Annotated in this window: 107 protein-coding genes, 5 pseudogenes and 2 other annotated features (2 of these 114 cut by a window edge); of the genes and pseudogenes, 45 read left to right on the forward strand and 67 right to left on the reverse strand. The window is 71.1% G+C overall.

The features are described 5' to 3' along the window. The 3 genes from CEQ11_RS00810 to CEQ11_RS00820 all read left to right on the forward strand — a co-directional run. Positions 1-12: the end of an ABC transporter permease gene (locus tag CEQ11_RS00810; RefSeq protein WP_088477429.1), read on the forward strand. 1,182 nt of this gene lie to the left of the window's left edge; the window shows 12 of its 1,194 coding nt (coding positions 1,183-1,194); the start codon falls outside the window, past its left edge; the stop codon is at positions 10-12. Positions 13-166: 154 nt separating this feature from the next. After that, the gene (locus CEQ11_RS00815) at positions 167-1,165 is read left to right on the forward strand and encodes a bile acid:sodium symporter family protein (RefSeq protein WP_088477430.1); all 999 of its coding nucleotides are present in this window, start codon (positions 167-169) and stop codon (positions 1,163-1,165) included. A gap of 125 nt (positions 1,166-1,290) precedes the next feature. Continuing rightward, positions 1,291-1,470 (forward strand): hypothetical protein, encoded by a 180-nt coding sequence (locus CEQ11_RS00820; RefSeq protein WP_088477431.1) that lies wholly within the window; start codon positions 1,291-1,293, stop codon positions 1,468-1,470. Between the two features lie 15 nt (positions 1,471-1,485). On the opposite strand, the gene CEQ11_RS00825 is transcribed toward CEQ11_RS00820, so the two are convergent. The 4 genes from CEQ11_RS00825 to CEQ11_RS00840 form a co-directional block, all read right to left on the reverse strand. Beyond that, positions 1,486-3,489, reverse strand: coding sequence for an ABC transporter ATP-binding protein (locus tag CEQ11_RS00825; RefSeq protein ID WP_088478822.1), 2,004 nt, complete (start codon positions 3,487-3,489; stop codon positions 1,486-1,488). 114 nt (positions 3,490-3,603) lie between these two features. Beyond that, a complete protein-coding gene (locus tag CEQ11_RS00830) occupies positions 3,604-4,764 on the reverse strand; it encodes a hypothetical protein (RefSeq protein ID WP_088477432.1) in 1,161 nt (386 codons plus the stop codon). A gap of 211 nt (positions 4,765-4,975) precedes the next feature. Then, a complete protein-coding gene (locus CEQ11_RS00835; protein WP_088477433.1) occupies positions 4,976-5,446 on the reverse strand; it encodes an NUDIX domain-containing protein in 471 nt (156 codons plus the stop codon). A gap of 25 nt (positions 5,447-5,471) precedes the next feature. Beyond that, entirely contained in the window at positions 5,472-6,338 is an 867-nt protein-coding gene (locus CEQ11_RS00840) for a LysE/ArgO family amino acid transporter (protein WP_088477434.1), read from the reverse strand. Between the two features lie 95 nt (positions 6,339-6,433). Here CEQ11_RS00840 and CEQ11_RS00845 point away from each other — a divergent pair, with 95 nt between their 5' ends. Next, positions 6,434-7,309 carry an ArgP/LysG family DNA-binding transcriptional regulator gene (locus tag CEQ11_RS00845; RefSeq protein ID WP_088477435.1) on the forward strand — a complete coding sequence of 292 codons (876 nt, stop codon included), beginning with the start codon at positions 6,434-6,436 and terminating at the stop codon, positions 7,307-7,309. A 42-nt stretch (positions 7,310-7,351) separates the two neighbouring features. On the opposite strand, the gene CEQ11_RS00850 is transcribed toward CEQ11_RS00845, so the two are convergent. From CEQ11_RS00850 to CEQ11_RS00860, 3 genes are all read right to left on the reverse strand, one after another. Beyond that, positions 7,352-8,848, reverse strand: coding sequence for a cell wall metabolism sensor histidine kinase WalK (locus CEQ11_RS00850; RefSeq protein ID WP_193762957.1), 1,497 nt, complete (start codon positions 8,846-8,848; stop codon positions 7,352-7,354). 136 nt (positions 8,849-8,984) lie between these two features. Beyond that, complete coding sequence (locus CEQ11_RS00855; RefSeq protein WP_088477437.1) at positions 8,985-9,749, reverse strand: response regulator transcription factor; 765 nt, start codon at positions 9,747-9,749, stop codon at positions 8,985-8,987. A 174-nt stretch (positions 9,750-9,923) separates the two neighbouring features. Beyond that, a complete protein-coding gene (locus CEQ11_RS00860) occupies positions 9,924-10,664 on the reverse strand; it encodes a ubiquinone/menaquinone biosynthesis methyltransferase (protein ID WP_227718656.1) in 741 nt (246 codons plus the stop codon). A gap of 370 nt (positions 10,665-11,034) precedes the next feature. On the opposite strand from CEQ11_RS00860, the gene CEQ11_RS00865 reads away from it, so the two are divergent. The 6 genes from CEQ11_RS00865 (at position 11,035) to CEQ11_RS00890 (ending at position 17,286) form a co-directional block, all read left to right on the forward strand. Then, a complete protein-coding gene (locus CEQ11_RS00865) occupies positions 11,035-12,126 on the forward strand; it encodes an iron-siderophore ABC transporter substrate-binding protein (protein WP_088477438.1) in 1,092 nt (363 codons plus the stop codon). A gap of 11 nt (positions 12,127-12,137) precedes the next feature. Continuing rightward, positions 12,138-13,217 carry an iron ABC transporter permease gene (locus CEQ11_RS00870; RefSeq protein ID WP_088477439.1) on the forward strand — a complete coding sequence of 360 codons (1,080 nt, stop codon included), beginning with the start codon at positions 12,138-12,140 and terminating at the stop codon, positions 13,215-13,217. Further along, complete coding sequence (locus CEQ11_RS00875; RefSeq protein ID WP_227718657.1) at positions 13,214-14,362, forward strand: iron chelate uptake ABC transporter family permease subunit; 1,149 nt, start codon at positions 13,214-13,216, stop codon at positions 14,360-14,362. Before CEQ11_RS00870 ends, CEQ11_RS00875 begins: the two co-directional genes overlap by 4 nt. After that, positions 14,359-15,444 carry an ABC transporter ATP-binding protein gene (locus tag CEQ11_RS00880; protein ID WP_088477440.1) on the forward strand — a complete coding sequence of 362 codons (1,086 nt, stop codon included), beginning with the start codon at positions 14,359-14,361 and terminating at the stop codon, positions 15,442-15,444. The genes CEQ11_RS00875 and CEQ11_RS00880 overlap by 4 nt, the downstream gene beginning before the upstream one ends. Next, positions 15,441-16,550 (forward strand): siderophore-interacting protein, encoded by a 1,110-nt coding sequence (locus CEQ11_RS00885; RefSeq protein WP_088477441.1) that lies wholly within the window; start codon positions 15,441-15,443, stop codon positions 16,548-16,550. The genes CEQ11_RS00880 and CEQ11_RS00885 overlap by 4 nt, the downstream gene beginning before the upstream one ends. Before the next feature lie 76 nt (positions 16,551-16,626). Continuing rightward, positions 16,627-17,286 carry an SDR family oxidoreductase gene (locus CEQ11_RS00890; protein WP_088477442.1) on the forward strand — a complete coding sequence of 220 codons (660 nt, stop codon included), beginning with the start codon at positions 16,627-16,629 and terminating at the stop codon, positions 17,284-17,286. Positions 17,287-17,374: 88 nt separating this feature from the next. Here CEQ11_RS00890 and CEQ11_RS00895 read toward each other — a convergent pair whose 3' ends face one another. The 6 genes from CEQ11_RS00895 to CEQ11_RS00920 all read right to left on the reverse strand — a co-directional run bounded on the left by CEQ11_RS00895 (position 17,375) and on the right by CEQ11_RS00920 (position 24,533). After that, positions 17,375-18,214 (reverse strand): Pr6Pr family membrane protein, encoded by an 840-nt coding sequence (locus tag CEQ11_RS00895; protein ID WP_088477443.1) that lies wholly within the window; start codon positions 18,212-18,214, stop codon positions 17,375-17,377. 107 nt (positions 18,215-18,321) lie between these two features. Then, positions 18,322-19,521 (reverse strand): glutaminase, encoded by a 1,200-nt coding sequence (locus CEQ11_RS00900; RefSeq protein WP_088477444.1) that lies wholly within the window; start codon positions 19,519-19,521, stop codon positions 18,322-18,324. Positions 19,522-19,526: 5 nt separating this feature from the next. Beyond that, the gene (locus CEQ11_RS00905) at positions 19,527-20,210 is read right to left on the reverse strand and encodes a GNAT family N-acetyltransferase (protein ID WP_067189992.1); all 684 of its coding nucleotides are present in this window, start codon (positions 20,208-20,210) and stop codon (positions 19,527-19,529) included. Positions 20,211-20,370: 160 nt separating this feature from the next. Next, a complete protein-coding gene (glpK, locus tag CEQ11_RS00910) occupies positions 20,371-21,918 on the reverse strand; it encodes a glycerol kinase GlpK (protein WP_067189990.1) in 1,548 nt (515 codons plus the stop codon). A gap of 47 nt (positions 21,919-21,965) precedes the next feature. Further along, complete coding sequence (locus tag CEQ11_RS00915) at positions 21,966-22,691, reverse strand: MIP/aquaporin family protein (RefSeq protein WP_067189988.1); 726 nt, start codon at positions 22,689-22,691, stop codon at positions 21,966-21,968. A 99-nt stretch (positions 22,692-22,790) separates the two neighbouring features. After that, positions 22,791-24,533 carry a glycerol-3-phosphate dehydrogenase/oxidase gene (locus CEQ11_RS00920; protein ID WP_070639463.1) on the reverse strand — a complete coding sequence of 581 codons (1,743 nt, stop codon included), beginning with the start codon at positions 24,531-24,533 and terminating at the stop codon, positions 22,791-22,793. Positions 24,534-24,717: 184 nt separating this feature from the next. On the opposite strand from CEQ11_RS00920, the gene CEQ11_RS00925 reads away from it, so the two are divergent. From CEQ11_RS00925 to CEQ11_RS00935, 3 genes are all read left to right on the forward strand, one after another. Next, the gene (locus CEQ11_RS00925; protein ID WP_088477445.1) at positions 24,718-26,124 is read left to right on the forward strand and encodes an FAD-binding oxidoreductase; all 1,407 of its coding nucleotides are present in this window, start codon (positions 24,718-24,720) and stop codon (positions 26,122-26,124) included. Between the two features lie 127 nt (positions 26,125-26,251). Continuing rightward, positions 26,252-27,058: a GTP pyrophosphokinase family protein gene (locus CEQ11_RS00930; RefSeq protein WP_083315336.1), complete on the forward strand. Its 807-nt coding sequence runs from the start codon at positions 26,252-26,254 to the stop codon at positions 27,056-27,058. Between the two features lie 32 nt (positions 27,059-27,090). Continuing rightward, entirely contained in the window at positions 27,091-27,846 is a 756-nt protein-coding gene (locus CEQ11_RS00935; RefSeq protein ID WP_088477446.1) for a TVP38/TMEM64 family protein, read from the forward strand. Positions 27,847-27,860: 14 nt separating this feature from the next. On the opposite strand, the gene CEQ11_RS00940 is transcribed toward CEQ11_RS00935, so the two are convergent. Genes CEQ11_RS00940 through CEQ11_RS00950 form a run of 3 tightly spaced genes read right to left on the reverse strand, consistent with a single transcriptional unit; the run spans position 27,861 to position 28,953 of the window. Next, the gene (locus CEQ11_RS00940) at positions 27,861-28,232 is read right to left on the reverse strand and encodes a gamma-glutamylcyclotransferase (protein ID WP_227718658.1); all 372 of its coding nucleotides are present in this window, start codon (positions 28,230-28,232) and stop codon (positions 27,861-27,863) included. Beyond that, a complete protein-coding gene (locus CEQ11_RS00945) occupies positions 28,229-28,600 on the reverse strand; it encodes a 4a-hydroxytetrahydrobiopterin dehydratase (protein ID WP_193762958.1) in 372 nt (123 codons plus the stop codon). The genes CEQ11_RS00940 and CEQ11_RS00945 overlap by 4 nt, the downstream gene beginning before the upstream one ends. A 41-nt stretch (positions 28,601-28,641) precedes the next feature. Beyond that, on the reverse strand, positions 28,642-28,953 hold the full coding sequence (locus CEQ11_RS00950; RefSeq protein WP_088478826.1) for a helix-turn-helix transcriptional regulator: 312 nt from the start codon (positions 28,951-28,953) through the stop codon (positions 28,642-28,644). 262 nt (positions 28,954-29,215) lie between these two features. On the opposite strand from CEQ11_RS00950, the gene arsB reads away from it, so the two are divergent. From arsB to CEQ11_RS00965, 3 genes are all read left to right on the forward strand, one after another. Then, a complete protein-coding gene (gene arsB, locus CEQ11_RS00955; protein WP_255397932.1) occupies positions 29,216-30,235 on the forward strand; it encodes an ACR3 family arsenite efflux transporter in 1,020 nt (339 codons plus the stop codon). A gap of 35 nt (positions 30,236-30,270) precedes the next feature. Then, positions 30,271-30,684, forward strand: coding sequence for an arsenate reductase ArsC (locus CEQ11_RS00960; protein WP_088477449.1), 414 nt, complete (start codon positions 30,271-30,273; stop codon positions 30,682-30,684). A 168-nt stretch (positions 30,685-30,852) separates the two neighbouring features. Next, a complete protein-coding gene (locus CEQ11_RS00965; RefSeq protein WP_088477450.1) occupies positions 30,853-31,290 on the forward strand; it encodes a low molecular weight phosphatase family protein in 438 nt (145 codons plus the stop codon). A gap of 99 nt (positions 31,291-31,389) precedes the next feature. On the opposite strand, the gene CEQ11_RS00970 is transcribed toward CEQ11_RS00965, so the two are convergent. Both CEQ11_RS00970 and CEQ11_RS00975 read right to left on the reverse strand, forming a co-directional pair. Continuing rightward, the gene (locus tag CEQ11_RS00970; protein WP_088477451.1) at positions 31,390-31,944 is read right to left on the reverse strand and encodes a maleylpyruvate isomerase N-terminal domain-containing protein; all 555 of its coding nucleotides are present in this window, start codon (positions 31,942-31,944) and stop codon (positions 31,390-31,392) included. A gap of 115 nt (positions 31,945-32,059) precedes the next feature. Beyond that, positions 32,060-32,815 (reverse strand): sulfite exporter TauE/SafE family protein, encoded by a 756-nt coding sequence (locus tag CEQ11_RS00975; protein WP_088477452.1) that lies wholly within the window; start codon positions 32,813-32,815, stop codon positions 32,060-32,062. A 167-nt stretch (positions 32,816-32,982) separates the two neighbouring features. Here CEQ11_RS00975 and CEQ11_RS00980 point away from each other — a divergent pair, with 167 nt between their 5' ends. Both CEQ11_RS00980 and CEQ11_RS13000 read left to right on the forward strand, forming a co-directional pair. Further along, positions 32,983-33,768, forward strand: a complete 786-nt coding sequence (locus tag CEQ11_RS00980) for a DUF6318 family protein (RefSeq protein WP_088477453.1) — start codon at positions 32,983-32,985, stop codon at positions 33,766-33,768. Next, positions 33,765-34,745, forward strand: a complete 981-nt coding sequence (locus tag CEQ11_RS13000) for a PKD domain-containing protein (protein WP_227718659.1) — start codon at positions 33,765-33,767, stop codon at positions 34,743-34,745. The genes CEQ11_RS00980 and CEQ11_RS13000 overlap by 4 nt, the downstream gene beginning before the upstream one ends. Positions 34,746-34,866: 121 nt before the next feature. Here CEQ11_RS13000 and CEQ11_RS00990 read toward each other — a convergent pair whose 3' ends face one another. After that, positions 34,867-35,355, reverse strand: a complete 489-nt coding sequence (locus CEQ11_RS00990; protein WP_088477454.1) for an SRPBCC family protein — start codon at positions 35,353-35,355, stop codon at positions 34,867-34,869. A gap of 114 nt (positions 35,356-35,469) precedes the next feature. Continuing rightward, entirely contained in the window at positions 35,470-36,456 is a 987-nt protein-coding gene (locus CEQ11_RS13330) for an Ltp family lipoprotein (RefSeq protein ID WP_088477455.1), read from the reverse strand. A gap of 302 nt (positions 36,457-36,758) precedes the next feature. On the opposite strand from CEQ11_RS13330, the gene CEQ11_RS01000 reads away from it, so the two are divergent. After that, complete coding sequence (locus CEQ11_RS01000) at positions 36,759-37,514, forward strand: SDR family NAD(P)-dependent oxidoreductase (protein ID WP_088478828.1); 756 nt, start codon at positions 36,759-36,761, stop codon at positions 37,512-37,514. A 23-nt stretch (positions 37,515-37,537) separates the two neighbouring features. Here the strand turns inward: CEQ11_RS01000 and CEQ11_RS01005 are convergent, their stop codons facing one another. Beyond that, on the reverse strand, positions 37,538-38,248 hold the full coding sequence (locus CEQ11_RS01005; protein ID WP_088477456.1) for a type 1 glutamine amidotransferase domain-containing protein: 711 nt from the start codon (positions 38,246-38,248) through the stop codon (positions 37,538-37,540). 249 nt (positions 38,249-38,497) lie between these two features. Between CEQ11_RS01005 and CEQ11_RS01010 the strand changes: the two genes are divergently transcribed. Together CEQ11_RS01010 and CEQ11_RS01015 are read left to right on the forward strand one after the other, a co-directional pair. Continuing rightward, on the forward strand, positions 38,498-38,986 hold the full coding sequence (locus CEQ11_RS01010) for a hypothetical protein (protein WP_088477457.1): 489 nt from the start codon (positions 38,498-38,500) through the stop codon (positions 38,984-38,986). Beyond that, positions 38,983-39,858 (forward strand): EamA family transporter, encoded by an 876-nt coding sequence (locus tag CEQ11_RS01015; RefSeq protein WP_227718660.1) that lies wholly within the window; start codon positions 38,983-38,985, stop codon positions 39,856-39,858. Before CEQ11_RS01010 ends, CEQ11_RS01015 begins: the two co-directional genes overlap by 4 nt. A 78-nt stretch (positions 39,859-39,936) precedes the next feature. Here the strand turns inward: CEQ11_RS01015 and CEQ11_RS01020 are convergent, their stop codons facing one another. Next, complete coding sequence (locus CEQ11_RS01020; protein ID WP_127913428.1) at positions 39,937-40,524, reverse strand: GIY-YIG nuclease family protein; 588 nt, start codon at positions 40,522-40,524, stop codon at positions 39,937-39,939. Between the two features lie 114 nt (positions 40,525-40,638). On the opposite strand from CEQ11_RS01020, the gene CEQ11_RS01025 reads away from it, so the two are divergent. Further along, positions 40,639-41,568 (forward strand): spermidine synthase, encoded by a 930-nt coding sequence (locus CEQ11_RS01025; RefSeq protein WP_088477459.1) that lies wholly within the window; start codon positions 40,639-40,641, stop codon positions 41,566-41,568. After that, positions 41,561-42,613 carry a DMT family transporter gene (locus CEQ11_RS13335; protein ID WP_304442127.1) on the forward strand — a complete coding sequence of 351 codons (1,053 nt, stop codon included), beginning with the start codon at positions 41,561-41,563 and terminating at the stop codon, positions 42,611-42,613. Before CEQ11_RS01025 ends, CEQ11_RS13335 begins: the two co-directional genes overlap by 8 nt. A 3-nt stretch (positions 42,614-42,616) precedes the next feature. Here the strand turns inward: CEQ11_RS13335 and CEQ11_RS01035 are convergent, their stop codons facing one another. The 6 genes from CEQ11_RS01035 to CEQ11_RS01060 all read right to left on the reverse strand — a co-directional run bounded on the left by CEQ11_RS01035 (position 42,617) and on the right by CEQ11_RS01060 (position 47,852). Next, positions 42,617-43,387, reverse strand: a complete 771-nt coding sequence (locus CEQ11_RS01035) for a DUF1648 domain-containing protein (protein WP_088477460.1) — start codon at positions 43,385-43,387, stop codon at positions 42,617-42,619. After that, positions 43,384-43,719: a PadR family transcriptional regulator gene (locus CEQ11_RS01040; protein ID WP_088477461.1), complete on the reverse strand. Its 336-nt coding sequence runs from the start codon at positions 43,717-43,719 to the stop codon at positions 43,384-43,386. The genes CEQ11_RS01035 and CEQ11_RS01040 overlap by 4 nt, the downstream gene beginning before the upstream one ends. 70 nt (positions 43,720-43,789) lie before the next feature. Then, on the reverse strand, positions 43,790-45,139 hold the full coding sequence (locus CEQ11_RS01045; RefSeq protein ID WP_088477462.1) for a permease: 1,350 nt from the start codon (positions 45,137-45,139) through the stop codon (positions 43,790-43,792). Further along, positions 45,136-45,888 carry an ABC transporter ATP-binding protein gene (locus CEQ11_RS01050; protein ID WP_088477463.1) on the reverse strand — a complete coding sequence of 251 codons (753 nt, stop codon included), beginning with the start codon at positions 45,886-45,888 and terminating at the stop codon, positions 45,136-45,138. Before CEQ11_RS01050 ends, CEQ11_RS01045 begins: the two co-directional genes overlap by 4 nt. 219 nt (positions 45,889-46,107) lie before the next feature. After that, entirely contained in the window at positions 46,108-46,365 is a 258-nt protein-coding gene (locus CEQ11_RS01055; protein WP_088477464.1) for a glutaredoxin domain-containing protein, read from the reverse strand. Between the two features lie 284 nt (positions 46,366-46,649). Then, positions 46,650-47,852, reverse strand: a complete 1,203-nt coding sequence (locus CEQ11_RS01060) for an LD-carboxypeptidase (protein WP_088477465.1) — start codon at positions 47,850-47,852, stop codon at positions 46,650-46,652. A gap of 116 nt (positions 47,853-47,968) precedes the next feature. Between CEQ11_RS01060 and CEQ11_RS01065 the strand changes: the two are divergent. Continuing rightward, positions 47,969-48,475 (forward strand): annotated as a pseudogene (locus CEQ11_RS01065) (leucine zipper domain-containing protein); the annotation flags it as partial. Between the two features lie 41 nt (positions 48,476-48,516). On the opposite strand, the pseudogene CEQ11_RS01070 reads toward CEQ11_RS01065, so the two are convergent. The 4 genes and pseudogenes from CEQ11_RS01070 to CEQ11_RS01085 all read right to left on the reverse strand — a co-directional run. Continuing rightward, positions 48,517-48,819: pseudogene (locus tag CEQ11_RS01070) on the reverse strand (integrase core domain-containing protein); the annotation flags it as partial. A gap of 4 nt (positions 48,820-48,823) precedes the next feature. Then, complete coding sequence (locus CEQ11_RS01075; RefSeq protein ID WP_102957538.1) at positions 48,824-50,026, reverse strand: IS30 family transposase; 1,203 nt, start codon at positions 50,024-50,026, stop codon at positions 48,824-48,826. 205 nt (positions 50,027-50,231) lie between these two features. Further along, the gene (locus tag CEQ11_RS01080) at positions 50,232-50,933 is read right to left on the reverse strand and encodes an IS3 family transposase (protein ID WP_088477467.1); all 702 of its coding nucleotides are present in this window, start codon (positions 50,931-50,933) and stop codon (positions 50,232-50,234) included. Next, positions 50,847-50,975, reverse strand: a sequence feature (AL1L pseudoknot). (Overlaps the previous gene by 87 nt.) Beyond that, on the reverse strand, positions 50,936-51,253 hold the full coding sequence (locus tag CEQ11_RS01085; RefSeq protein WP_006943480.1) for a transposase: 318 nt from the start codon (positions 51,251-51,253) through the stop codon (positions 50,936-50,938). (Overlaps the previous feature by 40 nt.) Before the next feature lie 292 nt (positions 51,254-51,545). Here CEQ11_RS01085 and CEQ11_RS01090 point away from each other — a divergent pair. Then, a protein-coding gene (locus CEQ11_RS01090; protein WP_102957539.1) for an IS3 family transposase occupies positions 51,546-52,738 on the forward strand; the annotation gives its coding sequence in 2 pieces (ribosomal slippage) (positions 51,546-51,830 and positions 51,833-52,738; 1,191 coding nt in all). A gap of 260 nt (positions 52,739-52,998) precedes the next feature. After that, positions 52,999-53,352, forward strand: a complete 354-nt coding sequence (locus CEQ11_RS12655) for a hypothetical protein (RefSeq protein ID WP_127913430.1) — start codon at positions 52,999-53,001, stop codon at positions 53,350-53,352. Between the two features lie 6 nt (positions 53,353-53,358). Here the strand turns inward: CEQ11_RS12655 and CEQ11_RS01095 are convergent, their stop codons facing one another. From CEQ11_RS01095 to CEQ11_RS01130, 8 genes are all read right to left on the reverse strand, one after another. Next, on the reverse strand, positions 53,359-54,669 hold the full coding sequence (locus tag CEQ11_RS01095) for an ISL3 family transposase (protein WP_036316278.1): 1,311 nt from the start codon (positions 54,667-54,669) through the stop codon (positions 53,359-53,361). Between the two features lie 271 nt (positions 54,670-54,940). After that, the gene (locus CEQ11_RS01100) at positions 54,941-55,552 is read right to left on the reverse strand and encodes a DUF5134 domain-containing protein (RefSeq protein ID WP_088477469.1); all 612 of its coding nucleotides are present in this window, start codon (positions 55,550-55,552) and stop codon (positions 54,941-54,943) included. Positions 55,553-55,593: 41 nt separating this feature from the next. Beyond that, a complete protein-coding gene (locus CEQ11_RS01105) occupies positions 55,594-57,858 on the reverse strand; it encodes a cation-translocating P-type ATPase (RefSeq protein WP_088477470.1) in 2,265 nt (754 codons plus the stop codon). Beyond that, complete coding sequence (locus CEQ11_RS01110) at positions 57,855-59,867, reverse strand: cytochrome c oxidase assembly protein (RefSeq protein WP_088477471.1); 2,013 nt, start codon at positions 59,865-59,867, stop codon at positions 57,855-57,857. Before CEQ11_RS01110 ends, CEQ11_RS01105 begins: the two co-directional genes overlap by 4 nt. Positions 59,868-59,917: 50 nt before the next feature. Next, on the reverse strand, positions 59,918-60,142 hold the full coding sequence (locus CEQ11_RS01115) for a heavy-metal-associated domain-containing protein (protein WP_088477472.1): 225 nt from the start codon (positions 60,140-60,142) through the stop codon (positions 59,918-59,920). An 88-nt stretch (positions 60,143-60,230) separates the two neighbouring features. Then, positions 60,231-61,052, reverse strand: coding sequence for a M56 family metallopeptidase (locus tag CEQ11_RS01120; protein ID WP_088477473.1), 822 nt, complete (start codon positions 61,050-61,052; stop codon positions 60,231-60,233). A gap of 10 nt (positions 61,053-61,062) precedes the next feature. After that, on the reverse strand, positions 61,063-61,440 hold the full coding sequence (locus tag CEQ11_RS01125) for a BlaI/MecI/CopY family transcriptional regulator (RefSeq protein ID WP_088477474.1): 378 nt from the start codon (positions 61,438-61,440) through the stop codon (positions 61,063-61,065). A 344-nt stretch (positions 61,441-61,784) separates the two neighbouring features. Further along, the gene (locus CEQ11_RS01130; protein WP_227718883.1) at positions 61,785-62,498 is read right to left on the reverse strand and encodes a ZIP family metal transporter; all 714 of its coding nucleotides are present in this window, start codon (positions 62,496-62,498) and stop codon (positions 61,785-61,787) included. 70 nt (positions 62,499-62,568) lie between these two features. Between CEQ11_RS01130 and CEQ11_RS13410 the strand changes: the two genes are divergently transcribed. Then, positions 62,569-62,871 carry an FAD-dependent oxidoreductase gene (locus tag CEQ11_RS13410; RefSeq protein ID WP_193762959.1) on the forward strand — a complete coding sequence of 101 codons (303 nt, stop codon included), beginning with the start codon at positions 62,569-62,571 and terminating at the stop codon, positions 62,869-62,871. Between the two features lie 281 nt (positions 62,872-63,152). On the opposite strand, the pseudogene CEQ11_RS01135 reads toward CEQ11_RS13410, so the two are convergent. From CEQ11_RS01135 to CEQ11_RS01150, 4 genes and pseudogenes are all read right to left on the reverse strand, one after another. Then, positions 63,153-63,446, reverse strand: a pseudogene (locus CEQ11_RS01135) (transposase); the annotation flags it as partial. Positions 63,447-63,450: 4 nt separating this feature from the next. Next, positions 63,451-64,652, reverse strand: a pseudogene (locus tag CEQ11_RS01140) (IS30 family transposase). Positions 64,653-64,857: 205 nt separating this feature from the next. After that, complete coding sequence (locus tag CEQ11_RS01145) at positions 64,858-65,565, reverse strand: IS3 family transposase (RefSeq protein WP_088477476.1); 708 nt, start codon at positions 65,563-65,565, stop codon at positions 64,858-64,860. Next, positions 65,471-65,604, reverse strand: a sequence feature (AL1L pseudoknot). Its footprint overlaps the gene before it by 95 nt. Continuing rightward, positions 65,562-65,876: a transposase gene (locus CEQ11_RS01150; RefSeq protein ID WP_088477477.1), complete on the reverse strand. Its 315-nt coding sequence runs from the start codon at positions 65,874-65,876 to the stop codon at positions 65,562-65,564. It overlaps the preceding feature by 43 nt. Before CEQ11_RS01150 ends, CEQ11_RS01145 begins: the two co-directional genes overlap by 4 nt. 62 nt (positions 65,877-65,938) lie before the next feature. On the opposite strand from CEQ11_RS01150, the pseudogene CEQ11_RS01155 reads away from it, so the two are divergent. Next, a pseudogene (locus CEQ11_RS01155) lies at positions 65,939-66,403 on the forward strand (DDE-type integrase/transposase/recombinase); the annotation flags it as partial. A 154-nt stretch (positions 66,404-66,557) separates the two neighbouring features. Further along, positions 66,558-67,772: an FAD-dependent monooxygenase gene (locus tag CEQ11_RS01160; RefSeq protein WP_193762961.1), complete on the forward strand. Its 1,215-nt coding sequence runs from the start codon at positions 66,558-66,560 to the stop codon at positions 67,770-67,772. A 50-nt stretch (positions 67,773-67,822) separates the two neighbouring features. Here CEQ11_RS01160 and CEQ11_RS01165 read toward each other — a convergent pair whose 3' ends face one another. Further along, the gene (locus tag CEQ11_RS01165; protein WP_088477479.1) at positions 67,823-68,341 is read right to left on the reverse strand and encodes a GyrI-like domain-containing protein; all 519 of its coding nucleotides are present in this window, start codon (positions 68,339-68,341) and stop codon (positions 67,823-67,825) included. A 145-nt stretch (positions 68,342-68,486) separates the two neighbouring features. After that, positions 68,487-69,410 carry an AEC family transporter gene (locus CEQ11_RS01170; RefSeq protein WP_088478830.1) on the reverse strand — a complete coding sequence of 308 codons (924 nt, stop codon included), beginning with the start codon at positions 69,408-69,410 and terminating at the stop codon, positions 68,487-68,489. Positions 69,411-69,548: 138 nt separating this feature from the next. Here CEQ11_RS01170 and CEQ11_RS01175 point away from each other — a divergent pair, with 138 nt between their 5' ends. Continuing rightward, the gene (locus CEQ11_RS01175) at positions 69,549-70,583 is read left to right on the forward strand and encodes an NADP-dependent oxidoreductase (RefSeq protein ID WP_088477480.1); all 1,035 of its coding nucleotides are present in this window, start codon (positions 69,549-69,551) and stop codon (positions 70,581-70,583) included. 50 nt (positions 70,584-70,633) lie between these two features. Then, positions 70,634-71,116 (forward strand): DUF2871 domain-containing protein, encoded by a 483-nt coding sequence (locus CEQ11_RS01180; RefSeq protein WP_088477481.1) that lies wholly within the window; start codon positions 70,634-70,636, stop codon positions 71,114-71,116. Between the two features lie 248 nt (positions 71,117-71,364). Here the strand turns inward: CEQ11_RS01180 and CEQ11_RS01185 are convergent, their stop codons facing one another. After that, positions 71,365-71,871 (reverse strand): hypothetical protein, encoded by a 507-nt coding sequence (locus CEQ11_RS01185; protein ID WP_088477482.1) that lies wholly within the window; start codon positions 71,869-71,871, stop codon positions 71,365-71,367. A 292-nt stretch (positions 71,872-72,163) separates the two neighbouring features. On the opposite strand from CEQ11_RS01185, the gene trpB reads away from it, so the two are divergent. Then, the gene (trpB, locus tag CEQ11_RS01190; RefSeq protein ID WP_088477483.1) at positions 72,164-73,459 is read left to right on the forward strand and encodes a tryptophan synthase subunit beta; all 1,296 of its coding nucleotides are present in this window, start codon (positions 72,164-72,166) and stop codon (positions 73,457-73,459) included. A gap of 36 nt (positions 73,460-73,495) precedes the next feature. Here the strand turns inward: trpB and CEQ11_RS01195 are convergent, their stop codons facing one another. Beyond that, positions 73,496-74,470 (reverse strand): IS481 family transposase, encoded by a 975-nt coding sequence (locus tag CEQ11_RS01195; RefSeq protein WP_088478831.1) that lies wholly within the window; start codon positions 74,468-74,470, stop codon positions 73,496-73,498. 119 nt (positions 74,471-74,589) lie between these two features. Here CEQ11_RS01195 and CEQ11_RS01200 point away from each other — a divergent pair, with 119 nt between their 5' ends. Further along, positions 74,590-75,954 carry a PrpF domain-containing protein gene (locus tag CEQ11_RS01200; protein ID WP_088477484.1) on the forward strand — a complete coding sequence of 455 codons (1,365 nt, stop codon included), beginning with the start codon at positions 74,590-74,592 and terminating at the stop codon, positions 75,952-75,954. Between the two features lie 94 nt (positions 75,955-76,048). Here CEQ11_RS01200 and CEQ11_RS01205 read toward each other — a convergent pair whose 3' ends face one another. Together CEQ11_RS01205 and CEQ11_RS01210 are read right to left on the reverse strand one after the other, a co-directional pair. After that, positions 76,049-77,167, reverse strand: a complete 1,119-nt coding sequence (locus CEQ11_RS01205) for a dipeptide epimerase (RefSeq protein ID WP_088477485.1) — start codon at positions 77,165-77,167, stop codon at positions 76,049-76,051. Position 77,168: 1 nt separating this feature from the next. After that, positions 77,169-78,335, reverse strand: a complete 1,167-nt coding sequence (locus CEQ11_RS01210; protein ID WP_088477486.1) for a DUF819 domain-containing protein — start codon at positions 78,333-78,335, stop codon at positions 77,169-77,171. Between the two features lie 277 nt (positions 78,336-78,612). Between CEQ11_RS01210 and CEQ11_RS01215 the strand changes: the two genes are divergently transcribed. Continuing rightward, on the forward strand, positions 78,613-79,422 hold the full coding sequence (locus CEQ11_RS01215; RefSeq protein WP_088477487.1) for a DUF6226 family protein: 810 nt from the start codon (positions 78,613-78,615) through the stop codon (positions 79,420-79,422). Between the two features lie 31 nt (positions 79,423-79,453). On the opposite strand, the gene CEQ11_RS01220 is transcribed toward CEQ11_RS01215, so the two are convergent. Beyond that, the gene (locus tag CEQ11_RS01220) at positions 79,454-81,082 is read right to left on the reverse strand and encodes an amidohydrolase (RefSeq protein WP_087134411.1); all 1,629 of its coding nucleotides are present in this window, start codon (positions 81,080-81,082) and stop codon (positions 79,454-79,456) included. A gap of 159 nt (positions 81,083-81,241) precedes the next feature. Between CEQ11_RS01220 and CEQ11_RS01225 the strand changes: the two genes are divergently transcribed. Continuing rightward, positions 81,242-81,865 (forward strand): acetyltransferase, encoded by a 624-nt coding sequence (locus CEQ11_RS01225; RefSeq protein WP_088477488.1) that lies wholly within the window; start codon positions 81,242-81,244, stop codon positions 81,863-81,865. A 20-nt stretch (positions 81,866-81,885) separates the two neighbouring features. Here CEQ11_RS01225 and CEQ11_RS01230 read toward each other — a convergent pair whose 3' ends face one another. Further along, positions 81,886-84,345 (reverse strand): YhgE/Pip domain-containing protein, encoded by a 2,460-nt coding sequence (locus CEQ11_RS01230; RefSeq protein ID WP_088477489.1) that lies wholly within the window; start codon positions 84,343-84,345, stop codon positions 81,886-81,888. Continuing rightward, positions 84,345-85,118, reverse strand: a complete 774-nt coding sequence (locus CEQ11_RS01235) for an ATP-binding cassette domain-containing protein (RefSeq protein ID WP_227718663.1) — start codon at positions 85,116-85,118, stop codon at positions 84,345-84,347. Before CEQ11_RS01235 ends, CEQ11_RS01230 begins: the two co-directional genes overlap by 1 nt. A gap of 96 nt (positions 85,119-85,214) precedes the next feature. Between CEQ11_RS01235 and CEQ11_RS01240 the strand changes: the two genes are divergently transcribed. Next, complete coding sequence (locus CEQ11_RS01240) at positions 85,215-85,823, forward strand: TetR/AcrR family transcriptional regulator (protein WP_088477490.1); 609 nt, start codon at positions 85,215-85,217, stop codon at positions 85,821-85,823. 94 nt (positions 85,824-85,917) lie between these two features. Here the strand turns inward: CEQ11_RS01240 and CEQ11_RS01245 are convergent, their stop codons facing one another. From CEQ11_RS01245 to CEQ11_RS01255, 3 genes are all read right to left on the reverse strand, one after another. Further along, on the reverse strand, positions 85,918-87,126 hold the full coding sequence (locus CEQ11_RS01245) for an amidohydrolase (RefSeq protein WP_088477491.1): 1,209 nt from the start codon (positions 87,124-87,126) through the stop codon (positions 85,918-85,920). A gap of 25 nt (positions 87,127-87,151) precedes the next feature. After that, complete coding sequence (locus CEQ11_RS01250) at positions 87,152-88,792, reverse strand: AbgT family transporter (RefSeq protein ID WP_088477492.1); 1,641 nt, start codon at positions 88,790-88,792, stop codon at positions 87,152-87,154. 143 nt (positions 88,793-88,935) lie between these two features. Beyond that, entirely contained in the window at positions 88,936-89,904 is a 969-nt protein-coding gene (locus CEQ11_RS01255; protein WP_088477493.1) for a DMT family transporter, read from the reverse strand. Positions 89,905-90,066: 162 nt separating this feature from the next. On the opposite strand from CEQ11_RS01255, the gene CEQ11_RS01260 reads away from it, so the two are divergent. Next, complete coding sequence (locus CEQ11_RS01260; protein ID WP_088477494.1) at positions 90,067-91,410, forward strand: MFS transporter; 1,344 nt, start codon at positions 90,067-90,069, stop codon at positions 91,408-91,410. A 4-nt stretch (positions 91,411-91,414) separates the two neighbouring features. Here CEQ11_RS01260 and CEQ11_RS01265 read toward each other — a convergent pair whose 3' ends face one another. Then, complete coding sequence (locus CEQ11_RS01265) at positions 91,415-92,440, reverse strand: Clp protease N-terminal domain-containing protein (protein WP_088477495.1); 1,026 nt, start codon at positions 92,438-92,440, stop codon at positions 91,415-91,417. Further along, on the reverse strand, positions 92,437-92,730 hold the full coding sequence (locus tag CEQ11_RS01270; RefSeq protein ID WP_227718664.1) for a hypothetical protein: 294 nt from the start codon (positions 92,728-92,730) through the stop codon (positions 92,437-92,439). Before CEQ11_RS01270 ends, CEQ11_RS01265 begins: the two co-directional genes overlap by 4 nt. A 227-nt stretch (positions 92,731-92,957) precedes the next feature. Between CEQ11_RS01270 and CEQ11_RS01275 the strand changes: the two genes are divergently transcribed. Next, a complete protein-coding gene (locus CEQ11_RS01275; RefSeq protein WP_227718665.1) occupies positions 92,958-93,740 on the forward strand; it encodes a thioredoxin domain-containing protein in 783 nt (260 codons plus the stop codon). A 137-nt stretch (positions 93,741-93,877) separates the two neighbouring features. Here CEQ11_RS01275 and CEQ11_RS01280 read toward each other — a convergent pair whose 3' ends face one another. Next, a complete protein-coding gene (locus CEQ11_RS01280) occupies positions 93,878-94,954 on the reverse strand; it encodes an ABC transporter ATP-binding protein (RefSeq protein ID WP_088477496.1) in 1,077 nt (358 codons plus the stop codon). A gap of 81 nt (positions 94,955-95,035) precedes the next feature. Further along, the gene (locus CEQ11_RS01285) at positions 95,036-96,145 is read right to left on the reverse strand and encodes a LacI family DNA-binding transcriptional regulator (protein ID WP_227718666.1); all 1,110 of its coding nucleotides are present in this window, start codon (positions 96,143-96,145) and stop codon (positions 95,036-95,038) included. A 319-nt stretch (positions 96,146-96,464) separates the two neighbouring features. Between CEQ11_RS01285 and CEQ11_RS01290 the strand changes: the two genes are divergently transcribed. The 5 genes from CEQ11_RS01290 (at position 96,465) to CEQ11_RS01310 (ending at position 103,608) form a co-directional block, all read left to right on the forward strand. Further along, positions 96,465-97,784 (forward strand): maltose ABC transporter substrate-binding protein, encoded by a 1,320-nt coding sequence (locus CEQ11_RS01290; RefSeq protein ID WP_067190491.1) that lies wholly within the window; start codon positions 96,465-96,467, stop codon positions 97,782-97,784. Positions 97,785-97,910: 126 nt separating this feature from the next. Continuing rightward, positions 97,911-99,539, forward strand: coding sequence for an ABC transporter permease subunit (locus CEQ11_RS01295; protein WP_088477498.1), 1,629 nt, complete (start codon positions 97,911-97,913; stop codon positions 99,537-99,539). Continuing rightward, positions 99,536-100,546, forward strand: a complete 1,011-nt coding sequence (locus CEQ11_RS01300; protein WP_227718667.1) for a sugar ABC transporter permease — start codon at positions 99,536-99,538, stop codon at positions 100,544-100,546. The genes CEQ11_RS01295 and CEQ11_RS01300 overlap by 4 nt, the downstream gene beginning before the upstream one ends. A gap of 543 nt (positions 100,547-101,089) precedes the next feature. After that, positions 101,090-102,778, forward strand: a complete 1,689-nt coding sequence (locus CEQ11_RS01305; RefSeq protein WP_088478834.1) for an NAD(P)/FAD-dependent oxidoreductase — start codon at positions 101,090-101,092, stop codon at positions 102,776-102,778. 5 nt (positions 102,779-102,783) lie between these two features. Continuing rightward, the gene (locus CEQ11_RS01310; protein ID WP_088477499.1) at positions 102,784-103,608 is read left to right on the forward strand and encodes a nitrilase-related carbon-nitrogen hydrolase; all 825 of its coding nucleotides are present in this window, start codon (positions 102,784-102,786) and stop codon (positions 103,606-103,608) included. A gap of 119 nt (positions 103,609-103,727) precedes the next feature. Here CEQ11_RS01310 and CEQ11_RS01315 read toward each other — a convergent pair whose 3' ends face one another. From CEQ11_RS01315 to CEQ11_RS01335, 5 genes are all read right to left on the reverse strand, one after another. Continuing rightward, positions 103,728-104,990, reverse strand: a complete 1,263-nt coding sequence (locus tag CEQ11_RS01315; protein WP_088477500.1) for a Glu/Leu/Phe/Val dehydrogenase — start codon at positions 104,988-104,990, stop codon at positions 103,728-103,730. A gap of 270 nt (positions 104,991-105,260) precedes the next feature. Continuing rightward, on the reverse strand, positions 105,261-106,061 hold the full coding sequence (locus tag CEQ11_RS01320) for an SH3 domain-containing protein (RefSeq protein ID WP_193762962.1): 801 nt from the start codon (positions 106,059-106,061) through the stop codon (positions 105,261-105,263). A 186-nt stretch (positions 106,062-106,247) separates the two neighbouring features. Then, entirely contained in the window at positions 106,248-107,030 is a 783-nt protein-coding gene (locus CEQ11_RS01325; RefSeq protein ID WP_227718670.1) for a class I SAM-dependent methyltransferase, read from the reverse strand. A gap of 146 nt (positions 107,031-107,176) precedes the next feature. After that, positions 107,177-107,827, reverse strand: coding sequence for an HAD-IA family hydrolase (locus CEQ11_RS01330; protein ID WP_227718671.1), 651 nt, complete (start codon positions 107,825-107,827; stop codon positions 107,177-107,179). Between the two features lie 21 nt (positions 107,828-107,848). Further along, positions 107,849-108,109: a hypothetical protein gene (locus CEQ11_RS01335; RefSeq protein ID WP_067190515.1), complete on the reverse strand. Its 261-nt coding sequence runs from the start codon at positions 108,107-108,109 to the stop codon at positions 107,849-107,851. Between the two features lie 359 nt (positions 108,110-108,468). Between CEQ11_RS01335 and CEQ11_RS01340 the strand changes: the two genes are divergently transcribed. After that, positions 108,469-109,545: a YeeE/YedE family protein gene (locus CEQ11_RS01340; RefSeq protein WP_088478836.1), complete on the forward strand. Its 1,077-nt coding sequence runs from the start codon at positions 108,469-108,471 to the stop codon at positions 109,543-109,545. 139 nt (positions 109,546-109,684) lie between these two features. Continuing rightward, entirely contained in the window at positions 109,685-109,912 is a 228-nt protein-coding gene (locus tag CEQ11_RS01345) for a sulfurtransferase TusA family protein (protein ID WP_088477503.1), read from the forward strand. Positions 109,913-109,988: 76 nt separating this feature from the next. On the opposite strand, the gene CEQ11_RS01350 is transcribed toward CEQ11_RS01345, so the two are convergent. Together CEQ11_RS01350 and CEQ11_RS01355 are read right to left on the reverse strand one after the other, a co-directional pair. After that, the gene (locus tag CEQ11_RS01350) at positions 109,989-110,906 is read right to left on the reverse strand and encodes a CPBP family intramembrane glutamic endopeptidase (protein WP_088477504.1); all 918 of its coding nucleotides are present in this window, start codon (positions 110,904-110,906) and stop codon (positions 109,989-109,991) included. Between the two features lie 186 nt (positions 110,907-111,092). Further along, positions 111,093-111,233, reverse strand: partial view of a sodium:alanine symporter family protein gene (locus CEQ11_RS01355; protein WP_088477505.1) — the 3' end only. 1,410 nt of this gene lie beyond the right edge of the window; only the last 141 of its 1,551 coding nucleotides appear in the window; its start codon lies off the right edge, out of view; its stop codon occupies positions 111,093-111,095.

The following is a 111,233-nucleotide window of genomic DNA, read 5'->3' on the forward strand; positions in this document are numbered from 1 at the left end:
AAGAAGGGCTGATCCCCCGGCGCTGATAATCGACGGTTCGTCACCGGATCGCAGAGATTCTCCGCGATCCGGTGACGAACCGTCGATCCGCGCGCACGGGCCGCAGGGCAGACGAGCGCCGTCCGCACATCGGACATCGACGCGGCCCGGACCTACAGTGGTCTGCATGAGCACCGCCACCGCCACCCGCTCGCGAGCCGCGGAGGACCGCTCGGCCCGGCTCGCGGTCAGCGTCTTCCCCCTGCTCGTCCTGGCTGCCGCCGTGATCGGCTTCCTGGCACCGGAGGCCACCAAGCAGCTGATCCCGCAGGTCAACCTGTTCCTGGGGATCATCATGTTCGGCATGGGCCTGACCCTGACGTGGCCGGACTTCGCCCTGGTGTTCAAGCGTCCGCTGCCGATCCTGCTCGGCGTGGTGGCGCAGTACGCGATCATGCCGCTGCTGGGCCTGGGCGTGGCCCTGATCCTGGAGCTGCCGCCGGAACTGGCGGCGGGCGTGATCCTCGTGGGCTCGGCCCCGGGCGGCACCGCCTCGAACGTGGTCGCCTACCTGTCCCGCGCGGACACCGCACTCTCGGTGACCATGACCTCTGTCTCCACGCTCCTGGCGCCCCTGCTGACCCCGCTGCTCACCCTGTGGCTGGCCGGCCAGTACATGGACGTGGACGCCGGCGCCATGGCGATGTCGATCGTGAACATCGTGCTGCTGCCCGTGCTCGGCGGATTGATCGTTCGCATGCTGCTGCGCCGCGCCGTGGAGATGGTCCTGCCGGCGCTGCCGTGGATCTCGGTCCTCTTCATCTCCCTGGTGGCCGCCGCGGTGGTGGGCAACTCGGCCGAGACGGTGCTCTCCGCCGGCTTCCTGGTGCTGCTCGCGGTGGTCGTGCACAACGGCCTCGGCTACGCACTGGGCTACGCCGGCGCCCACCTCTGCGGCCTGCCGCGACCCTCGGCCCGCACGGTGTCCATCGAGGTCGGCATGCAGAACTCCGGCCTCGCCGCCGGCCTGGCCGCCCAGTACCTCTCCCCCGCCGCCGCCCTGCCTGCCGCCGTCTTCTCCATCTGGCACAACCTCTCCGGCGCCGTCCTCGCGATGGTCTTCCGCCGTGCGGACAAGCCGATGGAGCACGACGAGCCCCTCGCCGAGGGCCGCGCCCGCGACTGAGGCCCGCCACCGAGGAGCCCACGCCAGCGACTGAGCCGGCGCCCGCCTCAGACCTTCCGACGTCGGGCCCTGACGCCGACCCCTCGCAGCAGCCCCCGGCAGACCCGGACCATCCGCTCCCTCCCGTGCTGAACGGGGAGACGACCCTCGCCGAGCACCTGCGGGCGCACCCGGACTCCCTCGACCTCGACCCGGAGACGGAGACCGTCCGCATGGAGCTGCGGGGCTCGGGGCCGAAGGGCACGTCGGTGACGGCGGAGTGGAGCGTCGGGCACCGTGTGGTGGTGCCCTGCCGCGACGTCTGAGGCCTGTGCCCTGCCTCACCCGGCGATGCCGAACTCCTTGAGCAGCTTCTTGGCCTGCTTGGTGCCGGCCTGCTGGAGCTGCAGCAGCTGGGAGTAGATGCCGCCGGACTCGGCGAGCTCGGCCGGGGTGCCGACCTCGTCCACGTGGCCGCCCTTCAGCGTGACGATCCGGTCCACCGAGGCGATGGTGGACAGCCGGTGCGCCACGATCAGGGACGACCGCCCCACCATCAGCTCGTCCAGGGCGGCCTGCACGAGGCGCTCGGACTTGGTGTCCAGGGAGGACGTCGCCTCGTCCAGGATCAGGATGGGCGCGTCCTTGAGCACGGCGCGTGCCACGGCGATGCGCTGGCGCTGCCCGCCGGACAGGCGCAGGCCACGCTCGCCGATCAGCTGCTCATACCGCTCCGGGAAGTCTTCCACGAACCCGTCCGCGAACGCCGCCTTCGCCGCGGCCCGCACGCGCTCGTCGCTCGCCGCCGGGTCCGCGTAGGCGATGTTCTCCCGCACCGTGCCGGAGAACAGGTTCGGCTCCTGGAACACGGCGGCGATGCCCCCGCGCAGGGCCGGCAGTCCCATCCGCTCCACGTCCTGCCCGAACACCTCGATCCGTCCGGAGCGAACCGGGTACAGGCCCATGAGCAGGTTGGTGATGGTGGACTTTCCGCCGCCGGACTCGCCCACCAGCGCGACCTTCTCACCCTGGCGGACCTCGAAGTCGACGCCGTCCAGGACGTCGCGCTCGGCGCCGGAGTCGTAGGCGAAGTGCACGCCGGAGAACCGCACCGCCGGCACGTCCGACCCGGCCCTGGCCGCGAGCTCGCGCAGCGGCCCGGCGCCGGGGTCCTCGTCGGCGGTCGCCCTCTGGGCCGCCGCCACGTCAGCCGGCCGCTCGGCCACCTCGATCCGGCCGGCCTCCCGGGCCGCCTCCGCCTTCTCCCCGGCCGGGCCCACGACGACGGACGCCTCACCGGAGGAGGCGACCGTGCCGTCGTCGTGCCCCTCGCCGTCCGCACGGACGGCGGTGCCGTCCCGGCCGTCCTCGCGCTCCTCGGCGAGGACGTCGAAGTAGTCCTTCGAGCCGGCGACGGCGCGCTGGGCGGAGTCGACGAGGTAGGACATGTTCATGATCGGCTGGCGGGCCATGGTCATCAGCTGGATGAGGATCACCATGTCGCCCACGGAGAAGTGGCCCTGGGCGGTGCGGAGGAACACCAGCAGGTAGAGCACGCCGAACACCACGTTCAGGGCGAGGCGGCGGGCGGCGTCCATGGAGTGCCACCAGTTCGACTGCCTCCGGGTGATCCCGATCGTCGCGCGGAAGCGCTCGGTGAAGCCCGCGAGCTCGGTGCCCTGGCGGTTGTAGGAGCGCACCACGGGCATCTGGGCGACCACCTCGGTGAAGCGGCCCGAGGCGATGTCGATCTCCCGGTTCTTCTCACCCTCCCAGACCTGCCACTTCTTCGAGGTCTTCGCGGTCAGCCACATGTACACCGGGAAGACGACCGCCAGCAGGACGGCCAGCGGCCACCAGTAGAACGCGGAGATCGCCAGGACCGCCGCGGTGGTGATGAGCATGGTGAACGCGTTGTTCGCGAAGAAGTTCAGGAACTGCGTGAGCTCGGTGATGGAGCGGTTCAGGCGGTTGGTGACGCGGCCGGTGATGGCGGTGTCGAAGTACTTCTGCGGCAGGTGCAGCAGGTGCTCGAAGTAGCGCGCGGAGAGGATGGTGCGCATGCGGGCTGCCATGACGTCGCCCCAGTAGCCGCCCACGCTGATCACGGCCGTGGCGAGGACCTCCACCGCGAAGAACGCCGCGGCCAGCCACGCGACCGCCGGCAGCGTCTCCTCCACCGTGGCGCTGCCGGAGACGGCGTCCACGATCCGGTCCGTGGCCGCACCGATCAGGAACGGGGTGGCCAGGGAGAGGACCGCCATGAGCACCGCGGACACCGCGATCCCCAGGTAGAGCGGGCGCAGCTGCGGGGCGAAGCGGAGGATGCGGAGCAGGGAGGTCACCGGGCGAGTGTAGTGCCGGGTGCGCCGGCCGTTCATGTCAGGTGCGGCCGGGACCCGCTCCGACGGCCTACACCGATCCCGGGCCACTCCCCTTGGACTGCAGCCGGCGGAAACTCATGTCCCCGGGTGCTTGCGACGCATGCGTTCGACCACGTCCGCGGTCATCTCAGAACGCGCCTGCTCCTGCCCTCGCTTCCTGCCCTCCACTCGGTGGACCTGGTCGAGGCGCGCCTCGCGCATAGGAAAGCGTCCCGACTCGATCGCACGCTCAGGATCGGCATCAGGTGACTGCAGGCATCCGTGCGCCCAGAGCTTCCACAGGGCCTCGTTGATGCGCATCTCATTGTCGTTGCTGGCACGAAGCTCAACTGCCCTCCCATTGACACTGATTCGGTCAGCATCGAGGGGCTCAAGATCAAGGCGCTCCGCGAAGGCGTCTTCAGCGTGGGGCAGGAACTTCGGCGCTCGCGTGAGCTTCCGGGTCGATGTCCCGAATTCCTCATGCGCGACAGCGAGTGCCTCGAGCATCTCCGCGAGATTGGAACCGGCAAGTGTCAGGGGGCGCACCTCAACGTTCTCGAGGACGCGGAAGTCCGGCTCATCCGGATGAAGCTCGATGCGGGTCCACAGTCCGGGGGCCTGCTCCTGCAGATCGGACGAGTCAATCGAGAGGCTAGCGTTGTGGCACACCATGCCCACATCGATCACAAAGGACGGGCCTTCGTCTGCGCCCCCACCCTCCTGGGTCGTCTCACGGGGCGTCCGCTTCCCCTCCTCGTCGACGTTGGTCCACGTGCTCTTCACGATCACGTATCGCTCGGTGATGCCGACGACCCAGCGGCATCCGCCTCGGTCCTGACAGAGAGTCTCTGCAACGTGCTCGACTGCCTTCTCAGTCGACGCCGGCGCCGCCTCATGGAATCCGTCGAAGCGTTCGCCATCGAACGGAGGCTGCCCCTCGCCCGTGGCAGGACGACGGGCTGAGTCGAAGTCGGCGCTGGGAAACATTGCCGCGATCGCCGCTGCGAACGTCGCGAAACCGAGCAGGAACTTCCATGCTCCAGGGATCAAGACTGTGAGGACGAGGAAGACTGCCGTGATCCCGACCCGGATCCACGTGTGGATTCGAACATGTCGCCGATCCACAAGGTTGCCGTGCAGGTCGATGTACCGGGCCAACGTCCGGAGCCTTCCAGCCACGTCCGCCTCGGGGCCTTTGCCCTTGAACGGCCGACTCTTGTCATTTCTCGTGACCTTCAGGTCTTCCTTGGCCATGCTCACCCTTCTCTCAGGCGACTATTCTCCCTCACACCGTCACCATCCACGACGATGTGTTCGAGGGCAGGACACCGCCCCTCGAGTTGAACCGAACACCGCCGACGGGTCCGCCGGCGCTTTCGGTTGACCTGAGGCCCGTCCGGGCGCCGAACACGGACCCGAACTCAACCGACAGTGCGGAGGGGAGGGGAACGCGCGCAGGGGAGGGTCAGAACAGCGGGTCGGCCGCGATCCCCTCGAGCACCGAGCGCAGCAGCGGGGCCAGGCCGTCACCGTCCGGAGCCTTGGGGGCGGCGGGGTCGAGCCAGGTCAGGTCCGCGATCTCGGCGGCCTTCACCGGGACTTCGTGCTCCGCCAATGGACGGGCAAGGGCGAAGACGTGACCCACCACGCGGAAGCCGGCCTCGTTGGCGGCGGCGGCCTCATGGACGCCCAGGCAGGTCAGCTCGTCCGGGCGCAGGCGGATGCCGGTCTCCTCGGCCACCTCGCGCACGGCGGCCTCCCGTGGCGTCTCGCCGGGCTCGGGCTTGCCGCCGGGGAACATGTACATCCTCGTGCCGTCTTTGCGGACGGACAGGGTGCGGCCGTCCGGGCGTCGCAGCACTACGGCGGACACGCGGATCGTCTGCGCGTCCGGTCCGGACGGATCTCGGGCATCGTTCACGTCGACGGCGGGCATGCCGTCCATTCAACACCCGAAGGACTCAGAACAGGGTGAAGGTGATCTTCACCGCGATGCCGATCATCAGCACGCCGACCACGGAGTCCACGATCCGCCACATCTTCGGCGAGTTCATGAACGGGGCGATCTTGGTGCCGCCCCAGCCCAACAGGACGATCCACAGCGTGGAGGCGAGGATGGCGCCGCCGGCGAACAGCCAGCGGCCGTCTCCGTAGGCCTGGGAGACGGTGCCGAGCATGACGACCATGTCCAGGATCGCGTGCGGGTTCAGCAGGGACACGGACAGGGCGAGCATGATCGCCTTGCCCAGCGGGGTCTGCGGGGCCTCGAGGGCGACCGTCCGGACCTTCGGCGTGGCCTGCACGGCCACCGAGCCGCTACCGGAGGGCTTGACGACGACGGACGGGCGGGCGGGCTCGGCCGGCTCACCGGAGCGCGGGGCCCGGCGGACGGCGCCCTCCTCGGTGAGGTGTCCGGAGCGGTGGGCGGCGAGCATCTCACTGTCGATGACCGGCAGCTGGCCCGTCAGGGTGACCACATCGGTGAGGGATGGCGCGTGCTCCGGGTCGTTCTGCTGGGCCTCGGCGGCCGCGGAGGCGAGGGTGGTCTGGCCCTTCCAGGCCGACCTCAGGGAGGCGAAGGCGAACCAGAGCAGGTAGGCGATGCCGGCCACGGTCATCGCGGGGATGAGCCACGGCACAGCGCCGGCGACGACTCCCACACCGGCGACTCCGGCGGCGAGCAGGATCATGTCACCGGCCAGGCAGATGCCGAGCGACAGCAGCACGCGGTCTCGTCGGACGACCTGGCGCAGCAGGAACAGAGTCTGCGCACCCACGGCGACGACGAGCGCGAGGTTGGTCAGGAACCCGGTGGCGAAGATGGTCACGGGAAGAGAGTAGGAGCGCCTCGGCAACCGCCTCCAGCGCAGAATCCTTCAGGTTCTGAAGCTACCCTTCAGACCTTGACGTAGGCTGTGCTCCTGTGAACTCCGACCACCTGCGCGCCCTCGCCGCGGCCGTCGACGAAGGCACCTTCGACGCCGCCGCCGCCTCCCTCCGCATCTCCGGCTCCGCCCTCTCGCAGCGCATCCGCGCCCTGGAGAAGCAGGTCGGCCAGGTCCTGCTGACGCGCACCGTGCCGGTGCGGGCCACCTCGGCCGGCGAGCACATGCTGCGCCTGGCCCGCCAGGTCCTGGCGCTGGAGGACGACGCCCTCAGCACCCTCGGCGTGGGCGAGCAGGGCCGCACCCGCCTGCCGATCGCCGTGAACGCAGACTCTCTGGACACCTGGTTCCTGGGGGTCCTCAAACGGGCCGCCACCTGGGACGACGTGGTCCTCAACATCCACGCCGAGGACCAGGCCCACACGGCCCGGCTGCTGCGCTCCGGCACCGTGATGGCGGTGGTCACGGCGGTCCCGGAGCCGGTCTCCGGCTGCGTGGTGGTCCCGCTGGGCACCATGCGGTACCACGCCGTGACCACCCGATTCCTCGCGGACCTGCACCGGAGAGAGGACGGCACTCCGGACCTCACCACGCTCCCGGCGGTGGACTACGGCGTGCGCGATCTGCTCCAGCACCAGGTGCTCGTCCGCGCCGGCCTCGGCACTCCCCCACACCACCTGATCCCCTCGGTCACCGCTTACCATCGCGCCGTGACCGGAGGCCTGGGCTGGGGCATGATCCCGGATTCCCAGATGCCGGCCGGCGTGCTCGAGGGCACCCACCCGGAGCTGACGACCATCCCGGACCTCGGGGACATGGACGTGGAGCTGCACTGGCAGCGCTGGAACTCCGGACCGGACTCGCTGGACCGGTTGACCGAAGCCGTCATCGCGGCGGCCCAGGACATGCGCTGACCGATGCGGTCGGCAGCCGGGGCCGGGCGCGGCACGGCCGGGTCAGCCGCGGAGAGGGCCGTCGTCGTCCACGGCGGGCAGGGTCACCACCATGCGGGTGCGCCCCGGCTCGGAGTCCGCCGTGATGGTGCCGCCGTGTGCCTCCACCACGGCCCTGACGATCGCCAAACCCAGGCCGGTGGAGCCCTCCACCGGCTCGCGGGCGGCCGAGGCGCGGATGAAGCGGTCGAAGAGGACGGGCATGATCTGTTCGGGGACTCCGGGGCCGTCGTCCTGCACCACCAGACGCACGCCCCTGCCGGACGGGGCCTCCGGGAACGGGACCACCTCCACGTGCACCCAGACCGTGGTGCCGGCAGGGGTGTGCTTGCGGGCATTGGAGAGCAGGTTGCCCACCACGCGCTCGAGCTGGTGCAGGTCACCGCAGACCCTGGGGCCCTGGGAGAGTTTCTCCTCCGAGATCTCCACGTCCCACTCGTGGTCCGGCGCAGCGGCCCGAGCATCCGCGACGGCGCCCACCGCGAGCTCGGCCACGGAGACGAGGCGACGCTCGGCGTCGCCGGACCCTCCGGCCTCGAGACGGCGCTGAGCGTCTCGGTCCATGCGCGCCAGGAAGAGGAGGTCGTCCACGAGCCGGGTCATACGGTCCGACTGCGCCAGCACCCGGTTCAGCGACTCACGGCCCCGCTCGGACAACGGCTCGGTGAGGCCGATCATCTCCGAGTAACCGCGGATCGAGGCGAGCGGGGTGCGCAGCTCGTGGGAGGCGTCCGCCACGAAGCGGCGAAGCGTGTCCTCGAGGCGCTGGCGCTCGTCGAGGGACTCGTCCATGGAGATGAGCATGTGGTTGAACGCAGAGGCCACCACGGCCATCTCGTCCTCGTGGCGGCTGGCGGACTCCGGCACCCGGTAGTCCGCCAGATGCACCCCCGGCGTGCCCACCGGCAACGCGGAGACCGCATTCGCGCTGGCGGAGACGTCCGCCAGCGGCCCCAGGGAGCGGCGCACCCACGCCCAGGAGCCGATAGCCACCACGATGATGACGACCGCGATGCTGCCGAGGGTGCCGATGCGGGTGTCGTTGAGGACCTCGAGCTGGCTGTCGATCGGGACGCCCACCACCAGGAAGCGACCCCCGGAGGCCGCCGCGACGGCGGGGGAGAGACGCTTCCCCTGGATCATGTAGGCCACCCCTTCGAGGTCGACCTCGGTGGCCTCCTCCACCGGGCCGTCTGCGACGCCATCGATCAGCTCACGCCTCTCCTTCGAGGTGAGCGCACGCTGGCCGCCCGCCGCATCCAGGATGTAGCCGTCGACGCTCTGGCCGGAGTGATCGGACAGCCCTTCCTCCGCGGCGATCGTCACCAGCGTGCCGGACTCGAGGCCGGCACCGGTGGGCAGGGGGTTCCCGGCGCCCATGGCGGACAGCGGTGCACTGAACCCGGCAGTGGGTCCACGGTGCTCCAGCTGCAACCAGGCGCGCTGCAGCGATGCCCCGAGTTCCCCTGCGATCCTGTCGCGGATGGTCTGCTCGGCCATGCTCAGCGTGAAGACCGCGTAGAGGCAGAGCACCAGGGTGACGAAGGCGACGAGCCCTGCCGAGATGCGAACCGCCAGGGACTGCGGCCGCCCTGCCTCCCGCCTGCGCTCAGGAGTCGGTGCGCCCGGGGCCGGTTCAGGCCGGTCGGATGACATAGCCCGCGCCGCGGACCGTGTGGATCATCGGGTCACGGCCGACGTCGATTTTCTTGCGCAGGTAGGAGATGTAGAGCTCCACGATGTTCGCCCGACCTCCGAAGTCATAGCCCCAGACGTGGTCGAGGATCTGGGACTTGGAGAGCACGGTGCGCACGTTGAGCATCAGGTACTGCAGCAGGTTGTACTGGGTGGCGGTCAGGTCGATCAGGTCGCCGCCACGGGTGACCTCGTGGGTGCGGGTGTTCATCACCAGGTCTCCGACCACGATCACCTCGTTGGCTGCGGCCATCAAACCGGAGCGCTTCACGAGGCGGTGGAGACGGATGAGGACCTCCTCCATGGAGAACGGCTTGGTGACGTAGTCGTCACCGCCGGCGGCGAGGCCGGAGATGCGGTCGTCCGTGGAGTCCTTCGCGGTGAGGAACATGACCGGCAGGTCCGGCCAGAACGCGCGCAGGCGGTCCAGCACCTCGAACCCGTCGAGGTCCGGGAGCATGATGTCCAGCACGGCGACGTCGGGCTGCTTCTCCTTGTTCTTCTCCAGAGCGGTTGCGCCGTCATGGGCCACCACAACCTCCCAGCCGCACAAGGACAGGCCGATGGACATGAGGTCGGCGATCATCGGCTCGTCGTCCACCACCAGGACACGCACCGGCGAGCCGTCCGGGTGGGACAGCTTCGGGAGGATCTCCTGCAGCTCGGCCACAGAGGTGGGGGTGCCGACGGTCCGAGGCTCGGTCACTGGAGGCTCCTTCGTATAGGGAGAGAGGGCCGCCCTTGGGCGGAGGGGGACGCGGACCCGACGGTGCGGCCAGTCTATGACGGAATTGTCTGTGACAATACCGTTATCTGTCCAGGTCGCGACGATCCTACGCCCCGATCGCCGAGATCGCTGAGTCGGAACCTGTACATCTCATCAGACGACCGGCTTCATGCCCCAGTGCACGGCCAGGGTGCCGAAGAGGAAGGTCTCGTGGCCCACGTTCGCGAAGCCTGCGTCCTCCAGCAGCGCCGCGATCTGCGCCGGGGACTTGAAGGCACGGCTGGATTCGGAGAGGTAGGCGTAGGCTTCCGGGGTCTTCGTGATCATCTTCGCCACCCGGGGCACCACGTTCCGGATGTAGAAGGTGGAGAAGGGCTTGAAGACGTCGTCGGGTGCCGGCGAGGTCTCGAGCGCGGCCATCCAGCCGCCGGGACGCAGCACGCGGAACTGCTCGGCGAGCGTGGTCGGGATGTCGGACACGTTGCGCAGCAGGTAGCCGTGGGTGATGGAGTCGAAGGACTCGTCCTCGAACGGCAGGTCCATGGCGTCGGCCTCGACCCACTCCACCTTCTCCCCGTCCTTGCGGGCGCGGCCGACCTCCATCATCTCGGGCGCGAAGTCCGCGCCGACCACCTCGGCGTCCGGGTGGCGGCGCAGCACCTCGAGGGCGATGTCCCCCGTGCCGGTGGCCAGGTCCAGGACGCGGCCGCCGGCGGGGATGTTCGCGTGGTCCACGGTGCGACGGACGAACCGCAGCTCCTGGCCCCAGGTCATCACCGCGTTCATGAGGTCGTAGCGGCCGGCGATGTCGTTGAACATGGACGCGACCCGCTCGCCGTGGTCGGTGGGGCGCGGGCGGTCGCCGTGGACGGGGGAGGAGTTCTGCTGGCTCACAGGTCCACGGTATCCGCTTCACGGCGGCCTCCGGGCATCCGCGGCCCCCTCCCGGCGAGCGCCTCCGCGCCGGGAGGGCGGCGCCTCTCAGCAGACGCCCAGCGGACTCCATGCCGCGCCCCGGTTGTGGAGGGAAGTAAGGGTGCACTAACCTCGCCTATTGAGACACATCGATGTTGCGTAATTGACCTCGAGTGTCATCGGCTCCGCGGAGGCGGGCTCTCGTCCAGCCGCCACTGAAGGGGTCACCCCGTGAGCGTCGTCGGCGCGTCATGGCCCTTCTCCCAGGGGGCCCGGGCGCGCCGACGTCGTGCCTCACCGCCTCGCCGTCGTCCGGACGGCGAGTCCCCCCACCCGAGAAAGGCTGCCCATGGCCCCCTCCTCCCCCCTGCTCTCCCGCCGCGCCCTGCTCGGCGCGGGCGGCTCCGGCCTCGCCCTGCTCCTGGCCTCCTGCGCCACGGGACCGGCCGGCGGGGACGCCTCCGGCTCCGGAGACGCACAGGACGGCAAGGGCTCCGAGGGCTCCGGGGACGCCGCGGGCGCCTTCCCCGTGACGGTCGAGCACGTGTACGGCTCCACCGAGATCCCGTCCGAGCCGCAGCGTGTGGCCACGGTCTCCTGGGTGAACCAGGACGTCTGCGTCGCCCTGGGGGTGGTGCCGGTCGGCATGGCCGCGGTGGAGTTCGGCGGCAACGCGAACCAGTCCACGGACTGGTTCGACGCGGCCCTGGAGGAGATCGACGGCGCCGAGCGCCCCGTCACCTGGTCCGAGGCCGACGGCCTGGACGTGCAGGCGATCGCCGCCGCGGAGCCGGACCTGATCCTCGCCGTCTACTCCGGGATCACGCAGGAGGACTACGACCGCCTGTCCAAGATCGCCCCGACCGTCGCCTACCCGAAGGACGTCCCCGCGTTCGGCACGCCCTGGCAGCAGTCCACCGTGGTCATCGGCCGCGCCCTGGGCCGCGAGGACCGGGCGAAGGAGCTCGTCGCGGACCTCGAGCGGCAGATCGCGGACGCCGGCGCCGAGCACGAGGCGCTGCAGGGCGCGACCTTCGTCTACGGCACCGTGGATCCGGCCGCCGCGGACCAGATCAGCATCTACACGGACGTGGACAACCGCCCCCAGTTCCTGGAGCAGCTCGGCATGGAGCAGGCCGAGGTCGTCCGGGAGAACTCGCCGCAGGACCAGGAGTTCTTCTTCACCTGGTCCCCCGAGCGCGCCGACGAGCTCGAGTCGGACGTGTTCGTCTCCTGGGCCGCCGCGGAGGACGTCCGGCAGAGGATCGAGTCCGACCCGCTGCTCGGCACGATCCCGGCGGTCGAGTCCGGCGGCCTGGTCCTCCAGGTGGACCAGCAGCAGGTGCTGTCCGTCTCCGCGATCTCCCCGCTGTCCATCCCGTATGCGCTGAAGGAGATCGTCCCGCCGATCGCCGATGCCGCCGCGCGGGCGAAGGGCTGACACCGCCTCCCATGCCCGCCGTCCCCGTCGCCACGCGCCCGGGGCGCCGAGTCCGCTCGGCGCCCCGGGCGCGTCCGGCCGCCCTCCTCCTGCTGCTCCCGCTCGTCCTGCTGGCGGTGGCGGGAGTGGCCGCGCTCGCCTTCGGCGCCCGCGCCGTGGACCCGACGACGGCCCTGCACACCCTGGGTGCGCTGCTCACCGGACAGCCTCTGCCCGAGGGCATCGACGCCGCGGCCGTCGCCTCCCGCGTGCCGCGCACCGTGACCGCGGCCCTCGTGGGGGCGGCCCTGGCCGTGGCCGGTGCCGCGATGCAGGGGGCCACCCGCAACCCCCTGGGCGACCCCGGTCTGCTCGGGCTGTCCGGCGGCGCCTCCCTGGCGATGGCCGTGGGCCTGGCCCTCGGCCTCCCGGCCTCCGCGCCCGCCGCCCTGGGCCTCGCCGTGCTGGGGACGCTCGGCGCGGCCGTGGTCGTCTACGCCTGCGCGGCGGCGGCGACGCGCATCGGCGGGACGCCGGGAGCGCCCTCCCCCATCGCCCTGGTGCTGGCCGGCGCCGCGGTCACCGCCGGCACCACGGCCCTCACGACGGCCCTGCTGGTGCTGTCCCCGGCCGTGAGGGACCGCCTCCGCTTCTGGAGCATCGGGACCGTGGCGCGCGCCGAGCTCTCCGAGGCCCTCGCCCTCGCCCCGGTGATCCTCGCCGCCGTGCTGGCAGCGGTCGCGGTGGGGTCCGGCCTGGACGCCCTGGCCCTGGGCGACGACCTCGCCCACGGGCTCGGGGCCCACCCGGGCAGGGTCCGCGGCGTGCTGCTGGCGGCCGTCGTGGTGCTCACCGCCGCGGCCGTGGCCCTGGCCGGCCCCGTGGCCTTCGTGGGCCTCGTGGTCCCGCACGCCCTGAGGCGGCTGCGCCCCTCCGGAACGCGCCTGCTCCTCGGCGGCTGCGCCCTGTGGGGAGCCGTCCTGCTGATCGCGGCGGACCTGCTCGGCCGCACCGTCGTCGCCCCCGCCGAGGTGCACCTGGGCGTCACCACCGTGCTGCTCGGCGTGCCCGTCCTGCTCCTCCTGCTGCGCCGGACGGGGGTGAGCGCATGACCGCCGCCTCCCCGCACACTCCCCCGGGGACGTCCCCGGAGGAGGCGTCTGCCGCGGCCGCGGAAGCGGCAGCCGGTGGAGCCGCGCCCACGGAGGCGGCACGCGACGCCGTGGCCCGCATGCGCCGCGCGGACCGGGTCCGCCTCGGCGCGGCGGCCGTCGGCCTGGGCACGGTGCTGCTCGTCCTCCTCGCCCTGCGGGTGCTCTGGGGCCACTACCAGGTCACCCCCGCGGACTTCGTGCGCATCCTGGCGGGCCAGACCATCCCCGGGGCGAGCTTCATCGTCCTCGAGGAGAAGCTCCCCCGCGCCGTCGCGGCGGTGCTCGCCGGCGGCGCCCTCGGAGCCGCCGGCGCGCTCTACCGCCGCACGCTGCGCAATCCGCTGGCGTCCCCGGACATCCTGGGCGTGACCACGGGGGCCGCCGCGGCCGTCGTCGCCTGGCTCGCCCTCACCGCCGGGCAGGTCGGCGGCGGCTCGGACCTGGCGCGGTCCGGTGCCGCCCTCGTCGGCGCCCTGGCCGCGGGAGCCGCCGTGTTCCTGGCGGCGCGGTCGATCGGCGGCGAGCGCTTCATCGTGGCCGGGATCGCCGTGGCAGCCGCCGGCCAGGCCCTCGTGGCCGGGACCATGCTGTCCCTGTCCGAGCACGACCTCCAGGCCGCGACCCTGTGGATCGCGGGCTCCCTGAACGGCGTGACGTGGGGCCGGATCGCCCTGCTCGGCGCCGTGACGGCGGTCCTGCTGCCGGCGGCCGGCCTGCTGCACCGGGCGCTGGCCCCGGCCGACCTGGGCCTGCCCACGGCGGCGGCCCTGGGGGCCCGTCCCCAGCGGACCGGCGCCGCCGCCCTGGTGCTCGGTGCCGTGCTCGCGGCCGCCGCCACGGCCGCCGTGGGCCCGCTGGCGTTCGTGGCCCTGCTCGCCGGCCCCGCCGCCCAGGGCCTCACCGGCGGGCGCCCGTCCCTGGCCTGCTCCGCGCTGACCGGTGCCGCCATGGTCGTCCTGGCGGACCTGCTGGCCGCCGAGGCGGCCGCCCTGCTGTTCGACGGCGCCCGCCTGCCCACCGGCGTGCTCACCGGCGCCGCCGGCGCCCCGCTGATGCTCTGGATGCTGCTGCGCCAGGGCCGTGAGAGAGGAGGACGCGCATGAGTGCCGCCCGCCCCGACCAGCCCGTCCGGCACGACGCGCACGGACGCACCGCCGGCCGCGCACACGGCACCGGCCCGGGGTCCACGGCCGTCGGACTGCGCCTGCGCGGCGTGGAGCTCGGCTACGGCCCGGCCTCGGCGCCGCCCGTCGTCGGCCCCCTGGACCTGGACCTGCCCGCCGGGGCGACCACCGCGATCATCGGCGCCAACGGCTGCGGCAAGTCCACCCTGCTGCGGGGACTCACCCGGCAGCTGCCGCTGCGGGCCGGGAGCATCGAGGTCCTCGGCCGGGACCTCTCGGGCAAAGGCGCACGCGAGTACGCCCGCACCGTGGCCCTGCTGCCCCAGCATCCGGTGGCCCCCGAGGGCATGACCGTCGCCCAGCTGGTGGCCCGCGGACGCCATCCCCACCGCGGCCTGCTCGGCGGCCGCACCGCCGGGGACGACGAGGCGATCGCCGCGGCTCTGGCGAGCACCGGGCTGGCACCGCTGGCCGACCGGGACGTGACCACCCTCTCCGGCGGACAGCGCCAGCGCGCCTGGCTCGCCCTCGTGCTCGCCCAGCAGACCCCGGTCGTGCTGCTCGACGAGCCGACGAGCTACCTCGACCTCGCCCACCAGGTGGACGTCCTCGACCTCGTGCGGCGCCTGCCGGACCCGCGGGGCACGGCGAACGCGGCGGGAGCGCGGGCCCATCCGGAGTCCGACCATGCGGGAGCAGACCGTGCAGACGCTCCCGCAGAGTCCGGTGCGGACTCCGCTGCCGAGGCACCTCGGGCGACGGTCGTGGCCGTGCTGCACGAGCTGAACCTCGCCGCCCGCTGCGCCGACCACCTCGTGGCGATGGCCCACGGGCGGGTCGTCGCCGCCGGCACCCCCGCCGAGGTGGTCGTGCCCGACGTCCTGGCCGAGGTATTCGGGCTCGACGCGGACGTGGTGCCGGACCCCCTCCTCGGCCACCCCGTGGTCCTGCCCCGCGGCGCGGGAGACCGACGGGCACCCGCCCGTCTCGCCGCCCCCACATCCCTCGGCGCGGACGCACCGACCGCGGGCACGCCCACCACCGTCCAGGAGGACCGATGACCGAAGGCATGACCGTCGCCCACACCCGGGTGGTCTCCGTGGAGCAGCCCTGCCGCGGATTCCGCCGCATTGTCCTGGCAGGGGCGGACCTGGAGCGGGCCAGCGCCGACCTGCTGGGCCTGCTGCCTCCGGGGGTCCCGGACCTGCACCAGCTCTACCGCGGCTCCCGCCCCCGCCGCGACGCCTACGTGAAGGTGCTCGTCCCCCCGCCGGGCGGCGTCTCGGCGGACCCGGACCTCTCCGCCGGCTTCCGCAGCGGGTTCCTGGCCGTCCCGGAGGAGGAGCGCGGCTGGATGCGCACGTACACGGCGCGCTCGGCCGGACGGGTCCGCCTCGACGGCCGGGCCGTCCCCTCCCTCACCCTGGACGTGGTCCTGCACGGCGACCCCGAGGACCCCGACGCCCCCCACCAGGGCCCCGGCCTGCGCTGGGCCCGCACCGTCTCCCCCGGCGACGAGGTCAACGTGCTCGTCCCCAGCGCCGAGGCACCCGCCTGGACCGGCTGGCGCGACACGGGCGCCCGCCGCGTCCTGGCCGTCGGAGACGAGACCGCCGTCCCCGCCCTGCTGTCCGTGGCCGAGGAGCTCGCCGACCCCTTCGGCGGCTTCGCCGGTGAGGCGGACCTGGTCCTCGAGCTGCCCGCCGAGGCCGGCCTCACCGACCTGATCGCCGAGCGCCTGGCCGTGCCCGAGCCCTGGGACTGGACCCGACCCCTCGCCGTCTCCGAGCACGGCAGGGTCCGCCTGCACGTCGGACGCCGCGGGGTCGCAGACGGGCACGGCGACCTGCCCGCCGGCGCAGACCTGCCCCAGGGGTCCTGGGCCCACGGACGGCTGGCGACGCTGCTGGGACTGGGCGGACCCGAGCAGGGCGAGGGAGCCGTCGTCGTGCCGGAGGAGCCGCCGGCCGAGGACGGGCAGCGCGAGTGGACCATCGCCGAGATCGACCCGGTCTCCGGCGCCGAGCGCCCGGGCACCTACGTCTTCCTCGCCGGCGAGTCCGCCATGGTGCGCGGCCTGCGGCGCCTGTGCGTGGGCGAGGGCGGCATCCCCAAGGCCCACGTGTCCTTCATGGGGTACTGGAGGCACGGTCAGGCGGAGAGCTGAGCCGTCGGGAATGAAGGAACCGGCCGGGCCGTTGCGCCTGGGACACCTGGAATCGACTTCTCAAGGAGGCCTCATCATGGCCGATGTCATCTTGATCGGCGGCCACGGCAAGGTGGCTCTGCTCGCCGCACCCCTGCTCGTAGAGGCTGGGCACACGGTCACCTCCGTGATCCGCAACCCGGACCACGCGGACGAGGTCCGGGCAACCGGCGCCGAGCCGCTGGTGCTGGACGTGGAGCAGGCCGACGAGACCGACCTGGCCGGCGCCTTCGCCGGCAAGGACGCCGTCGTGTGGTCCGCCGGTGCCGGCGGCGGTGACCCCGCCCGCACCAAGGCTGTGGACCGGGACGCCGCGATCCGCTCGATGGACGCGGCACGCACCGCAGGCGTGGACCGCTACGTGATGGTCTCCTACCTGGGTGCCTCCCTCGACCACGGAGTCCCGGAGGACGACGACTTCCACGCCTATGCCCAGGCGAAGGCCGAGGCGGACGAGCACCTGCGCGGCTCCGGCCTGGACTGGACCATCCTCGGCCCGGGCGCCCTCACACTGGACGAGCCGACCGGCCGGATCGCGGCGAACCCCTCCCGCGAACAGGTGTCGGACTCCTCCGCCACCTCCCGCGGCAATGTGGCCCGCACGATCGTGGCGGCCCTCGCCTCGGGCGAGAGCATCGGCCGCCAGGTCGAGTACGTGGACGGCGACACGCCGATCGAGGACGTCTTCCCGGCCTGACGTGGACGGAGCGGGGGTCCGGCCGTGGCGGCCTGCACGCCAGGGGCCGGACCTCCGTCCGTGCGCGTGACCCGGTCGTCGACGGCTGTCAGCGGTCCCCGCGATGGACAGAGAGGAGCCTGTCCGCCTCGGTGAGGCCCATGAGAAGCCCGGAGAACAGGGTCAGGATGCCGGCGAGCACGCCGGAGACGGCCGTGAGGCCGTAGCGCTTCACGTCCAGGAACGGATACGGATACCAGTCCACGCGCGGGCCACGGGCCATGGTGATCCCGGTCCAGGTGAGGGGCAGGGCGGCGGCGAGGAGCCGGCGTCGGCGGTTGAGCTGGCCGCGAGGGTCGAAGGCCGCCCACACGACCGGGGCGAGCAGCGGGTTCACCACGTGCTGGACAGCGTCGTTGGCGCGGTAGAGCAGGGTGTCCTTCCCGTGGCCGCGCAGCACCGTGTTGTAGACCAGCCCCGTGACCATCACCGACCCGAGTCCGGCGGCGCGGACGGCCCAGAAGACGTCCGAGCGGGGCGCACGCCGGGCTGCGGCCAGGACCAGGGAGGTCACCGCGACCACGGCATTCGAGCACCACGTGAAGTAGGCGGGCTGGTTGAGGACGTTGCCCCAGCCGGCCTCGAAGCCGCCCCGGTAGGAGGTCCCCTCGAACACCGGGGTGCCCTTGGACGCGCCGATCACGAAGGAGCTGGCGCAGCCGGCCAGCGGCAGCAGCCCGGCGCCGAGCCAGGCCGTGCGCGCCAGACGGGTCGGGGCAGGGTCCCTGCGGCGGCCGCGCAGCAGGGCGCGCAGGCTCACCGTGGACGTCCTCTTCGGCGGCCGCGACCAGCGCACGCCTGAGGCCACAGTGGGCTGCGCGAACCAGCGCGTCAGGGGCCCGGCCGAGGCACGGCGGCGTGGCACGGCGTGGTTCAGGGTGATCTGCATGGGGGTTCTCGCAGGGTCGGGGACATCGATGGTCCCCCATCCTGACATGAACAGCAGGTGAACAACACCCCTTACCCGCGAGAACACAGGGGGTCGTGAGGGTGGTCTCAGAAGAGCTGGTCCGGATCCTCCACATCCACGGTGAGACCGTCCTCGCGCAGGCGGCGGATGCCTTCCTGCACCATCCGGCGGCCGACGTCGGTGACACGGTCCACGCGCTCAAGGCTGACCACCACACGCTCCGGGCGTTCCTGGCTGATCTCCACGAGCGCCGCCTGCACGGCCTCGGCACCGCCGAAGCGGATCACGCCCTGCAGGTGGAGGCGGACGGCGTCGTCCTCGCGGCGGACGAAACGCACCACGGTGGCGCCGAGCGGGTCGGCCTCCATCAGGTGCAGGTTCAGGTCCTCGGAGAGGCGGCGGAAGAACTCCATGCCGCGCACCGAGTTGCCGTGCTCGTCCAGGCGGGGCGAGTACACGCCGATGCCGACCTGCCCGGGCAGGGCTCCCATGACGCCGCCGGCCACGCCGGACTTGGCCGGGATGCCCACGTCCGTCAGCCACTCGCCCGCGGCGTCGTACATGCCGGAGGCGGACATCACGGAGAGCACCTGACGCGTGACGAGGGAGCCCAGGACGCGCTCACCGGTGAGGGGGTGCACACCGCCGGCGGCGAGGCAGGCACCCATCACGGCCAGGTCCCGCACGGTGACCCTCACGGAGCACTGCGCCACATAGCCGGCCACGATGTCCTCGGCGCGGTCGTGCAGGATGCCGTGGCTGCGGAGCATGTGGGCCAGCGCCAGGTTGCGGTCCGCGCAGTTCATCTCCGATTCGAAGGTCGCGTGGTCGATGCTCAGCTGCCGGCCGGCCAGCGTGGACATCAGCGAGACGACACGGTCGATGCGCTCCTGACGCCCGGCGTACGGTCCCACGAGCAGCTGGTGGGTGGCCAGCGCGCCGGCGTTGATCATCGCATTGTCCGGCCGCTTGGACTCCGCCTCCAGGGACAGCTCGTTGAAGGCCTCGCCGGAGGGGTTGAGGCCCACGAAGCGGTCCACGGTCTCCACACCCCGGTCCGCGAGGGCGGCGGCGTAGGCGAACGGCTTCGCGATGGACTGGATGGTGAACTCGGTCCGGTCGTCACCGGCGGAGTGGAGCCGGCCGGTGACGGTGGCCACGGCCGCACCCAGGGGACGGGGGTCCGCCTGCGCGAGCTCCGGGATGTACTGCGCGACCTCTCCGTGCTCCAGGTGGCGGATGGACTCCAGGACCCCACGCAGGTAGTCGGGGACGGGATGCTGCATGCGTCTCAGTCCTTCTGCCACATGGCGGTCAGGTCGTTCGTGCCCTTGGTCCCGATCGTCTCGACCTCCTCGAACCCGAGCTTCTCGTAGAAGGGCACGTTGTCCCGGGTGGAGGACTCGAGGTACACGCCCACCCCCTGCTGCCGTGCGTGGGCGATGCGGTGCTTGACCAGCCCGGAACCGACCCCGCGGCCCCGGGCGGCCGGGGTGGTGCCGAGCTCGGTCAGGTACCAGTGGTCCTCGGACGGGCGGGCGCGGTCGCAGGCGGCGGTGGTGCGCAGCGCGTCCCAGGCTCTGGCGCCGTGGGTGCGCACGTAGGTGGGCACACGGCTGAGCTGGTCCCGCCAGGTGGGGTCCGAGTGTCCGGGGCGTTCCCAGAGGGCGACGCCCAGGACGGAGCCGTCGGCCGGATCCACGGCCACGTCCACAGCGCCGCACGGCAGGCCGTCAGAGCCTTCGGCGAGCATGGACCTGATCATCCGGACGAACTTCACGGACAGGCGGGCTGCGTGGCCGTCCGAGTCGCCGGGCAGCAGCCCCGTGGTGAACGGGTCCGTGGCGAAGGCCTCGGCGAGCACGCCGGCGACGTGCTCCACGGTGGTGCGCGAGGCGTCCTGGGCCGTGAGCGTCTCGATCTCGAAGGAGGAACGGTGGGCAGGGCTGGGCGGGGCGGCGTTCGTGGGGGTCATCGTCTCCATCATACGAAGCCGCCCGCCGCGCCCCCGGGGCGGGGCCTCCGCACAGGCGGAGAGCGGAAGGGGCGACGACGGCACGCACCGGGCATGCCGTCGTCGCCCCTTCCGGACGGGGTCGGGTCGCGGCGGCGGCCCTGCCCCGTGCGCCGGTCGGTCAGCTCTCCTGGAGAGCGTCCACGTCCTCGTCGATCCAGCCGCGGGTGCGGTCGACGGCCTTCTTCCAGAGGCGCAGGCGCCGCTCGGCCTCCTCCTCGTCCATCTGCGGCTCCCAGCGCGTGTCCTCGGACCAGTTCTCTGCGAGCTCCTCCTGGGACTCCCAGAATCCGACGGCCAGGCCGGCGGCGTAGGCGGCGCCGAGGGCGGTGGTCTCGATGACCTTCGGCCGGACGACGGGCACGCGCAGCAGGTCCGCCTGGAACTGCATCAGCAGCTCGTTCTTGACCATGCCGCCGTCCACCTTGAGCTCGGTGAGGTCCACCCCGGAGTCCGCGTTCATGGCGTCCATGACCTCGCGGGTCTGGAAGGCGGTGGCCTCGAGCACGGCGCGGGCGATGTGACCCTTGTTCACGTAGCGGGTCATGCCGACCATCGCACCGCGGGCCGAGGAGTCCCAGTACGGGGCGAACAGGCCGGAGAAGGCGGGGACCAGGTAGACGCCGCCGTTGTCCTCGACCTCCTCGGCGAGCCTCTCGATCTCGGGGGCGTCCTTGATGAGGCCGAGGTTGTCCCGCAGCCACTGGACGAGCGAGCCGGTGACCGCGATCGAGCCCTCGAGGGCATAGACCGGCTTCTGGTCCCCGATCCGGTAGCAGACCGTGGTCAGCAGGCCGTTCTCCGAGTGCACGAGCTCCTCGCCCGTGTTGATCAGCATGAAGTTGCCGGTGCCGTAGGTGTTCTTCGCCTGGCCCTCCTCGAAGCAGGCCTGACCGAAGGTCGCCGCCTGCTGGTCGCCGAGGATGCCGGAGATCGGCACTCCCTTGATCAGCGTGTGCGGGCCTCCCGTGCCGATCTGGTCCGACGAGGAGCTGACGATCTTCGGGAGCATGGACATCGGGATACCCATGTCCGCGGCGATGTCCTCGTTCCAGTCGAGGGTGTCGATGTTCATCAGCAGGGTGCGGGAGGCGTTGGTGACGTCCGTGACGTGCTCACCGCCGTTCCTGCCGCCGGTGAGGTTCCAGACGACCCAGGAGTCCGTGGTGCCGAAGAGCAGGTCGCCGTTCTCCGCGGCCTCCTTCGCACCGTCCACGTTCTCCAGGATCCAGGTGACCTTGGGCCCGGAGAAGTAGGTGGCCAGAGGCAGGCCGACCCGCTCCTTGTACTTGTCGTCGCCGTCGTCTCCGGCAAGGCGGTCGCAGATCTTCTGGGTGCGGGTGTCCTGCCAGACGATCGCGTTGTAGACGGGCTTGCCGGTCTTCCTGTTCCACACCACCGCGGTCTCGCGCTGGTTGGTGATGCCGACGGCTGCGAGGTCGTCGCGGGTGATGTCCGCGCGGGACAGGGCCTGGCCGATCACCTCGCGGGTGTTCTTCCAGATCTCCATGGGGTCATGCTCGACCCAGCCCGCCCTGGGGAAGATCTGCCTGTGCTCCATCTGCCCCAGGGACACGATGGTGCCGTCGTGGTCGAACACGATCGCCCGGGACGAGGTGGTCCCCTGGTCGATCGCCAGGACGTACTTGTCGGTCTTGTCAGCGGACATGGGCTTCTCCTTCGAAGCTCGGGGTCGGTTTCAGGCGTGCGGGGCCCTCAGGCGGCGAAGGCCATGGAGGCCAGGCCGGCCAGAACGGCGCCGACGAGGGGGCCGACGATCGGCACCCAGGCGTAGCCCCAGTCCGAGCCGCCCTTGTTCGGGATGGGTGCGACGGCATGGAACATGCGCGGGCCGAGGTCACGGGCCGGGTTGATGGCGTAGCCGGTGGGGCCGCCGAGGGAGGCGCCGATGCTCAGCACCAGCAGCGCCACCGCGAGGGGGCCGAGGCCGGAGGGGGTGTTGCCGAACATGAGGATCACGAACACCAGCACGAAGGTGGCGATCACCTCCGTGATCATGTTCCACACGGGGTTGCGGATCTCCGGGCCGGTGGCGAAGGTGCCGAGGATCGTGGCCGGGTCCTCCTCCTGCGCGTAGTGGTCGCGGTAGGCCAGCCAGGCCAGGGCGGCTCCGAGGAAGCCGCCGATCATCTGGGCCACCAGGTAGGCCACGGTGTGCCCGAAGGTCACGGCGATGCCGGGGGCGTACTCCGCGGCACCGCTGGCGAGCAGGCCGACGGTGACGGCCGGGTTCAGGTGGGCGCCGGTGGAGAAGGCGACGTAGACACCGGCGAAGACACCGAGGCCCCAGCCGAAGTTGATCAGCAGCCAGCCGCCGCCGTGACCCTTCGTCTTCGTCAGCGTCACATTGGCCACGACGCCGACGCCGAGCAGCAGCAGCATGGCCGTGCCCGCGATCTCGTGGAGGAAGATCGTTCCCATATGTTCAGTCCTTGTGTCGGTTCGGGAGTGTTGCGGCGACGCGGCGGTCCGCCGCGGCACCACTGGCCCCGCCTCCCCACTTGAGGGAGCGGGCCGAGGTCAGTCGGTGGGGTCCGCGTCCGCAGCCGCGAGCGCCTGGGCGGCCGCCGCGTCCGAGTCCGTCTGCTCGCCGCGCCGGCGGGCGTCCATGAGTCCCCGGTAGCGCTCCACCTCGGCGGCCCGGCGGGCCTCGTCCCAGCCGAGTTCGGCTGCCACGATCGCGGCGACCTCATCGGCGGCGGCCACGCCGCGGTCCGGGACCTCGGTGGACAGGCGCGTGCGGCGCTCGAGCACGTCGTCCAGTCGGACCACGCCCTCCGCGCGGGCCGCGTAGACGATCTCGGCACGCAGATAGCGCGGCGCCGCCTCGAGCGGCCGGCCCAGATCGGGGTCCGCGTCGATCAGTGCGAGCACGTCCCGCAGGACGGTGCCATAGCGGGACAGCAGGCGGTCCGTGCGCACCTCGTCGAAGCCGTAGTCCTCGGCGATCTGCTCCGCCTGCTCGGCGATCTCGGCGTAGCCGAGGCCGCCCAGCACCGGAATGTGCTCGGTGAGGCTGGGGCGCGTCGGATGGGTCTCGCGGGTGACGAAGTCCATGACGTCCTCGGCCATGGCGCGGTAGGTGGTCCACTTGCCGCCGGCCACCGCGGTGAGCCCGGGAGCCACCTCGGTGACGGTGTGCTCGCGGGAGATCTTGGTGGAGCCGCCGTCGTCGGCCGTCTTCACCGGCTGCAGCAGCGGCCGCAGCCCGGCGTAGGTGGCGATCACGTCTTCCCGGGTCAGGTGCTCCTTGAGGATCTCGTTGGCGTGCTCGATCACGTAGTCGATGTCGTCCGCAGTGGCAGCCGGATGCCGCACGTCCTCCTTCCACGGGGTGTCCGTGGTGCCGATGACCCAGTATTCGTCCCACGGGATCAGGAAGAGCACGGACTTCTCCGTCTTGGTGATGACGCCGGTGTGCGGGTCGGCCTCGATCCGGTCCTTGGGCACGATGATGTGGACACCCTTGGAGGCGAGCACCTCCAGTCCCTCCTCGGCCTCGGCCAGATCCTGCTGCTCCTGGGTCCAGACACCACCGGCCAGGACCGTGGCGCGGGCGTGGACGTCGAACTCCTCGCCCGTGATCTCCTCGCGCAGGCGGGCGCCGCAGACGCGGCCGTCCCCGTCCCGGAGGTAGGAGACGACCTTCGTGTAGTTCGCGGCGAGCGCCCCGTGGTCCACGGCCGAGCGGACGAGCATCATCGCCAGGCGGGCGTCGTCGAACTGCGCATCGGCGTACTCGACGGCACCGACGATCTTCTGATCGTCCAGCGCGGGGATGGTGGCCGCCATGGAGCGGCGGGTGAGGTGGCGGTGGCCGGCCACCGCGCGCTTGCGGCCCAGGGATTGCATCGCGTCGTACATCGTGACGCCGGCGCCGATGAAGCCGCGGTCGATCACCTTGTGGAAGAACGGGAAGACGAAGCGCAGCGGCCGCACCAGGTGCGGGGCCGTCTTGGTCAGCAGCAGGTCCCGCTCGCGCAGCGCCTCGTAGACGAGCTTCACGTCCAGCATCTCGAGGTAGCGCAGGCCGCCGTGCATGAGGCGGGAGGAGCGCGAGGAGGTGCCGGACGCCCAGTCGCGGGCCTCCACGATGCCCACGTCCAGGCCGCGGGTGGCGGCGTCGAACGCCGCGCCGACTCCGGAGGACCCGCCGCCGACGATCAGCACGTCCAGCGGCGCGTCCGGACCGGCGCCCTTCAGGCGGGCGAGGTGGTCGGCGCGGAGGTCTGCGGAGAGGTCGGTGGTGCGCAGCGTGGGCAAGAGCGGCTCCCTCGGATCAGTGGTCGGTGCTCGGGCGTCGGGGCGGGGTGCTCCTCGACGGCCTGACATGTAGCCGCCATTCAAGGCGAACACTGTGACCTGCGCAATACCCCCCAGCCGACGACTCGGTGTCGGAGCCCTCGCCCGCGCAAGTCAAAGCCATGTCATGGGTCACACTGGACCCATGCAGACCGACCGCCGCTCCCCCGACGACGTCCTGACCCGCCTCTCCGAGTCCCTGCCCGGCCGCGTGGACACGGCCGCCGAGGTCCTCGCCGCCGCGCGGACCGACCGCTCCGGCCACCGCTCCGGCGCGGACCCGCTGGCCGTGGTGCACGCGCAGTCCGTGGAGGACGTGCAGGCGGTGTGCCGCATCGCGGACGAGACCCGGACCCCGCTGGTCGTCCGTGCAGCGGGGTCCGGGCTGGCCGGCGGGGCCGTGGCCGGCGCCGGCGAGCTCGTGCTGGACCTGACCGGCATGGACCGGATCCTCGAGGTGTCCCCCGCGGACCGTCTGGCCGTGGTCGAGCCGGGCATCCTCAACGGCGACCTCAACCGCGCGCTGGCCGAGCACGGCCTGTGGCGGGCCCCGGACCCGGCCTCCAAGGACATCTCCACGGTGGGCGGCAACATCGCGATGAACGCCGGCGGCCTGCTCTGCGCCAAGTACGGCGTGACCCGCGAGGCCGTGCTGGGCCTGAAGGTGGTCCTGGCGGACGGTTCGCTGATCGAGATGGGCCACCGCAGCGTCAAGGGCGTCACGGGCTATGACCTGACGGCCCTGATGATCGGCTCGGAGGGAACGCTCGGCGTGATCGTCGAGGCCACCCTTGCACTGCGCCCGGCGGTCCCCGGCGAGGTGGTCACACTCGGCGCGTTCTTCCCGGACGTCGTGGCCGGCGCCGCCACCGCCGCCGCGATCACCACGGCAGGCCTGGTGCCGGCGATCATGGAGCTCGCGGACGAGGCCACCCTCGCCGCGATCAAGGACTACGCCGGCCCGGACGGCGCCGACCTGCCCGAGGAGGGCGCGTTCCTGCTGATCCAGGCCGACGGCCCCGGCGCAGCGGCCGAGGGCGCGCGCATGCTCGAGTTGGTTGTGGCCAACGGCGGCACCGGACGCATCGCCGAGACCCCCGAGGAGGCCGAGCGCCTGGTCGCCCTGCGCCGCAGCGCCTTCCCCGCCCTGGAGCGGCTCGGGACCCCGCTGGTGGAGGACGTGGCGGTGCCGCGCACCAAGATGGTCGAGATGTTCGCGCAGATCCGTGAGATCGAGGCCCGCACCGGCGTCCGGATCCCCACTGCGGCCCACGCCGGGGACGGCAACCTGCATCCGATCCTCGTGTTCGGCGAGGCCGATGGGGTGGGCGGCTCCGGCGAGATCCCGCAGCACGTGTGGGACGCCGCCGGCGAGGTCTTCCGGGCCGCCCTGGACCTGGGCGGCACCCTCACCGGCGAGCACGGCGTCGGCCTGCTCAAGCGCGACTTCCTCGCCGCCGAGCTCGGCGAGGTCCAGGACGGGCTGCAGCGCCGCATCAAGGCCGTGTTCGACCCGCACGGGATCATGAACCCCGGCAAGGTCTTCGTCTGAGCCGGCCGAGCGCCCACGGCGGGCCGGACGCGGAGGGCGAGCCGCCGTCGTCGTGGACCGCCCCGGTTCTCCACAGGCGACGCCCACCTCCAGCGACAGCGCAGACTCGATCAGTACCCTCGAGACCATGCCCTCTCCCGTACCGCAGCCGGACGAGCCCCCGGCCGGCGACGCCGCTGCCCCCGGCTCCACCCTGGTGCCGCTGAGCGGCACGCCGGTCTCGGATCTGACGCGGCTGCCGCCGGCGGTGGCCCAGGCGCTGGACACGATGCGTTCCGAGTTCGAGCGCTTCGACCTCGAGTACCGCTCCGCCCTGAACCAGGTGGAGTCCCGCCTGGAGGTGCTGCAGGACGAGTTCACACACCTGCACGACTACAACCCGATCGAGCACATCGCCACCCGGGTGAAGTCGGCCCAGTCGATCCTGCGCAAGGCCACGGCCCGCGGGCTGACCTTCGACCTGGACGAGCTGCGCACGGAGATCACGGACATCGCCGGCGCCCGCGTGGTCGTCTCCTTCAGCGCGGACGTCTACCGGGTGTTCGAGCTGTTCACCGCCCAGCCGGACATCGAGCTGCTGCAGGTGAAGGACTACATCGCCGAGCCCAAGGCGAACGGCTACCGCTCCCTGCACTGCATCGTGCACGTGCCGGTGCACTTCTCCACGGGGGTGAAGCTCGTGGTGGTGGAGGTGCAGTTCCGCACGAGCGCCATGGACTTCTGGGCGTCCCTGGAGCACAAGATCAACTACAAGTTCGACGGGGACATCCCGCCGCACATCGTCACCGAGCTCACGGCGGCCGCGGACGTCGCCAACGAGCTCGATGCCCGCATGGAGCACCTGCACCGGCAGGTCCGGATGCACGAGGCGGACGCGGAGGACGAGGGGCTCTTCCCGGCCGACATGCTGTTCACACCGTCCGAGGAGGAGTAGAACCGGGCCCGGATGGGGGAGGATGACGTGCTGTGAGCACCCCGCACCCCTCCTCCGGCCCCGACGTACAGTCGGTGCTGCGTGCCGTCCTGCTCGTGGCGGTGGCGGCCGTGTTCCTGTGGCTGGCCCTGACGGTGCGCCTGCCGGAGCTGGACGAGCTGCGCGAGACCCTCGACGATTACGGGGCGTGGTCCGGGCTCGTGTTCGTCGGGGCCTACGCCGTGGTGGCGCTGACGCCCATCCCGGTGACGATCATGGCCGTGGCCGGCGGCCTGCTCTTCGGTCCCCTCGCAGGGTCGCTGCTGTCCGTGGCGGGGGCCTCCGCAGGGGCGGTCGGGGCGTACGGCGTTGCCCGGCTCGCCGGCCACCAGGTGGTCATGAAGGGTCTGGGTCGGCACGCACACCGGATCGAGGAGGCCCTCGAAGAGCGCGGGTTCCTGGCGATCATGGCCCTGCGCTGCGCGCCCGGCCTGCCCTACTGGCCGGTGAACTACGGTGCGGGCGCCGTGGGCGTGCCGTGGGGCACGTTCGCGCTCGCCTCCACGCTCGGCTCGATCCCCGGTCAGGTGTCTCTGGTGTCGATCGGCGCGTTCATCGCGAAGCCGGGAGTGGTCAACGGCGTGATCGTGGCCCTCGCCTGGGTCGCCGTCCTCGCGCTGACCTGGTGGTCCGCACGCCGCTGGAAGCGGCAGCGGGACGAGGCCCGCGAGGGGCACGACGACGGCCGCTCACCCTCCGGGGGCTCCTCGCCGTCCCGTCCGGCTGGGTCGGCCGACGGGGACGGCTGAGACTCCGCCACCGTTCAGTCCCGCTGCGGCGGGACGGCCTCGGGGACGAGCTCGTAGATCCAGGCAGTGACGGTCTGCTCCTCCACCGGCACCTCGGCCTGCACGGGGACGCGGCGGTAGCCGGGACCCTCGAACTCGTCGAGGCGGCCCCAGTGGTCCGGCAGGTCCGCGGAGGCGAACAGCTGCACGGGCACCGCGTCCGCGGCGGGGTCGAGCACGACGCCGGGGTAGCCCTCGGCACGGCCGACGCCCGAGGGATAGAGCCGGGCACAGATCAGCGCCGGCGTCCAGGTGCCGTGCATGCCCTCCATGATGTGCTCGTTCGGCTCGCCGGGGCGGAGCGTGCCGTAGGCGGCGAGCAGGTGGTCCTGCGGTGGGACGCTCACGCGTGATCCTCCGCGGTCAGGCCCTCCCCGGCGAGGATCTGGGAGACGGTGCAGGCCATGCGCAGGTCACGGGAGGTGAGGCCGGAGACGTCGTGGCTGACCAGGGACACGGCCACGCGGCCCCAGCCGAACTCGAGGTCAGGGTGGTGGTCCGCGGCCTCGGCGGCGGCGGCGATCTGGTTCACGGTCATCAGCGCGGAGGCGAAGTCCGGGGTCTGGCAGGCGGTGTGCAGGCGGCCGTCGCGGACGGTCCAGCCGGCCAGGGCCTCGTCCTGGGTCAGGGCCGCGGCCACGGCCTCCTCGGAGTGGACCTCCTTGGCCGGGGCGGACAGCAGGGCGTTCAGGTCTGCGGCGGAGTTCTCGCTCATGGATGCCATTGTGACCGGCCGGCGGCACCGCACGCGAGCCCTCAGCCGAGGTCGAGGAGCGCCCGCAGCCGGGCGAACGCCTCCGGCACCACCGTGTAGTGCGCCCAGCGGCCCCGCTTCTCCCGGGTCACGAGTCCTGCCTCCACGAGTCGCTTCATGTGATGGCTCACGGTGGGCTGGGAGATGCCGAGCTCCTCTGTGAGCTCGCACGAGCAGACGGCGGCGCAGTCCTGCGCGGCGATGTGGGACAGCAGCCGCAGCCGCATCGGGTCGGCGAGCGCCTTGAGGGCCACCACGTGCTCGGCGGCCTGCTCGGCCGTGAGACCGCGGACGGCGGAGGAACAGCAGGACATGGCGTCGAGGCTACCGGTCTCGGGGGCCGACAGGGGGACATATCGATGTTCATCGATGTGTATGCTGACCCCGTCCACCCCGCAGTCCTCGCCAAAGGCACCCACCATGCCCTCCTCACCGCACCGACCGCCGGAGGCGCCGTCCTCGTCGGCGGCCGCCGCCTGCACTCGGCCGACCCCCGCAGGTCGGGACCAGAAGCGTCAGGGTCCCGCGCGGCTGTCCTTCCTGGACCGCTGGCTGCCGGCATGGATCCTGCTGGCCATGGCCGCGGGGCTGCTGCTGGGACGGTTCGTCCCGGGGCTGGACGCCACCTTGGACTCGCTGAAGGTCGGCAACGTCTCCCTGCCGATCGCCTTCGGCCTGCTCGTGATGATGTACCCGGTCCTGGCGAAGGTCCGCTATGACGAGACGGCGCGGATCACCGCCGACCGCCGGCTCATGGGGCTGTCCGTCCTGCTGAACTGGATCGTCGGGCCGGCCGTGATGTTCGTGCTGGCCTGGGTCTTCCTGGCAGACCTTCCGGAGTACCGGACCGGCCTGATCATCGTGGGCCTGGCCCGCTGCATCGCGATGGTGCTGATCTGGAACGACCTCGCCTGCGGGGACCGCGAGGCCGCCGCCGTGCTGGTGGCGGTGAACTCGGTCTTCCAGGTGCTGGCGTTCGGCCTCCTGGGCTGGTTCTACCTCCAGGTCCTGCCCGGATGGCTGGGGCTGGAGACGACGACGGCAGGATTCTCCTTCTGGGCGATCGTCTCCTCGGTCCTGGTGTTCCTCGGCATCCCGCTGCTGGCCGGCTTCCTGACCCGCGTGCTCGGCGAGCGCGCCCGTGGCCGCGCCTGGTACGAGGACAGGCTCCTGCCGAGGATCGGCCCCTGGGCGCTCTACGGGCTGCTGTTCACGATCGTCCTGCTGTTCGCCCTCCAGGGCGAGGCGATCACCACCCGCCCGTGGGACGTGGCGCGCATCGCCCTGCCGCTGCTGGTGTACTTCGTCGTCATGTTCGGCGGCTCACTGCTGGCTGCGAAGGCGACGGGGCTGGACTACGCCCGCTCCGCGACCGTCGCGTTCACGGCGGCCGGCAACAACTTCGAGCTGGCCATCGCCGTGGCCATCGGCACCTTCGGCGTCACCTCCGGCCAGGCCCTCGCCGGTGTGGTCGGCCCGCTGATCGAGGTCCCCGTCCTGGTGGCCCTCGTCTACGTCTCGCTCTGGGCCGCCCGACGGCTGTTCCCCGGCGACCCGAGCGTCCCCTCCTCCCCCGGCCACGGCGCACACGGCTGACGACCCCGCCCCTGTTCCTCCGATCGGAGACCCCCATGACTTCTCTCCCCCGCCCGTCCGTCCTCTTCGTCTGCGTCCACAACGCCGGCCGGTCCCAGATGGCCGCCGCCTGGCTCGAGCACCTCTCCGGAGGGCGCGTCGAGGTCCGCTCCGCAGGATCCGCCCCGGCCGAGAGCGTCAACCCCGCGACAGTGGAGGCCATGGCGGAGGTCGGGATCGACATCGCCGCGAACACGCCGACGGTGCTCACCCCGGAGGCCGTGCAGGACTCGGACGTGGTGGTGACCATGGGCTGCGGGGACGCCTGCCCGTTCTTCCCCGGGAAGCGGTACGAGGACTGGGTGCTCGAGGATCCTGCCGGCCTCGGCGTGGAGTCTGTCCGCCCCATCCGGGACGAGATCCGGATCCGCGTGGAGGCCCTCCTCGCAGACCTGCTCCCGGACGCCTGAAAGGTCCCCGGCGGCGGGCTGCCCCGGGTCACAGGTCGGACACGTTCGCGTCGGGCCTCTGGCCACACCCTGTGTGCTCGATAGCCTGAGGGCGGCCCGCCGGACGCGGGCGAGGGCCTAGGCCGCCGGCAGCGGGGTCGGCAGCGGGACAGGCAGGAGGGAGAGCACGTGGACAGGCAGATGCAGGCGACCGCCCCCAGTGCGACCGTCGGCGTGCCCCGCGTCCTGTTCGTGTGCGTCCAGAACGCCGGCCGCTCCCAGCTGGCCGCCATGTTCCTCCAGCAGATCGGCGGTCGCCTGGTGCAGGTCGACTCCGCCGGGTCCCGCCCGGCCGAGGCCGTCTACGAGAACGTCGCCCAGGTGATGTCCGAGCGCGGCGCCGAGGTCGAGGGCCTGAAGCCCCGTGCGCTCACGGACGAGAAGGTCCGCAGTGCCGACTACGTGATCACCATGGGCTGCGGGGACGACTGCCCCGTGTTCGAGCACGTGCACTACGAGGACTGGCCCGTGGGAGACCCGGACGAGGCGGACTGGGAGGCCCTCGAGGCCATCGTCGCGGACATCGAGCGTCGCGTCGCGGACTTCTGGGACCGCATCCGCCGCTGACCGGCGCCCACCGTCGTCCCAGGCCGGGCGGACCCGGCCCGAGACGCACGGAGGCCGCCCGCCGGAAGGCGAGCGGCCGTCGTCGTGAAGAGGGAGGGGTCAGGCCCTGCGGCCCATGCGGGCCAGAAGCCTCTGCTGCCGGGAGGCGTCCTCGGCCACCTGCACCGGCTCCGCGAGGATGCCGGGCGTGTAGGCGCGGTCCCCGAACGCGTCCAGGGTGGCCTCGAGGCGGTCCATCTCGACGTCCGTGAACTGCACGTCGATGCCCTGGGAGCGCCCCAGGTCCCAGCGGTGCACCACCAGGTCGAAGCCGTGGAAGCGCAACAGGGCGTCGCCCACGGTGGACTGGCCCAGGGCCGTGGACATGGTCTGGTTGACGAAGCTCTTGTCCCCCGCCAGGGCCTGAATGGCGGCGGAGTGCTTGATCCACTGGACGCGGCGGTCCATGGAGCGGGAGCCGTCGAAGATCGGCACCTCACGGCCGTTGCGGGCCGCGAAGTCGCGCTGCGTGGTCACCATGTGCTCCAGCAGCTGCGCGGCGTCCCACTCGGCGCAGGGCGTCTGCGCGTGCCAGTCGGTCACCTGGTCCACCACGGCGGTGAAGTCGGCGGCGTATGCGGTCCAGCGCGCCTCGATGTCGGTCTGTGCGGTCATGGAGCCATTCTCCCCGGTCAGTGCCCGGTTCGCCATAGGGAACGACGGGGCGAATCGTCACATCGCCGCCTCGCTGCAGGGGGCAGGCCCCTCGTGTTCCGGGCTCGGGCCGTGTTCAGCCGACGAGTTCTCCCACGCCTCGTACGACGGCGAGCATGCCGCCGGCGGAGGCGATGCAGAGCGCCAGGACGCGTGCCTTGGCCGGGTCCACCCGTCGGGCGACGCGCGAGCCGATGAGGATGCCGAGCGGCGCGCCGAGGAGGACGGCGACCCAGACCGGCCAGGGCACGTGCACGTCCCCGGGGACGGCGGCGCCGAAGAGGGCCTTGGTGCCGATCGAGGTGAGGTTGGCGAGCAGGAAGATCGGCTGGAGGGTGGCGGCCCAGGACCGCTGCTCCCACTTGGCGGCCACCGCATAGACGGCGAGTGCAGGCCCGGCGACCCCGGCCGTGGTGTTCATGAAGCCGGCGACCGCTCCGGACCCGTAGACCGCGCTGTTGCCGGTGAGGGTGAACCGCTTCTGCAGGCCGAGGGCCGCGGCGATGGCGATGAGGATGCAGGTGCCGAGGAGGATCTCGAGCCATCCGTGGTCCAGGGAGGCCACCGCCCAGGCGCCCAGGAAGGAGCCGGCGATCAGCAGCGGTGCCAGCCGCAGGAACCTGGGCCAGTCCACGTGCCGGCGGAGCATGAGGAACAGGATCAGTGCGGCGACCGAGGCGGCCACGTTGGAGAGGGTGACGCCGGCGATCGGACCGACGAGCAGGGACAGCGTGGGCGCGGCGATCATGCCGACGCCCATCCCGGCGACCCGCTGCAGTACGGCGCCGAGAGCGATGAAGCCCAGGGCGATCAGGGCATGCAGCAGGTCCATGGGGTGAAGTATGCCGACGCGGCCTGTGGACGACTCGCACGTGTCCTGGCGGGTCTGCCTACACTGTGAGCCGAGTCACCGCCGGCCATGGGGGTCGGGGGACGTTGGGGATCAGCGGACCTGCCGGTGGCGTCAACTGTTGAATGAGACATCTGGAGGGGTTTCTCATGCGCTTTCGCGCATCTTCCCGCGGGCTCGCCCTGTCCGCGGCGCTTCTGCTCGGCCTGACGGCCTGCACCGGCGGTGACCCGGAGGAGGAGGCCGCCTCCTCACCCACGACGACGGCACCCGCCTCCGCCTCGGAGGGGTCGGGTTCAGGGGGGTCTGAGTCCGACGGTCCCGAGGAGGTCCCCGCAGAGCCGAGTGGGTCCGAGTCGGGCGAGGCGAGCCCGACAGCGGCCGGCGATGCGGACTCGACGGAGGCCGGCGGCATCGACGACGACGGCTCCGACGACGGTGAGTATGTCCCCGCTTCCGAGGACGGCCCGGCGCAGAACGTGCCGAAGCCGCAGATGCCGGAGGAGATGAAGGAGGAGACCGAGGACGGCGCCAAGGCCGCGGTGCAGTACTGGTGGGACACCATGACCTATCTGCAGCGGACGGGCGATGCGGAGCCCCTGAAGGCGGTCTCTGCCGACGCCTGTGACTTCTGCCACTCCTATTCCAAAGGCATCTCAGATTGGTACGCCGAAGGCGGCTGGCACAGTGGCTCAAAACACGTTGTTAATTCAGCACTCACAGGAGTACTCAACGACGATAATCGAGTTCGTGAAGTAACGATTCTTTTGGAAATGGGTGCTTCTATAAGTTATAGGCCAGACGGCACAGTCGACAGAGACCAGTCATCGGATGCCCGATCAGACGTCCCCTTTATCACCGACGTCCAGTACGACCCAGAAGCAGGTCATTGGCGAACAACCTTCGTGAGCTACGAAGGCGGGGAAGAACAGTGAGTCGGGACCGCTACACGTTGATTGCGGCGAGCGCCCTCGCCTGCCTCTTGACACTGTTCATCGGCCAGCCGGCAATCGCCCACACCGAGACCCCGAAAGAGGCACAGTGCGCACGTAAGCACTTCTCCAACGACATCGTCGGGGACCAGCTGAAACGACGCGCATCCTGCGAGTATGTTGTGCGGGTGTATGGAGATCAATCTGGCCGTGGAACAGCCAACACTGTCAGTGCATACGACCCAACGGCGCGCATCTACTCACGACATTTCCCAGGCTGCTATCCGGACCAGCTCGGCAACGATGACTTCGGCGACTGCCTTCAGCAACAGGAGCGGTTCTGCGGCGAAGACGCTACCTGGGTGCAGCATGTGCGCGTCGACAGAGAGAATCCTGATGAGGCACTGGAATACGGATCGAGGTTCTGTGCGGGCCACAACGACGGCAGCCCAGAGCAACAAACGGCCGAGGTCCGAGTTTCCATCGAAGACCTGAAGAGCATCGCACCGAGTAAGATGCCAATCCACTCAGACAACGGTGGGCGAGGCCTTCGCCACGCTCACACCAATTTCTTCACTCCGGCAGAACAGATCACTGAAGTCAAAACCATCGCTGGAGTCGAGACCCTTATGCGCCTCACTCCTGTGGAGTTCCGTTGGGACTTCGGCGACGGAACAACACGTGTCACAACCACACCGGGCGCTAGCGCGCCCAAGTTCAACACCAAGACGGCGACTAGCCACATCTACGATGAGACCGGCCGTTACGAAGTCACCCTGACGATCGTCTACATCGGTGAGACATCCGATGATGGCGGTAGGACCTGGGTTCTTGAGCCAGACACCATCCAGATCGAGTCGGACCCGCTTCAGGCCGACATCTTCCGCACGGTCACCCGGAACGTCGCCGACGACTGCGTGGAGAACCCCAGTGCCTGGGGCTGCGGAGCCCCTGGCGAGGACAGCGACCCCGCCGGCTGACCGGCGTCCGCGCTGTCCCTGACCTTTCGCCGAAACCCGTGACAGCCGAAGACCCCGTCACCCAGCTGCTCTCGGTGACGGGGCCTTCCGCCGTCCGGCGCACACACGCCGGATCGAAGTCTCACGCCCGCAGCGACTCGGCCACTGCGGCCAGCCGCTCCACGGAGGCCATGAGCTTGTCGGAGGTCGTGGCACGGGCACGCGCCTGACGCTTCGGGTCGTCCACCAGCCCGGTCCAGTCATAGGTATGGATCACGCGGCACCGGTCGTCGCCCTCCGCGATGACCTCCCAGCGCCACAGGTGGCCCAGCTGAGGCTCTCCCACGAGTGAGGGCTTCCAGGCGATCAGCCGGCCCTCCTCGAATTCCACCACCTCGTTGGCACGGTCCTGCCCGTTCGTGAGTGTCATGACGAACACATCGCCGACCTCGTGGACCCGCTGGTCCGGGGCGGCCTCCTGCAGGTTGTCGTTCCCGTCCCACTCCGGCTGCTTCGCCGGGTCCGCGATCAGACCGAAGACGTCGGCCGCCGGCGCGGCGACCTCCCGCTCGGCCCGCACGACCTTCTGCTCACCCTTCGGCGCTGAGGTGGTGTTCTGCGTTGTCTCCATGGGCTCAATGTAGGACCGGCTCTGCGCCAGCACCAGACGTCGCACCCCGCCTGGGCCCGGCCGAGGGCAGGACCCTCACGGAGACCCGCCCTCGGCTGCTGACCGAACTTCAGGTCAGAGACCCACGGCGTTCACTCCAGCAGTCGCCTGTTCGGCCGTGTAGCCCTCGAACATCAGCTGATCGATCAGTCCGGAGCGGGAGAACGCCGTCAGCTCCAGGTACTCCTGGGCCTTCTTCGCGGCCTGCGCGTTGTAGTCCACGGTCAGGCTGTCCACGCCGTGGGTGGCCTGAGCCGTGGTGAACCCCTCGAACGCCAGCTGCTCGATCAGGCCGGAGCGGGAGAACGCCGTCAGGCTCAGGTAGTCCTGCGCCTTCCTCACGGCCTGGGCGTTCCAGTCGACACCCAGGGAGTCCACGGCGGCCGTGGCCTCAGACGTAGAAAACCCCTCGAACGCCAGCTGCTCGATCAGGCCCGACCGGGAGAAGGCAATCAGGTCGATGTACTCCTTGGCCTTCCGGGCCGCCTGCGTCCCGGAGACGGACTGTGCCGGGGCCTGGGCCGCCGGCGCGGCAGCCTTCTCGGCAGCGGCCTCGGCTTCAGCGGCGGCCTGCTCCTCAGCCTCCTTCTTGGCCTGCTCCTCAGCCTCCTTCTTGGCCTGCTCCTCCGCCGCTGCCTTGGCGGCGGCCTCCTCCTCGGCCTTCTTCTTCGCAGCCTCCTCCTCGGCGGCCTTCTGGGCGGCGGCGGACTCCTCCGCCTGGCGCGACGCCTCGGCGGCGGCGCTGGACTCGGCGGCGGCCTTCTCCTCCGCCTCCTTCTCGGCACGGCGGGACTCCTCCGCCGCAGACTCGCTTGCGGCCGATTCGCTGGCGGCGGCCTTCTTCGACTCGTCGGCCTCCTTGGACTTGTCGACCTTGGACTTGTCCGCGTCGTCCGAGGACTCGGAGGCAGAGGCGGAGGCGGGCTGGGACGAGGAGGAGGCGGCCGCCGTCGGGGTGGAATCCGCGGCGGCAGTGGTGTCCGCATCGGCGCAGCCGGTCAGCAGGGCGAGGGCGGCCAGGCCGCCGGTCAGGACGAAGAGGGGTGAACGGGAAACGGTCATTGTCACTCCAGGACGGGAAGCACACCAGGATGCTGGTGAGTCAGCGGACACAGGGTTTGTGTCCATGCCGCGCACAGTACGGACGAGGCCGGACACGATAAGCCCATGCCCTCATCCACAGCCCGCCGACCTGCCTTGCAGGTGACGATCCGGTGACGATCTCCCCCGTCCGCCGGTCCTCGCTGGCCTGCGCCCCGGTGAACGGCCAGTGTGGGCGGCACGGGTGCCGGCTCAGGCCCGCGCCACCATCCCCGAACAGCTGCCCGCGCCGGGCAGGACAGGAGTGATCTTCCATGACCCACATGCCGTTCGCAGACCGCGTCGCCCTCGTGACGGGAGCCGGTTCCGGCATCGGCGCCGCGATCGCCCACGAGCTGGCCGTCAAGGGCGCGAAGGTCGTGGTGTCGGACATCGACGAGAAGAACGCGCAGAAGGTCGTCCAGGAGATCACGGACGCCCGCGGCACCGCGGTCGCTTTCGTGGCGGACGTGTCCTGCCGTGAGGACAATGAGAACCTCGTCCGGTTCGCCGTGCACACCTACGGCAAGCTGAACTACGCCGTGAACAACGCGGGCGTCGGCGGCCCGCCGGCACCGGTGGGAGAGACCGAGCTGGACGCCTGGGACAAGGTCATCGGCATCAACCTCAACGGCGTCCTGTACGGCATGCGCTACCAGATCCCCGCCATGCTGGAGGCCGGCGCCGAGGAGTCGGGCATCGTGAACATGGCCTCCGTGCACGGCATGGTCGCCGCACCGAACAGTGCCGCCTACACCGCGGCCAAGCACGGCGTGGTCGGCATGACCCGCAACGCCGCCGCCGAGTACGGCCCGCAGCAGCTGCGCATCAACGCTGTGGGACCGGGCTACATCCGCACTCCCCTGCTCGAGGCCAACCTGGACGCCGAGGCCATGGAGGCCATCGCCGCCAAGCACCCGATGCAGCGCCTGGGCACCTCCGCGGAGGTCTCCGCCCTGACCTGCTTCCTCCTCTCGGACGAGGCCTCCTTCATCACCGGCGGCTACTACCTCGTGGACGGCGGCTACACGATCGTCTGACCGCCCCGGACCGTGGGCGCGGCTCAGCGACCGACCGCGTCCAGATCCTCGATCAGCTGCTCGGCGAGCGGCTGTGCCGAGGCCGGGTTCTGGCCGGTGTAGAGGTTCCCGTCCACCACCACGTGCGGACGCATGGGGACGGCGGCCTTCTCATAGACAACGCCGTTGTGCTTCAGCTGCGACTCGAGGGTCCACTTGGCCTTGCGGGCGGCGGGCACGAGCTTCTCCTCGGCGTCCGAGAAGCCGGTCATGGTGCGGCCGCGCACGGCGATGCTCCCGTCCTGGGCCTTGGACGCGAACACGGCGGCCGGGCCGTGGCAGAGGAAGGCGATCGGGGCGCCGGCGTCCATGCGTCGGGCGATCAGCAGGCCGGAGGCCGGATCGTGCGCGAGGTCCTCCATGGGGCCGTGGCCGCCGGTGTAGAAGACGAGGTCATAGTCCGCCTCGTCCACGTTCTCCAGGCGCAGCGGCCGGTCGAGCTCGGCGCCGATCTGCGCCAGATACGCCTTCGTCTGCTCACGCTGGGACGGTGTGCCGCCCATCACGCCCAGGGACGCCTCGTCCACGGTGGGGGTGACGCCGCCCGGCGTGGCGATCGAGACGTCCCAGCCGGCCTCACGGAACAGACGGTGCGGGGTGGCGAGCTCATCCGCCCAGTAGCCGGTCGGGTGGACGGAGCCGTCCTTCAGGGTCCAGCCGTCCGCGGCGGAGACGACGAAGAGGACAGAGGTCATGGCGTGAGGATCCTTCCTTCGGTTCTTCCCGACGACGGCACCCGGTCCGGGTGCCCGACGTCGCCTGGGGTGCCCCACTCTTCCCACGTCAGCCGGGTGCGGGGAAGAGGTGAGGGGTGGCCGGGTACCGATGCGGAGGGTGTTCCCAGCCATTGGGAAGGACCCAGTCAGGCGACCTCCGCCGGAAGGCGACGGACGAGGCGGGGGTGCGTGCCGTCGTCGGGACGGGCCGCGGATAGGCTCGAGGGCATGACCACGCCGTTCCAGAAGCAGAAGCTGCGCTCGTTCATCGCCGACCTCGCCGAGCAGGACCAGTGGCCGGACGACCTGGCCGAGCAGGCGACCGCGCTGACTGCCGACGACCCGGTGTACCCGGAGATGGCAAAGGTGGCCGACGGGCTGGTGGCCGCGATCGGCGCCGGCATCCATCTCGGCCCCGAGGAGGTGTGGCCCGGGGTGAAGGAGCGGTTCCTGCAGGTGGCGCCCAAGGGCGAGGACGGGCAGCCCGGCCAGCTCGAGCTGCTGACGTACCAGTGCCTGCACGCCTTGAGCGAGGGCGCCGGGTCCGCGTACTTCCGGTCCCGGCTCGAGGCATTCCCCGGCCCCTATGCGGCGCGCGGGTTCTCCAGCGCGATCGACTACCTCGTGTACTCCGTGGCCGTGGAGCTCGACGAGTCCCCCGAGTCCGTCTACGCCGGCGTGCGGGCCGGGCAGTACTCGGAGGTCGAGGCGGGGTGAGGCCCCTGGGTCATCCGCTGGGCCTGATCCTCATGACGGCGATCGTGCCGGTGCTGTGGGGCTCCACCTATGTGGTGACGCGGCAGTGGCTGCCCGCGGACATGCCGCTGACCGGCGCCGCTATCCGCTCCCTTCCTGCCGGCCTGCTCCTGCTGGCGTTCACCCGGCAGCTTCCGAAGGGCCAGTGGTGGTGGCGGTCCACGGTCCTGTCCTTCATCACGATGGCCCTGTTCTTCGTCCTCGTCTACACCTCCGGGGCACGCCTGCCCTCCGGTGTGGCGGCGACCCTCATGGCCTCGGGCCCGCTCGTGATGGTGGTGCTCGGACGGCTGCTGCTGAAGGAGAAGGCGCCGGTCATGGCGTACGTGGGGGCCGTCGTCGGGATCCTGGGGGTGGCGTTGCTGGCGGGCTCGGCGATCGCCACGCTGGACGTGATCGGCGTGGTGGCCGCGCTGGTGGCCGTGCTGATCTCCTCGCTCGGCTACGTGCTCGCGAAGAAGTGGAAGCCCCCGGTGAGCTCCCTGACGTTCACGGCCTGGCAGCTGACGATCGCCGGGGTGATGCTCACGCCGACCGCCCTGCTCGTCGAGGGGCCTCCTCCGGCGCTGGACCTGCCCGCGATCCTCGGCTTCGCCTACCTCGGGCTCATCTGCACCGGCCTGGCCTACGTGCTGTGGTTCCGCGGCCTCGCCGGGCTGCCGGCCCGGACCGTGGGCATCCTCGGCCTGCTCAACCCGCTGGCCGGAACGATCCTCGGAGCCCTCGTGGCCGGTGAGCTGCTCTCGCCCGTGCAGGCGCTCGGGGCGGCGACCATCCTCCTCGGAGTGGGGCTCGGTCTGCTCACCACGCCGAAGCGACGCCTCAGGCGCTGACCCGGCCCACGACGGCGACCGGCCCCTCCCGCCTGCCCTGCAACGACTCCAGGAGCGAGGCGGAAGGGGCCGAGGACGTCAGAGGGTCGCGGAGGGACGGGCCTCAGCGGTCAGACGACGGCGCTTCTCGATCAGGGCCTCCCACGGATGGGCGACGCCCTTGAGGTTCAGCGGCGGCTCCAGCTCATCGACCACCTCGCCGACGGCCGCGTGCACATCCCCGGCGTCGACGGCCACGGTGGAGACGGTCAGGTGCTCCTTCATCCAGGCGGTGAGACGGTCCTCGGCGTCCGGGGTCAGGGCGAACTTCACGGTGCGGGAGCCCGGCGACCTCGGGACCAAGGCCAGGTCCAGCTCGTCGAAGAGCAGCGCGGCGAGGCTGCGGCGCAGGGTCGAGCTCTCCGTGCGGCCCGAGTGGAAGTGCCCGCGGACGTCACGTCCGAGCAGGGACGTCGGGGCGGCGCCCACGTAGAGGAGGTTGTCCTCGAAGGCCACGGCGTCCAGGCCGAGCTGGGCGATCGCGGCGTCGTCAGCGGCCACGGCGAAGATGCCCGGGACGGCGTCCACGCCAGTCAGGTACTCCTCATAGGACACCCCAGCCGCGGTGAGCGCGGCGGCGGCATCCGTGGCCTGCGGGGTCATGGTGGCGGTTGCTGCGGTGTTCATGCCTCCCATAGTGGGACGGGCGACCTTCCCACCCGCACGGGAGTCCATATTATGGACATCATGGTCGCATGGTGAGATGGTCTCCGTACCCACCGCAGGTCCATACTGGTCCGCATGGCCCCCAGTTCCAGCCCCTCCGCGCCGCCGCCCGGGTCCTCCGCGCCGCCGCCCGGGTCCTCCGCGCCGCCGCCCGGGTCCTCCGCGCCGCGCTCGGTCCATCTCGGTGTCTCCGGGGAGCTCGCGCGCATCCTCCCGGACGAGCACGGCAGCGGCCACGTCCTTCAGATCGGCGGGCACATCCAGTCCCACGTGGACCTCTCCCGCCCCGGCCACATCCGGTACGAGTACCTGCGCCGCATGGCCAACGTGCTGGACGTCCTGGCCCCGCCCGGGGAACCGATCGACGTCCTTCACCTGGGCGCCGGCGCCCTCACACTCCCCCGCTACGTGCAGACCAGCCGCCCGGGCTCCGCCCAGACCGTGGTGGACATCGACCGCGAGCTCGTCTCCTTCGTCACCGCCGAACTGCCCCTGCCCGAGGGCACCGCGCTGACCTCCCTGGTGGCCGACGCCCGCGACGCCGCACCGTCCCTGGCCGGCCGCAGCTTCGACGCCGTGGTCCTGGACATCGATGCCGGCGCCGACACCGCACCCCACCGGGCCGGCCGCGGCTTCTACACCGACCTGCTGGGCCTGCTCTCCCCCGCCGGCGTCCTGCTGGTCAACTTCGGGGACGAGACCGGCCTGCACCTCCTCGCCGACCAGGCCCGCGAGCTCGAGGCCGCCTGCCTGGACGCCCGGCTCACGGGCGTATGGACCCTCGCCGACGCGACCATGCTCGAACGGCTGTCCTACGGCAACGCGGTCCTCGCCGCCGGCGGCCTGCTCGGGGGACGCCTCAGCCCCGACGGACGCACCTGGGAGGGGGCCGTCGTCGAGAGCCGGGAGCTGACCGAGCGGCTCACCGCCGCCGGACCGCACCCGGCGGCCGTGCTGGATCCGGCGGGGACCGCCGGCCTGGTGAGGAGGATCAGCCTTGCCTGAGCAGACCACGACGACGGCGCGCGCCTCCGCCTCGCCCCGCACCCTCATGGCTGTCCTGTTCGCCCTCTCCCTGGTGGCCGGCGCCGTCACTCCGCTGCAGGGGCGGGTGAACTCGGCCCTCTCCAGCGCCGTGGCGGACCCGATCCTGGCCGCACTGATGTCCTTCACCTCCGGCTTGGCCGCCATGGCGCTGGTGACCCTGCTGGTGCCCTCCGGGCGGCGGGCGGCGAGCGAGGTGCTCCCGGCCCTGCGCCGCGGGCAGGTGAGGTGGTGGTACTACTCCGCGGGGTTCATCGGTGCGTGTCTGGTCTTCACACAGTCGCTGACGATCCCGGTGATCGGGGTGGCGGTGTTCACGGTGGCGATGGTGACCGGGCAGGTGGTCGGCGGCATGGGCGTGGACCGGCTCGGCCTGACCCCGGCGGGTGTGCAGCGGATCGGCCCGCGCCGGCTGATGGGTGCGGCCCTGGCGCTGGCGGCCGTGCTGGTGGTGGTGTGGCCGCAGCTCGGTGAGGCGCTCGGCGGCGCAGCGAGCACGGGCGGAGCGGGTGCGGACGCAGGTGCCGCGGAGGGAGCCGGCGTCCTGTGGCTGCTCATGGCCGCGATCCCGGTGGTGGCCGGCTTCGGCACGAGCGTGCAGCAGGTGTTCAACGGCCGGCAGTCCGCCGCCTACGGCTCGCCGATTCCGGTCACCCTGATCAACTTCCTGGCCGGCACTGCGCTGCTGGGGCTGATCTACCTGGGCAAGGCCGTGGTGGCCGGAGCGTCCGGGCCGCTGCCGGCGGTGTGGTGGATGTACATGGGCGGCCCGCTGGGGTGCGTGTTCATCGGGGTCTCGGCACTGCTGGTCCCGCGGATCGGCGCGTTCCTCACCACGCTGGGCCTGGTGGCCGGGCAGCTGCTCGGCTCGCTGCTGCTGGACACCGTGGCCCCCGTGGACGGTGCGGCGGTGTCCGCGTGGACCGTGGTGGGCACGCTCGGCGCGCTGGCGGCCGTGGTGCTCGCGTCCTGGAGTGGAGGGGTGAAGAGGGTGCCGCGGGCCTGAGGGTCAGCCGAGGTCGCGACGCTGCTCGGCGCGGCGGCCGGCACGAGCCAGGCCGAGGAGGCTCGTGCCCACGGCAGCACCGAGCCCGGTCAGGAACGATGGGCCGAACCACGGCGCCCTCCCCTGCGCGGCCACGCGGCCCACGGTGGTCATGGCGGCAGCCGCGGCGGCGGCGGTGCCGGAGGCGAGCAGACCGGCACGCCGTCCGCCGTGGCTCGTGGAGAGCCCTCCACAGAGGGCGAGACCGGCGCCCGTGGTGGCGGTGACGATGTCGATGACCGCGGCGACCGGCCTCGACACCGTGCCGTCCACCTCCCCGACGAGGTTCCAATGGTTGGGCAGCGTCTCGGGCAGCGAGCGGCCGCGGACCGCGTAGTGGGCCAGCACCGCGGCGGCGAGCACGGCCGGGCCGACCGCGGCTGCCCGGAAGGCCGCGTCCGGGGTGGCGGCAAACGGCACATCCTCCGCATCCGGTTCGATCACGCCGAGCTTCACCGCGAGCGCGCCGAAGTTCACAGCCCATCCGGCGCCGACGGCTCGGGGAACGAGCACCTTTTCCGAGGCAGGGTCCCACCAGGTCGCCTTGAGGCGCTCGGCCGTGGGGCGACGGAGGTCGTAGGGCATGCCGAGCACGGTGCCCGTGCCGCGGACGGGCTCGGGCGAGCGGCCGTCGTCGTGGTTCCGGGCGTCCAGCTCCAGGAGGAGGTCCACGTCCTCGGCGACGGCCCGTAGGTCGGCGGAGGCGGGGCTGTCATGGCGGGCGTGCGTGTTCATCGCTTCTCCTTCAGGATCTGGTCGACGCCGTCGCGGACGAGGCGCCAGGCGGCGGTGAGTTCGGACAGGCGCTCGATGCCGGCGTCCGTGAGGTGGTAGACCTTGCGCGGCGGACCTGCCGGGGACTCCTGCCAGGTGGAGGCGATGAGGCCGTCCTTGAGCAGGCGGGAGACCAGCGGGTAGACGGTGCCCGAGGTCAGCGCGAGCGCGGGGTGCTCGGCGAGCTCGTCCACGATCTGCTGGCCGTAGCGGGGGTCGTCCGCCAGCAGGCCGAGGAGCGCGAGCTCCACGACGCCGCGGCGGATGCCGGGGACCGATTTGTTGCGGGACATGGTTCTAGGTTAGACCTAAGTACCTTGTGGAGCAAGTGTCTTGCCGGGCAAGCCCCTGCCCTGCCTCCGGTCAGGCCGCCAGCCCGTGCGCCGTCAGACTGCGGCGCAACGCCGGACGGGTGACCTCCACGCCGCCGCGGACCAGCAGCACGCCGGCCACCAGGCAGGCGACGGCGGTGACCAGGGACACCGGAGCGAACACCGCGGCCGCACCGATCACCGGAGCCGCCGAGATGAGCGCCGCAGCCAGGCTGAACACCAGCACCGTGCCGAGGGCGGACATCACGGCGCGACGGCGCATCGCATGGACGGTGTGCACGTCCATTCCGGCCATCACCAGACCGCCGTGCAGGTCCGCGCGGTCCAGCAGCTGCGCCGCCTGGGAGATCGCCACCGAGCAGGCGGCCAGCAGGAACGAGACCACCATGGTGACGAGCACGCCCGTGCCCAGGTCTGCGACCAGGTGCCGCTCGCTTGCGGTCATCATGGCGTCGTCCCCCTGGAAGGCCTCGGCCATGCCGAATCCGGCCCCACCCACCGTGCCGATGTAGACCGTCAGGGCCACACCGCCCACCTGCCGCCACGCCAGCCGCGGGTCCTCCAGCACGAGCCGGGCGGCCACGAGGCGCTCGGCCGTCCGCGCCCGGCGGGCCCGGCGGCGCGCGGTCATGCCCAGCACCCACGGCCCGATCGCCTGCACCGCGATCAGCGGCGCCGCCAGCGCGGCGACGGCCAGGACGATCACCATGGCCTCGCTCCGGGCGACCCCCATCTCCGAGGCCGCGACCTGCGCGGCCACGAGCACGGCCACCGCCGCCAGGACCCGGACCCACACCACGCCGCGGGGACGCTGCCGGGTGCGCACGCCCAGCGGCGTCACGGCCACTCGGCGCAGGCCGAGCAGTGCAGAGAGCGCCCCGAGCAGGACCACGGCCGCCAGGACCGCGAGGGTCAGCGGGACGCCGAGCCACTGGCCGGCCAGTCCCACGCGCCCGCCGGCGAACGGCAGCAGCGCGATCATGGGGGCCAGCACGGCCCACCCGGCCAGCCCGACGACGGCACCCGCCGCCGCCAGGAGGGTCGCCTCCGCGACGGCCAGGCCCGTGATGGTGGCCGTGGAGGCGCCGAGCAGGCGCAGCGAGGAGAGGCGCTCGTCCCGGCGTCGGGCCAGCAGCCGGGCGGCGGAGCCGGCCAGGGAGGTCAGCGGGAACAGCAGCAGCACGAGCGCGAGCCCCGAGAGCAGCTTGTACAGGCCGGCGACCCCGGGGTCGGGCAGCTGGAGGGTGAAGAAGTAGTGGGCACCGCCGGCCACGCCCAGGCTGAGGGCCGAGACCACCGCGAACGCGGCCACCGGCAGCCCCCAGACACTTCGGTCGGCGAAGAGGCGGGACAGGAACAGGGACAGGACGCCGCGGTTCATCGGACGCCCTCCGAGCCCTGACGGACGTCGCTGAGGATCCGGCCGTCCCGGACGCGGACGAGACGCGCGCAGCGGGCCGCGACGTCGTCGTCATGGGTGACGACCACCAGGGTGCGGCCGGCGGAGACCGTGGACTCGATCAGCGCGTCCATGACGGCCATGGAGGTGTCCGAGTCCAGGGCGCCGGTCGGCTCGTCCGCGAAGACCACGTCCGGCTCGCCGGCCTGCGCGCGGGCGATCGCCACCCGCTGTCGCTGACCGCCGGAGAGCTCGCCGGGGCGACGCTCCTCCATGCCGGCCAGCCCGAGGGCGGACAGCCAGGAGGCGGCGACCGACTCTGCCTGCGGACGGGGAGTGCCGCGCAGCATCAGCGGCATCGCCACGTTCTCCACGGCGGTGAGCTCGGGCAGCAGCAGCCCGTCCTGGAAGACGAAGCCGAGCCGCTCTCGGCGCAGCCGGGCCCGGGCGCCCTCGCCCAGGGTGGTGACCTCCACGGGCTCGCCGCCGTGCAGGAGGACGCTGCCGGCGTCCGGCGCGATGATGCCGGACAACACGTGCAGCAGGGTGGTCTTGCCGGAGCCCGAGGGCCCCATGACGACCACGGACTCGCCGCGGCCGATCTCCAGGCCCACGTCGAGGAGAGCATGGACGGAGCCGTAGGACTTCGTCAGTCCGCGGGCGGTGAGGACGGGCGCCGCGTGGAGGGGTGGAGAGGGGATCGAAGCGGTGGGGGACGGTGTCGAAGTCATGCCCCCAAGCCTCCTCGCCGCAGACGTCCGCGGCATCAGCATGCGGAGTGAACCTCGGTGGGCGCAGGTCAGACCGGAGGACGAGTCCCGGGTCCGCCCGCTGACGCAGACGAGGGTGCGGTCGTCGTCGCCTCAGACGCGCGGAGGCGACAGCAGCTGCACCCTCGTCCGGTGGGTGGATCGTTGGGTGCGGGGAGGGTTCGGCGGGTGGCGGCCGAATCAGACCAGGCCGAGCTCCTGCAGCTTGGCCGCGGTCTCGTCATTGGTCGGCTCGACCTGGTGGGAGCCGTCCGGGAAGACGACCACCGGGATGTTGGTGCGGCCGGAGATCTCCTCGGCCTCGTCGGCGCGAGTCGGGTCGGCCACGAGGTCGATGTAGTCATAGGCGACGCCGAGCTCGTCGAGCTGGCGCTTGGTCCGGATGCAGTCACGGCACCAGTCGGCGCCGTACACGGTCAGGGTGGTGGTCTCGCTCATGCCACCAGGCTAAGGGCGAACCGTGCCGGCGGGCAGGACGCCGGGCTCGGGAGGGTTCGGGCGCACCGCGCGACGTGCCAGGATCGACGGTTTTTCGCCAGATCGCCTCTGTCTGGTTCGATCCGCCGAACTTTCGTCGATCTGAAGGCTGGCCGGCCGCGCAGAAACACGTCAGGGAACCGGGAGGCGGGCCGTGTGGAACCGCGCCAGCTCGGCCGGATCACTCTGGCCGCTGGCTGCCAGGGCGGCCTGCCCCGGGTTCGGTGTGCAGCAGAGCCGCGGGCTCACCAGGTCTGGGTGATCACGTGGCGCAGCTCGTCCACCTGGACCCGGGCGCGGGCTCCGTTGAGCAGCGGCAGGTGTGGCGGCACGTGGCCGATCTCCATGTCGAACACGATCGGCAGCGGCCCACCGTCCGCGCCGGACACCCCGGCGAGCGCGTCCAGGACGGCCTCACGCTGGGTCATGGTCTCCGCCCCGGAGCCCGCGCTCGGTGCCATCGTCCGCCCCACCAGCACGGCCACCGCATTCTCGAACCAACCGTGCAGGCGGAGCGTGTGCAGCTGCCTGCAGATGTCGAAGGCGTTCGCCTCGGCGGCCTCCACGTAGACCACCAACGGCCCGTGCTCCTTCGCGAAGGCACACACGTCTGCGTACCGGGTCCCGGCGATCCCGGACAGCACTTCGATGCACCCGCCGATCAGCGTGCCGGTGACGTCGAGGCGGGGTTCGGCACCGGGCTCGGGCAGGCGGGCCCCCTCTGGAGCTGCCGACACCCGTGGGGCATCCGCCCCCGCCGGAGCGGCCGGCGAGCACAGCGCATCCAGCCCCTCCGGCTCCGCCGGCCACCACAGCTCCCAGGCGGCGGGCCGCTGCTCCTTCCACACTCGCGCGTGGGCATCCTCCAGCGGAGCCCAGAAGCCCTGCACTCCGCTGTCCCGCTGGGCGATCCGCCGCTGGCCCGCCGGTCCCTGCGTCGCGGCGAGCTGCGTCCAGTGCGCGAGCCCCTCCGGCACCTCGTAGGGGGTGTCCATGAGGTTGTCGCCGTGCAGGGTGGGCAGGCCGGCGTGGAGGGTCAGCGGCACCATGAAGGAGACGCAGTCCGAGTACCCCACCACCCAGGTCGGGTCGGCGGCGCGCACGGCGTCCCAGTCCAGGTGGTCCAGCAGGTCCAGCGCCGTGCCGGGGCCGCCCCACGGTGGGACGACGGCGCGGATGGTCGGGTCGCAGAGCATGGCCGTCAGCTCGGCGGCCCGCTGCTCACGTGGCGCAGAGACGTGCCCGTCCGCCGCGAGGCACTCGCCGAGCACCACCTCGTAGCCGCGGGTGGTCAGCCAGGAGACGGCCACCTCGAAGCGGCGCCGGGCCTCCTCACCCACGCCGGCCGAGGGCGCGGTGACGCCGATCCGGTCACCGGGGCGCAGCGGGTCGGGAAACCGGAGGGCCTCCCCGGCCGCGTCCTGCCTGCTCGCTCCTGGTGACGTCATGGACTCAGGCTAGGTGTGATGTCCAGGGACGTTGTTGCGGGACTCGCTGATAGGTGAAGGCCTCCTGTTGCGAGAGTGGAGCTGTCTAGGAACCGCTTCACGCCCAGGAGGCCTTCGTGTCCCACGCTAACGCTGCTCTGACCCCTCGCGCTCGGTTGCGCCTGGCCAAGCTCATCGTCGAGGAGGGTTGGCCGGTGGCCGTGGCAGCCAAGATGTTCCTGGTCTCACCACCCACGGCCCGCAAATGGGCCGCCCGGTACCGGGCCGAAGGACCGGCCGGAATGACAGATCGCACCAGCCGGCCCCACGTGATGCCGACCAAGACACCACCAGCGGTGGTGAAGAAGATCGTGAAGGCCAGGTGGCGACGCCGGCTCGGCCCGGTACAGATCGCCGGCGAGCTGGGCATGCCAGCCTCCACGGTCCATGCCGTGCTCGTGCGCTGCCGACTGAACCGGCTGGCCCGCATCGACCGGGTCACCGGTGAACCAGTCCGCCGGTACGAGCACCCTCACCCCGGGTCGATGATCCACGTCGATGTCACGAAGTTCGGGCGGATCCCTGACGGGGGTGGGCACCGCTTCGTGGGACGCCAGCAGGGCCTGAAGCACCGTGCGGCGACGTCGGACCGACAAGGTGAAGCGCCCTGGGTTTCGTTCCGAGGTCAGGACGCAACGGGCGCTACGTCTCGGTCGTGAGTGTAGGCCGCCTCAACCTCCGCTGGGGGGCGGTAGCCGAGGGCCTCGTGGAGACGCTGCGTGTTCCACCAGTGCACCCACCCCATGGTGGCCAGCTCGACCGCCTCGGTCGACTCCCACACCCGCTTGGAGTGGATGAGCTCGGCCTTGTAGAGCCCGTTCACGGTCTCCGCGAGGGCGTTGTCATAGGAGTCGCCCACGGTGCCCACCGAGGCGCTCACCCCGGCGGTGATGAGCGCGTCGGAGTAGGCCAAGCTGACGTACTGGGCGGGTTCAACCGGTCGTTGCAACACCGTGCGTTGAGAGCGAGCGTAGCTGCTCGGCGAAGACCTCCGCGGGAGTCTTCCAGTCCAGGACCTTCCTGGGCCTGTTGTTCAGCGTGTACGCGACTGCTGCGAGGTCCTCGGCCGACCATCTCGACAGGTCCGTGCCCTTGGGGAAGTACTGCCGCAGCACCCCGTTCGTGTTCTCGTTCGTCGGCCGCTGCCACGGCGAGTGGGGGTCAGCGAAGAACACCTTCGTGCCCGTGGCCATCGTGAACTGGACATGCCCGGCCAGCTCCTTGCCCCGATCCCACGTCAAGCTCTGACGCAGCTGCTCCGGCACCGTCGCCATCGCCTTGATCAGGGCCGCGGTCATCGCCTCAGCCCCGTACCCACCCAGCGACGGCCCGTTCTTCACCGGCGACCGCTCACCCCATCCCTCCAGGCGGGGCAAGTGGACCAGGATCGTGGCCCGGCTCTTGCGCTCGGCCAGAGTCCCGATCGCTGAACGCTCGGTCCCGATGATCAGGTCCCCTTCCCAGTGCCCGGGCACAGCACGATCAGCGGCCTCGGGTGGGCGCTTGCTGAACACCACGTCCTCGGTGACGTGGCCCTGGGGCTTGTTCCGGGTACGTGCCCGCGGCTCGCGCAGAGCCCGCCCGGTACGCAGGCACGCGACGAGTTCACGCTTGAGCGCCCCACGCCCCTGGATGAACAGGGACTGATAGATCGCTTCATGAGAGATCCGCATGGACACATCATCCGGGAACTCCAGGCGCAGCCGGTGGCTGATCTGCTCAGGGCTCCACGCCGTGGACCACCGCCGGTCCGCCCGGCGCGGTTTCATCTTCCGCCCCTTGAAACCGGGCCCGACCGGTCCCGGCACGGCCACGCCATCGGGGCCCAGGACCACCCCGTTCAGGCGTGCCTGGACGTAGTCGTGCAGTCGCTGGTTCGTGGCCAGCTTCGCCGGCTTGGGCCGCCTGGCAGCTTCCTGGGCCTTCCACTGCGCCACCGTGGCCCGGTACTCCTGCTTCCCGGAACGAGTGGCGCAGTTACGGCGCAGCTCACGGCTGATCGTGCCGGGATCACGTCCCAGCGTGCGTGCGATCTGACGGACCCCCTGGCCCTGGGCATGGAGGATCGCGAGCTCCTCACGCTCAGCGAAGGACAGATACCGGCCGGTGGGCTCGGCTAAGGACAGCGGGGTCATCCCGCCAGCGTGACGGAACCAGCGCGCCCCGACGGGCCAGGACACGCCCACAGTCAGGGATGCCTCGACCGTGGTGACACCGGTGGCGATCACACGCCAGAACTGGCGTTGGACCTCCCGTGAGGGCTGCGGCCTGCCAGGAGAGCGCATCGGGGCCCGCAAAGCCCGATCCGCTCTCCACTGCCGACGTGTCCCCTCGGGCACGTCACTGATCTTCCTCGCCCAGTCCTTGCTTGCCATCGCCCATACCTCCAGTGATTCCGAGAGGGTGTTGCGACGACCGATTGAATCCACCCTGGACTCCTTTATCGCTGTGATGCCGTAGCCCGGCCACGTCTTGGCCTGCGCGCTGACGCGTCCAGAACGCCATCTCCAACGCGTCCAGGGCCAGGTCCGTGCGCAACGACTTCGACAGCTGCCAGCCCAGCACCCGTCGGGAGAACACGTCGATGATGAACGCGGCGTACACCCATCCGCTGAAAGTGCGGCAGTAGGTGATGTCAGCGACCCACAGCTGGTTCGGAGCCGCCGCGGTGAAGTCTCGCTGGACCAGGTCTTGACGCTCATCCGGGCCGCGGCCTGGGACCGTGGTCCTCGGTCCCTTCGCGCGGCTGATCCCGCGCAGGCCTGCGGCTCGCATGAGCCGCTCCACCGTGCACCTGGCCACCTGCAGGCCCTCCCTCCGCAGTTGCGCGTGGACCTTCCGGGCCCCGTAGACCCCGTAGTTGGCCTCATGCACCCGCCGGATTTCCACGAGCACCTGCTCATCGCGCAGGCTACGCACTGAAGGAGGGCGCGTCTTGGCCGCGTAGTACGTGCTCGGTGCGATCTGTGTGCCTGCCGCGGACAGCGTGGCGCAGATCGGCTCGACACCGAACTCGTGCTTGTGTTCGTCGATGTAGTCCACGATCAGCGCTGTGGGCGGTCGAGCTCCGCCGCGAAGAAAGCCGACGCCGAGCGCAGGATCGCGTTCGCCCGCCGTAGTTCACGGTTCTCCTTCTCCAGCTCGGCCACCCGGGCGGCTTCGCTGGTCGTAATTCCGGGGCGGTGGCCGTGGTCGATCTCGGCTTGGCGGACCCAGTTGCGCAGCGTCTCGGGATTGATCCCGAGCTGTTCTCCTACGCGGCGGAATGCTCCGGTCCTCGTGGCGGGGTCTTGACGGGCTTCCAGCGTCATCCGCGTGGCGCGTTCGCGGAGCTCGTCGGGGTACTTCCGTGGTGCGGGCATGCTCTGCATCCTTCCGTTGGATCAGAGCCTCCACCAGACCCGGAGCGATTCAGGTCGTGGGTGATCCCTCACAGCCGTGCGAGGCCGCGAGGGTCAACACGGTGTACGCGCCCGCATCAGTGGTGGTCGGCTCGACGGTGACGTGGGCGCTGGCCGGGGAAGCGACGACCGCGGTCAGCAAACCCGCGGTCGCGGCGGAGGCCAACAGGGTACGGCGGAATTTGGGACTGCTGCACGAATAGGTGACATCTGATCTGTGACGCTGTGAGGCGTTGCTGGAAGGATGAACACCGTGCCTAAGCCCTACCCCCAGGAGTTCCGCGACGACGTCGTGCGCGTCGTCCGTGACCGTGAACCCGGCCAGACCATCAAGCAGATCGCCGCGGATTTCGGCATCGCCGAGTCCTGTGTGCGCAACTGGATACGCCAGGCCGACGTCGAGGACGGCGCCAAGCCCGGAACGGGTGCCCCCGAGCACGCCGAGCTCAGGGAGGCCAAGAAGCGCATCCGGCTGCTGGAGCAGGAGAACGAGGTGCTGCGCCGCGCCGCGGCCTACCTGTCGCAGGCCAACCTGCCGTCAAAAGGCTCTACCCGCTCGTGAAGGAGCTCGCCGCCGACGGTATCCCCGTCACGGTGACGTGTCGGGTCCTGAAGCTCTCCCGCCAGCCCTACTACCGCTGGCTCGCCACCCCGGTCACCGACGCCGAACTCACCGAGGCCTACCGCGCCAACGCCTTGTTCGACGCCCACACCGATGACCGGGAGTTCGGCTACCGGTACCTGGTCGAGGAAGCGCGCGACGCCGGTGAACCGATGGCCGAGCGCACCGCCTGGCGGATCTGCTCGACCAACGGCTGGTGGTCTGCGTTCGGCAAGAAGCGCGGCAAGAACGGCACCAAGCCCGGCCCGCCGGTCCACGACGACCTATGCGCCTACCTCGACGAGCACGGCGCGAGGCGTCACCGCTTCGCCGCCCAGGGGCCGAACGAGCTGTGGCTGTCCGACATCACCGAACACCGCACCACAGAAGGCAAGCTCTACCTCTGCGCGATCAAGGACGTGTACTCCAACCGGATCGTGGGCTACTCCATCAGCGACCGGATGAAGTCCCAGCTCGCGGTCGCGGCGCTCAACAACGCCGTCGCCCGCCGCGGTGACGTGGCCGGCTGCGTGGTCCACACGGACCGAGGGTCTCAATTTCGATCCCGGAAATTCGTGCGCGCCCTGCACCGCCACGCCATGGTCGGCTCCATGGGCCGGGTCGGAGCGGCCGGGGACAACGCCGCGATGGAGAGCTTCTTCGCGCTCCTGCAGAAGAACGTCCTGGACCGCCGCCAGTGGAAGACCCGCCAGGAGCTGCGGATCGGGATCGTCACCTGGATCGAACGGACCTACCACCGTCGCCGCCGGCAAACAGCCCTGGGCCGCTTGACCCCCATCGAATACGAGACCATCATGACCACACCGGCCGCTCAGGCAGCCTAACCCACCCTGTCACCTATCGGTGCAGCAGTCCCTTTCATGGCAAACCTTTCACTGCGTGCCGTCTCATGAGACGGCACAGAATATGGGAATGAGCACTGGGACTAGTGAAAGGCGGGTGGTCCGCGCAGCGGCGGTGATACCAGGAATGGCACGGCGTGTGGGCAACGCCCGCGCCCAATGGCCCGGACTTCCGGCAGCAGGGGCGTAGGGGCCGGCCCCAGCGGTTGGAACAACCTCGGGTACAGCCATACCGTCGCCGCGTGAAGCGCTTCCTCTCCACGGGTGATCGCGACAGCGGTCACCAGAGTCGCAACGACGTGCGCCGACAACATCACCGCACCCGTGCCACCATCGATGTGCTGGTGCGATGCCACCGACTCGCCGGTGCACACGATCGCCGAATGGTGAAGATGCGCGGAAGCCGGCGCACACACAGCCGCCGCCGTGGTGAAGAACCCGAAAGCATGGTGGAGCGCGAACTGGCCGCCACCGAGGACGGCCACGAGAGCCGGAGCTCTCAGCGTCCGTTTAGCGATGAGAATGACGCCGAGCATGGTGAGAGCGGCCAGCACGGCAAAGACTCTCAGCGGCGGCAGGGTTCCGCCGCCACCTAAATGGGCTCATCGCAGTTGAGGGTGTAGTCGGGGTCTGAATCCGCCGGCCTCGAGTAGAGATCGGGCGATGTAGTGGGTGAGGTTGCGGAAGCCGAGGGCGGAGCCGCGGAGGTGTTCGAGTCGGCCGTTGATGGCCTCTGTCGGCCCGTTCGAGGTCCCGGGCCGGTCGAAGAAGGCGAGCACGTCTGCGGCGCGCTGCTTCAGCGTCCGGCCGAGTGTGCGGATCTCGACCAGCGCGTCTGGGACGCCGCTGGCGACCGACTCGATGACCGCTCGCATCCTCTGCTTGCCCGTGGTCTTGTTGGGCTCGCGGTAGGCGGCGACCATCCGCTGGTAGATGCCCCAGGTCGCTTCGACCTGGACGTGCTCGTCTGCCGCGAATACCGTGTCCAGCCGGGCGCGCTGGGTGTCGGTGAGCAGGTCCGCGCCGGTCTGCAGGGTCCGCCGCGCCCGGTAGAGCGGGTCCCCGGCCCGGCCCCGGTGCCCGAGGGTGTGCTGCTGGACGCGCTGCCGGCACCGGTCCAGTCCCTCACCTGCCAGACGGATGACGTGGAACGGATCCATGACCGGTACTGCGGTGGGTAGCTCTTCGGCGGCAGCGGTCTTGAACCCGGTGAACCCGTCCATCGCGACGACCTCCACCCCGTCCCGCCACGCCCGAGGACGATCGGCCAGCCACTGCTTGAACACGGCCTTCGACCGGCCCGCGACCATGTCCAGCAGCCGCGCGGGCCCGGACTTGTTCCGGGCCGGGGTGAGGTCGATGATCACGGTCACGTACTTGTCGCCGTGGCGCGTGTGACGCCACACGTGCTCATCGACCCCGATGGTGGTGACCCCGGCGAACCGGGCCGGATCGTCGATCAGCACCCGCTTGCCCTCGGCGATGACCGCCTCGTTGGCGGTATGCCAGGACACTCCCAGCCCGGCAGCGACGCGGCTGACGGTGAGGTGGTCCACGACCACACCGGTCAGCGCCCAGCCCACCCCGCCACGGGTGATCTTCGCCCGCGGCGCCGCGGCCTTCGACGTGTCCTGCCGCCACGTCCGACGGCAGGTAACACACCGGTACCGGCGGACCCGGACCATCAAGGTCGTGGGCCGGTGCCCGAACGGCTCGTGCGCCAACCGGCGGATCACCGTGTCTCGGGGCACGCCCTCGGCCCCGCACTCCCTGCACCACGGGTCCGGCTCCAGGACCCGGCACTGGATCACCGCACGATCAGGCTCAACCCGCTGTCCGACGGCCTCGAGGCCGAGCTCGTCGAGACGGCAGAACGTGGTCAGGTCAGGGCGAACGAAGGTAGCGTGATCCATGTCGAGGTCCTCAGGATGGGCAGTGTCAGAACTTCCATCCTCGGAGGGCCTCGACCCCTATCCAGCGACCGACGCGCCCAACCCGACTACACTCTCAGCTGCGAAGAGCCCCTAAATGTGCCCCCGTTGAAAGAGCCAGTATGACGACGGTCACCACGGCAGCGCGGAGCAGGCGCGCGTGCTGATCCTGCATGGCCGTCCTTTTTCTATCGTGGGGTGTGGAACACACGGCATGCGTGCCTGTGCGACCAAGAGGCAGGACTGACAGTGGTCAGTTCATGAGTACGAGCATGGCAGCCATGCCCGCTCCCTTCACGGCGTGGACGCTCACGTGCAGCCGGTGCCCCTTCGCGGTGACGGCACGGTAAACCCACCACAGCGCGACCGCGACACAGAGGACGACGAAGACGGTGTTGACGACGTCCGCCCACATCGGCGTTCCCATCATGGCGGGGTGTCCTTCGCCACTCATGTCCATGTTCATTCCATGATCCGTGCTCGTGCCATGGCCCATGGCCATGTCGGCCATGAGCAGCGGCATGGCAGCGAGCATCCAGATCATCGCCGCGTTCAGCACGACGTGCCAGCCGAGATCGAGGCGCTGCGTGGTCGTCCTTGCGCCGGGCAGGAACAGCAGGAGGCCGACGGTGAGGGCGGCGAAGAGGGCGACCTGGAGCCCGAGGGCGAGCTCGGATTCCATCGACCAGGACATCCAGATCATCGCCGCGGACATCAGGATGTGGTTGACATCGGCCAGCACCTCGCCGTCGAACCGCCGCTCGACTCGCGGTCTGCGGAGCCAGGCGATGAGGCTGATGGCCAACACCACCCCCGTGTAGACGAAGACGATGGTCAGGATGAGATTCCACGGCGCGACGATCATAGCCCGACTCTACTACAAGATGTAGAGCTAATCGGGGGTGGTCAGTCGGCGCGGCGGAAGTTCTGCAGACGGAGGCTGTTGTAGACGACCAGGACCGAGGACAGGGCCATCGCTGCGGCGGCGATAAGCGGATTGAGCAGGCCGGCGGCGGCGATGGGGATGGCTGCGATGTTGTAGCCGAACGCCCAGCCGAGGTTGGTCTTGATGGTGCGCAGGGTGCGGCGGGAGAGGCCGATAGCGTCGGGGATGACGGCGAGGTCGTCGCGGACGAGGATGATGTCGGCGGACTTCAAGGCGATGTCGGTGCCGGAGACGACGGCGAGGCCGAGGTCGGCCGCGGCGAGGGCGACAGCGTCGTTGATCCCGTCGCCGACCATCGCGACCCGCTCGCCTCGGGCTTGCAGATCACGGATCGTGCCGGCCTTGTCGGCCGGGAGCACGCCGCTGATGACGGTGTCGATGCCCAGCCGTTCGGCGGTGTGCTCTGCGGCGGTCCGGGTGTCACCGGTGAGCAGTACGGTCTTCATGCCCTGGCGGTGCAGCGCGGCGATCGCTGTCCGAGCGCCGGGCTTGATCGCATCGCTGAGCCCGATGCGCCCGAGGAGCCGGCCGCCGTGGGCGACGAGGACGGCGGTCTCCGCTCCTGAATCCGTCTGGCCCCCGTCGTCGGCACCTTCGACGGCGATGCCGTGCTCTCGCAGGAATGTGGGGCTGCCGACCACGGCGATTTCACCGCGAATCATGGCGGTGATCCCGCGGCCGGGATGAGTGACGAAACCGGTGGCCTGGTCTCGGCCGGTCCGCCGGGCGTCGGCGGCTGTGGTGATGGCACGGGCGATGATGTGCTCAGAGCCGTGTTCGACCGACGCGGCGATCCGGAGGAGCTCGTCTTCACCGACCCCGTCTGCCGGGATGAGAGTGCGCGCGGTCATCTCGCCGGTCGTGAGGGTGCCGGTCTTGTCGAGTACGACGGTGGTGATGGTGCCGCTGGCTTCCAGGGCGTCCTGGCCCTTGACGAGGATGCCGAGGGTTGCGCCGCGGCCGATGCCAACCATGAGCGCGGTCGGGGTCGCCAATCCCAGGGCGCAGGGGCAGGCGATGATGAGCACCGCGATTCCGATGCCGAATGCGTCCTCGAACGGGGTCCCGGCGAGCATCCAGCCGACGGTGACGAGGATCGCCAGCACGATGACGGCGGGCACGAAGTACGTGGTGACCCGGTCGACGAGCGTCTGGACCCGGGCCTTGCGGGCTTGGGCCTGTTCGGCCAGTGCCGCCATCTGCGCGAGCTGAGTGTGCGCGCCGACGCTGGTGGCGGACACCTCCAGGCGTCCGTTCGTGCTGATCGTCCCGGCGACCACGGCATCGCCGACGCCGAGATCTGCCGGGAGCGGCTCACCGGTGAGCATGCTCGCGTCGACCGCCGCGGTGCCGGCGGTGATCGTGCCATCGGCGGGAATCGTCTCGCCGGGAAGGACGACGAAGACGTCGTCGACGCGCAGTGACGCCGCGGGCTTGATCGTCTCGGTGTCGCCGGTTCGGATCCGCACGTGGGTGGCCGCAAGCTGGTTGAGGGCCCCGAGCACGTCGCCGGCCTTGCGACGCGAGCGGGTCTCGAAGTAGCGGCCGGCGAGCTGGAAGGTGGTCATCCCCGCGGCGACATCGAGATAGATGGAGTTCGCGCCCTCGGGGGTGACCCCGAACCCGAGCCAGTATCCTGTTCCCTCCTGCCCGAGCCCGAACAGCAGCGTGAGCGCCGCCCAACCGAACGAGGCGGCGATGCCGAGGGAGACGAGGGTGTCCATGCTGACCGACCCGTGCCGCAGGTTCCGGAGCGTGGCCCGGTGGAACGGCCATGCCGCCCAGCCCACGATCGGCAGCGCCAGCAGCACGCACACCCACTCCCAGCCGGGGAACCGCCAGCCGGGCACGAGCGCGAGGACGATGGTGATATCCATCAGCGGCACCGTCAGGATCGCCGAGAGCAATAGCCTCCTGCGCAGCGAACCGATCCGGACCTCAGTGGCCCGCCGCGACCATGCATCGTCGGCGTCATCGTGCACCCGTGCTCCGTAGCCGGCCTTCTCCACCCGTTGGACGGCGTCACCGACCCGGTCCGCGGTGAGACCGGTGACGATCGCGCGTTCTGTGGCATAGTTCACGCTCGCGCTCACGCCATCGAGCTTGTTGAGGGTGCGTTCGACGCGTCCTGCGCATGCCGCGCAGGTCATGCCGGACACATCCAGCTGCACCGGTTCGACGGACAGCGTCGTTTCGGCGGCCGGGCGGGGGTCGGTGGTAGTCATGTGTTGTTCTCCTGGTCTGCGTCGCGGCGGCCGGGCGCGGGCTGGCGAGCAGGCCGGGCGGCGAGTTGCTCGAGCATCCGGTTGTACTGTTCGAACTCGTCGTCGCGACCGGTATCGAGGTGCCGGTCCTTGCGGCGGGCGTCCTTGGCGTCCTGCCGGGACCACTGGACGCCGAGCGCGATGATGACGATCAGCAGCGGAAGTTCACCACCGGCCCATGCCACGCCGCCCGCCAGATACTGCGCCGCCTGCAGGTCGGCCCAGGGCAGGGCGAGGGAGCGGTAGAAGTTCTCCGCGATGATCTCTTCGCTGCTCATGAGGATCACGCCGAAGAACGCGTGGAACGGCATCGCCGCCAACACGAACCCGAGCTTGCCGATGTGCGGCAACGGCTGCGGCGGCCGGTCCACACCTATCACGAGCGAATAGAACAGGTACCCGGCGATGAGGAAGTGCACGTTCATCAACTGGTGCGCCCAGTGGAAGCGCATGTACTCCCCGAAAATGCCCGTGAAGTACAGCCCGTAGTACGAACCGACAAAGAGGGCGAATACAATCAGTGGGTTGAACACGAACCGCAACACCCGCCAGCGCAGCACCCAGGTGATCCACTCATGCGGTCCAGCGGGCCGGGAGTCGTCGGAGCGCGTCGCGCGCAGCAGCAGCGTCAGCACGCCGCCCATCACCAGCAGGATCGGCGCGAGCATGTTCAGGCTCATGTGCACGATCATGTGGATCCCGAAGTCCGGGGCGGAGTACTTTCCGAACCCAGAGCTCGTGGCGAACACGACCACGCCCCACCCGGCGATCCACGACACCGTGCGACCGATCGGCCACCGATCGCCCCGACGCCGCAGAACGCGCACCGCCCACAGATACACCGTCACGGCCGCGATCGCGAGGACGAGGAAAAGCAGGTTCGGCCGCCACTGCGTGAACAGCACGTCGAATGTGGGCTCGTCGGGAACCTCGAAGCCGAGGTAGACCTGGGAAATGCTCGTGGGCACGAAGTACTGCGGTGGCGGGATGCGCGTCATCGCCGCCGACACGCCCAGCCAGATACCGGCCGCAACCGTCGAGACGAGCAGCAGGCCAGTGATGCGGCGCGCGGTCAGCCGGCCCCGCCGCCACCATACCCACCCCGCGCAGATCGCCGTTCCCGCGATCAGCCAGCCGGCTGCACGGAGCAGGATCTGCCAGCCCGTCACGGAGTCGAACAGTCCGCTGCCGGCGAGCTTGAACCACGCCAAGAGCACGTCCGCTGCGATGAGCACCGGCAACAGCACGGCGAGCGTCGCAAACAGGCGGACAAGAATCTCCGGGGCGATCGGCCGCCCGGACAGCACGCGGATCGTCGCGACTACCAGCAGGCCGAACACCGCTGCGGCGACCAACGCCTGATAGATGCCGGCGTCGCTGCCGAAATCGTGATCCGGACCGACCAGAATCTGCCCCACCACCACCGGGGCGAGCACGCCGAAGACGGACGCCCACAGCGGGATGAGCAGGCCCGTCCACCGGTCGGCGAACATGCTCATGAAGAAGACCACCATCGCTGCGCCCGCCGTGACGGTCCATGCCTGCGGAAAGGCACTGGCTTCGTAGAGAACCGGGACTGCGCCAGGCTCGCCGAGGCGCGAGAACGGGATGCCGTTGCTGTCGGACATCTCGAAGACGACCATCGCCATCGCCGCCGTCGCCCAGATCACAGAAGCGATCTGCAGCACTGACAGCTCGATCGAGCCTCCCAGCCGCGCCGCATCACGTCCCCGCGCGGTTCGGAAGAACAGCAACCACAGCAGCGCACCGACCGTGACGGTCGATGCCGTATCCGCGATGGCCTGTCCGACGGCCGTGGCAACACCGACATCGAGCCCGGGAAAGCCCAGGAAGAGCCGCTCGTAGGGCTCCGCTCCGGCGCGCACGGTCGTGACCACCGCCGGCGCGACGGCCAGAAGCGCCAGCGCCGTCACTGTCAGGGCAAGCTGCCATCGAGGATGACGGACCACGAGGTGTTCATCTTCGCGGGGCTCAACGGCAGGGGTGGCTGAGGGGGTTGTCACTGGGGAGGATGTGCCCACGAGACCACCTCGTAGCCGGCGTCGCCGACAGCCGCTGCGACCGCGTCCCTGTCCAGAGTTCCGGCATGCCGCAGCAGCACCCGTCCACTGACGGGGTTCACGTCGGCGACCGTCACGTCCTGCACGTCGGACAATGCCGATGTGAGTGCTCGCGCGCAGTGCTCACATGTCATGCCGTTCACCACGAACTCGGACTCACCCATACTCACAAGCCCTTCCGTAAGCCTGAACCTTCATTCCCCTCTAACTCTACAAGATGTCAATGAGGGTGAGCTTGGTCGCGGCCGCGGATCACGCGGAGGCGGCGATGCGGACCGCCTCGGGCAGCCGGCGTTGCTTCGACGGCGGCCACCGACGCGCGGCCAGACGCTCCGCGCGCAACCGCATGCCTTCGGCGTCCGTGATCTCCGCGAGGGTGGAGAGCGCGTTGGCGAGATTCGCCGGCCCGGCCTGCCGGGCGGCCGTGTCATCTGCAGCCAGCTCGATCAACAGCCGCATGGCCTGCTGAAACGCCTGGCCCGGTCTGGTATTGGGCAGGCAAGCCGCGTTGACCCGGGCGATGCGGATCGCCCAGCCGTGCCGCCCACGCAAGTGCGCGTACTCGTGCGCGAGGACGGCGTGCAACTGCGGCAATGACAAGGCTGCCTCCATCGCCGTCGACACCAGGATCTCGGGATGTCGCCCAGGCACAGCACAAGCGACATGCTGATCCGATTCGAAGCGCACCAGGGTGAAGTGGCTTCGTTCCTCGCGCGAGCAGGCGAGTGCCGTGAACGCCCGTTCCGTCACACCGTCATGGGCTACGACGGTGGAAGCGGACGCCGTGATGAAAGCGATCGCAGCTCCGAACCCGCCCAGCCCCAGCCATGCCGCGGCCGTCAGCAGTACCGCTTCGGTGTGGGGATGCACCGATGAAGCGGTCACTGCCCCGACAATGCTGACGAGCAGTGCGGTCAGGACGAGAAGGATACCGAGGAAGAACGACGCCAACCACGCGGTGAGCGCGAGTCTGGGATGCAGCATCTGCCAGCGCCCCACCGTCAGTACCAGAGGTGCCAGGAACGCTGTCAGAACAGCGCCGCCTGCGCACCCGAACACCAGCAAGAGGGACATGGTCCGCTCGTCACCGCTTCCGGCGCTTCTGGGCGAACGTCGACCGCAGCAGCGCCACATCGTCATCGTCGAGGTTCCCCGCGAATGCCAGCAGCGCAGCCTGTCGATCGCCGGCCTCGTCGAGCGCCGACATCATCGAGACGCTGACGTCCTGCCCGTCGGAGCGCCGAATGGAGAACCGGACCTTGCGGGGCGACTCCTCGACGCGCACAATCAGGGCCTTGCGCTCCAGCCGAGTGAGCGCGGTCATCAGCGTCGTGTACGCGGGCACCGGCTCAGCGAACAGATCCTGCAACTGGCGCGCGCTCACTGGCGCAGCCTGCTCCCGCAGCAGACGCAGCAACTCACGCTCCAGCCCACCCCACTCGCGGGTTCGCACACTTGTCACAGGTCGCCTCCTTGAGAACCCATGATAGGGCAATCCGGCAGCCCGCCCCGCGAACGGGTGGCGCACCGGTGGATCCGGGCCTTCGTTAGCTGCCGGGCCAATTCGGAATCAGCGGCAGGTAGCTGTCTCGAGAAGTTCGAGGGAGTCGCGCCGGTGGTGAGCACACCAGATTTGCAGTGTTCGTGCGAGATGCACAGGCACCCTTCTTGTTCGTCCATGAGGACATCATCGGCCCGATTCGCGGATCAGCGGTTCCAGAGAGAAGTGGTGGCCTTCTTGAAGCTACGTGGCGGCGCACCCTGTCCACTGAGAAGTGGCGATGCAGCGTTGGGCCGGTCGCGGTGTCAGGCCAGGTAGACGGAGATGAGGGCGAACAGGGCGAAGCCGCCGGTCAGGAAGAGCGGATCGAGGCGGCTGGTCTTGCCCTCGTGGGCCTCGGAGATCATCTCCTCGACTACGACACTGGTCAGGATCCCGCCGGTGAGGGCCAGTACGGACAGCGTGGCCAGCTCGGGGGCATCGCGCAGGGCGAAGTAGCCCAGGGCGGCCCCGAGGAGGATGGGCGCGGCGAAGGCCAGTGACATCACCAGCCGGACCCTGCGGGGCGTGCCGGCCTTGCGCAGGGTGGCCACGGCGGCGAATCCCTCGGGGAGATCGGCCGGGACCTGGCCCAGGGCCAGCAGCAGCCCCAGTCGGGGGTCCAGCAGGGTGCCGGTGCCGATCATCACCCCGTCGCTGAACAGGTCGATCGCCACCCCGGAGTAGATCGCCAGCGGGCCGGTGTCACCCTGTTGCCCGCCGACGCGACGGTGGATGGAGCCGATCGCGCGTTCCAACCCGATGAAGGCGGCCCCGCCGACCACAAACGCCACGATCGGCACCCAGGGGGCCGGCGAGTCCAGGGCCTCGGGCATCAGCTCCAGTCCGACCACGGCCAGCACGATGCCCGCCGCCAGGTGCAGGGCCAGGCTCAGCGTGCGCTCGGAGACCCTGACCAGCTCGGCGGTCACACCGCCCATGAAGTTGCCCAGTGCCGGCAGCGCGGCCAGCGCCAGCACCAATCCGAATCCGCTCAGCGTAGTCAGCTCCCTCCGTAGCGGTCTCGCCCCCGAATCGGGGCGCGATCCTATGAGATCTTCTGTTGCTCTTCGTCCCGGTCGGCATCCTCGTCGAGGTGCCCGAGGGTCCCGAAGGGGGATTCCACCTCTCCGCCCCAGGCTTCCAGGCCCTCGCGGGGGCCGCCAGCGATACGCCGGCGGAGCCTATCCGGCCTTCGCCCCGGATCAGCTCACCCACTACGGGCCGCTCCTGAGGTCTACATACGGGCGGGTCCTGATGGCCGGTGCCGACCGCAGCGAACGACCGGGCACAATGGAGGGAGCCGTCCGCGACGGAAACCGCGCCGCCCAGTGGATCATCGACCACTCCTGAGGACACCATCTCATCTCGAGGCCGTGGACAAAACCGTGTCCCCATATGGCGATTCCTGCCCGGCACACCCATCAGGACAGTGGCTCGTTCCGGTCGCTGACGCGCGTGCCGGAAACCAGGTCATGGTTACCACAAGGGAATGGTCATACGGGATGCTCGTGACCTGCTGGCTCGTCGGTCCGACCGTGAGGCGGTGGAGGGTCAGGTGGGTCTGGGGACGGGTAGCGCGCGGAGCGGTTCTCGGGCCTTGGCCCTTGATCGTGGACACGGTGTCGGTTCGGTTATGCCGCTTCCGCAAGCGTAGCGGAGCGTGCGGCTTCGTAGGCGTTCGGGCTGATGTTGCCGATCGCGGAGTGGCGCCGGCGAGTGTTGTAGCGGTTCGCCCACCGGAACACGGCCCGGTAGGCGGTGGCCTGGTCCGGGAACGCTGACCGGCCGGCGAGGAGTTCGCGCTTGAGCGTGGCGTTGAAGCTTTCCGCGAGTGAGTTGTCGGCACTCGTGCCGACCGCGCCCGTGGACTGGGTCACGCCCAGCTGCTCGCAGAGCGCGGCGTAGGCCTTCGAGGTGTAGACGGCGGGTTCAACCGGTCGTTGCAACACCGTGCGTTGAGAGCGAGCGTAGCTGCTCGGCGAAGACCTCCGCGGGAGTCTTCCAGTCCAGGACCTTCCTGGGCCTGTTGTTCAGCGTGTACGCGACTGCTGCGAGGTCCTCGGCCGACCATCTCGACAGGTCCGTGCCCTTGGGGAAGTACTGCCGCAGCACCCCGTTCGTGTTCTCGTTCGTCGGCCGCTGCCACGGCGAGTGGGGGTCAGCGAAGAACACCTTCGTGCCCGTGGCCATCGTGAACTGGACATGCCCGGCCAGCTCCTTGCCCCGATCCCACGTCAAGCTCTGACGCAGCTGCTCCGGCACCGTCGCCATCGCCTTGATCAGGGCCGCGGTCATCGCCTCAGCCCCGTACCCACCCAGCGACGGCCCGTTCTTCACCGGCGACCGCTCACCCCATCCCTCCAGGCGGGGCAAGTGGACCAGGATCGTGGCCCGGCTGAAGCGCTCGACCAGCGTCCCGATCGCTGAACGCCCTGTTCCGATGATCAGGTCCCCTTCCCAGTGCCGGGCACAGCACGATCAGCGGCCTCGGGTGGGCGCTTGCTGAACACCACATCCTCGGTGACGTGGCCCTGGGGCTTGTTCCGGGTACGTGCCCGCGGCTCGCGCAGAGCCCGCCCGGTACGCAGGCACGCGACGAGCTCACGCTTGAGCGCCCCACGCCCCTGGATGAACAGGGACTGATAGATCGCTTCATGAGAGATCCGCATGGACACATCATCCGGGAACTCCAGGCGCAGCCGGCGGCTGATCTGCTCAGGACTCCACGCCGTGGACCACCGCCGGTCCGCCCGGCGCGGTTTCATCTTCCGCCCCTTGAACCCTGGCCCGACCGGTCCTGGCACGGCCACGCCATCAGGGCCCAGGACCACCCCGTTCAGCCGCGCCTGGACGTAGTCATGCAGCCGCTGGTTCGTGGCCAGTTTCGCCGGCTTGGGCCGCTTGGCTGCCTCTTGGGCCTTCCACTGCGCCACTGTGGCCCGGTACTCCTTCCTCCCGGAACGTGTAGCGCAGTTGCGGCGCAGCTCACGACTGATCGTGCCCGGGGCACGTCCCAGGGCACGCCCGATCTGGCGGACCCCGTGGCCCTGGGCGTGGAGGATCGCGATCTCCTCACGCTCAGCGAAGGACAGGTACCGGCCGGTGGGCTCGGCCAGGGGCAGTGGGCTCATCCCGCCAGCGTGGCGGAACCAGCGCGCCCCGACGGGCCAGGACACACCCACCCTCAGGGATGCCTCGACCGTGGTGACGCCGGTGGCGATCACCCGCCAGAACTGGCGTTGGACCTCCCGTGAGGGCTGCGGCCTGCCAGGAGAGCGCATCGGGGCCCGCAAAGCCCGATCCGCTCTCCACTGCCGACGTGTCCCCTCGGGCACGTCACTGATCTTCCTCGCCCAGTCCTTGCTTGCCATCGCCCATACCTCCAGTGATTCCGAGAGGGTGTTGCGACGACCGATTGAATCCACCCTGGGCGCCTCGGTCCGAGTGGTGGATCAGGCCTTGGCGGCCACGGCTTGCACCGGTGCTCAGGAGAGCGTGTTCGAGGGCCAGTAGCGGCAGCCCCGTGGTGTGGAGCGAGGCCGAGACGGCCCAGCCCACGATGCGGCGGGTGAAGACGTCGGTGATGAACGCGACGTAGCAGAACCCGCCCAGAATCCTGACGTAGGTGATGTCAGCGACCCACAGCTGGTGCGGGCGCTCGGCGGTGAAGTGGCGTTCGACCAGATCCGGCCGTGCATCCGGCATACCGGAAGGACGCGTGGTGACCGGCTTGCGGCCACGGCGCACCCCCTGCAGGCCGGCGGCCTTCATCAGACGGGCGATCTGGTCCCGGCCTACCTGCCAGCCGGCACGGGCCATCGCGTGGTGCATCTTGCGCACCCCGTAGACGCTGTAGTTCTCCGCATGGATCCGCTTGAGCTCCTCCAGGAGCAGGACGTCTCGCAGGGCCCGCGCGGAGGCAGGTCGTCTCTTCGCGGCACGGTAGGCCCGGGAGGTGATGAACCCACATTCCGTCGCACCAAGGGTGCGGCAGATGGCCTCGACCCCGAACTGATCGCGGTGTTCGTCGATGAACGCGATCATCTCGTCGTGGGGCGGTCGAGTTCCGCTGCGAAAAAAGCCGAGGCGGCTTTGAGGATCTCGTTCGCGCGCTTGGCTTCAGCGAGCTCGCGTTTGAGGCGCTTGTTCTCCTGCTGCAGATCCTCTCCGGCCGGCGCCTGGGTGATCTCGTGGCCGTGGCGGTTGCACCACATCCGCAGCGTCTCTTCACCGACTCCGACCTGCGGGGCGATGGCTCGGATGGAGTGCGAGCGAGGCCCTCCTTGAGCGGCTTGGCGTTCCAGGACCATCCGCACGGCGCGCTCACGCAGCTCGGGGCTGAACTTCTTGGGCATGTTCCGATTCTCCTTCAGTTGGATCGGAACGAAACCCAGGGCGCTTCAAAGGCACCCGCGACCACCGGTACCAGCCCAGGCTCGGGGTGGGACACCTGCACACCGTGATCGATGACCACTCCCGGGTCGTCTACGTCGAGATGCACGCCGATGAACGCAAGGAAACCGCGATCGGTGTACTACGCCGGGCCGTCGCGTGGTTCGCCGACCGTGGCGTCACGGTGGAACGGGTGCTGTCGGACAACGGCTCGGCATACAGATCCGCCGCGTGGAGCCAGGCCTGCACCGAGCTGGGCATCACTGCCAAACGGACCCGACCGTATCGACCGCAGACCAACGGGAAGATCGAACGTTTCCACCGCACCCTGGCCGACGGATGGGCCTACGCCCGGTTCTACACCAGTGAGACCGAACGCCGAGATGCCCTTCCCGGCTGGATCCACTTCTACAATCACCACCGGGTCCACTCCGCGATCGGAGCCCCACCCATCACCAGGCTCAACAACCTGGCTGGACATCACAGCTAGGCCTCCTCCCCCGCCGCTTCACGCGACCCCGCCCGGCGGCCGGTGGGCGGTAGAGTCCAAGGACGCTGAGGCTCACCCTCCGCGGCACGAGAACGCCCATGTCAGTCGGGAAACGGCCGCTGACCGGGCACGACGAGGAGAAGCGAGGCCGCCGATGAGGATCGCAGTCGTGGGCGCCGGTATCGGAGGGCTGGCCCTGGCGGCCGGCCTGCAGCGCCGCGGCGCGGACGTGTTCGTGCTGGAGTCCTCCCCCACCCTCCGCTCGGGCGGCACGGCCATCACCCTGGCGCCCAACGCCCTGCGCGCCCTCGAGTCCCTCGGCTACGGCGACGCCCTGGCCGAGCACCCCTTCGCCGTCCGCACCGATGTGGCGGCACAGCGCTCCCCCTCGGGTCGGACGCTCACCCTGCTGCCCTCTGAGGTCCTCGCCCGCACCCGGGTGATGCTGCGCGAGGAGCTGCATCTGATGCTCGCAGCGGGCGTGACCTCCGGCCGCATCCGGCTGGGGTGCCGGGTGGAGTCCGTGACCACCGCGGGCACGGTCCGCTTCACGGACGGCAACGGCGTGGCCCGCACCTGGGCGTTCGACCTGGTGGTCGGCGCGGACGGCGCCCACTCGGCCGTGCGCCGCGCCTGGCCGAACGACCCCGGCCTGCAGGACGCCGGCTACGCGGCCTGGCGGGCCATCACCCGCGAGCCGGTGGACCTGACCGGCCCGGACGGCATCCACGCCGCCGGCGAGACCTGGGGCAACGGAGCCCGCTTCGGCTTCGCCCCGCTCGCGGACGGCCGCGCCTACTGGTTCGCGGTCGAGACCGATGCCCTCCTGAAGGCCCGCTGCGAGGAGCGGGACGCCCCCTCGGCGGACCTGCTGCAGCGCCTGGACGCCCTCTTCAGCGGCTGGCACGCCCCGATCCCCCAGCTGATCGCCGCCACCGACCCCGCGGACATGCACTTCAGCCCCGTGCAGGAGCTGGCCCGGGACCTGCCGACGTTCTCGCAGGGCCGGCTGGTCCTCGTCGGGGACGCCGCCCACGCGATGACCCCGAACCTCGCCCAGGGCGGGGCCCAGTCCCTCGAGGACGCCGCCACCCTCGCGATCTGCCTGGACCACCTGCTCACCGAGCCCCCCGGCCTGGTGAGCACGGACCGGCTGCGCCGCGCCCTCGACCGCTACGACACCCTCCGCCTGCCCCGCCTCCGCGAGATCACGCGGCTCTCCCGCAACCTCGGGACCATCGCGCACCTGCGCATGCCCGGCGCCGCGGCCCTGCGGAACTTCGCGCTGCGTCGGCTCCCGGACTCCCGCATCGCCGAGCCGATCCGGCGGATCGCGGACTGGCGCCCGCCGCCGCCCACCTGCCGCTGACCCACCGTCTTCCGGCCGTGGTCTCGGCGACCGGGTGCACCGCGGTCTGGTCAGTCCCGCAGCGGGACGGCGAGTCCGGTGATCAGGTCCGCGGGGTCCACGTCCGGCCCCGGCTCGGTGTCATACGCCTCCCAGAACAGGTCGGCCGGGACGAGGCCGCGGGCCTCGATCTCCGCGACGAACGCGCCCCACGCCTGGGGCAGCTGATCGTAGGGGCCGTGGTGGCGGGTGATCGCCAGCCGGCAGGCCGGCAGGGAGGACCCGACGACGGCCGGCTCCCCTTCTCCGGCCGGCTCGCCGTCCGCGGTGCCCGCCTTCAGGGGCGTGTCCACGGGGAAGCCGACCTCGAGGTCGACACCGTCGCAGAGTCCCTGACGGACGTCGCCCTCGTAGCGGGCGAAGGCGGGGCCTGCGGGTCGGAACCGTCCGGCCCGGATGGCCTCGCCGAGCAGGCCGAAGGCCTGGTCCATGGCCTCGTGCATGCGGTCGAGGGACTGGCCGCGGAACCGGACCACCGCGGTGTCGGCGCCCGGGAAGTCGAGGGTCTCGAGGGGCTGCAGTGTGCTCATGGCAGGCACGGTAGACCTCCGGCCCACGACCCGCCAGAGTGACCGGACAGGGTGAGCTGACAGGCGGAGGCGATTGCCGTCGTCGGGAAGGGAGCAGGGATGGGGGTCCGAGGGAGGGGGCAGGACGGGAGTGCGGCCCCGGGCGTCAGCCGCCCACCCGCTGGGCGAGGGCGATGAGGGCCGGCAGGGTGACCACGGACAGGACGGTTTGGGTGCCGATGAGGGCGGACATGAGGCGGACGTCGCCGCCCATGCGGGAGGCGAGGACGGCGGCCGTCGGGGTGACGGGCAGGGCCGTGATGACCACGAGCGCGATGAGCATGGGGCCGGTGATGCCCAGCGGGACGGCGATCGCCAGGGCCGCCAGTGGGAGGACCGCCAGCTTGAGGACAGCGCCGAGGGTGAGGGCCTTGACGTCCTGGCGGTCGACGCGGAGGGACAGGGCCGCGCCGGCGAGCAGCGTGCCGCAGACCAGGGTGGGCTGGGCGAGCAGCTGCAGGGTCGCGGTGACGGTGCCCGGCAGCGGCAGGCCCGTCAGGTTCACGGCCAGGCCGACCAGACAGGCCAGGATCAGCGGGTTGGTGGCGACCTCCCGGAGCACCGAGGGCCCCGAGTCCGAGGCGCGGCGGCCGGCGGCGAGGGTGACCACGGAGATCAGGTTCACCAGGGGCACGAGCACGGCCACGGCGAGCGCGAACGTGGCCACGCCCTGGCTGCCGTGGAGCGCGGAGACGAAGACCAGCCCCACATAGGTGTTGAAGCGGATGGTGCCCTGCATCAGGGACCCCCACTCCGGCCCGCGGACCCCGAGGAGCCGGCCGAGGCCCAGGGTGAGGGCGGCGACCGCGAGGACCGGGACGACCAAGGCGAGCAGCAGCGGGCCGAGCGCGACAGCGCCGAGGTCCGCGCCGGCGACGGCGTCGATGAACAGGGCCGGGGCGAACACCCAGTAGACGAGCCAGGACAGGCCGGGCCAGAACGCGCCGTCCGTGATCACACGGCGCTTCAGGACGGCGCCGGTGAGCAGCAGGATGACGATCGGGACGATCGCCGTGGTCACCAGGTCCATGGCGACCATGGCGCCGGATGCCGGGGCGCGGGTCTGCTGTGGGTCGGCGGGAGCGGGGTGGTCGGCGCAGGTCGGCGGGAGCGCGGCGGCGCACCGGACGGGTCGACGAGCCCCGGGCGCGGCTGACAGTGTCGTCACATGACTTCCGAGAAGGACACCAGCGCCCAGATCCCGACGCAGACCCGCCAGATCGTGCTGGCCTCCCGCCCGCACGGCGCCCCGACGCCCGAGGACTTCCGCCTCGAGACCGTGGACGTGCCCGCCCTCGAGGACGGGCAGGTGCTCGTGGCCAATGACGTGATGTCCGTGGACCCGTACATGCGCGGCCGCATGAACGACATGAAGTCCTACGTGCCGCCCTTCGAGCTGGACGCCCCGCTCGACGGCGGCGCCGTGGGCACCGTGGTGGACTCCAAGAGCGACGACGTGCCGGTGGGCACCCGGGTGCTGCACCAGCTCGGCTGGCGCGAGCACGCCGTGGTGAAGGCGAAGCACGTGCAGGCCGTGGACACGGAGGAGGTGCCGGACTCGGCGTACCTCGGCGTGCTCGGCATGCCCGGGCTGACCGCCTACGTGGGCCTGACGAAGATCGCCCAGTTCCAGGCCGGGGACACCGTGTTCGTCTCCGGCGCCGCCGGTGCCGTGGGCTCGGCGGTCGGGCAGATCGCCAAGGCGCTCGGGGCCAAGCGGGTCATCGGCTCGGCCGGCTCCCCGGAGAAGGTGGCGCGCCTGGAGGAGCTCGGCTTCGACGCCGCGTTCGACTACAAGTCCGGCGACCCCGCCGAGCTGCTGAAGGAGGCGGCCCCGGAGGGCATCGACGTGTACTTCGACAACGTCGGCGGCGACCACCTCGAGGCCGCCCTCGGGGCGCTCACCGTGGGCGGCCGCGTGGCCATGTGCGGCGCCGTCTCCCAGTACAACGCCACCGAGGCGGCCCCGGGGCCCCGCAACATGGCGCTGGCCGTGGGCAAGCGGCTGCGGCTGCAGGGCTTCATCGTGGCCGACCACCAGGACGTGACCGAGGAGTGGCTCGGCCAGGCCGTCGGCTGGCTGCAGGACGGCACCCTGCAGTTCGACGAGTCCGTCCGCGAGGGCCTCGACGACGCCCCGCAGGCGTTCATCGACCTGCTCGAGGGCGGCAACACCGGCAAGATGGTCGTCCGCCTGCGCTAACCGGAGGGCGGTCCGCCCGCACTGAGCGGCGGACGGCCTAGCGTGAAGGCATGATGAAGTCCTTCTACGCCGCCGCCACCTGGCTGACCCTGGGCCTGGCCGCCGGCGTCTTCTACCGCGAGTTCACCAAGCTGACCGGCAACCTCGGCGTGGAGACCGAGCTGAGCCTGATGCACACCCACATCCTGTCCCTGGGCATGATGCTCTTCCTGATCGTGCTGGCCCTGGACGCCGTGCTCACCCTCCACACCCGCCGGTCCTTCACGATCTTCTTCTGGGTCTACAACGCCGGCCTGACCGTCACGGTGGTCATGTTGCTGGTCCGCGGCCTGCTGACTCTGGACGGCAAGTCCCCGGCGGACACCTCCGCCGCGATCCCCGGCATGGCCGGCCTGGGCCACATCCTCATCACGATCGGCCTGATCGCCCTGTTCATGGCCGTGCGCGAGGGCATCGGCGAGCGCCAGGAGCGCCTCGCCGCCCGGCAGGCGCGGCTGCAGTCCACGCGCAAGGCGACCGCCTCAGGGGGCTGAGCCGACCGGCGCTCGGAGGGCTGAGCCGACCGGCGGAGGCGGCCGTCGTCAGGAGGCAGGTGGCGGAGGCGGCCGTCGTCGGGAGGCAGGTGGCGAAGTCTCGGACGGCCGTCGTCGGACGTCAGCCGGCCGGAGGTCAGGATGTTGCGCAGGACCCCTCGCTTACTGGTGAGGACACGCCCCCTCACCCCCGCAGCTCATTGCTCTTGACGGTGTGTCCTCACCACATGACCACAGCGCGGGATCCCTCAGCGCCGCCGCGGGCCCCGCCCCGGCAGCGGCCGGGCACGGAACGCCAGGACGGTCGCGGCGAGGAAGCAGGCGACCGCCGTCAGCACCAGGACCTGGCCGAGCGTGCGCGAGTCCGCGACGAGGTCCATGCTCATCACCCACACCATGAGCGCGAAGCCGAGCACCCCGGACAGGCCGGACCACCGCAGCCCCGGTCGGACCAGGCTGACGAGCGTGGCGGCTGCGGCGAGGACCGCGGCCACGGGGACCAGCAACGCTCCGACCCACAGGGAGCGGGGGCCGTTGGCGGCCGGCTGGGGAGGATCGGGAGGCGGTGCGGCGGTGCCGACGACCATGAAGGCCAGCGCACCGGCGAAGACCAGCAAGGCCGCCAGCCACACCCAGGCCACCGGCCGCGCAGGGCTGCGGAGCCTGGGGCCGACGGGGCCGGCGACCGACTCCCACGGCGGCCCCGGCTCAGGCTGCTGCTGACCGGTGCTCGACGGCCACTCATGCCCTGACATGACGCTCTCCTCTCGATACCCGTTCGCTCAGGCTACGCGTCGCTGGGGAGGCCCCGGCCCACCAGGCACCCCGGATACCCGGACGTCCCGGCCCACCCTGTGAGACACATTCGCCCCACATTCCGCGCAGCCTCCCGTCAGGAGTAGATTCACTGCCATGCAGACGCAGCAGCAGTGGTGGGCCGCCTGAGGGCGGCTCCCTTCTCCTGCGCACTGCACCGAAGCCGCCCGTCCCCTCGGGCGGCTTCTTCCGTATCCGGACCGGGGGGACCGCACTCGAAGGAGCACGACGATGACCGCCACCGACCCCCGCACCGCACACCGGCACCCGGAGCCGACCACCCTCGCCGAGGCCTGCGACCTCGTCCACACCCCGGACCTCGACGTCTCGGAGGACGGGATGTTCGGCACCTACGGCGGCGCGTTCCTGCCGCCGCAGCTCGAGGGCCCCATGCGCGAGGTCGCCGAGGCCTACCGGGAGGCCCGTGAGGACCCGGAGTTCTACGCCGAGTACACGCGCCTGCTGCGCGACTTCGTCGGCCGCCCGTCCCCGCTGACCCCGCTCGATCGCCTCTCGGCCGAGCTCGGCGGCGCGCGGATCGTGCTCAAGCGCGAGGACCTGAACCACACCGGCGCCCACAAGATCAACCACTGCGTGGGCGAGGCGCTGCTCGCCCGGCGCATGGGCAAGACGTCGCTCATCGCGGAGACCGGCGCCGGCCAGCACGGCGTCGCCCTGGCCACCGCCGCCGCGCTCGTGGGCCTGGACTGCGAGATCCACATGGGCGCCGTCGACATCGCCAAGCAGCACCCGAACGTGGTGCGCATGCGCCTGCTCGGCACCAAGGTCGTCTCCGTGGAGCGCGGGGGACGGTCCCTCAAGGAGGCCGTGGACTCGTCCTTCGAGGTCTATGCGGCCAACCCGGAGAAGTACCTCTTCGCGATCGGCTCCGTGGTGGGCCCGCACCCGTTCCCGACCGTCGTCCGCGACTTCCAGACCGTGGTCGGCCGCGAGTCCCGCCGCCAGTTCTCCGAGCGCTACGGCACGCTCCCGGACGCCGTGATCGCCTGCGTGGGCGGCGGCTCCAACGCCATGGGCGCGTTCACCGCCTACCTGGACGACGAAGACGTCCGACTGATCGGCGTCGAGCCCGGCGGCCGCTCCGACGCCACGGGCGAGCACGCCATGACGATGGGCCAGGGCGTCCCCGGCACGCTCCACGGCATGTCCACCCTGGTGCTGCAGGACGAGGACGGCACCCCGGACCCGGTCCACTCGATCGCCTCCGGCCTGGACTACCCGGGCGTCGGCCCGCAGCACGCCCGCTTCAAGGAGCTCGGCCGCGTGGAGTACGTGGCCGAGGACGACGCCGCCGTGCTCGACGCCTTCCAGCGCCTCTCCCGCACCGAGGGCATCGTGCCGGCGCTCGAGTCCGCGCACGCCGTGGCCCACGCCCTCCGCATCGCCCCGACCCTCGGTGAGGACCAGACGCTGCTGGTGAACCTCTCCGGACGCGGGGACAAGGACGTGGACTACGTGGCGGAGAAGCTCAGCATCACCGGGGACGCGGACGAGGTGGTGCGCTGAACCGTCCCGGGCACGCTGGCTAGGTGTACTCGGCCATCACGTTGATGACACTCGTTGAGCGGGAGTCTTGCCTCCAAGCGCGGTGTGGCCACGCTCAGTGTTGTACTCATGGAGCCACCGGGCAAGGGCGTCCGTGCGTTCAGTATTCGAGGCCCAGACCTGGCTGTAGGCCCATTCCTGCGCCAGCGTCCGGTTGTACCGCTCGACCTTGCCGTTCTGCCACGGGCAGTGCGGCCGGATGAACTTCTGCCGTGCACCCAAAGCTGAGACCGCTTCCTTGAACGCCTGCGAGTTCTTGTACGCCAAGGCGTTGTCCGTCATGACCCGTTCGATCCTGTCGATGCCGTGCTCAGCGAAGTACACCGCGGCCCGGGCCAGGAACCCGGCGCACGTGGGCCCGGTCTCATCCGGCAAGGCCTCGCTGTACGAGAGCCGGGAGCAATCGTCGACCATCGAGTGCACATAGTCGTACCCGATCTTGGGTCGACGTCCTTTGAGCGGAGCGGTAGCCGCCCTGCCATGCGCACGCCACCCGCCCCCGTCCGGGATCTTCCCGATCTTCTTCACGTCTACGTGCACCAACTGGCCAGGACGGTCTTTCTCATACCGGTGAGTGGTGGCCTTCGAAGAACGGATCACTTCCCCGGTCACCGGATCAAGACAGGCCAGGGCAGGCATCTGGTGACGGGCCAGGATCCGGTTCACCGTCCTGGCCGGGACCCCGACTCTGGTGCTGATCCAGTCCTGACCCCGCCGGTGCGTGCTGCGGGCCTGAAGGACTTGCTGTTCGGTCTGGGCGCTGGTTCTGCTCGGACAGTGGTGAGGCCTGCTGGAACGATCCTGCAGCCCGTGTTCGCCCTCGGTGCGGTAACGGGAGACCCACCGGTGCGCGCACTGACGCGAGATGCCCATCAAGGCCGCGGCGTGGGCCACGGGCATGCCCTCTTCCAGAACCCGGTGGACCAGTAGCGTCCTTCCATACAGGGTCAACCGGGCGTTAGCGTGGGACATGAGAACCTCCGTGGTGATTGGGATGCCGTTGACAAGCCCCACTTCACCCGGAGGTTCTCTTCATCGTCAACGGACTATCTGTCACCAACGTCATGGCCGAGTACAGCTAGGCTCGCTGCATGACCGAGACCTCCGTCCCCGCCGTCTTCGCCCGCGGCGGCACGTCCAAGGGCCTGTTCTTCCGCGCCGAGGACCTGCCCGAGGACCGTGCCGCCCGCGACCGGATCTTCCTGTCCGCCCTGGGCAGCCCGGACCCGCACGACCGCCAGCTCGACGGCATGGGCGGCGGCCTGTCCTCCCTGTCCAAGGCGGCCGTCCTCGGCCCGCCCACGCACCCGGACGCGGACGTGGACTACACGTTCGCCCAGGTCAGCGTGGACTCCCCGGTGGTGGACCACGGCCTGAACTGCGGGAACATGGCCGCCGCCGTCGCGCCCGTCGCCCTGGAGCTGGGCCTGCTCCCCCTTCCCGACGACGGCCCGCTCACCGTCCGCATCCACGCCACCAACACCGGTCAGCTGATCGAGGCCGAGCTGCAGGTCGCCTCCGGCAGGGCCGTCACCTCCGGTGACCTCGCCCTCGACGGGGTCGCCGGCACGGGTGCGCCCCTCCGGCTCGCCTTCCTCGAGCCCGGCGGCGCGATGACCGGCCGGCTCCTGCCCACCGGCAGCCCGACGGACGTGCTGGACGTCGACGGCGTCGGCCAGGTCGAGGTGTCCCTCGTGGACGCCGCGAATCCCGTGGTGTTCGTGGCCGCGGAGTCGCTGCGGACGGCCGGCACGGGGCTGAAGGACGAGGCGCTGGATGGCAGAGAGCTGGATGCCACGGCGTTGAATGACAGGGCGCCGAATGACAGGACACTGACCGGGGCGGAGACCCCGGAGCAGCTCGAGGCGATCGACGGCCTGGAGCCGATGCTGGAGCGGATCCGCCGGGCCGGTGCGGTGGCCATGGGCATGGCCGAGACTGCCGAGGCGGTGGGACTGGCGAACCCGAAGGTCGCCGTCGTCTCCCCCGCCCAGGACGCGGTGGGCCTCAGCGGAGAGACCCTGCCCGCCGCGGGGCAGGACATCACCGTGCGGATGGTCTCCATGGGCCGCATCCACCGCGCCGTCACCAGCACCGGGGCGCTCTGCCTGGCCGCCGCCGCGGCCGTCCCCGGCACGCTGCCCCACCGCATGCGCAGCGTCTCCGACACACTGTCCGACCGCACGCGCGGCGTCTCCTGCGGCGCGGAGGGCGAAACGGCCGTCGCAACGGCAGGCGAAGCGCCCGGCGAGACGGCCGGCGGAGGCGAGGGAGCCGTCGTCGGGAAGAAGGACGCAGAGAAGGCGGCGGTGTTGCGCATCGGCCACCCCTCCGGCGTCACCCCCGTGACAGCCGAGGTGGAACAGCGGGAGGACGGCACCTGTCATGCCCGCGGGGTGTCCCTGTTCCGCACCGCCCGGATCCTGATGCGCGGCGAGGTCCGCGTGCGCACCTGACCGGGCCCGGACACACGGACGGGGCGGCCCCGCATCCGCCGTGGATGCCGGGACCGCCCCGTCTCGCCCTGGGGTGGTGCCGCTGTGTGGAGGATCAGCCGCGGTGCGGGTCGTCCTCCGGGCGGAGCATGTCCAGCCCCAGGCCGGGACCACCGAGCAGGCGCAGGCGGCCGTCGTCCACCATGCCGCCGGCCGGCAGCGCGGAGGCGAACCAGGCCGGCGGGTCCAGGTCCACCATGGTGATGGACGGGCTGGCGAACGCCAGGTGGGCGGCGGCGGTGATGCCGATCTTCGGCTCCATCATGGCGCCCACCATGCAGGTGACGCCTGCGTCCTGCGCCAGCTGCGCGATCTTCAGCCCCTCGCCGAGGGACCCGGTCTTGGCGAGCTTGATGTTCAGCATGTCCGCGGCCTCGGCGGCCAGGACTCGCTGCGCGTCCGCGGCGGTCCACACGGACTCGTCCGCCATGATCGGGAACGGCGACTCGCGGCGCACCAGGGCCATGCCCTGAAGGTCCGCCTTCGCCACCGGCTGCTCCACGACCTCGATCGGCAACCCCTCGTCGTGCATGGTCTGGAGCATGGTGACGGCACCCTCCGGGGACCACCCCTGGTTGGCGTCGATGCGCAGCTTCACCCCGGGCTCGGCGGCCACCACGGCATGCAGCCGCTCCACGTCCTCGGCGGTGTCCCCGCCGAGCTTGACCTTCAGGATCCGGTAGCCGTCCGCCACCGCCTCACGGGCGTGGCGGGCCATGGTCTCCGGGTCCTCGAGGGACACGGTCATGTCCGAGTCGAAGGCGGCCTCCGGGTCGAAGGAGCCGCCGAGCAGCTCCACCACCGGACGGCCCTCGGCCTTGCCGATCGCGTCCCAGATCGCCACGTCCAGGGCCCCGCGGGCCGAGGACGCGCCGTCCACGGCACGCCGGGCGAGCTGCGCGAACTCGTCCGGCGTGCCGGTGACGCCCTCGACGGCCGCACGCAGCGGGCCCTCGAGGTTCGCGACGACGGACTCCGCACTCTCGCCGGTGACCGCCACGGTCTCCGCGGCGGTGCCCTGGCCGACCGTGCCGTCCGCGAGGTGGACCTCGCAGACCGCATAGGCCACGGCCTCGGTGCGGCGCTGCGCCGTCACGAACGGGCGCAGCAGCGGGCAGGCATGCAGCCGAGCGGAGACCCGGACGATGCGGTGGGAGTCCGTCGTCGCGTCCATGTCACATGCCCGCCATGATGGTGGCGCCGACCAGGCCGATCCAGGTGCCCAGGATCGAGCCGAGCAGTGCGAAGAGCACACCGACCGGGACCAGGTGACGGGAGAACGTGCCGGCGACCACGGGGGCCGAGGCCATGCCGCCCACGTTCGCCACGGAGGCGACGACCACGGAGAACAGGTCGGTCTTGGTGAGCTTCGCGTAGATCAGCATGAGCACGGCGTGGATCAGCAGGACCACGGCGCCGGCCAGCAGGAACCAGCCGCCCTCGGCGATCGCGGCGAAGTCGGAGCCCGAGGCGAGCTGGCCGATCACCATGAACAGCATCAGGGTGCCGACCTCATGCGAGCCGGCGATCTTGCCCAGCCTGGTCTGGGCGATGATCAGGCCCAGCACCGAGACGATGATGATGGTCCACGAGGTCGCGTTCACGGCGTCGGCGATGGAGGGGATGGCCTCCTCGAGCCAGGAGCCCAGGCGCAGGGCGACCGCGGAGACCAGGAGGCTGCCGAAGGTCAGACCCGCCAGGTTGGTGAGGTTGATGGCGCCCTTCTCCACCTGGGCGTTCTGGATGTGCCGGTCCAGGTAGGCGGTGTCCGCCTTGGTGAAGCGGTTGAACGCGCCGGAGAACACCACGGCGGAGAACATCAGCATCAGCCAGACCGAGTACATGACGGTGTCCGTGATCAGCGCGATGCCGAACGCGGACTCCGGCACGCCGACCATCCCCTGCACGGCGGCCATGTTCGCCGAGCCGCCGGTCCAGGAGCCCAGCAGGGCGCCGAGCGCCTTGTCCGAGCCCTCCGGCAGCAGCGGCTGGAAGATCAGGAAGGACAGGATGAACGCCGCGAAGATGGACACCGCGGTGACGAAGAAGGTGATCAGCAGCTTCGGGCCGAGCTGGATGATCTTCTTGATGTCGCACTGCAGCAGGAACAGGAAGACCATCGCCGGCAGCAGGAAGACGCGCAGCTCCTTGAGCGCGTCGCGCGCCTCGTTGTCCGCTTCGCCGAACACGCCGAGCGTGTTGAGCAGGGTGATGGTCAGGTACATCAGGACCATGGCCGGGACGTACTTGAAGAACTTCCAGCCGGTGGTCTTCTCGAGGACGATCAGCAGTCCGGCGACGCCGGCGACCACACCGATCATGAGCAGCCCGTCGGTGATCACGGGGGCCTCCTAGGTGACAGCCGCACGGTCCGGCCGCCCTTCCTGCTCGGAAGGCGCCGGACGTCCGTGCGGACGGGATACGAGTGGTGGCCACGCCCTCCCCGCCCGCACGCAGCGGGCCGGGGGCGGTGCTCACGGCCCGGGCCTGTGCAGGACCCGCGGCCCCGGACCGGCCGGGCGGAGAAACGTGACGCCGAACACTGTATACGCATGCCGGCCGGACGCGGACCGCGCACGGCTCAGCCCCGAGGCGTGTCAGCAGGTCTAGGCTCGGCCCATGGCACAGATCGAGCAGGTGCAGGCCGAGGTGGACCGGCGCTGGTCCGGCATGGACATGCCGTCCTGGCCGGACCCGCACCCCGGCGCACGGGAGCCTGCGCCCGAGCGGTACTCGCAGGTGACGGACCCTGAGCGCTACGGGATCGTCCACGCGCGCGCCCGCCTCTGGGCGCAGGTGCTGGTGGAGCACGGGGCCCGGGCCCAGCAGCTCACGCCCCGGCCGGTCCCCGACTGGCCCGAGGGCCCGCCTGCCCCGGTGGACCGCCTGATGCGCGTCGATCCCCCGTCGGGCGCCGCCGGCGCCCTCCCCCTGTACCTCTGCGAGACGGACGGGTCCGAGGCGGAGGCGAGTTCCGGCGTCGGGAATCAGCAGGAGGACGACGACGGCCGCTCACCGGACACTGCCGTCCCGCCGTCCCTGCGGATCGCCTGGGGGACGACGGACGTGGTGCTTGACGTGCAGCCGGACTGCGGGTGCGATGCCTGCGACAGCGGCTCCGCCGACCTGCTGGAGGCCGTGGACGACACCGTCCGAAGCGCGCTGGTGGACACCGTGCGGCTGGTCGGCCTCAGGCGCGGGCCGGGGCGGAGCGCGCAGCGGCAGTGGTCGCTGACCTGGCACGCGGACGGCAACGCCCAGGGGTCCGGGACGTTTCCGGGCGGACGCGGCCTGCGCCGGCACCAGCGGGACCGGGACGCCTGGCGGCGGATGAACGCGGCGTGCGAGCGGATCGCCCGCGGCGAGGAGCCCGACCTGCCGCGCGGCACGCAGGTGACGGTCGGACGGGCCTGGTTCCCTCAGGCGTGACCCCGGCGGCCCGGTCGGGCGGGACGGCGGCTCAGAGCCCGCCGTGCACCCAGACCCCGCCGACGGCGGTGGCGACGACCTCGATGTCCCCGATCTGCTCGGCCGGCACCTCCAGGGGGCTGGCGCCGAGCAGCACGAAGTCGGCGAGCTGGCCGGGGCGGATCTGGCCCTTGCGGCCGCCCCAGCCGGTGGCCACGGCCGAGCCCACGGTGTAGGCGTGCAGGGCCTCGGCGGCGGTGATGCGGTCGGCCGGGGAGAACTCACGGCCTGCGAAGGACCGGCGGAGCACGAAGTCCTGCATCACGCGCAGCGGGGCACCGTGGGTGACGGGGCGGTCGGAGGAGCCGGGCAGGACCATGCCGGCGTCCAGCAGGCGCTTGGCCGGGTAGGACAGCCTCGCCCGCTCCGCGCCGAGTCGCTCCTCCTCGCCCTCGCCGAATGCGGCGATGAAGTTCGGCTGGGTGGCCAGCACGATCCCCAGCCGGGCCATGTCCCGGATCTGGTCGTCCCGGACCACGCCGCCGTGCTCGATCCGGTGCGGTATGCGGGGACGGCCGTAGGACAGCTGCGCCTCCTCGATCGTCTCGATCGCGAAGTCCACGGCGGCGTCCCCCAGGGCGTGCAGCGCCAGGGACCAGCCGGCCGCGGCGGCCGCCAGTGTGGAAGCCCGCATGTGCGCGGCGTCCTGCTGCAGGTAGCCGTACACGTGGTGGCAGTGCTCGTACTCCTGCGTCATGGCGGCGGTGCGGCTCATGATCGAGCCGTCCGCGAAGACCTTCGCCGGGCCGACCTGCAGCCACTCGTCGCCCAGGCCCGTGCGCAGGCCGGCGTCCAGGGTGACGCGTTCGCCGTCGTCGGCATGGCCGGCCACCGGGTGCAGGGCGTCCAGCGTGACCATGGCCTGGAAGCGGGTCTTGAGCATGCCGGCGTCCCTGGCCCGCTGGTAGGCCCCGAACTCCAGGGGGCTGTGGCCGATCCAGCCGCCGGCCACACCGGCGTCCGTGACGGAGGTGAGCCCGTCGGCCGCATACGCCGCGGACGCCCGTTCGAGCGCGTCGGCGATCGACGTGTCCGATTCCGGCTGGAGCAGCCGGTTCACGGAGGACATGGCGGTCTCCTTGAGCACGCCGGTGGGCCGTCCGCCCGCGTCCGTGACGATCTCGCCGCCCTCGGGCTGCCGATGGATCCCCTCGGGGATGCCGGCCATGAACAGCACGGCGGAGTTGACGGTGTAGGCGTGGCCGTGGCTGTGGCGCAGCAGCACCGGACGACCCTTCGCCGCCGCGTCCAGGCCGTCGCGCTCCGGCTCGGGACCGGTCAGCTCGTCCGGGTTGTAGCCGGTGCACACCACCCACAGGCCCGGATCCAGCTGCGCGGCCCGCTCCTCGATGGCCGCGTAGACGGCGTCCGCGCTCTGAAGGCCCTCGAGGTCCAGCTCCAGCAGGGACTGGCCGAACCAGACGGAGTGTGCGTGGGCGTCGTTGAACCCGGGGGTGATGACCTGTCCGCCCGCGTCCACGCGGACCGCCGCGTCCAGGCCCTCGATGCGCTCGTCCACGCCCACGAACACGCCGTTCCACACGCCGAGCCTCGTGGCGGTGGGGCGGTGGAAGTCGCCGGTGATGATCCGGGCGTTCTCCACGATCAGGTCCAGCTGCATGCCTCGGCGGTCCCTTCCGTGTCCGTGCTGTCGGGTGAGCCACCAGTGTCCCCCATGCGTGCGCGCCACGCCTCCCGGCCCGCGTCGGCCGCTTCCCGACGACGGCCGCGCACCGCAGCCTGGGACGTCGCCCTGGCGGCGCCCCCGTACGCTCGAGCCATGACCTCTCCGCGGATCCTGCCCGCCGACCATCCCGACGTCCCCGCCCTCACCGCCGCCGGCTGGAGGGTCGTGCAGGAGTCCTGGGCCGCGCAGGCCGAGGCCACGGACGAGGCGCGCCGACGCTGGGAGGAGGCGGCCGCCGTCGTGAAGGAGTTGGGCGCGTTCCGCCCGCTCACCGTGGACGACGTCCCCGCGGCCCTCGCCCTGGACGCCGCCACCGCCGGCGACTACCCGGGCGGGCCGGCCACCGCGCATGCCCCCATGACAGCCGAGTCGGCCCGGCCGACCGATGTCCGCCACGCGTTCGGACTCTTCGCCGCGGACGGGGCGCTGACGGCTCTGACGTACCTGGACGTCGAGGGACCGGTGGCGGAGGTCGACTTCACCGTGGTCCGTGCGGACCTGCGCGGGCACGGGCTCGGCACGGCCCTCAAGGCCGCCTCGATGCTCGCCCTCGCCTTCCCCGCGTCCCCCGACGCCGGCCCCTCGCCTGCCGTGACCGTCTTCCGCACCGGAGGGGCAGCCGAGAACGCCGCGATCCTGCGCACCGTCGAGCGGCTCGGGTTCGTGGTGGACGAGCGGTGGCTGACGCTGGCGGCGCCCATCGGGGACCCGGGCTGAGGGCCGGACCGCCCTCCCCCTCAGCCCTGGAGCGCCGGGTGCAGGTCCTTCATGCGGAACCTGCGGCGTCGGTGGACCACCAGCATGTCCAGGGCCAGGGCGGCGGCCCCGATCACCAGCAGCACGGTCCACGCCGTCCAGAAGTGTTGCTCGGATCCGCCGGAGATCGCGACCCGGAACGCCTCGATCGAGTAGGTCATGGGCATGAACGGGTGCAGCGCCTGGAAGAAGCCCGGCAGGACCGCGGGCGGATAGGTTCCGCCGGTGGAGGCCAGCTGCAGGACCAGCAGGACCAGCAACACCGCGGAACCGGGCGTGCCCAGCGCGTTCTGGATCAGATGCGCGATGAGGGAGAACGTCGCGGCCACCAGAAGCGTGAGCGCCACCGCCCGCACGGGATGCACCGGCTCCAGGCCCAGGGGCATCGTGGCACCCAGCATCACCAGGCTGCCGACCATCGCCACCAGGCCCACCGGCAGCCACGCCGCGAGCGTCAGGGCCAGCGGGTTCCGGCGTCCGGCCAGCAGCCGGGCGCTCACCGGACGCATGATGTTGAAGGCGGCGATGCCGAACACCCACAGGGCGATGGAGAAGAACATCGGCGCCATGCCGCGGCCGTACACCTCGGCGGAGTGCTCCACATCCATGTTCGCCTTGACCGGACGGGACATCACGAGCGCCGCCTCGTCCCGCTCGCTCTCGGTCAGCGCAGGGATCTGCTCGACGCCGTCCTTGAGCTCTGTGGCCAGCTGACCGGCACCGTCCTCGAGCTCGTTCAGCCCCGAACGCAGTGACGCGGAGCCGTCCTTGAGCTCGCCGATGCCGCTGTCCAGCTCGACGGCTCCGGACTGCAGCTGCGTGGCGCCGTCCTCCAGCTGATGGGCGCCGTCGGCCAACGAGGCGTTGCCCTCGACGAGTTCGTCCGCACCGTCCTTGAGCTCGCCGAGCCCACTCTGCAGCGACCCGGCACCGTCCTGGAGGGCTCCCAGGCCCTGGTCGAGCTCGGTGGCACCCGCGCCGAGCTGCTCGAGGCCGTCCGCGAACCGTCCGGCCCCGTCCGCCAAGGTATCGGCGCCGGTCTTGGCCTCTCCGATGCCGCCCTGCAGGGTCTGTGCACCGTCGGCCACGGCGTGGGCGCCGTTGTTGAGGTCCGTGAGGTCCTTCTTGGCCTGCGCGGCCGCGTTCTCGCCGACGAGGGTCTGCACGCGCTCGTCGGCGGCCGCGGACAGGCCCGCCACCTCCTGCACCCTGTCATTGACCTCGGTGACACGCTCGTCTGCGCCCACGAGCGCCTTCTGCAGCGCGGCGTACTGCTCCGACTCCGCGAGGTCGGGGTCCTCCTCGCCGAGCTCGGCCAGGGCGGCCTGGGCCTCGGCGATGCGCGCCGACGCGCCCTCCTCGCCCTTCCCGGCGGCCGCGCCCACGCGCTGCACGCCCTCGTCCACGGCCGCGACGTCAGCGGCTACGGCGTCCTGGCGCTCGATCACGGTGTCCAGGCGGGGCACCACGGTGTCATGGAGCTTCTGGGTGCCGTCGGCCACCTGGGAGGCGCCGTCGGCGAGCTCGGCCGAACCGGCCTGCAGCTCGCCCAGGCCGTCGGAGAGGTCCTGGGCTCCCGACCGCAGGGTGGGGGCCTTCTCGGCGAGCTCACCGGCACCGGAGGCCAGCTTCTGGGAGCCGTCTCGAGCCTCGCCCAGACCGGAGCTCAGCTGCGTGGCACCGTCCTGGGCCTGGGAGACCCCGTCGGAGAGCTGGACCGCGCCGGCGGAGGCCTGATCGGCACCGTCGGCGAGCTCTCCGGCACCCGAGGCCAGCTCTCCGGCGCCCGAGACCAGCTGGGACGAGCCGTCCTTGGCCTCGGCGAGGCCTTCATCGAGCTGTGCGGAACCCTGCCGCGCCGAGGTGGCGCCCTCCTTCAGCTGCGCAGCTCCATCGGCGGCCTCGGACATGCCGCCGCGCAGCTCTCTCAGGTTGTCGAACACGGCTTCGAAGTACGCCTCGATCGCGGACCGGTTCACCGCCGCCTCCACCTTCGCCTCACTCGACGCGGTGACGGAGCCGATCACGAAGCCGTTCGCATCGTCACGGCGCAGGGTGATCTCGGCCTGCTGTGGCGTCTCGCCCCCGTCGGGGCTGATGAGGTTACTGCTGAGGTCGGAGGGGATCTCGAGGATGAGGTAGTAGCGCCCGTCGCGCAGGCCCTCCTCGGCCTCCTCACGGGTGGTCTCATGCCAGTCGAAGTCGTTGTCCTCCACCAGCCTCTCCGTCATGTCCGCGCCTGTGGTGAGGGTGGTATCTCCGTGCTTGACCGGCTTGTCCTCGTTCACGATGGCCACCGGAAGACGGTCCAGCTTCCCGTAGGGGTCCCAGTTCGCGGACAGGTAGAGGGCGCCGTAGAGCGCGGGCACGAGGACGACGAAGATCAGGGCGAGCAGCGGAAGGCCGCGGCGGAATCGACGGAGCTCGTAGCGGAACAGCATCAGTTCTCCCGGAAAGAGTGCAGGGTGAGGATCACGGCGTCGCGCGGGGTGGGCGCGGAGCCCACGGCACTCACGGCGAACGAGTGCCCGTGGTCCTTGAGGATGTCCATGGCGGAATAGAGGTGGGTCAGCTCGTCCACGGTCAGGGACGCGTCCACGTCGTCGAAGGTGACGAGCCGGGACGGGCGCAGACAGGCCAGGAGCGCGGCGATCAGCGCCCGGGTCAGCGCAGAGAGCTCCCCCACCTCCGCATCAGAGTCCACTCCCAGGCCGACGGCCTCGGCGAGGAGGGCGAAACGCTCCCTGCCTGCCCGGCGCCGGACGCCGTCCAGGAGGCAGCGCTCGTCCACCGCCTCGCGCACGGTGAGTGCCGGCTCGAGCTCCACCAGGTCCGTGACACGGGCGACGGCGGTGAGGGAGCGCAGCGCGTGGGGATGCCGAGACGCGTCGATCTCCGGCCGGTAGGCCCGTGCGGCGGGACGCTCCGCGCTGTCCAGCGCGACGTCCACGGGACCTCCGGTGAGGACGAGGTCCCCGCTCACGCCGTCGAGTCGGCCGGTCAGGGCCAGCAGCAGGGCCGAGCGGCCGGTGCCCTGTGAGCCGAGCACGGCCAGATGGGTCTGCGGCGGCAGCACCAGGTCCACCGGGCCGAAGACGGGCCCCCGGACGGTGCGCAGGGTCAGCCCCTGGGCCACCAGGGTGGACAGGGGCAGATCGTCTCGAGAGAAGTCGGAGGGCGGGAAGCCGGCGGCTGTCTCGGTGTCAGTGTGCATGGGGGACGAGATCCTCTTTGCCAGGTCGAGGCAGATTCAATACCATCGGCATTCAGTACCAACGGTATTCAATACCATCGGAATCGAAAGGCTAGCATGGCCACCCGACCCCGCCGTGAAGACGTCCGCACGGCCATCCTGGAGCACGCCGCGCGATCGTTCGAACAGGACGGCTACGCCCGGTCCTCCCTCGCCCGCATCGCCGCGCAGGCCGGATACACCAAGGGGGCCGTGTACTCCAGCTTCGAGGGGAAGCCGGACCTGTTCGCCTCGGCCTGCGCCTCCCAGTTCGAGAATGTCACGGTGGAGGCCATGGCGGGAATGGCGGACGCCCTGGACGACCCCGGCATGCCTCGTGACGCGCTGGTGGAGCGCATGGCGGACGCCCTGACGGACATCGTGCTGACGACCTCCGGAGCCTGGGCCTCGCTCCTCCACGAGTTCCAGGCGGCGGGTCTGCGGGAACCCACCGTGGGCGCCGCCTACCGGGACCTGACCACCCGGCGCCGTGACTTCCTCGCCGACCTGATCCGCAGGCACCGCGCACTCGAGAACGTCCCCGCCGCCCAGATCACGCACTCGGCGGGCCTGCTGCTGATGCTCATGCACACCCTGACGGTCGAGCGCCGCCTGGCACCGGACACCCTGCAGGCGGAGGATGTGCGGCGCACCCTGGCCGCGGCCGTGCACTCCCTACTTCCCTGACCGGGCCGGCAGGACCGCCAGAGGCAGGGCCGCCAGGCACAGGACCGGACCACGCGAGACGTCCCCGCGGCCGGCCCGGGCCTGCCCTGCCTGCTCACTCGCCCGCGTCGAACCGCGCCTTCGCCTCGGCGATCAGCCCCGGTTCGGCCAGCAGCTCCAAGGCGGTCGCGGCGAGCACGAGGGCACCGTCCACCGTGGCGGCGTCCGCCTTCTCCCCCACCGCGGCGGCGGTGAACTCCCGGGTGTGGTTGGCGATCCCGTGCTCCAGTTCGAGCATCGGGTGCATGGACGGCACCAGGTGGGACACGTTGCCCATGTCCGTGGAGGCGCCGAAGCTCGCATCCGTGGCCTCCGCACGCCCGACCGCCGCGAACACCTGACCGGCCAGCTCCGCCAGCACCGGGTTGTTCCGCATGTTCTCGTACGCCGGCGTCGGCGAGGTGATCTCCACCGTGCAGCCGGTGGCGATCGCCGCACCCTCGAAGCAGGCCCGCACCTTCGGCACGAGCGTGTCCATCAGGTAGTCCTTCTCCAGCGAGCGCACGAACACCCGGACCCCCGCGGACTCCGGGATGATGTTCGGCGCCTGCCCACCGTCGGTGACGATCGCGTGCACGCGCGCCCCGTCCTTGAGCTGCTGCCGCAGCAGGCCGATGGCCGTCAGGGACAGGGTGGCCGCGTCCAGCGCGTTGACGCCGTCGTGCGGGGTCGCCGCCGCATGGGAGGCGCGGCCGGCGAACGACACGTCCATGGCCACGCGGCCCATCGCGGCGAAGCCGGTCTCGTTGTACCCGGAGGGGTGGACCATCATCGCCACGTCCACGCCGTCCAGGACACCGGCCTCGATCATCGGCACCTTGCCGGCGGCCCCCTCCTCGGCCGGCGAGCCGACCACCACGAGGTGGGCGGCCGTCGTCGGGAAGCCCTGCGCACCGCCGGAGGCGAGCGCGTCACGGGTGAGCAGCGCCCCGCCGAGCCCGGCGGCGGCGATGATGTTGTGGCCGCAGGCGTGGCCGATCCCCTCGAGGGCGTCGTACTCGCAGAAGAAGGCGAGGGTCGGGGCGTCGTCCCCGGCGCCCTCGGTAGACCAGCGCGCCACGAAGGCCGTCTCCAGGTCCGCGTAGCCGCGCTCGACGGCGAAGCCCTCCCTCTCCAGCTCATCGGCCAGCAGGGCGGAGGCGCGCCTCTCCTCCCAGCGGATCTCCGGATGGGCGTGGATGTCCTCGGCGATCTCCACCAGCCGGCCCCGGCGCGCGGGGACGAGCTCGGTGTTCAGCGTCTCGACGGTCTTGGCGATGCCCATGTCAGGTCCTCTCTGTGGGGTCGTCTCACTCGGTCTCGAGCATGATGCCCGCGCCCGGGCCGAGCGGCAGGTCCAGCGCGTAGAAGCCGAACAGGATCAGCAGCCAGGCGAGCCAGAACGGCACCACGAAGGGAATCATGCGGGCCATGGTCGTGCCCAGTCCGGCGTTCGGCTCATACTTCCGCAGCATCGCCAGGAGCACCACCATGTACGGGTTCAGCGGGGTCATCACCTGGGTGGCGGAGTCGCCCACACGGAACGCGGCCTGCACGAAGGCGGGCTCGAAGCCGAGGATGCCGAGCATCGGGACGAACACGGCGGCCATGAGCGTCCACATGGAGGAGCCGGAGATGATGAACAGGTTCAGCAGGGAGCAGAGCAGCACGAAGCCGATGATCAGCGGGAAGCCGGCGAGGCCCACGCCCTGCACGAACTCCGCACCGGTGACGGCGATCCAGGAGCCGATGCCGGACCAGTTGAACAGGGCGATGAACTGGCCCAGGATGAACGCCAGCACGAGGAAGCTGGTCATGTCCTTGAGCGCCTCGCCCATCATCACGGGCACGTCCTTGAAGCCGCGGACGGTGCCGGCCTTGCGGCCGTAGACGTAGCCGGAGACCGAGAAGAACACGAAGATGATGAAGACGATCGAGTCCAGCAGCGGGGACTTCGGCAGGAAGCCGCCCTCCTCGTTCCGCCACGGGGACTCGGGCATCAGCGCGAACAGGGTCACGGCGACCGCGATGAGGAGCACCGTGATGGTGGCCCAGCCCAGCGCCTTCTTCTCGAGCGAGGTGACCTCGCCCTCGACCTTGTTGTTGCGGGCCTCGGCCACGGCCTGCTCGTCGCCGACGATCCGCATCTCACGGGTGACCGTGGACAGCTGCTCGGTCTGGGCCTCGCCCTCCTCGGTGGGCACGCCCTCACGGGTCAGGCGCGGCTCCAGGATCTTGTCGATCACGAGGCCGGCGATCAGCGAGAGCACGATCGCGGAGACCACGTTGAAGAAGTAGTTGGAGAGCGGGTTCACCGTGTGCGCGGTCTGCTCGAGCATCGGCACGGTGGGGATCACCGCGTTGGTGATGCCCGCGAACAGGGCGTCCAGGGAGGTCGGGAAGATCGACGTGGAGTAGCCGGCGCCGGCGGCCGCGAAGCCGCCGAGCAGGCCTGCCACCGGGTGGCGCCCGGCGGCCTTGAAGGCCAGGGCGGCCAGCGGCGGGATCACCACGAACGCGGAGTCCGCCATGATCGAGCCGACCACGCCCACGAAGCCCACCGCGTACGGCAGCAGCCAGCGCGGGGCGGAGCCGATGGAGTAGCGGATGGCCGCGCCCAGGAACCCGGACTTCTCCGCGATGCCGATGGCCAGCAGGATCGTGGCCACGGTGACCAGCGGCGGGAAGCCGATGTAGTTCTGGCCGAGGTTGGAGGTGAACCAGGCGATGCCCTCGCCCGTGAACAGGCCCTTCACGGCCACCGGGTCCTCCGCGCCGGGGACGGTCACCGTCACGTTCGCGATCGCCATGGCCGAGGACACCACGGCCGTGATGAGGAACAGGATGGTGAAGAGCGCGAACGGCTCGGGGAGCTTGTTACCGACCCGCTCGACGCCGGTCAGGAACCGGTCCCCGAGGGAGCGCTTGGGGGTGGAGACTGCCTGGGCCATGGAGATCCCTTTCGGTGGGCTGAGCAGATCGAGGGGGTGACCTCGACCACAGCACTGTGGCGGTCCGGGGGCACCGCGCGCAAGACTTCCGTCACAGGACATCCATCATGCGGAAGCGATGCCTCCGTGCCGGCAGGCTCCGCTCAGCGCCGCGCCCGGCGCGTGCGGCCCGGCCCGGCGAGCGCGGCGGCCGCCACGGCGCCGAGGGTGCCGGCCACCGTGAGGGCGGTGACCCGGGCGCCGTCCGCGGGGGCGAGCGCGTCCACCGCGAGCGAGCCGATCAGGTTGCCGGAGACCAGGCCGAGGGTGGCGGTGAAGACGCCGACCCGGGGCACGAGGATCGCGCTGAACCCGATGAAGACGCAGCCCAGCGGGCCGCCGAGGTACAGCCACCACTGTGGGACGAGCCCGCCGTCCACACCGGTCAGGACCGCCTGGACCGCCAGGACCAGCCCGATCGCCCCGGCGCCGACGAGGAAGTTGATGAGCGTGGCCGGCAGCACCGACCCGTAGGCGGCCGCCTGCCGGGCGTTGAGGACCTGCTGTCCACTGGTGGCCACGCCGATCAGCAGCGGGATCGCGGCGAGCAGGAGCCAGCCGGGCCCGGCCTGTCCGGCCGCTCCCAGCCGGGGCCAGACCACCACGACGACGGCCGCCAGGGCCAGGAGCGCACCGGCGGCCCGGCGCGGGGTCAGCCGCCGCGCGCCGGCCGGACTCAGCCCGAGCCGGTCCACGAGGATGCCGCCGAGCAGCTGGCCGGTGACGAGGGCGACCGTGAACACGGCGACGCCGATGGTCCCGATCGACCCGGACTGCGCGAGCACCACGCACGAGCCGACCGCACCGGCGGCGAAGTACCAGGGGCGCACGGTCCGGGACCGCAGGGCCTCCGGGACGCGGGCCAGCGTCTGCCGGCCGCGGCGGGTGGCGAGCGTGACGGCGAAGATGACCAGGAGGCCTGCGGTGAAGGAGGCGAAGGACGCCAGCACCGGCTCCCCGGACTGCGCCGCGAACTGGGCGTTGAGCCGCCCCTGCACCGGCATGGTCGCCCCCGCGGCCACCGCCATGGCGAAGAACAGCACCAGGCGCGCGGCGGGGGTCGTGCTGGTCATGCCGGACAGCGTAGGACGGCACCGCCCGGCCCGTCAGGGGGCGTCCACGTATCCTGGACGGGCTCTGCCCCCCTGCCGCCCGGCCACCGTCCGAGGGGCGGCCGCCCCGTGCCGGGGACCGGCCGTCGTCGGGGAAGGAGCCCGACGCACCGAGAGGATCCGATGGCCCCCGCGACGACCACCGCCAACGGCGGGCCGCAGGAGCCGATCTTCACCCCCGCCTTCTGGACCCTGATGGCGTCCAACGCGTTCCTGCGGCTGTCCACGTTCATGCTGGTCACCCTCGTGCCGGTGTTCGCCGTGGCCGAGGGCATGGGCACCACGGTGGCGGGACTGACGACCACCGCGTTCATGGTGGCCGCGCTCGCGTTCCGCCCCAGCGCCGGGCGGCTGACGGACCAGCACGGCCGGTACGCGGTGCTGATGGTCGGCGCGGTGACCATGACGCTGGCGTCGCTGACGTTCGTGTTCGCCCTGCCGGCGTGGGCACTGCTGGCCGTGCGGTTCGTGCACGGGTTCGGCTTCAGCTTCTCCTCCACCGCCGCGGGCACCGTGGCCACCGACATCATCCCGGAGCGGCGCCTGTCCGAGGGCATCGGCTACCTGGGGCTCGAGCAGACGCTGACCATGGTGGTCGGGCCGGCGGCGGCCCTGGCGATCATGGACGCCGCCGGGTTCTCCTGGGCGTTCGGCGTGGCCTCCGCCTTCGCCCTGCTGCACGTGCTGCTGCGCCTGCCGCTGCGCCGCCGCCTCAAGGCGACGGACGCCGCCGCACGCCGGCGGCGGGCAGACCGGGCGCGGGCCGCCGTCATGGCCGCACATCCGGCGCACGGCGGGGAGGGTGCGGACGCGGTGGAGCGCACGGACGCCGGGCACGGCGCCACGCGCGGCGCCGGCTCCGAGGCCGGGCCTGGGGCTGGGGCTGGGACGGTCGAGCACCGGTGGTGGCACCGGATCGTGGACCGCGACGCGTGGAAGCCCTCCTCCCTGATGCTGCTGCTCATGGTGCCGGGGGCCGCCTGCAGCACCTTCCTGGCGATCCACGTGCTGGAGAAGGGGCTCGGCAATGCGGGCCTGTTCTTCGCGACCTCCGGCGTGGCCGTCGGAGCGGCGAGGCTGGTCGTGGGGCGTCTCGAGCGGAGGTTCGGCAACGGCTGGACGATCGGCGTGGGCACCGTGCTGGTCATCGCCGCCATGCTCTGTGTGGCATGGACGCCGAACGTCCTGGTGCTCGGCGTGGCCGGTGCCGTCTACGGCGCCGGCTGGGGCACCGTGCAGCCCTCCGTCAACGCGATGGCCGTGCTGTCCGCACCGAAGGAGCGCCGGGGCGCGGCGAACTCCACCTTCTTCATGGCCCTGGACACGGCCCAGGCGGCGAGCTCGGCCCTGCTGGGCCTCGCGGCCACCGCGTGGGGCGTGGGCTCCGTGTTCGGGATCGCCGCCGGCGTGGGCGCGGCGGCCCTGGCGCTGTTCCTGACGATGAAGGCGCGCGGCGTCCTGGCCTGAGGGCTCAGTCCCGGGCGCGGGCCAACTCCACGATCCCCCGCAGCAGGCTGCGGTTGCCGCTGCCGGCGAAGACGGTGGTGGCGGCTCCGGCGACCCCGCCCAGACGGCCGACGCCGCGCACGCCGCGGGTCAGGGTGAGGACGCTGCCGCCGTCCGCCGGTTCGATGAGCAGGTGCAGGTAGGCGCCGCGCTCGTCCAGGTCCCCCTGCTGGGTCTTGGCGCCGCCGGGCCAGAAGATCTGCCAGGCGATCTCGCGGGCGCCGCGGACCTGGGCGTACCGGACGCGGCGGTACTCGAAGTCCCGGCCCTTCACGGTGGCGCTCAGCAGCCCCGGGGCGACGAGGACGTCCTCCAGGTCCGGCATGAGCAGGGGCTTCATGGACTCCTCGCCCACGACGACGGCCCGCACCGCCTCCGGGGAGACCGGCACCCAGCGCCGGGCGCGGCGGGCGGTCTCGTCCAGGCCGTCCAGCAGGCCGGGGATCGGGGCGGCGGGGGCGTTGTCCTCGGCCTGGTCCTCGCCGATCGGCGGGAGCGCCGCGCGCAGGGCGGGCAGGTCCGCCCCGGCGGCGCGGAGGGCCGCGGCCGGGCGGCGGGAGGGGTGGTCCATGAGGTCGGCGAACATCCCGGCCGGGGTGCCGGCGGCCTTCTCCAGGAAGCGGGCGGCCTCCGGGTCGAGGCGGAAGGAGCGCTTCGGGTCCAGGCGGCCCGGCACGGTGACCGGCTCCCCGGCCGGCGGCGGGGTGATGCCGAGGGAGGCTAGGTCCGCGGCGTCGCGTCCACGGATGCCGGCGCGGAGGGAGTCGGCGGTGAAGCCCTGGGAGGCCAGGGCCCGCCCCACGGGCCCGCCGATCTGCGCGAAGGCCACGAGCAGGTCGTCCAGGGAGACGGCACCCCGGCCGGCGGCGTCGGCCTCGAGGTGGGCGGAGCCTGCGATGTCCTGCGCGGCCGCAAGGGTGCGGGCGATCGCGGCGGGCTTCGCGGCGAGGTGTTCGGTCAGGGTGCTGACGGCGTCGGTCAGGCGGGTCATCGGGTCTCCGTCCGTCGGGGGCGGCGCAGCTCGGTGCTGACGCGGCGGCTGAACTTCTTGTGGGCGGCCTGGCGGGTGACCCCGAGCGCGGCGGCGATCTCGGGCCAGCCGAGCCCGGCGGCGAGCGCCGCCTCGACCTGCTTGAGTTCGAGCTCGTCCGCGAGGCGGCGCAGGGCCGCCACCGCGCGCAGTCCGCGCTGCGGATCCTCCACATCGGCGGCGACGACGGCCAGGTCCGTGCCGCTGGGCTGTTCCGCCGACGTGGGGTCGGGTCGTCCGGGGGTGGCCATGCGTCAACCCTGGTTGACATGAGGACGGGCTGTCAACCTCGGTTGCTCAATGCGGCCCGACCATCTCGTGCGCCGAACCAGAAGGATCGGCCACTACAGGTGCCCGTGAAGCAGCCGAAGCTTCTGGCTCGGCGGGGCACCCCCGAGCCACGGATACGATCCCACACCGAGTCGCCGCCAGGTGGAAGACTGGACCCGTCACGCACCGCTCATCCGAAGGGGTTCCGATGTCCACCTCCATGTCCGGCCGCGCCCTGGCCGGTGCCGCCGCCGCACTGCTCGCCGCCGTCGGGATCGGACTCGGCCTCCACTCCGTGACCTCGGACCTGCAGGGCAACCCGGGCTCGGTGCGGGCCGCCGTCGGCGCCACGGAGGACACCTCCCCGAACTTCATCGAGCGCCGGGACCCGAAGGACCCGCTCGCCCTGGGCCGCGTGGACGCCCCCGTGGTGCTCGTGGCGTTCGGCGACTACCAGTGCGGCCACTGCGCCTCGTGGTCCACGGACACCATGACGGCGCTGCAGAAGCACGTGGAGGACGGCACCCTGCGCATCGAGTGGCGTGACCTCAACATCTTCGGGAAGGACTCCGCCCGCGCCGCTCGCGCCGCCTGGGCCGCAGGCCGGCAGGACCGCTTCCTGGACTACCACCACGCCCTGTTCGCGGACGGCCACGCGCGCTCTGCCGATCAGCTCAGCGAGGAGGCACTCGTGGACCTCGCCGACGAGCTCGGCCTGGACACCGAGCGGTTCTCCGCGGACATGGAATCTGCGGACGCGAAGGAGGCCATCGCCCAGAACCAGCAGCTCGGCTACGCCCTCGGCGCCTCCTCCACCCCCGCCTTCATGCTGGACCGCAAGCCGATGCTCGGCGACCAGCCGGCGGAAGTGTTCGAGCGGGGCATCCAGCGGGCCCTGGCCGAGCAGGAGTCCGAGGACTCGGCCGACGGCGACGGTGAGGACGCGCCCCGCGAGGGGACCACCTCAGACCCCACCGGCTCGACCATCTGAGGCCTGCGGCCCGGAACCCGGCGAACGCCACCCCCACCACACAGGAGGGCGGGCGCCCCGACGATCCCCATGGATCCTCGGGACGCCCGCCCTCGCCCTGCGTCGGCATGCGGCGCCTGCGCACCGCCGCCGGCGTGTCAGCCGTTGAGGCGATCGCCCGTCTCGGCGTGGAACAGGTGCACGCGCTCCATCTGCGGGGCCACGCGGATGCGGGCGCCCTTCTCCGGGGCGGTGTAGCCGACGGTGCGCAGGGTGATGATGCGCTCCTCGCCGTCGATGTCCGTGTGGCCGTAGACGTAGGCGTCGGCGCCGAGCTCCTCCACGGTGTCCACCTCGACCTCGAGGCCCGCGCCGTCGGTGATCTCGAGGTTCTCGGGGCGCACGCCGAGGTCCAGGCTCTCGCCCGCCTTCGCCAGCACGTCGCGCTCCACGGGCAGCACGGTGTTGCCCACGTGCAGGCCGTCGGCGGAGGTCTTCACGCGGAAGATGTTCATGGCCGGGGAGCCGATGAACCCGGCGACGAACACGTTCCTCGGCTTCTCGTAGAGGTTGCGCGGGGTGTCCACCTGCTGCAGCAGGCCGTCCTTGAGCACGGCGACGCGGTCGCCCATGGTCATGGCCTCGGTCTGGTCGTGGGTGACGTAGACGGTGGTGGTGCCGAGGCGGCGGGTGAGCTGGGCGATCTGGGCGCGGGTCTGCACGCGGAGCTTGGCGTCCAGGTTGGACAGCGGCTCGTCCATGAGGAAGACCTGCGGGTTGCGGACGATCGCGCGGCCCATGGCGACGCGCTGGCGCTGGCCGCCGGAGAGGGCCTTGGGCTTGCGGTCGAGGTACTGCTCGAGGTCGAGGAGCTTGGCGGCCTCCTCCACGCGCTGGCGGCGCTCAGCGGCGGGGACGCCGGCGATCTTGAGGGCAAAGCCCATGTTGTCCGCCACGGTCATGTGCGGGTAGAGCGCGTAGTTCTGGAACACCATCGCGATGTCGCGATCCTTGGGCTCCACGTCGGTGACGTCGCGGTCGCCGATGAACACGCGGCCCTTGGTGAGCGGCTCGAGGCCCGCGAGCATGCGCAGGGAGGTGGACTTGCCGCAGCCGGAGGGGCCGACGAGCACGAGGAACTCGCCGTCGGCGATCTCGAGGTCGAGCCCGTCCACGGAGGGGCGCGGGGCGTTGGGGTACTGGCAGGTGGCGGACTTGAACGTCACGGAGGCCATGGTGGGTGTCCTTTCACGGGCAGGCACGTGCCCGACGATCCGTAGTGAAAGAGGGGGGTGGTTCCGCTGTGCGCGTCGGCGTCAGCCGGCGGCGGAGATCCTTCCCGACGACGGCACGTCCGTCCTCGGGACGCCCGGCGGTGCCGCTGTGCTCGCCCGGGGTCGGACGGCGAGGTGCTGCAGGATCTGCCGGGGTGCGGGGTTGCCCTTGCGGGCCTCGACGATGAGCCGGACCGCGCGGCGGCCCTGCTCTCGCGGAGACTGGTCGACGGTGGAGATGCCCAGGCGGGCGCCATCGGGGTGGCCGTCGATGCCCATGACGGAGACGTCGCCGGGCACGGAGAGGCCGAGGGAGAGCGCGGCGGTGTAGGCGCCGATCGCCATCTCGTCCGAGATGCAGAGGATGGCGGTGGGGCGCGGGCCTGGCCGGGAGAGGAGCTCGCGGACGGTGTGGAAGGCGCCGCCGGTGGTGAAGTCGGCCTCCACCATCCACTCGTCCGGGACCTGCACGCCGACCGCGGCCATGGCCTGCAGGAAGCCGCGGGTGCGCTCGGTGGAGACCTGGAACTCGACGTCCTCGGGCACACGGCCGAGGTAGGCGACGTCCCGGTGGCCGAGGGCGGTGAGGTGCTCGGTGGCCAGGGTGGCTGCCCGGAAGTGGTCCACCTGGAGGGCGGTGAACCACTCGGGCAGCTGGGCGCGGGACTCCACGCGGCCGCCGAGAGCCACCACGGGCCGGCCCATGCGCTCCATGCCGGCGAGCTCGAAGGGGCTGAGCTTGAAGGAGATGGTCACCAGCCCGTCCAGGCGGCCGCGGCGGAGCAGGTCCGTGAAGATCGTGGAGCGGCGCTCGGCGGACAGGCCGGCGTCGTAGAGGGTGAGGTCCAGGCCGTGGGCCATGAGCTCCTGGGCGGCGCCCTCGAGGGCGGCGGAGAAGAACCAGCGGTCCACGGTGGGGACCACGAGCCCGATGCTGCGGGTGCGGCCGGAGGCCAGCGACGCGGCGGAGGCGTGGGCGACGTACCCGAGGGACTCGGCGGCGGCCAGGACCTTGACGCGCGTGGCGTCGGCGACCGGCCCGGAGCCGCTGAGGGCGCGCGAGGCGGTCGCAGTGGAGACGCCGGCCATGCGCGCGACGTCCTTGATGCCGGCCATGGTGGTCTCTGTTCTGCAGCGGGCGCCGCTGCTCATCGGCGTGATGGGGACGAGCGACATCCTAGGCGCACCGGATGCGATTGTGAAAGCGGTTCCACCGGCCGTTTCAGCGCCCGACATACCGCATCACCCCCGGAGCGGCCCGCGTTCATGCTGATTCCAGCGGATGTGTGGAATATCTCAGTGGAAGCGTTTACACCCAGTGACGCCGAGGTCCTCGTCCGACCGTACCCGCACTGTGCAGCAGGCCTGACGCGGACCCGGCGGACCACGGCTGCAACGGCGCAGCGGCCCCATGGCCGCCCACCCGGGCAGCAACCCCCACGAGGTCCCCCTGAACCCCGAAAGGCAGGCCATGGCCGCGAACAGCTCCCGCGACGTCTCCCGTCGCGCATTCACCCTCTCCATGTCGGGCGCGATCGCCGCGTTCGCCCTCACCGCCTGCGGCGGCTCCGGCTCGAACTCCGGCTCGTCGTCCTCCGCCACCGGCTCGGCCGGCGGCTCGTCCTCCTCCGAGGACCTGACCAAGGGCGGCGCCACCACCATCACCATGTGGGTGGACCAGAACCGCCAGAAGCCGCTCGAGGCCGTGGCGAAGAAGTTCAAGGAGGAGAAGGGCATCACCGTCAAGCTCGTCGTGAAGGACAACTCCTCCATGCGCGACGACTTCATCACCCAGGCCCCCACCGGCAAGGGCCCGGACGTGATCGTCGGCGCCCACGACTGGATCGGCGCCCTCGTGCAGAACGGCGTCGTGGAGCCGCTCGAGCTCGGCGACAAGTCCGGCGACTTCTCCGAGGCCGCCGTGGCCGCGGTGACCTACGACGGCAAGACCTGGGGCGTGCCCTACTCCGTCGAGAACATCGCCCTGCTGCGCAACACCGAGCTCGTGGACTCCACCCCGGAGAAGTTCGACGACATGGTCAAGAAGGGCCAGGAGGTCGTGGACTCCGGCAAGGCCAAGTACGGCTTCGTCGTGGGCCTGGACCCGGTGGCCGGCGACCCGTACCACCTGTACCCGTTCCAGACCTCCATGGGCGCTCCGGTGTTCGAGCAGAAGGAGGACGGCTCCTACGACGCCTCCCAGGTCGCCATGGGCGGCGAGAAGGGCGAGGCCTTCGCCAAGAAGCTCGCCGAGCACGGCCCGAAGGGCACCGGCGCCTTCAACCCGAACATGACCGGCGACATCGCCAAGGAGCAGTTCTTCAAGGGCCAGGCCGCCTACTTCCTGACCGGCCCGTGGAACGTCGAGGACGCCGAGAAGGCGGGCATCGACTTCGCCGTGGAGCCGATCCCGGCCATGGGCGACCAGGACGCGCAGCCGTTCATCGGCGTCAACGCCTTCTTCGTCTCCTCCGAGTCGAAGAACAAGCTCGCCGCCAACGAGTTCGTCATCAACTACCTGTCCTCCGAGCAGGCCCAGGACGCCCTCTACACCGAGGGCAAGCGCGCCCCGGCCCTCACCGCCTCCTTCGACAAGGCGGCGAAGGACGAAGTCGTGAAGGCCTTCGGCGAGATCGGCAAGAACGGCGTCCCGATGCCGGCCGACCCGGAGATGGGCGCGGTCTGGGAGTTCTGGGGCGGCACCGAGATGCGCGTCATCAAGGGCGAGGCCGACCCGGCCGCCGACTGGAAGAAGATGGTGTCCAACATCGAGGGCAAGATCAAGAAGTGATCTGAGCCGTCCGCACCGTGCGCCGTCCGGATCCGTCCGGGCGGCGCACGGTGCCACCGACGCAGCCCCGCGGCACAGCGGGGACCACCGCACCATGAGGCAGGCCTTCGGGCCGGATGAGGGACCATGAGCTCGTCTTCCACCGCGCCGGAGACCACCGGCGCGCAGGCCGGGGACACCGGCACCGCACCACGCCGCCGTCGCGGCCTCGGCGGAGAGCGCCGCGGGCCGGACGGCCTGCTCGGCACGCTGTCCAAGATCGTCCTCCTCGGACTGGTGGACGCGTTCGCCGTCTACGTGATGTTCCAGCTGGTCGCGATGGGCGACTGGCTGGTCTTCGGCGTCACGCTGGCCGTGACCGTCCTGATCAACTGGATCTACCTGCGCCGCGGCGGCCTGCCCGCCAAGTACCTGGCGCCGGGCGTCTTCTTCCTGGCGCTGTTCCAGGTGTTCGTGGTCGTGTACTCCTCCTACATCGCGTTCACCAACTACGGCGGCGGCCACATCTCGGACAAGGACCACGCGATCGCCGCGATCCAGCGCGAGGAGTCCACCCGCGTGGAGGGCTCTCCGACCTACCCGGTCACCGTCCTGGAGAAGGACGGCGAGCTGTACATGCTCACCGAGCGCAACGGCGAGGCCGTGGTCGGCAACGCGGAGCACCCGCTCGAGTCGGTCGACGCCGGGATGGAGGGCGACCGCCCGATCTCCGTGGACGGCTACCAGACCCTGCAGTTCGCGGACCTGCTCTCCCGCCAGGACGAGATGTCCTCCCTGAAGGTCCCGGTCTCTGACAACCCGGAGGACGGCACCCTGGAGACCAGCGACGGCTCGGTCGCCTACGCCTACATCCCCACCTACGACTACGACGAGGCCGCGGACACCTTCACGAACCGGGAGACCGGGGACGTGTTCCGGGACAACGGCCAGGGCAAGTACGCCAACGACTCCGGCGAGGAGCTGCGCAACGGCTGGCGCGTGTTCGTGGGCTTCGACAACTTCGCGAAGACCGTCACGGACCCGGACCTGCGCGACCCGCTGATCCGCGTCACCGTCTGGACCTTCGCGTTCGCCTTCCTGTCCGTGCTCACCACGTTCGTGCTGGGCCTGCTGCTGGCGATCACCTTCAACAAGGCGTCGCTGCGCGGCAAGAAGGTCTACCGCGTGATGATGATCCTGCCGTACGCGTTCCCGGCGTTCCTGTCCGGCCTCGTGTGGTCCGGCCTGCTGAACCCGGAGTTCGGCTTCGTCAACGCGACCCTCTTCGGCGGGGCGCACATCGAGTGGCTCACGGACCCGTGGCTCGCGAAGTTCTCGGTGCTCCTGGTGAACCTCTGGCTCGGCTTCCCGTACATGTTCCTGGTGACCACCGGCGCGCTGCAGTCCCTGCCGGAGGACGTGGACGAGGCCGCGAAGATGGACGGCGCCGGCGCCTGGCGCATCTTCCGCTCGATCAAGCTGCCGCTGCTGCTCGTCTCGGTGGCCCCGCTGCTGATCTCGTCCTTCGCGTTCAACTTCAACAACTTCAACATCATCTACATGCTGACCGGCGGCGGCCCGCAGTTCCCGGACGCGTCCGGCAACATCGGCGCCACGGACATCCTCATCACGGTGGTCTACAAGACGGCGTTCTCCGGCACGGGCATCGACTACGGCCTGGCCTCGGCGCTGTCGATCGTGATCTTCCTGATCGTGGCCACCATCTCGGCGATCAGCTTCAACCGCACCAAGGCCCTGGAGGAGATCGACTCGTGAGCACCGCATCGACCCCTCAGGGGACCCCGCGCCCGGGCGAGCCGACCGTGCCCGCCGGCCCGTCGTCGTCGGGAATGGCCGCGGCCCTGGCCGCGCAGGAGAAGGATCCGATCCGCTGGGAGGAGACGGACGGCCCCTCGGGCTCGCGCCGCTCCTTCGGCAAGTGGTTCAAGGAGAACGGCTGGCGCCACATCGTGGGCGTCCTGGCCTCCGCGTTCTCCCTGTTCCCGCTGCTCTACGTGCTCTCGGCGTCCTTCGACCCGACCGGCACCATGGCGTCCTCGAACAGCCTGTTCAGCTCGTTCTCCCTGCAGAACTACGTGGACCTGTTCAACGACGAGGCCCGCCCCTACGCCAAGTGGTTCATGAACACGATGATCATCGGCATCGTGACCTCGGTGTCCACCGTGTTCCTCGGCGCCCTGGCCGCCTACGCGTTCTCCCGCATGCGCTTCGCCGGCCGTCGCGTGGGCCTGCTGACGCTGCTGCTGGTGCAGATGTTCCCGCAGCTGCTGGCCGTGGTGGCGATCTTCCTGCTGCTGACCTACATCGGGGACATCGTCCCGGTGCTGGGCATCGGCTCCCAGCTCGGCCTGATCCTGGTGTACCTGGGCGGCGCGCTGGGCGTGAACACGTACCTGATGTACGGCTTCTTCAACACCATCCCGCAGTCCCTGGACGAGGCGGCGAAGCTGGACGGCGCCTCCCACGTGCAGATCTTCTTCCAGATCATCCTGCGCCTGGTGACCCCCATCCTCGCGGTGGTGGCGCTGCTGTCCTTCATCTCCACGGTGTCCGAGTTCGTGATCGCCTCCGTGGTGCTGACGGACCCGGGCACGCAGACCCTGGCCGTGGGCCTGTTCGGCTACGTGTCCGAGACCCGCTCGGAGAACTGGGGCGTGTTCGCCGCCGGCGCCGTGCTCGCGGCGCTCCCCGTGATGGCGCTGTTCCTGTTCCTGCAGAAGTACATCGTGTCCGGCCTGACCGCCGGCGGCGTGAAGGGCTGATCCCCCGGCCCCTCCGCGCACCCATCCCGCACCTCTCACGACGGCGAGCGGGCAGGCGATCCCCTGAGGACCGCCTGCCCGCTCGCTGCGTTCCGGGGCTGTTCGAGGGGGGTGTTCGGGGTGCCGGGGTCCGGGCTGCGGGCGCCGGCGTGCCGGGCGACGGCCTGGGCGATCGTGTCTTCCCGACCCCCGGCAGCCCGGAGAGCACGATGAGGACGCCGCGCCGGAGGTGAGGGACTCCGCGGACGGCGAGGGGGCCGTCGTCGGGAAGGAGGAGGCGTGGGGACGCATCCCCCGATCCTGTCATCACCCCTGCGCCGAACCAGAGGGAGTGGGCACTTCCCGGCCCCGCGAAGTGTGCGATTCCTCTGGTTCGGCGCGCCACATCTTCTGGCTCGGCGCCTCCCGTGGACCTTCGTCCTCTCTTTCACGTGGGCGGCTGTCCAGAATGCGGACCTGCCGCTACTGTGTTGCCGACCCATCAGACATGTGACCGCCATCACCCCCTGGCGGTCCGGCACACGAGAGGCGGACGCCACCACCATGACGATCTTCCCTGCGCCCACCGAGGACGAGACCACCGGCGAGCGCCCGGTCACGATCTTCGGCCCGGACTTCCCGTTCGGCTTCGACGACTGGATCGCCCATCCGGACGGCCTGGGCTCGATCCCGGAGGAGGCGCACGGCAAGGAGGTCGCGATCATCGGGGCGGGCCTGTCCGGCATGGTCGCCGCGTACGAGCTGATGTCCCTGGGCCTGCGCCCGGTGGTCTACGAGGCCACTCAGATCGGCGGCCGCCTGCGCACCCACCGCTTCCCGGGCGACGCCGGGGTGACCGCTGAGCTGGGCGGCATGCGCTTCCCCATCTCCGGCACGTCCTTCTTCCACTACGTCGACCGGCTGGGCCTGACGCACCGCCCGTTCCCGAACCCGCTGACGCAGGCGGCACGCTCCACCGTGATCGACATCGGCGGCGAGACCCACTACGCCCGCACCGCCGAGGACCTGCCGGAGTCCTTCACCGCCATCTCGGACGCCTGGGCACAGGCCCTGGTGGAGATCGGCTTCCCGGAGCTGCAGACGGCCATCCGCAACCGGGACACCGCGGAGCTCAAGCGCCGCTGGGACGCGATCGTGGCGGAGTGGGACGACCGCACGTTCTACGACTTCATCGCCTCCTCCACCGCGTTCAAGAACCTGAAGTTCCGGGACCGCGAGGTCTTCGGCGTGGTCGGCTTCGGCACGGGCGGCTGGGATTCGGACTTCCCGAACTCCATGCTGGAGATCCTCCGCGTGGTCCTCACCAACTGCGACGAGGACCAGCGCCTGGTGGACGGCGGCGTGGACCAGCTGCCCAAGGGCCTGTGGACGCTGCCGGCCCGCAGCACCTCTCCGTGGCCGGAGGGCACCACCCTGGCCTCGCTGCACGGCGGCTCCACCCTGCCGGCGGTGTCCGCGGTGAAGAAGGACCCGGCCGGACGCTTCACGGTCACGGACCGCTGGGGCGTGGCGCGCACCCATGACGCCGTGCTGGCCACCTGCCACTCCTGGCTGCTCACCACGGAAATCGACTGCGACGAGTCCCTGTTCTCCCAGGACCTGTGGATGGCACTGGACCGCACCCGCTACATGCAGTCCTCGAAGACCTTCGTGATGGTGGACGAGCCGTTCTGGCTCGAGCAGGATCCTCAGACCGGCCGTGACCGCATGTCCATGACGCTGACGGACCGCCTGACGCGTGGCACCTACCTCTTCGACGACGGCCCGGGGAAGCCGGCGGCCATCTGTCTGTCCTACTCCTGGATGTCCGACTCGCTGAAGATGCTCCCGCACTCGGTGGACCGCCGCGTGGAGCTGGCGCTGTCCGCGCTGGAGAAGATCTACCCGGACCTGGACATCCGCAGCCACATCGTGGGCGAGCCGGTGACCGTCTCCTGGGAGGACGACCCGTACTTCCTCGGCGCGTTCAAGGGCGCCCTGCCGGGCCACTACCGGTACAACCACCGCATGTACACGCACTTCATGCAGCAGGACCTGCCGGAGTCCGAACGGGGGATCTTCCTGGCCGGGGACGACGTCTCCTTCACCCCCGCCTGGGCCGAGGGCGCCGTGCAGACCGGCCTGAACGCGGTGTGGGGCGTGATGACCCACTTCGGCGGGGCCTCCCACGAGTCCAACCCGGGTCCCGGTGACGTGTTCGCCGATCTGGCGCCCGTGCAGCTCGAGGACTGACCGCCATGCGTGTGGCCCTGTGGCAGCCCGCCCCGCATCCGCTGGATCCGCAAGGCGCCCTCGCGCGCCTGGACCAGGCCCTCGGCCAGGCCGCGCAGGCGGGCGCGGACGTGCTCGTGGCCCCGGAGATGCTGACCAGCGGCTATGACATCTCCGCCGCGGACACCCGCGCCCTCGCCGAGCCGGCGGACGGCCCTACCGCGCAGCGGGTCCGGGAGCTGTCCTCACGGCACGCGGTGGCGGTCGCCTACGGCTTCCCGGAGGCCGGGCTTCCCGACGACGGCAGCTCGCCCGCCGCGGACGGCTCGCCGGAGTCGGGGGCCACCCCCGTCTACAACTCCGCGAACCTGATCGACGGGGACCAGCTGCTGCTGACCCACCGGAAGATGCAGTTGTTCGGTGACCTGGACCGGGCACGGTTCACCCCGGGGCCGTCCGTGCCGCACGTGGTGAGCCTGCGCGGCCGGGCGGTGTCCCTGCTGATCTGCTTCGACGTGGAGTTCCCGGAGACCGTGCGCTTCGCGGCCCAGGCCGGGGCGGACCTGGTGCTCGTGCCGACCGCCAACATGCGCGGATTCGAGTCCGTGAACCGGGTTCTGGTGCCGGCACGGGCGATCGAGAACGGCCTCACCGTGGCGTACGCGAACTGGGTGGGCACCGAGGGCGAGCAGGACTACTGCGGCCTGTCCGCCGTGGCCGCCCCGGACGGCACCGCGCACTGGGGCGCCGAGCACGGCGAGGACCTCGTGGTGGCGGACGTTCCGGAGCCCACCCTGCGCGGCGGGGACGACGACCACCTCACCCTGCTGCGGCGGGACCTGTTCGGCTGAGCCGTGACGCCGGGCGCGCAACGGCACTGGGCCGATGCGCGCCGCAGGCGAGGGGCCGATGCGCGCCGGAGGCGAGGGGCCGTCGTCGGGAATCCCCGAGGCGGCGCAGCCGGCTCAGGTCACGGGTAGAGGCCGCGCAGGACGTGGGCCTCGGCGACGCGCTCGACGGCGGTGACCATGGCGGCCTCGCGCAGCGACGTGCCGTGCTTCTGAGCGGTGGCGATGAGGCGGCTCCAGGCGCCGGTCATGCGCTTCTCGAGCTTCTCGTTCACCTCGTCCAGGGTCCACCAGTAGGCCTGGCCGCCCTGCACCCACTCGAAGTAGGAGACGATCACGCCGCCGGCGTTGGCGAGGATGTCCGGGACGACCATGACGCCGGCCTCGTTGAGGATGCGGTCGGCCTCGCCGGTGGTGGGTCCGTTGGCGCCCTCCACGATGATCCTCGCCTTCACGTCCGCGGCGTTGTCCTCGGTGAGCACGCCCTCCACCGCGGCTGGGACGAGCAGGTCCACGTCCATGGTGAGCAGATCGGCGGCCTCGAGCTTCTCGGTGCCCGGGCAGTCCACCACGGAGCCGGTCTCCGCGACGTGCTTCTGCAGGGCGGAGAAGTCCAGGCCGTCCTCGTTCTGCACGGCGCCGTACTGGTCGCCGACGCCGAGGACCTTCACGCCGGCGTTCGCGAGGAACTCCACGGTGCCGGCGCCGACCTTGCCGAAGCCCTGCACGGCGGCGGTGGCCTGCGTCGGGTCGATGCCCTTGTGCTCCAGCGCGGCCAGGGCGATCTGGGTGACGCCGAGCGAGGTCGCCGCGGCGCGGCCCTGGGAGCCGCCGAGGGCGACCGGCTTGCCGGTGACGACCTCCGGGACCGTATGCCCCACGGACACGGAGTAGGTGTCCATCATCCAGGCCATGGTGTTCTCGTCCGTGCCCACGTCCGGGGCGGGGATGTCCTTGTCCGGGCCGATGATCGGCATGATCTCGGAGGTGTAGCGGCGGGTGACCCGCTCCAACTCAGCCTCGGAGTAGTCACGCGGGTCGATGGCGACGCCGCCCTTGGCGCCGCCGTAGGGGACGTCCAGCAGGGCGCACTTCCACGTCATCCACATGGCGAGTGCGCGGACCTCGTCCAGGTCCACGGTGGGGGCGAAGCGGGTGCCGCCCTTCGCGGGGCCGCGGGAGAAGTTGTGCTGCACGCGGTGGCCGTGGAGGACCTCGATCTCGCCGGAGTCGCGGCGCAGCGGGATGGACACGGACATCTCGCGGCGGGGGCTCTTGAGGGTCTCGTGCATGCCCTCGTCGTAGCCGAGGGTCTCGATCGCCTTCGCCAGCTGGGCATGCGCGTTGGCGAGGACGGGCGAGGGTTCGGACGATGCGGTGCTCATCGCGATGGCATTCCTTCGTGGGTCGGGAACGGAATGGGCGCGCAGCGGCACCGGGTGACGGCCACCACGCTGTAGCTCACCCCGGAACTGTAGGCACAGCGAAGGGGCCGGGACCACACTCGGCGACCCCGGCCCCTCCATTGTCCGAAATCCGGAGTTCAGCCTGCGGGAACAGGCCTGCTCGGCCTGCGCCGTTCAGTCCAGAGACTCCGCGTGGCTGAGGCCGGCGGCCCGTGCCCGGAGCCGCCGGCCTCATACCCGGGCTTCGGCTCAGAAGCCGTTGTAGCGGTAGGCCTGCTGGCTCCAGAACGCGTTGCCCCACGTGTGAGTCAGGGAGACGGCGCCGTAGCCGCCGTTCTGCTCAAGGGTGCGGAACTGGGTCTTGGCGTCGTCCACCCAGCCGTCGAAGATCACCACGTGGCCCGCAGCGCCGGCGCTGCCGGGGCCGAGGTTGCCGATGATGTCTCCGGGCTGCAGGTCCTCCTTGGCGATCGGGCTGAACTTCTCCGGCAGGTTCACAGTGGAGTAGGACTGGTCGCGCAGGTTGTAGGCCATGGCGACCATGCCGGAGCAGTCGGTGCGGAACTTGTAGCCGTCCGCGTCAGGGCCGGGGGCGTAGGCCTCCATCGAGTAGGGCAGGCCCTGGCTCACCCAGTGGTTCGCGCGGTCCAGCACCTGCTGGCGGTCGGCGCCCGGGTCCGGGGCGGGGTCGTCTGCGGTGTCGCAGGCGCCGAGGCCGGTGGCGTCCGGGATGGTCACGTAGGCGCGGGAGACATAGCCGGTCTGGCCGTTGTAGGTGACCTTGCCCCAGTGGTGCGTGGAGTACGTGCCCTCCACCTGCTGGCCCTCGGTCTGGCAGTCGACGGTGATGTCCGTGCCGCCCGGGATGGAGCCGAGCACGGCCGAGCCGGTGGTGGCCTCTGCGCGGATGTTCACGGCGTCGGTGGTGGTGCCTCCGGCGGCCGCGAAGGCGGCAGGAGCCTGCACGGCGGTGAGCCCACCGGCCATGAGCACGGCGGCGGCGGTGCCGAGGAGTCGGCGGGAACGGGGGGTCATGGTGTTCTTCGGCATGGGACTGGTCTCCTCACGGTGAGCGTGATCTGGGGACATGCCAACGCGTGGATCACGGTGACGTCTACGACGCTAGGAACACGGCGCAGGTGCGTCCATGGGCTTAGGCAGATCATGGACTCAGGTGCCGGGCGGCATGGACTCAGGTGCCAGGCGGCGGCGACGATCGTCTCCCCTCGGCGCTCCTCACCTGCGCGTCGCAGTGATCATCGCGTAGCCGGCGCTCGACCGGATCGCCCCGTCCTGACCGGCACACTCCTCGAGGTGCCCGCGCAGCGCCTCCAGCAGCGCCTGCCGCCGGTCCCCCGCCATGGCCAGGGACCAGGTGTGGGTGGGGCTGCCTTCGAGGTAGAGCTTCATGCCCGCCTCCACGCTCGGGAAGTCCCAGGTCAGGTCACGGTGCTCCACACTCACGTCCGCGAACCACGGGCCCAGGCGTTCGGCAGCCACCCCGTCCTGGGCCCACTGCATGTGCGGCGGGGTGTGCGGCGCCTGGCCCGCCGGGGCCACGGCAGCCGACATCCGGTCCGTCATCTCGGCGAGGAACCCGCGGCCGTCCCAGGCGGTCATCACCAGGGTCCCGCCCGGGGCGAGCACGCGCGCCCATTCGGCGGGTCCGGCGCAGGGGTCGCAGAACATCGCCGCGAAGGATGAGGCGATGGCGTCCACGGCACCGTCCTCCAGCCCGATGTGCTCACCGTCCGCGAGGACCCAGTCGGCCTCCGGCACGCGGGCCCGTCCGATCTCGACCATGGCCGGCGTGGGGTCCAGGGCGGTGACCCGGAACCCACGTTCGACCAGCTTCGCGGCGCCCTGTCCATGGCCGGCACCGAGGTCGAGGACGGGGGCGACCGGCTCGTGACGTGCCGCGAGTCGTTCGGCCACGGCGAGCGCCGCGGGGGCCAGACGGGCGGCGGTGGGCGCATAGTCGGAGCTCGCCCAGATGTCTGCAGGGGTCGGCATGCTCATGACCCCAGACTACTGCGATCGGCTCTCAATACCGTGGCTTCCCGACGACGGCCGCCCGCCCTCCGCTCAGCGCCCTCCCCTGGACTCGGCCCGGGCCGCGTCCAGGACAAGGGTGCCGAAGAGGCCCGGCGAATCGTTCACGGGCGTCAGCCCCGCACGCGGATCCCGTCCGGGCCGGGCTCCATGGTGACGCCGCGCAGGTCCGGCACCGCGTGGTGGGCCTCGGAGAGCCGGGCGAGGTCATGCGAGGTGCCGACGGCCAGCACAGTGGCTCCGGCGTTGCGGCCGGCACCGACGCCGGCGGGAGCATCCTCCACCACCAGGCAGCGGGCGGGGTCCACGCCGAGGCGCTCGGCGGCCATGCGGTAGCCCTGCGGGTCCGGCTTGCCCGCCGCCACGTCCTCCGCGGCGATGAACACCTCCGGCACGGGCAGTCCCGCGGCGTCCAGGCGCAGACCCATCAGGTCGCGGCCGCCGGAGGTGACCGCGGCCCACAGGTCGGCGGGCAGTCCGTCCAGGATCCGCAGCGCACCGGGCAGCGCCACGATCCCGTCCAGGTCGTTCGTCTCGTACTCGAGCAGCTCCGCTGCGGCGGCGTCCACCTGGTCGGCGGCGAAGAACTCCTCGATGGTGTCCCGTGCGCGGCGGCCGTGGGTCACCGAGAGCAGACGCTCCACGTCCACGCCGTGGGCCTCGGCCAGCCGGGTCCAGGAGCGTTCCACGGAAGCGGTGGAGTCGGCAAGGGTGCCGTCGATGTCGAAGAGCACGGCGTCCACGGTGATGTCGAAGGAGCTCACGCCCTCCAGGCTGTCACGTCCTCAGGCGCTGCGGACAGCCGTGTGCCGCGCGATGTACCCGGCGGTGGTGAGCGTGAGGTCCGGGCGGGCCCGGCGGACCCGGTCGATCAGGTCCAGCTCGGACATGCCACGGGTCCCACCGGGCACGAGGTCCTCAGCCCAGGCCGCGGCCTCGGACTCGCAGGAGAAGCCGGCCTCACGCAGGACGAGGCGCTGGTCGCGGCGGTCGCCGAAGACCTTCCGCCAGAACGTGTTGCCGCCGTCGCCGTTCATCATGGTCATGCTCCCCTCTGCGTCTGGGCACCGCCCCGGCCCGCGAAGGGTCCTCCGCCGGCCCCGGTCACCGGTGCCGGGCGCACCCGCGTCAGGTGCGCCGTGGCTCCCACGCTACTGACCGCCCGCACAGCGCACCTCCACCGGAAGACGGATCCTGCCACGTCGGCGCCTCCCCCTCTCGGCGGACCTGCTCCCCGCGCGGTCTATTCGGTGACCGCCTGTACGCACCGGCGTGCGCACCGGCGGACCTGCTCCCCGCGCGGTCTATTCCCGCCGGAGCCGGATGTGTCCCCGCATGACCCCGCGTTGCCCCGCATGACTGCATCCCTCGCTTCGAGACCCCCGGCGGGTGTGTCATGGCCGCCATGATCATCACCGGACTCCTCCTGGGCACCGTGCTGGGCTTCGTGTTCCAGCGCGGGCGCTTCTGCGTCACGGGCGCGTTCCGTGACCTGTTCACCCTCCGCTCGTCCCGCTGGCTCACCGCCTTCATGGTGGTGGTGGCCGTGCAGTCCGTGGGCGTGTTCGCCCTGGACGCCGCCGACGTCATCACCCTGGCCCCGGAGACCTTCCCGTGGCTGGGCACCATCCTGGGCGGCCTGATCTTCGGCTTCTCGATCGTGCTGGCCGGCGGCTGCGCCACCGGCACCTACTACCGCGCCGCCGAGGGCCTGGTGGGCTCCTGGTTCGCGCTGATCTTCTACATCGTGGGCGCCGCAGCGTTCCGCAAGGGCCCGCTGGCCGGCACCACCGAGGCCGTCCGCTCCGTGGAGACGCAGACCGGCTCGTTCCAGCAGCTGACGGGGCTGTCCCCGTGGGTGTTCGTGGCGGTCCTCGTGGCAGCCGTGGGCGTGGCCGTCCGCCACCACCTGCGCCGCGAGTCCCGGATGACCCGCTTCCGGCTGCCGGCCACCAAGACGGGCCTGGCCCACGTGCTCACCGAGAAGGCGTGGCACCCGTTCGTCACCGCCGCGATCATCGGTGTGCTGGCGATCCTCGCCTGGCCGCTGTCCTGGGCCACCGGCCGCGAGTCCGGCCTGGGCATCACCGGACCCTCGGCGAACATCGGCGCGTACATCGGCACCGGGGACCCGGAGCTGGTCGACTGGGGCGTGATGCTCGTGCTCGGCCTGCTGGTCGGCTCGTTCATCGCCGCGAAGGCCTCCGGCGAGTTCCGCATCCGCGTCCCGGACGCCACCACCACGGTCCGCTCGATCATCGGCGGCCTGGGCATGGGCTGGGGCGCGGCGTGGGCCGGCGGCTGCACCATCGGCAACGCCATGGTGAACACCGCCACCTTCACGTTCCAGGGCTGGGCCTCCCTGGTGTTCATGATCCTCGGCACCGGACTGGCCACGAAGATCTTCATCCTCAACCACCGCGGCAAGGGCGCCACCCCGGCCGCCACCGCCTCCCCGGTGACGCTCACCCCGGTCGGCTGACCGGCCCCACACCCTCCTTCCCGACGACGGCCGCACCCCCTTCCCCGCCCGGCCCACCTCCACGGTGGGCGGGCAGGCGGAGGCGAGGAGCCGTCGTCGGGACGACGTAGACGACCCCACGAACCAAGGAGAGACACCCATGGCACGCCACCTTCTCGAGACCGACGGACAGGTCTGCCCCTTCCCGCTGGTGGAGGCGAAGCAGGCGATGGCGCAGATCCCCAGCGGGGACGAGCTGGTCATCGACTTCGACTGCACCCAGGCCACCGACTCGCTGCCGCGCTGGGCGGCCGAGGACGGCCACGAGGTCACCGAGTTCACCAAGCGCGGTGCGGCCGAGTGGACGATCGTGGTGAAGAAGGGCTGAGCGGCCGCGGCCCACACGGGCCGCAGACACGCGTCAGGGGCGGGACCGGGTGGATCGGGCCTGCCCCCGCAGGCGCTCAGCGCACCGGACCGCGCAGCGCACGGCCGAGCCGGCCGAGCGCGCAGCCCACCGCCGTGTAGGCGACGCTGGTCACTGCGCCCACCACCGGAGAGACCAGCCACTGTCCGGCCCGGGTGTACCGGATGCCCGTGGCCATGGCGGACGGATTCACCACCGCGTCCTCCACGGCGTGCATGACCACTCCGGGCCACACGGAGCGGGTGAGCGCGTAGACCTCCGTGTAGAGCGGGGTCCAGGCCAGGATCACCCCGGCGGCCACGGTGGCGAAGGCACGGCGGGGGACGTCGAGCACGGCGCGCATGTCCGCCTCAGGCAGGAAGCGCAGATAGTAGGGCACATGCCAGGCGGCCCAGACGGCGCCGACCGTCAGGTTCAGCGGCACCCTGCCCACGCCGGCGCGCAGCAGCTCCTCGGTGAGGTAGCCCCTCCAGCAGGACTCCTCCACGAGGTTCTTGACCAGGGCGGGGCCGAGTGCGGTGGCGATCGACCGGCCCAGGCCGGCGACGTCCGCGCGGGAGAGGTCGACGAGCCCTGCCGCCCGGCCGAGCCCCAGCGCTCCCGCTGTCACCGCCGGGTAGACCAGTACCGCAGTGCCCCAGGCGAGCGCGCGGTGCGTGCCCGAAGACGCGACGGCGTCCGCGGGACGAGGCGGCAGGAAGGCCCCGTGCCTGACCCGGCGCAGCACGGCTGCGGCGGCCAGCGGGGACAGCAGCCAGACCAGGCTGCCGGGGCTGTCCATGGAGTCCGGACGTCCTGCGGCGCGGTTCACGGCCACACCCGCCCAACCGGCCCCGGAGGCGACGACGCCGAAGGCGAGCAGGTCCGAACGGAACGAGACGGAGGCGGCACCGGCACGACCGGACGTCGGAGGCGGGGCGGAACGGACTGCATGGGGAGGCAGGTGCGGCGTCACACCGTCACGATGGACCGGGCCGCCGACGCGGCAGAAGGGGTCCGGACCCCGGCGGCGCAGGCCTGCGCGTGGACACCGGTCCCGCCGACCGAAGGCCCGCCCGCCCAGGCGCAGGGGACCGGCAGTGGCGCACGGGACCGGCGGTGGCGGTGGCGGGACGTGCGACCGGTCGTCACCCCATCGGGCTCACTGCCTGCCGGTGCCGTCCTTGTTCACGATGGCGATGGCGGCGGTGTCCGGGGCGGAGTCGGCGACCTCGTTCATGGCGTGGTCCGCGTCCCCGGTGCGCCGATACTCGGCATGGATACCCTCCCAGAGATGGGCGTT

Source organism: Micrococcus sp. FDAARGOS_333 (assembly GCF_002206575.2).
In the GTDB taxonomy this organism is placed as follows: Bacteria; Actinomycetota; Actinomycetes; order Actinomycetales; family Micrococcaceae; genus Micrococcus; species Micrococcus lylae.

Coding starts and splice junctions, on each gene's coding strand:
- CEQ11_RS01230 (WP_088477489.1), bottom strand. CDS start 84,345: ATGCTGTTCCGCTACGAGCTCCGTCGATTCCGCCGCGGCCTTCCGCTG.
- CEQ11_RS01265 (WP_088477495.1), bottom strand. CDS start 92,440: ATGACCCGCCTGACCGACGCCGTCAGCACCCTGACCGAACACCTCGCC.
- CEQ11_RS01235 (WP_227718663.1), bottom strand. CDS start 85,118: ATGCACACTGACACCGAGACAGCCGCCGGCTTCCCGCCCTCCGACTTC.
- CEQ11_RS01045 (WP_088477462.1), bottom strand. CDS start 45,139: ATGAACCGCGGCGTCCTGTCCCTGTTCCTGTCCCGCCTCTTCGCCGAC.
- CEQ11_RS00890 (WP_088477442.1), top strand. CDS start 16,627: ATGGCCGATGTCATCTTGATCGGCGGCCACGGCAAGGTGGCTCTGCTC.
- CEQ11_RS00885 (WP_088477441.1), top strand. CDS start 15,441: ATGACCGAAGGCATGACCGTCGCCCACACCCGGGTGGTCTCCGTGGAG.
- CEQ11_RS00915 (WP_067189988.1), bottom strand. CDS start 22,691: ATGGGAACGATCTTCCTCCACGAGATCGCGGGCACGGCCATGCTGCTG.
- CEQ11_RS01100 (WP_088477469.1), bottom strand. CDS start 55,552: ATGATCGTCGCGCCGTGGAATCTCATCCTGACCATCGTCTTCGTCTAC.
- CEQ11_RS01105 (WP_088477470.1), bottom strand. CDS start 57,858: ATGACTACCACCGACCCCCGCCCGGCCGCCGAAACGACGCTGTCCGTC.
- arsB (WP_255397932.1), top strand. CDS start 29,216: ATGGCCGCGGGGCTGCTGCTGGGACGGTTCGTCCCGGGGCTGGACGCC.
- CEQ11_RS01160 (WP_193762961.1), top strand. CDS start 66,558: ATGAGGATCGCAGTCGTGGGCGCCGGTATCGGAGGGCTGGCCCTGGCG.
- CEQ11_RS01225 (WP_088477488.1), top strand. CDS start 81,242: ATGACCTCTCCGCGGATCCTGCCCGCCGACCATCCCGACGTCCCCGCC.
- CEQ11_RS01005 (WP_088477456.1), bottom strand. CDS start 38,248: ATGACCTCTGTCCTCTTCGTCGTCTCCGCCGCGGACGGCTGGACCCTG.
- CEQ11_RS01115 (WP_088477472.1), bottom strand. CDS start 60,142: ATGGGTGAGTCCGAGTTCGTGGTGAACGGCATGACATGTGAGCACTGC.
- CEQ11_RS01020 (WP_127913428.1), bottom strand. CDS start 40,524: ATGAACACCGCAGCAACCGCCACCATGACCCCGCAGGCCACGGATGCC.
- CEQ11_RS01175 (WP_088477480.1), top strand. CDS start 69,549: ATGACTTCCGAGAAGGACACCAGCGCCCAGATCCCGACGCAGACCCGC.
- CEQ11_RS00970 (WP_088477451.1), bottom strand. CDS start 31,944: ATGACCGCACAGACCGACATCGAGGCGCGCTGGACCGCATACGCCGCC.
- CEQ11_RS01205 (WP_088477485.1), bottom strand. CDS start 77,167: ATGGACGCGACGACGGACTCCCACCGCATCGTCCGGGTCTCCGCTCGG.
- CEQ11_RS00950 (WP_088478826.1), bottom strand. CDS start 28,953: ATGTCCTGCTGTTCCTCCGCCGTCCGCGGTCTCACGGCCGAGCAGGCC.
- CEQ11_RS01220 (WP_087134411.1), bottom strand. CDS start 81,082: ATGCAGCTGGACCTGATCGTGGAGAACGCCCGGATCATCACCGGCGAC.
- CEQ11_RS00875 (WP_227718657.1), top strand. CDS start 13,214: ATGACCGCCGCCTCCCCGCACACTCCCCCGGGGACGTCCCCGGAGGAG.
- CEQ11_RS01250 (WP_088477492.1), bottom strand. CDS start 88,792: ATGGCCCAGGCAGTCTCCACCCCCAAGCGCTCCCTCGGGGACCGGTTC.
- CEQ11_RS01150 (WP_088477477.1), bottom strand. CDS start 65,876: ATGCCCAAGAAGTTCAGCCCCGAGCTGCGTGAGCGCGCCGTGCGGATG.
- CEQ11_RS01260 (WP_088477494.1), top strand. CDS start 90,067: ATGGCCCCCGCGACGACCACCGCCAACGGCGGGCCGCAGGAGCCGATC.
- CEQ11_RS01295 (WP_088477498.1), top strand. CDS start 97,911: ATGAGCTCGTCTTCCACCGCGCCGGAGACCACCGGCGCGCAGGCCGGG.
- CEQ11_RS01285 (WP_227718666.1), bottom strand. CDS start 96,145: ATGAGCAGCGGCGCCCGCTGCAGAACAGAGACCACCATGGCCGGCATC.
- CEQ11_RS01035 (WP_088477460.1), bottom strand. CDS start 43,387: ATGAACACGCACGCCCGCCATGACAGCCCCGCCTCCGCCGACCTACGG.
- CEQ11_RS01335 (WP_067190515.1), bottom strand. CDS start 108,109: ATGACCATGATGAACGGCGACGGCGGCAACACGTTCTGGCGGAAGGTC.
- CEQ11_RS00930 (WP_083315336.1), top strand. CDS start 26,252: ATGCCCTCTCCCGTACCGCAGCCGGACGAGCCCCCGGCCGGCGACGCC.
- CEQ11_RS00990 (WP_088477454.1), bottom strand. CDS start 35,355: ATGGAGACAACGCAGAACACCACCTCAGCGCCGAAGGGTGAGCAGAAG.
- CEQ11_RS01185 (WP_088477482.1), bottom strand. CDS start 71,871: ATGTCAGGGCATGAGTGGCCGTCGAGCACCGGTCAGCAGCAGCCTGAG.
- glpK (WP_067189990.1), bottom strand. CDS start 21,918: ATGTCCGCTGACAAGACCGACAAGTACGTCCTGGCGATCGACCAGGGG.
- CEQ11_RS01180 (WP_088477481.1), top strand. CDS start 70,634: ATGATGAAGTCCTTCTACGCCGCCGCCACCTGGCTGACCCTGGGCCTG.
- CEQ11_RS01055 (WP_088477464.1), bottom strand. CDS start 46,365: ATGAGCGAGACCACCACCCTGACCGTGTACGGCGCCGACTGGTGCCGT.
- CEQ11_RS00895 (WP_088477443.1), bottom strand. CDS start 18,214: ATGCAGATCACCCTGAACCACGCCGTGCCACGCCGCCGTGCCTCGGCC.
- CEQ11_RS01075 (WP_102957538.1), bottom strand. CDS start 50,026: ATGACCCCGCTGTCCTTAGCCGAGCCCACCGGCCGGTATCTGTCCTTC.
- CEQ11_RS01000 (WP_088478828.1), top strand. CDS start 36,759: ATGCCGTTCGCAGACCGCGTCGCCCTCGTGACGGGAGCCGGTTCCGGC.
- CEQ11_RS01170 (WP_088478830.1), bottom strand. CDS start 69,410: ATGGACCTGGTGACCACGGCGATCGTCCCGATCGTCATCCTGCTGCTC.
- CEQ11_RS01245 (WP_088477491.1), bottom strand. CDS start 87,126: ATGGGCATCGCCAAGACCGTCGAGACGCTGAACACCGAGCTCGTCCCC.
- CEQ11_RS00830 (WP_088477432.1), bottom strand. CDS start 4,764: ATGGCCAAGGAAGACCTGAAGGTCACGAGAAATGACAAGAGTCGGCCG.
- CEQ11_RS00905 (WP_067189992.1), bottom strand. CDS start 20,210: ATGACCCCCACGAACGCCGCCCCGCCCAGCCCTGCCCACCGTTCCTCC.
- CEQ11_RS01325 (WP_227718670.1), bottom strand. CDS start 107,030: ATGAGCATGCCGACCCCTGCAGACATCTGGGCGAGCTCCGACTATGCG.
- CEQ11_RS01280 (WP_088477496.1), bottom strand. CDS start 94,954: ATGGCCTCCGTGACGTTCAAGTCCGCCACCTGCCAGTACCCCAACGCC.
- CEQ11_RS01145 (WP_088477476.1), bottom strand. CDS start 65,565: ATGATCGCGTTCATCGACGAACACCGCGATCAGTTCGGGGTCGAGGCC.
- CEQ11_RS01275 (WP_227718665.1), top strand. CDS start 92,958: ATGTCCACCTCCATGTCCGGCCGCGCCCTGGCCGGTGCCGCCGCCGCA.
- CEQ11_RS01305 (WP_088478834.1), top strand. CDS start 101,090: ATGACGATCTTCCCTGCGCCCACCGAGGACGAGACCACCGGCGAGCGC.
- CEQ11_RS00865 (WP_088477438.1), top strand. CDS start 11,035: ATGGCCCCCTCCTCCCCCCTGCTCTCCCGCCGCGCCCTGCTCGGCGCG.
- CEQ11_RS01240 (WP_088477490.1), top strand. CDS start 85,215: ATGGCCACCCGACCCCGCCGTGAAGACGTCCGCACGGCCATCCTGGAG.
- CEQ11_RS01085 (WP_006943480.1), bottom strand. CDS start 51,253: ATGCCCGCACCACGGAAGTACCCCGACGAGCTCCGCGAACGCGCCACG.
- CEQ11_RS01340 (WP_088478836.1), top strand. CDS start 108,469: ATGATCATCACCGGACTCCTCCTGGGCACCGTGCTGGGCTTCGTGTTC.
- CEQ11_RS01315 (WP_088477500.1), bottom strand. CDS start 104,990: ATGAGCACCGCATCGTCCGAACCCTCGCCCGTCCTCGCCAACGCGCAT.
- CEQ11_RS00835 (WP_088477433.1), bottom strand. CDS start 5,446: ATGCCCGCCGTCGACGTGAACGATGCCCGAGATCCGTCCGGACCGGAC.
- CEQ11_RS00980 (WP_088477453.1), top strand. CDS start 32,983: ATGCGCTTTCGCGCATCTTCCCGCGGGCTCGCCCTGTCCGCGGCGCTT.
- CEQ11_RS01290 (WP_067190491.1), top strand. CDS start 96,465: ATGGCCGCGAACAGCTCCCGCGACGTCTCCCGTCGCGCATTCACCCTC.
- CEQ11_RS01025 (WP_088477459.1), top strand. CDS start 40,639: ATGGCCCCCAGTTCCAGCCCCTCCGCGCCGCCGCCCGGGTCCTCCGCG.
- CEQ11_RS00975 (WP_088477452.1), bottom strand. CDS start 32,815: ATGGACCTGCTGCATGCCCTGATCGCCCTGGGCTTCATCGCTCTCGGC.
- CEQ11_RS00870 (WP_088477439.1), top strand. CDS start 12,138: ATGCCCGCCGTCCCCGTCGCCACGCGCCCGGGGCGCCGAGTCCGCTCG.
- CEQ11_RS01310 (WP_088477499.1), top strand. CDS start 102,784: ATGCGTGTGGCCCTGTGGCAGCCCGCCCCGCATCCGCTGGATCCGCAA.
- trpB (WP_088477483.1), top strand. CDS start 72,164: ATGACCGCCACCGACCCCCGCACCGCACACCGGCACCCGGAGCCGACC.
- CEQ11_RS00925 (WP_088477445.1), top strand. CDS start 24,718: ATGCAGACCGACCGCCGCTCCCCCGACGACGTCCTGACCCGCCTCTCC.
- CEQ11_RS01060 (WP_088477465.1), bottom strand. CDS start 47,852: ATGACGTCACCAGGAGCGAGCAGGCAGGACGCGGCCGGGGAGGCCCTC.
- CEQ11_RS00880 (WP_088477440.1), top strand. CDS start 14,359: ATGAGTGCCGCCCGCCCCGACCAGCCCGTCCGGCACGACGCGCACGGA.
- CEQ11_RS01200 (WP_088477484.1), top strand. CDS start 74,590: ATGACCGAGACCTCCGTCCCCGCCGTCTTCGCCCGCGGCGGCACGTCC.
- CEQ11_RS01320 (WP_193762962.1), bottom strand. CDS start 106,061: ATGCCGAAGAACACCATGACCCCCCGTTCCCGCCGACTCCTCGGCACC.
- CEQ11_RS01345 (WP_088477503.1), top strand. CDS start 109,685: ATGGCACGCCACCTTCTCGAGACCGACGGACAGGTCTGCCCCTTCCCG.
- CEQ11_RS00960 (WP_088477449.1), top strand. CDS start 30,271: ATGACTTCTCTCCCCCGCCCGTCCGTCCTCTTCGTCTGCGTCCACAAC.
- CEQ11_RS01195 (WP_088478831.1), bottom strand. CDS start 74,470: ATGTCCCACGCTAACGCCCGGTTGACCCTGTATGGAAGGACGCTACTG.
- CEQ11_RS01120 (WP_088477473.1), bottom strand. CDS start 61,052: ATGTCCCTCTTGCTGGTGTTCGGGTGCGCAGGCGGCGCTGTTCTGACA.
- CEQ11_RS13330 (WP_088477455.1), bottom strand. CDS start 36,456: ATGACCGTTTCCCGTTCACCCCTCTTCGTCCTGACCGGCGGCCTGGCC.
- CEQ11_RS01165 (WP_088477479.1), bottom strand. CDS start 68,341: ATGAGCACACTGCAGCCCCTCGAGACCCTCGACTTCCCGGGCGCCGAC.
- CEQ11_RS01095 (WP_036316278.1), bottom strand. CDS start 54,669: ATGGATCACGCTACCTTCGTTCGCCCTGACCTGACCACGTTCTGCCGT.
- CEQ11_RS00945 (WP_193762958.1), bottom strand. CDS start 28,600: ATGAGCGAGAACTCCGCCGCAGACCTGAACGCCCTGCTGTCCGCCCCG.
- CEQ11_RS01010 (WP_088477457.1), top strand. CDS start 38,498: ATGACCACGCCGTTCCAGAAGCAGAAGCTGCGCTCGTTCATCGCCGAC.
- CEQ11_RS01215 (WP_088477487.1), top strand. CDS start 78,613: ATGGCACAGATCGAGCAGGTGCAGGCCGAGGTGGACCGGCGCTGGTCC.
- CEQ11_RS01255 (WP_088477493.1), bottom strand. CDS start 89,904: ATGACCAGCACGACCCCCGCCGCGCGCCTGGTGCTGTTCTTCGCCATG.
- CEQ11_RS00815 (WP_088477430.1), top strand. CDS start 167: ATGAGCACCGCCACCGCCACCCGCTCGCGAGCCGCGGAGGACCGCTCG.
- CEQ11_RS01270 (WP_227718664.1), bottom strand. CDS start 92,730: ATGGCCACCCCCGGACGACCCGACCCCACGTCGGCGGAACAGCCCAGC.
- CEQ11_RS00850 (WP_193762957.1), bottom strand. CDS start 8,848: ATGGCCGAGCAGACCATCCGCGACAGGATCGCAGGGGAACTCGGGGCA.
- CEQ11_RS13410 (WP_193762959.1), top strand. CDS start 62,569: ATGAGATCTTCTGTTGCTCTTCGTCCCGGTCGGCATCCTCGTCGAGGT.
- CEQ11_RS01050 (WP_088477463.1), bottom strand. CDS start 45,888: ATGACTTCGACACCGTCCCCCACCGCTTCGATCCCCTCTCCACCCCTC.
- CEQ11_RS01040 (WP_088477461.1), bottom strand. CDS start 43,719: ATGTCCCGCAACAAATCGGTCCCCGGCATCCGCCGCGGCGTCGTGGAG.
- CEQ11_RS00900 (WP_088477444.1), bottom strand. CDS start 19,521: ATGCAGCATCCCGTCCCCGACTACCTGCGTGGGGTCCTGGAGTCCATC.